The organism is Roseibium sp. MMSF_3412, from assembly GCF_030733265.1.
Lineage (GTDB): Bacteria > Pseudomonadota > Alphaproteobacteria > Rhizobiales > Stappiaceae > Roseibium.
On the sequence record NZ_JASHJI010000004.1, the window covers coordinates 56,873 to 172,215 of the forward strand.

Annotated in this window: 102 protein-coding genes, 1 tRNA gene, 1 other RNA gene and 1 pseudogene (2 of these 105 running past the window's edge); 43 read left to right on the plus strand and 62 right to left on the minus strand. The window is 60.2% G+C overall.

Going from position 1 to position 115,343, the window contains the following annotated elements:
- Window positions 1-157: the 3' end of a methyltransferase domain-containing protein gene (locus RBB49_RS09165; RefSeq protein WP_306142447.1), read on the plus strand. Its footprint begins 647 nt before the window's first position; only the last 157 of its 804 coding nucleotides appear in the window; its start codon lies off the left edge, out of view; its stop codon occupies window positions 155-157.
- A 243-nt stretch (window positions 158-400) separates the two neighbouring features.
- On the opposite strand, the gene RBB49_RS09170 is transcribed toward RBB49_RS09165, so the two are convergent.
- From RBB49_RS09170 to RBB49_RS09185, 4 genes are all read right to left on the minus strand, one after another.
- Window positions 401-1,480 carry a hypothetical protein gene (locus RBB49_RS09170; protein WP_306142448.1) on the minus strand — a complete coding sequence of 360 codons (1,080 nt, stop codon included), beginning with the start codon at window positions 1,478-1,480 and terminating at the stop codon, window positions 401-403.
- A gap of 26 nt (window positions 1,481-1,506) precedes the next feature.
- Window positions 1,507-2,823 carry a radical SAM protein gene (locus RBB49_RS09175; RefSeq protein ID WP_306142449.1) on the minus strand — a complete coding sequence of 439 codons (1,317 nt, stop codon included), beginning with the start codon at window positions 2,821-2,823 and terminating at the stop codon, window positions 1,507-1,509.
- Window positions 2,824-3,155: 332 nt separating this feature from the next.
- Window positions 3,156-3,231: transfer RNA gene (locus tag RBB49_RS09180), tRNA-Ala, on the minus strand.
- 152 nt (window positions 3,232-3,383) lie between these two features.
- On the minus strand, window positions 3,384-3,773 hold the full coding sequence (locus RBB49_RS09185; protein WP_306142450.1) for a TIGR02300 family protein: 390 nt from the start codon (window positions 3,771-3,773) through the stop codon (window positions 3,384-3,386).
- A 313-nt stretch (window positions 3,774-4,086) separates the two neighbouring features.
- Here RBB49_RS09185 and aroA point away from each other — a divergent pair, with 313 nt between their 5' ends.
- The 5 genes from aroA to RBB49_RS09210 all read left to right on the plus strand — a co-directional run bounded on the left by aroA (window position 4,087) and on the right by RBB49_RS09210 (window position 10,265).
- Entirely contained in the window at window positions 4,087-5,442 is a 1,356-nt protein-coding gene (gene aroA / locus RBB49_RS09190) for a 3-phosphoshikimate 1-carboxyvinyltransferase (protein ID WP_306142451.1), read from the plus strand.
- Window positions 5,439-6,074, plus strand: coding sequence for a (d)CMP kinase (cmk, locus tag RBB49_RS09195; RefSeq protein WP_306142452.1), 636 nt, complete (start codon window positions 5,439-5,441; stop codon window positions 6,072-6,074). The genes aroA and cmk overlap by 4 nt, the downstream gene beginning before the upstream one ends.
- Before the next feature lie 266 nt (window positions 6,075-6,340).
- Window positions 6,341-8,038, plus strand: coding sequence for a 30S ribosomal protein S1 (gene rpsA / locus RBB49_RS09200; RefSeq protein ID WP_306142453.1), 1,698 nt, complete (start codon window positions 6,341-6,343; stop codon window positions 8,036-8,038).
- Window positions 8,039-8,225: 187 nt separating this feature from the next.
- Window positions 8,226-9,275, plus strand: a complete 1,050-nt coding sequence (locus RBB49_RS09205; protein ID WP_306142454.1) for a DUF3616 domain-containing protein — start codon at window positions 8,226-8,228, stop codon at window positions 9,273-9,275.
- 135 nt (window positions 9,276-9,410) lie between these two features.
- Window positions 9,411-10,265, plus strand: coding sequence for a DMT family transporter (locus RBB49_RS09210; protein WP_306142455.1), 855 nt, complete (start codon window positions 9,411-9,413; stop codon window positions 10,263-10,265).
- 21 nt (window positions 10,266-10,286) lie between these two features.
- Here RBB49_RS09210 and RBB49_RS09215 read toward each other — a convergent pair whose 3' ends face one another.
- The 4 genes from RBB49_RS09215 to mtnK are packed head-to-tail and all read right to left on the minus strand — an operon-like array spanning window position 10,287 to window position 14,314.
- Window positions 10,287-10,952 carry a class II aldolase/adducin family protein gene (locus RBB49_RS09215; RefSeq protein ID WP_306142456.1) on the minus strand — a complete coding sequence of 222 codons (666 nt, stop codon included), beginning with the start codon at window positions 10,950-10,952 and terminating at the stop codon, window positions 10,287-10,289.
- Entirely contained in the window at window positions 10,945-11,949 is a 1,005-nt protein-coding gene (locus tag RBB49_RS09220; protein WP_306142457.1) for a sugar-binding transcriptional regulator, read from the minus strand. The genes RBB49_RS09215 and RBB49_RS09220 overlap by 8 nt, the downstream gene beginning before the upstream one ends.
- Complete coding sequence (mtnA, locus tag RBB49_RS09225; protein ID WP_306142458.1) at window positions 11,946-13,055, minus strand: S-methyl-5-thioribose-1-phosphate isomerase; 1,110 nt, start codon at window positions 13,053-13,055, stop codon at window positions 11,946-11,948. The genes RBB49_RS09220 and mtnA overlap by 4 nt, the downstream gene beginning before the upstream one ends.
- Entirely contained in the window at window positions 13,052-14,314 is a 1,263-nt protein-coding gene (gene mtnK, locus RBB49_RS09230) for an S-methyl-5-thioribose kinase (protein ID WP_306142459.1), read from the minus strand. Before mtnK ends, mtnA begins: the two co-directional genes overlap by 4 nt.
- Window positions 14,315-14,448: 134 nt before the next feature.
- Here mtnK and RBB49_RS09235 point away from each other — a divergent pair, with 134 nt between their 5' ends.
- The 4 genes from RBB49_RS09235 to RBB49_RS09250 all read left to right on the plus strand — a co-directional run bounded on the left by RBB49_RS09235 (window position 14,449) and on the right by RBB49_RS09250 (window position 18,676).
- Window positions 14,449-15,966, plus strand: coding sequence for a sugar ABC transporter ATP-binding protein (locus RBB49_RS09235; protein ID WP_306142460.1), 1,518 nt, complete (start codon window positions 14,449-14,451; stop codon window positions 15,964-15,966).
- Window positions 15,967-15,976: 10 nt separating this feature from the next.
- Window positions 15,977-16,993: an ABC transporter permease gene (locus tag RBB49_RS09240; protein WP_306142461.1), complete on the plus strand. Its 1,017-nt coding sequence runs from the start codon at window positions 15,977-15,979 to the stop codon at window positions 16,991-16,993.
- Window positions 16,994-17,048: 55 nt separating this feature from the next.
- The gene (locus RBB49_RS09245; protein WP_306142770.1) at window positions 17,049-18,071 is read left to right on the plus strand and encodes a substrate-binding domain-containing protein; all 1,023 of its coding nucleotides are present in this window, start codon (window positions 17,049-17,051) and stop codon (window positions 18,069-18,071) included.
- Window positions 18,072-18,247: 176 nt separating this feature from the next.
- Entirely contained in the window at window positions 18,248-18,676 is a 429-nt protein-coding gene (locus tag RBB49_RS09250; protein WP_306142462.1) for a peptidylprolyl isomerase, read from the plus strand.
- Between the two features lie 78 nt (window positions 18,677-18,754).
- Here the strand turns inward: RBB49_RS09250 and RBB49_RS09255 are convergent, their stop codons facing one another.
- The gene (locus RBB49_RS09255) at window positions 18,755-19,981 is read right to left on the minus strand and encodes an MFS transporter (RefSeq protein ID WP_306142463.1); all 1,227 of its coding nucleotides are present in this window, start codon (window positions 19,979-19,981) and stop codon (window positions 18,755-18,757) included.
- Between the two features lie 131 nt (window positions 19,982-20,112).
- Here RBB49_RS09255 and RBB49_RS09260 point away from each other — a divergent pair, with 131 nt between their 5' ends.
- From RBB49_RS09260 to RBB49_RS09280, 5 genes are all read left to right on the plus strand, one after another.
- On the plus strand, window positions 20,113-21,360 hold the full coding sequence (locus tag RBB49_RS09260; RefSeq protein WP_306142464.1) for an SLC13 family permease: 1,248 nt from the start codon (window positions 20,113-20,115) through the stop codon (window positions 21,358-21,360).
- A gap of 154 nt (window positions 21,361-21,514) precedes the next feature.
- Window positions 21,515-22,501 (plus strand): signal peptide peptidase SppA, encoded by a 987-nt coding sequence (gene sppA / locus RBB49_RS09265; protein ID WP_306142465.1) that lies wholly within the window; start codon window positions 21,515-21,517, stop codon window positions 22,499-22,501.
- Between the two features lie 15 nt (window positions 22,502-22,516).
- Window positions 22,517-22,816, plus strand: a complete 300-nt coding sequence (gene ihfB / locus RBB49_RS09270) for an integration host factor subunit beta (protein WP_299476276.1) — start codon at window positions 22,517-22,519, stop codon at window positions 22,814-22,816.
- 63 nt (window positions 22,817-22,879) lie between these two features.
- Window positions 22,880-23,245, plus strand: coding sequence for a lipopolysaccharide assembly protein LapA domain-containing protein (locus RBB49_RS09275; RefSeq protein WP_306142466.1), 366 nt, complete (start codon window positions 22,880-22,882; stop codon window positions 23,243-23,245).
- A 15-nt stretch (window positions 23,246-23,260) separates the two neighbouring features.
- A complete protein-coding gene (locus tag RBB49_RS09280; RefSeq protein WP_306142467.1) occupies window positions 23,261-24,169 on the plus strand; it encodes an ornithine cyclodeaminase in 909 nt (302 codons plus the stop codon).
- Window positions 24,170-24,642: 473 nt separating this feature from the next.
- Here RBB49_RS09280 and RBB49_RS09285 read toward each other — a convergent pair whose 3' ends face one another.
- The 15 genes from RBB49_RS09285 to RBB49_RS09355 all read right to left on the minus strand — a co-directional run bounded on the left by RBB49_RS09285 (window position 24,643) and on the right by RBB49_RS09355 (window position 45,162).
- Entirely contained in the window at window positions 24,643-25,251 is a 609-nt protein-coding gene (locus tag RBB49_RS09285; RefSeq protein ID WP_306142468.1) for a trimeric intracellular cation channel family protein, read from the minus strand.
- A 75-nt stretch (window positions 25,252-25,326) separates the two neighbouring features.
- Window positions 25,327-25,959, minus strand: a complete 633-nt coding sequence (gene grpE / locus RBB49_RS09290) for a nucleotide exchange factor GrpE (protein WP_306142469.1) — start codon at window positions 25,957-25,959, stop codon at window positions 25,327-25,329.
- Window positions 25,960-26,102: 143 nt separating this feature from the next.
- Window positions 26,103-26,423 (minus strand): thioredoxin, encoded by a 321-nt coding sequence (gene trxA, locus RBB49_RS09295; RefSeq protein ID WP_306142470.1) that lies wholly within the window; start codon window positions 26,421-26,423, stop codon window positions 26,103-26,105.
- A gap of 85 nt (window positions 26,424-26,508) precedes the next feature.
- Window positions 26,509-30,018: a double-strand break repair helicase AddA gene (addA, locus tag RBB49_RS09300; protein WP_306142471.1), complete on the minus strand. Its 3,510-nt coding sequence runs from the start codon at window positions 30,016-30,018 to the stop codon at window positions 26,509-26,511.
- Entirely contained in the window at window positions 30,015-33,161 is a 3,147-nt protein-coding gene (addB, locus tag RBB49_RS09305) for a double-strand break repair protein AddB (protein WP_306142472.1), read from the minus strand. The genes addA and addB overlap by 4 nt, the downstream gene beginning before the upstream one ends.
- 91 nt (window positions 33,162-33,252) lie before the next feature.
- Window positions 33,253-33,954, minus strand: a complete 702-nt coding sequence (locus tag RBB49_RS09310) for a nucleotidyltransferase family protein (protein ID WP_306142473.1) — start codon at window positions 33,952-33,954, stop codon at window positions 33,253-33,255.
- A 73-nt stretch (window positions 33,955-34,027) separates the two neighbouring features.
- Window positions 34,028-35,563, minus strand: a complete 1,536-nt coding sequence (gene tsaE, locus RBB49_RS09315) for a tRNA (adenosine(37)-N6)-threonylcarbamoyltransferase complex ATPase subunit type 1 TsaE (RefSeq protein WP_306142474.1) — start codon at window positions 35,561-35,563, stop codon at window positions 34,028-34,030.
- Window positions 35,564-35,577: 14 nt separating this feature from the next.
- Window positions 35,578-38,088 carry a PAS domain-containing sensor histidine kinase gene (locus RBB49_RS09320; protein ID WP_306142475.1) on the minus strand — a complete coding sequence of 837 codons (2,511 nt, stop codon included), beginning with the start codon at window positions 38,086-38,088 and terminating at the stop codon, window positions 35,578-35,580.
- A gap of 243 nt (window positions 38,089-38,331) precedes the next feature.
- A complete protein-coding gene (gene ahcY / locus RBB49_RS09325) occupies window positions 38,332-39,720 on the minus strand; it encodes an adenosylhomocysteinase (RefSeq protein ID WP_306142476.1) in 1,389 nt (462 codons plus the stop codon).
- A gap of 212 nt (window positions 39,721-39,932) precedes the next feature.
- Window positions 39,933-41,243, minus strand: coding sequence for a class I SAM-dependent methyltransferase (locus RBB49_RS09330; RefSeq protein ID WP_306142477.1), 1,311 nt, complete (start codon window positions 41,241-41,243; stop codon window positions 39,933-39,935).
- A gap of 101 nt (window positions 41,244-41,344) precedes the next feature.
- Window positions 41,345-41,614 (minus strand): HPr family phosphocarrier protein, encoded by a 270-nt coding sequence (locus tag RBB49_RS09335; protein WP_306142478.1) that lies wholly within the window; start codon window positions 41,612-41,614, stop codon window positions 41,345-41,347.
- Window positions 41,615-41,636: 22 nt separating this feature from the next.
- Window positions 41,637-42,041, minus strand: coding sequence for a PTS sugar transporter subunit IIA (locus RBB49_RS09340; protein WP_306142479.1), 405 nt, complete (start codon window positions 42,039-42,041; stop codon window positions 41,637-41,639).
- A 116-nt stretch (window positions 42,042-42,157) separates the two neighbouring features.
- Window positions 42,158-42,625, minus strand: coding sequence for an HPr kinase/phosphorylase (locus tag RBB49_RS09345; RefSeq protein ID WP_306142480.1), 468 nt, complete (start codon window positions 42,623-42,625; stop codon window positions 42,158-42,160).
- Window positions 42,622-44,439 carry a sensor histidine kinase gene (locus RBB49_RS09350; protein WP_306142481.1) on the minus strand — a complete coding sequence of 606 codons (1,818 nt, stop codon included), beginning with the start codon at window positions 44,437-44,439 and terminating at the stop codon, window positions 42,622-42,624. The genes RBB49_RS09345 and RBB49_RS09350 overlap by 4 nt, the downstream gene beginning before the upstream one ends.
- 24 nt (window positions 44,440-44,463) lie before the next feature.
- Window positions 44,464-45,162: a response regulator transcription factor gene (locus RBB49_RS09355; RefSeq protein WP_029064229.1), complete on the minus strand. Its 699-nt coding sequence runs from the start codon at window positions 45,160-45,162 to the stop codon at window positions 44,464-44,466.
- A gap of 485 nt (window positions 45,163-45,647) precedes the next feature.
- On the opposite strand from RBB49_RS09355, the gene RBB49_RS09360 reads away from it, so the two are divergent.
- The 8 genes from RBB49_RS09360 (at window position 45,648) to RBB49_RS09395 (ending at window position 57,318) form a co-directional block, all read left to right on the plus strand.
- The gene (locus RBB49_RS09360) at window positions 45,648-47,258 is read left to right on the plus strand and encodes a phosphoenolpyruvate carboxykinase (protein ID WP_306142482.1); all 1,611 of its coding nucleotides are present in this window, start codon (window positions 45,648-45,650) and stop codon (window positions 47,256-47,258) included.
- A gap of 135 nt (window positions 47,259-47,393) precedes the next feature.
- Window positions 47,394-47,726, plus strand: a complete 333-nt coding sequence (locus RBB49_RS09365) for an XdhC family protein (RefSeq protein WP_306142483.1) — start codon at window positions 47,394-47,396, stop codon at window positions 47,724-47,726.
- 13 nt (window positions 47,727-47,739) lie between these two features.
- Window positions 47,740-48,369 carry a LysE family translocator gene (locus RBB49_RS09370; protein ID WP_306142484.1) on the plus strand — a complete coding sequence of 210 codons (630 nt, stop codon included), beginning with the start codon at window positions 47,740-47,742 and terminating at the stop codon, window positions 48,367-48,369.
- A 2-nt stretch (window positions 48,370-48,371) separates the two neighbouring features.
- The gene (locus RBB49_RS09375; RefSeq protein WP_306142485.1) at window positions 48,372-49,067 is read left to right on the plus strand and encodes an XdhC family protein; all 696 of its coding nucleotides are present in this window, start codon (window positions 48,372-48,374) and stop codon (window positions 49,065-49,067) included.
- A complete protein-coding gene (locus RBB49_RS09380; RefSeq protein ID WP_306142486.1) occupies window positions 49,064-50,692 on the plus strand; it encodes a molybdopterin-binding/glycosyltransferase family 2 protein in 1,629 nt (542 codons plus the stop codon). Before RBB49_RS09375 ends, RBB49_RS09380 begins: the two co-directional genes overlap by 4 nt.
- A gap of 249 nt (window positions 50,693-50,941) precedes the next feature.
- Window positions 50,942-51,151: a hypothetical protein gene (locus RBB49_RS09385; protein WP_306142487.1), complete on the plus strand. Its 210-nt coding sequence runs from the start codon at window positions 50,942-50,944 to the stop codon at window positions 51,149-51,151.
- A 391-nt stretch (window positions 51,152-51,542) separates the two neighbouring features.
- Window positions 51,543-53,765: a PAS-domain containing protein gene (locus RBB49_RS09390; RefSeq protein WP_306142488.1), complete on the plus strand. Its 2,223-nt coding sequence runs from the start codon at window positions 51,543-51,545 to the stop codon at window positions 53,763-53,765.
- Window positions 53,766-53,952: 187 nt separating this feature from the next.
- On the plus strand, window positions 53,953-57,318 hold the full coding sequence (locus RBB49_RS09395) for a PAS-domain containing protein (protein ID WP_306142489.1): 3,366 nt from the start codon (window positions 53,953-53,955) through the stop codon (window positions 57,316-57,318).
- A gap of 46 nt (window positions 57,319-57,364) precedes the next feature.
- Here RBB49_RS09395 and RBB49_RS09400 read toward each other — a convergent pair whose 3' ends face one another.
- The 7 genes from RBB49_RS09400 to RBB49_RS09430 form a co-directional block, all read right to left on the minus strand.
- The gene (locus RBB49_RS09400) at window positions 57,365-59,359 is read right to left on the minus strand and encodes a methyl-accepting chemotaxis protein (RefSeq protein ID WP_306142490.1); all 1,995 of its coding nucleotides are present in this window, start codon (window positions 59,357-59,359) and stop codon (window positions 57,365-57,367) included.
- A 295-nt stretch (window positions 59,360-59,654) separates the two neighbouring features.
- On the minus strand, window positions 59,655-60,062 hold the full coding sequence (locus tag RBB49_RS09405; protein WP_306142491.1) for a F0F1 ATP synthase subunit epsilon: 408 nt from the start codon (window positions 60,060-60,062) through the stop codon (window positions 59,655-59,657).
- A gap of 96 nt (window positions 60,063-60,158) precedes the next feature.
- Complete coding sequence (gene atpD / locus RBB49_RS09410) at window positions 60,159-61,592, minus strand: F0F1 ATP synthase subunit beta (protein WP_306142771.1); 1,434 nt, start codon at window positions 61,590-61,592, stop codon at window positions 60,159-60,161.
- Between the two features lie 115 nt (window positions 61,593-61,707).
- On the minus strand, window positions 61,708-62,592 hold the full coding sequence (locus RBB49_RS09415) for a F0F1 ATP synthase subunit gamma (protein WP_306142492.1): 885 nt from the start codon (window positions 62,590-62,592) through the stop codon (window positions 61,708-61,710).
- A gap of 33 nt (window positions 62,593-62,625) precedes the next feature.
- Window positions 62,626-64,155 carry a F0F1 ATP synthase subunit alpha gene (gene atpA / locus RBB49_RS09420; RefSeq protein ID WP_306142493.1) on the minus strand — a complete coding sequence of 510 codons (1,530 nt, stop codon included), beginning with the start codon at window positions 64,153-64,155 and terminating at the stop codon, window positions 62,626-62,628.
- Window positions 64,155-64,715, minus strand: coding sequence for a F0F1 ATP synthase subunit delta (locus tag RBB49_RS09425; protein ID WP_306142494.1), 561 nt, complete (start codon window positions 64,713-64,715; stop codon window positions 64,155-64,157). Before RBB49_RS09425 ends, atpA begins: the two co-directional genes overlap by 1 nt.
- 349 nt (window positions 64,716-65,064) lie before the next feature.
- Entirely contained in the window at window positions 65,065-67,260 is a 2,196-nt protein-coding gene (locus RBB49_RS09430) for a primosomal protein N' (RefSeq protein WP_306142495.1), read from the minus strand.
- A gap of 277 nt (window positions 67,261-67,537) precedes the next feature.
- On the opposite strand from RBB49_RS09430, the gene fsa reads away from it, so the two are divergent.
- Entirely contained in the window at window positions 67,538-68,191 is a 654-nt protein-coding gene (gene fsa / locus RBB49_RS09435) for a fructose-6-phosphate aldolase (RefSeq protein WP_306142496.1), read from the plus strand.
- A gap of 147 nt (window positions 68,192-68,338) precedes the next feature.
- The gene (locus tag RBB49_RS09440) at window positions 68,339-68,983 is read left to right on the plus strand and encodes a class I SAM-dependent methyltransferase (protein WP_306142497.1); all 645 of its coding nucleotides are present in this window, start codon (window positions 68,339-68,341) and stop codon (window positions 68,981-68,983) included.
- A 36-nt stretch (window positions 68,984-69,019) separates the two neighbouring features.
- Here the strand turns inward: RBB49_RS09440 and RBB49_RS09445 are convergent, their stop codons facing one another.
- A complete protein-coding gene (locus RBB49_RS09445; protein ID WP_306142498.1) occupies window positions 69,020-69,925 on the minus strand; it encodes a sterol desaturase family protein in 906 nt (301 codons plus the stop codon).
- Window positions 69,926-70,047: 122 nt separating this feature from the next.
- Between RBB49_RS09445 and RBB49_RS09450 the strand changes: the two genes are divergently transcribed.
- The 4 genes from RBB49_RS09450 to RBB49_RS09465 all read left to right on the plus strand — a co-directional run bounded on the left by RBB49_RS09450 (window position 70,048) and on the right by RBB49_RS09465 (window position 72,950).
- Window positions 70,048-71,016: a tyrosine recombinase XerC gene (locus RBB49_RS09450; RefSeq protein ID WP_306142499.1), complete on the plus strand. Its 969-nt coding sequence runs from the start codon at window positions 70,048-70,050 to the stop codon at window positions 71,014-71,016.
- A gap of 35 nt (window positions 71,017-71,051) precedes the next feature.
- Entirely contained in the window at window positions 71,052-71,459 is a 408-nt protein-coding gene (locus RBB49_RS09455) for a serine/threonine protein kinase (protein WP_306142500.1), read from the plus strand.
- Window positions 71,460-71,578: 119 nt separating this feature from the next.
- A complete protein-coding gene (locus RBB49_RS09460; protein WP_306142501.1) occupies window positions 71,579-71,815 on the plus strand; it encodes a hypothetical protein in 237 nt (78 codons plus the stop codon).
- Window positions 71,816-71,984: 169 nt separating this feature from the next.
- A complete protein-coding gene (locus RBB49_RS09465; RefSeq protein WP_306142502.1) occupies window positions 71,985-72,950 on the plus strand; it encodes a metallophosphoesterase in 966 nt (321 codons plus the stop codon).
- A 15-nt stretch (window positions 72,951-72,965) separates the two neighbouring features.
- Here RBB49_RS09465 and RBB49_RS09470 read toward each other — a convergent pair whose 3' ends face one another.
- On the minus strand, window positions 72,966-73,604 hold the full coding sequence (locus RBB49_RS09470) for a cation transporter (protein WP_306142503.1): 639 nt from the start codon (window positions 73,602-73,604) through the stop codon (window positions 72,966-72,968).
- A gap of 82 nt (window positions 73,605-73,686) precedes the next feature.
- Here RBB49_RS09470 and RBB49_RS09475 point away from each other — a divergent pair, with 82 nt between their 5' ends.
- A complete protein-coding gene (locus RBB49_RS09475; RefSeq protein WP_306142504.1) occupies window positions 73,687-74,106 on the plus strand; it encodes a helix-turn-helix domain-containing protein in 420 nt (139 codons plus the stop codon).
- Between the two features lie 15 nt (window positions 74,107-74,121).
- Window positions 74,122-74,901 carry a methyltransferase domain-containing protein gene (locus RBB49_RS09480; protein ID WP_306142505.1) on the plus strand — a complete coding sequence of 260 codons (780 nt, stop codon included), beginning with the start codon at window positions 74,122-74,124 and terminating at the stop codon, window positions 74,899-74,901.
- Window positions 74,902-74,908: 7 nt separating this feature from the next.
- Here the strand turns inward: RBB49_RS09480 and RBB49_RS09485 are convergent, their stop codons facing one another.
- From RBB49_RS09485 to RBB49_RS09540, 12 genes are all read right to left on the minus strand, one after another.
- Entirely contained in the window at window positions 74,909-76,411 is a 1,503-nt protein-coding gene (locus tag RBB49_RS09485) for a hypothetical protein (RefSeq protein WP_306142506.1), read from the minus strand.
- Between the two features lie 141 nt (window positions 76,412-76,552).
- Window positions 76,553-77,956: a dihydrolipoyl dehydrogenase gene (gene lpdA / locus RBB49_RS09490; protein ID WP_306142507.1), complete on the minus strand. Its 1,404-nt coding sequence runs from the start codon at window positions 77,954-77,956 to the stop codon at window positions 76,553-76,555.
- 42 nt (window positions 77,957-77,998) lie between these two features.
- Window positions 77,999-78,757 (minus strand): SDR family oxidoreductase, encoded by a 759-nt coding sequence (locus tag RBB49_RS09495; RefSeq protein WP_306142508.1) that lies wholly within the window; start codon window positions 78,755-78,757, stop codon window positions 77,999-78,001.
- Window positions 78,758-78,805: 48 nt separating this feature from the next.
- Window positions 78,806-79,420: a LysE family translocator gene (locus tag RBB49_RS09500; RefSeq protein WP_306142509.1), complete on the minus strand. Its 615-nt coding sequence runs from the start codon at window positions 79,418-79,420 to the stop codon at window positions 78,806-78,808.
- A 40-nt stretch (window positions 79,421-79,460) separates the two neighbouring features.
- The gene (odhB, locus tag RBB49_RS09505; RefSeq protein WP_306142510.1) at window positions 79,461-80,981 is read right to left on the minus strand and encodes a 2-oxoglutarate dehydrogenase complex dihydrolipoyllysine-residue succinyltransferase; all 1,521 of its coding nucleotides are present in this window, start codon (window positions 80,979-80,981) and stop codon (window positions 79,461-79,463) included.
- 64 nt (window positions 80,982-81,045) lie between these two features.
- Window positions 81,046-84,033 (minus strand): 2-oxoglutarate dehydrogenase E1 component, encoded by a 2,988-nt coding sequence (locus RBB49_RS09510; protein WP_306142511.1) that lies wholly within the window; start codon window positions 84,031-84,033, stop codon window positions 81,046-81,048.
- 199 nt (window positions 84,034-84,232) lie between these two features.
- On the minus strand, window positions 84,233-85,138 hold the full coding sequence (sucD, locus tag RBB49_RS09515; protein ID WP_306142512.1) for a succinate--CoA ligase subunit alpha: 906 nt from the start codon (window positions 85,136-85,138) through the stop codon (window positions 84,233-84,235).
- A 49-nt stretch (window positions 85,139-85,187) separates the two neighbouring features.
- The gene (locus tag RBB49_RS09520; protein WP_306142513.1) at window positions 85,188-85,607 is read right to left on the minus strand and encodes a hypothetical protein; all 420 of its coding nucleotides are present in this window, start codon (window positions 85,605-85,607) and stop codon (window positions 85,188-85,190) included.
- Between the two features lie 59 nt (window positions 85,608-85,666).
- The gene (sucC, locus tag RBB49_RS09525) at window positions 85,667-86,860 is read right to left on the minus strand and encodes an ADP-forming succinate--CoA ligase subunit beta (RefSeq protein ID WP_306142514.1); all 1,194 of its coding nucleotides are present in this window, start codon (window positions 86,858-86,860) and stop codon (window positions 85,667-85,669) included.
- A gap of 77 nt (window positions 86,861-86,937) precedes the next feature.
- Window positions 86,938-87,900 carry a malate dehydrogenase gene (mdh, locus tag RBB49_RS09530; RefSeq protein WP_306142515.1) on the minus strand — a complete coding sequence of 321 codons (963 nt, stop codon included), beginning with the start codon at window positions 87,898-87,900 and terminating at the stop codon, window positions 86,938-86,940.
- 173 nt (window positions 87,901-88,073) lie between these two features.
- The gene (gene zapE / locus RBB49_RS09535; RefSeq protein ID WP_306142772.1) at window positions 88,074-89,231 is read right to left on the minus strand and encodes a cell division protein ZapE; all 1,158 of its coding nucleotides are present in this window, start codon (window positions 89,229-89,231) and stop codon (window positions 88,074-88,076) included.
- Window positions 89,232-89,486: 255 nt separating this feature from the next.
- Window positions 89,487-89,948, minus strand: coding sequence for a MarR family winged helix-turn-helix transcriptional regulator (locus RBB49_RS09540; RefSeq protein WP_306142516.1), 462 nt, complete (start codon window positions 89,946-89,948; stop codon window positions 89,487-89,489).
- 199 nt (window positions 89,949-90,147) lie between these two features.
- Here RBB49_RS09540 and RBB49_RS09545 point away from each other — a divergent pair, with 199 nt between their 5' ends.
- Both RBB49_RS09545 and RBB49_RS09550 read left to right on the plus strand, forming a co-directional pair.
- Window positions 90,148-90,912, plus strand: a complete 765-nt coding sequence (locus RBB49_RS09545; protein ID WP_306142517.1) for an alpha/beta fold hydrolase — start codon at window positions 90,148-90,150, stop codon at window positions 90,910-90,912.
- A gap of 25 nt (window positions 90,913-90,937) precedes the next feature.
- Window positions 90,938-91,417, plus strand: coding sequence for a RidA family protein (locus tag RBB49_RS09550; protein ID WP_306142518.1), 480 nt, complete (start codon window positions 90,938-90,940; stop codon window positions 91,415-91,417).
- Between the two features lie 82 nt (window positions 91,418-91,499).
- On the opposite strand, the gene RBB49_RS09555 is transcribed toward RBB49_RS09550, so the two are convergent.
- Together RBB49_RS09555 and RBB49_RS09560 are read right to left on the minus strand one after the other, a co-directional pair.
- The gene (locus RBB49_RS09555; RefSeq protein ID WP_306142519.1) at window positions 91,500-92,285 is read right to left on the minus strand and encodes a hypothetical protein; all 786 of its coding nucleotides are present in this window, start codon (window positions 92,283-92,285) and stop codon (window positions 91,500-91,502) included.
- A 73-nt stretch (window positions 92,286-92,358) separates the two neighbouring features.
- Entirely contained in the window at window positions 92,359-92,886 is a 528-nt protein-coding gene (locus RBB49_RS09560; protein ID WP_306142520.1) for a protease inhibitor Inh/omp19 family protein, read from the minus strand.
- Here RBB49_RS09560 and RBB49_RS09565 point away from each other — a divergent pair.
- The 4 genes from RBB49_RS09565 to recQ all read left to right on the plus strand — a co-directional run bounded on the left by RBB49_RS09565 (window position 92,885) and on the right by recQ (window position 96,688).
- Window positions 92,885-93,274 (plus strand): hypothetical protein, encoded by a 390-nt coding sequence (locus RBB49_RS09565; RefSeq protein WP_306142521.1) that lies wholly within the window; start codon window positions 92,885-92,887, stop codon window positions 93,272-93,274. The genes RBB49_RS09560 and RBB49_RS09565 overlap by 2 nt on opposite strands.
- Window positions 93,275-93,322: 48 nt before the next feature.
- Complete coding sequence (locus RBB49_RS09570; protein WP_306142522.1) at window positions 93,323-93,700, plus strand: MAPEG family protein; 378 nt, start codon at window positions 93,323-93,325, stop codon at window positions 93,698-93,700.
- A 108-nt stretch (window positions 93,701-93,808) separates the two neighbouring features.
- A complete protein-coding gene (locus tag RBB49_RS09575; protein WP_306142523.1) occupies window positions 93,809-94,702 on the plus strand; it encodes a GNAT family N-acetyltransferase in 894 nt (297 codons plus the stop codon).
- Window positions 94,703-94,798: 96 nt separating this feature from the next.
- Window positions 94,799-96,688 carry a DNA helicase RecQ gene (gene recQ / locus RBB49_RS09580; RefSeq protein ID WP_306142524.1) on the plus strand — a complete coding sequence of 630 codons (1,890 nt, stop codon included), beginning with the start codon at window positions 94,799-94,801 and terminating at the stop codon, window positions 96,686-96,688.
- 42 nt (window positions 96,689-96,730) lie between these two features.
- Here the strand turns inward: recQ and msrA are convergent, their stop codons facing one another.
- The 8 genes from msrA to sdhC form a co-directional block, all read right to left on the minus strand.
- Entirely contained in the window at window positions 96,731-97,375 is a 645-nt protein-coding gene (gene msrA, locus RBB49_RS09585; RefSeq protein WP_306142525.1) for a peptide-methionine (S)-S-oxide reductase MsrA, read from the minus strand.
- 113 nt (window positions 97,376-97,488) lie between these two features.
- Window positions 97,489-97,866: a VOC family protein gene (locus RBB49_RS09590; protein ID WP_306142526.1), complete on the minus strand. Its 378-nt coding sequence runs from the start codon at window positions 97,864-97,866 to the stop codon at window positions 97,489-97,491.
- 133 nt (window positions 97,867-97,999) lie between these two features.
- Window positions 98,000-99,445, minus strand: a complete 1,446-nt coding sequence (gene creD / locus RBB49_RS09595) for a cell envelope integrity protein CreD (RefSeq protein WP_306142527.1) — start codon at window positions 99,443-99,445, stop codon at window positions 98,000-98,002.
- A 228-nt stretch (window positions 99,446-99,673) separates the two neighbouring features.
- On the minus strand, window positions 99,674-100,456 hold the full coding sequence (locus tag RBB49_RS09600) for a succinate dehydrogenase iron-sulfur subunit (RefSeq protein ID WP_306142528.1): 783 nt from the start codon (window positions 100,454-100,456) through the stop codon (window positions 99,674-99,676).
- A gap of 68 nt (window positions 100,457-100,524) precedes the next feature.
- On the minus strand, window positions 100,525-101,370 hold the full coding sequence (locus tag RBB49_RS09605) for an FkbM family methyltransferase (RefSeq protein ID WP_306142529.1): 846 nt from the start codon (window positions 101,368-101,370) through the stop codon (window positions 100,525-100,527).
- Between the two features lie 12 nt (window positions 101,371-101,382).
- Window positions 101,383-103,209: a succinate dehydrogenase flavoprotein subunit gene (sdhA, locus tag RBB49_RS09610; RefSeq protein ID WP_306142530.1), complete on the minus strand. Its 1,827-nt coding sequence runs from the start codon at window positions 103,207-103,209 to the stop codon at window positions 101,383-101,385.
- A 5-nt stretch (window positions 103,210-103,214) separates the two neighbouring features.
- Complete coding sequence (gene sdhD / locus RBB49_RS09615; protein ID WP_306142531.1) at window positions 103,215-103,598, minus strand: succinate dehydrogenase, hydrophobic membrane anchor protein; 384 nt, start codon at window positions 103,596-103,598, stop codon at window positions 103,215-103,217.
- 10 nt (window positions 103,599-103,608) lie between these two features.
- Window positions 103,609-104,007: a succinate dehydrogenase, cytochrome b556 subunit gene (gene sdhC / locus RBB49_RS09620; protein ID WP_306142532.1), complete on the minus strand. Its 399-nt coding sequence runs from the start codon at window positions 104,005-104,007 to the stop codon at window positions 103,609-103,611.
- Between the two features lie 287 nt (window positions 104,008-104,294).
- On the opposite strand from sdhC, the pseudogene RBB49_RS09625 reads away from it, so the two are divergent.
- Window positions 104,295-105,008 (plus strand): annotated as a pseudogene (locus tag RBB49_RS09625) (MIP family channel protein); the annotation flags it as partial.
- A 50-nt stretch (window positions 105,009-105,058) separates the two neighbouring features.
- On the opposite strand, the gene RBB49_RS09630 reads toward RBB49_RS09625, so the two are convergent.
- The 7 genes from RBB49_RS09630 to RBB49_RS09660 form a co-directional block, all read right to left on the minus strand.
- Entirely contained in the window at window positions 105,059-105,964 is a 906-nt protein-coding gene (locus tag RBB49_RS09630; RefSeq protein WP_306142533.1) for a glutaminase, read from the minus strand.
- Between the two features lie 55 nt (window positions 105,965-106,019).
- Window positions 106,020-106,718 carry a sulfate transporter family protein gene (locus RBB49_RS09635; protein WP_306142534.1) on the minus strand — a complete coding sequence of 233 codons (699 nt, stop codon included), beginning with the start codon at window positions 106,716-106,718 and terminating at the stop codon, window positions 106,020-106,022.
- Window positions 106,719-106,811: 93 nt separating this feature from the next.
- Window positions 106,812-107,420 carry a recombination mediator RecR gene (gene recR / locus RBB49_RS09640; RefSeq protein WP_306142535.1) on the minus strand — a complete coding sequence of 203 codons (609 nt, stop codon included), beginning with the start codon at window positions 107,418-107,420 and terminating at the stop codon, window positions 106,812-106,814.
- Window positions 107,421-107,501: 81 nt separating this feature from the next.
- Window positions 107,502-107,822 (minus strand): YbaB/EbfC family nucleoid-associated protein, encoded by a 321-nt coding sequence (locus tag RBB49_RS09645; RefSeq protein WP_306142536.1) that lies wholly within the window; start codon window positions 107,820-107,822, stop codon window positions 107,502-107,504.
- Between the two features lie 85 nt (window positions 107,823-107,907).
- Window positions 107,908-109,800, minus strand: coding sequence for a DNA polymerase III subunit gamma/tau (locus tag RBB49_RS09650; RefSeq protein WP_306142773.1), 1,893 nt, complete (start codon window positions 109,798-109,800; stop codon window positions 107,908-107,910).
- A 210-nt stretch (window positions 109,801-110,010) separates the two neighbouring features.
- An RNA gene (ffs, locus tag RBB49_RS09655) (signal recognition particle sRNA small type) lies at window positions 110,011-110,108 on the minus strand.
- Between the two features lie 80 nt (window positions 110,109-110,188).
- Entirely contained in the window at window positions 110,189-110,824 is a 636-nt protein-coding gene (locus tag RBB49_RS09660) for a LysE family translocator (RefSeq protein WP_306142537.1), read from the minus strand.
- A gap of 147 nt (window positions 110,825-110,971) precedes the next feature.
- Between RBB49_RS09660 and RBB49_RS09665 the strand changes: the two genes are divergently transcribed.
- The 5 genes from RBB49_RS09665 to RBB49_RS09685 form a co-directional block, all read left to right on the plus strand.
- Entirely contained in the window at window positions 110,972-111,388 is a 417-nt protein-coding gene (locus RBB49_RS09665) for an HIT domain-containing protein (protein ID WP_306142538.1), read from the plus strand.
- Window positions 111,389-111,734: 346 nt separating this feature from the next.
- Window positions 111,735-112,679: an NAD(+) diphosphatase gene (nudC, locus tag RBB49_RS09670; RefSeq protein WP_306142539.1), complete on the plus strand. Its 945-nt coding sequence runs from the start codon at window positions 111,735-111,737 to the stop codon at window positions 112,677-112,679.
- Window positions 112,679-113,257, plus strand: coding sequence for a histidine phosphatase family protein (locus RBB49_RS09675; protein WP_306142540.1), 579 nt, complete (start codon window positions 112,679-112,681; stop codon window positions 113,255-113,257). The genes nudC and RBB49_RS09675 overlap by 1 nt, the downstream gene beginning before the upstream one ends.
- A gap of 65 nt (window positions 113,258-113,322) precedes the next feature.
- A complete protein-coding gene (locus tag RBB49_RS09680) occupies window positions 113,323-114,537 on the plus strand; it encodes a lytic murein transglycosylase (protein ID WP_336623410.1) in 1,215 nt (404 codons plus the stop codon).
- Window positions 114,538-114,657: 120 nt separating this feature from the next.
- Window positions 114,658-115,343: the beginning of a bifunctional diguanylate cyclase/phosphodiesterase gene (locus RBB49_RS09685; protein ID WP_306142541.1), read on the plus strand. It continues 1,342 nt past the right edge of the window; 686 of the gene's 2,028 nt are visible here — the first part of the coding sequence; its start codon is at window positions 114,658-114,660; its stop codon lies beyond the right edge, outside the window.

Below are 115,343 nucleotides of genomic sequence, written 5' to 3' on the forward strand. Positions count from 1 at the left end.
GCCGCCGGTGAACGACACGCTCCTTGGGCAGGTCCCGCCGGAGGACCGGCCAGAGCTTGTTTACAGATGCGCGGAGGATCTGGACATGTCCTCCTGGCGCTGGGAAAGCTGGGCCCTGTGCGTCGGTACCCGGCTTAGGGTACGGTCCCATAAATGAAGCCGACTTGGCGGTAGAAATGGCAAAATCTCGCGAGGAAGCGTGAGTAGAGCGGGCTTTATGCCCGGTCAAGCGCGGTGACGCTGCGAGATACAGCCATTTTGCCGTCCTTCGGATTTGGCCGTTTTGGCCATCTGCCACGTCGTGAAAGGCTTGAAAATGAACCACATTTCCTGCGCTTTCACTTCTCGCAGTTGGTCAAAACGATCCAAACCAAATTGACTTCAATTGTGAGTCCGTACCCTAGATAATGATCGGATTCATCGGCGGCGCCGTCATCAGATGTCCGGGTGCGGCAATGTTGGTCCCCCCGACCACAGGCCCGACCGGAACATAAGGCGGCGCGAACGTGGGCACCGGGCCATAGCCGAGAACGTTCATGACTTGTGCCGAACCGAGCCAGGTTGAGGCCCCCAGCGCCAGCCCGGCGGCAACGCGGTTGATGAAAGCCGTCTCCGAACTCAAGTTGGCCGGCAGCGCCTGGCGGATCGCATCGGCCACTTCCGAAGCCACAATGAGCCTGGCTACCCGGTTCGAAACGCAACTGATGAGGGGCATTGGAACATTGGGCATGGGAGGAGCGTTCGGACCCGGAAAGGCGGCGAAGGCCGGATACCAGGGCAAGCCCGGAACAGTCACCCCGTCCTGCCACAGGAAAAAGTTATCGGAGAAGCCTTCTGCGATCCCGTTGGCCATGTCCCGCGCAAGGCCGGACAGCGACTGAACTTTTGGATGGATGCGGATATGCGACTCCAGCTCAGGACCGTCGAGACAGCCCGGTGCGCCGATGGCGCTCACCGCCATGATCTTCAGGTCGGAGAAATGTGCGCTGAGCTTCCACATATCGACCGCATATTTGACCGCAGGCTTGATCGCGTCGATGACCGCAGCTTGGTCCGCCGAGGTGAAAGATGCCGTCGGCGCCGCGCCGCCGCCTCCCGAAGAGCCGGAGGCAATGGAGGACATCTGTTCGACCATCATCGTGGCCTGGGCTTGTGCCGCACCAGTGCCGGCATTGCCGATTTTCGCAAGATTGCCGGCAGCGCCGCTGATACCTTCGCTGACCATTTGCGCGGTATTGGTGGCGCTCTGCCCGACCTTGTTCGCCGCTTTCGCCCCGACCTCACCAGCATGGTTTGCGGTCTTTTGGACGGCTCCGGACGCTTTCTGCGCGGCACCTGTCGCCATATCGGTCACCTTCTTGGCCGCACTCGACACCGTGTCGGCTTGCCGGGTGGCCTGTTTGGCCACCGACTTGGCGGCCTGACCGGCAAATTCCGTTGCATGTTTTGAAATTCTGTTACGACGCAGACTGGGAATCATTGTTCAAGTCTCCTTAAAGAAATCTCTTAGCCGCTTTTGACATTCCGGCTCGCCCAGACGGCATTGTGAGAGGCCTTCCAACGGACCAGTTCGGCGATCTCAGCCTTCATGCGCGGCCCATAGTTGAAAAAATTCTTTTCGAGGGCCGGATCCCGCCCAAGATCGGGTCCGGGGGCATCCGGTATCCGCTCGCGATCAAGCCACCAGCGCGAAAATCCGTATTCGGCGTGGTAGCGGTCGTAGATCGCCGTGCCGGGAAACGGCACAAGCACACCGAAATTGTTGAAGAAATCCGTGATCAGCGCCAGTTGCATCATCAGCGCGCGGGTATTGGCGAGTTCCTCCGGGCCCTCTTCGGGAAAACCGAACATGAAGTTGACGATCGTCATCATCCCGGCAGCCTTGGCGGCCTCTATCGCCGCGACAACGCGTTCGGGCGTCTGCCCCTTCCTGATCGCGCGCAGGACACCCTTGTCACCACTCTCGATACCGAAATTGATGGCGACGCATCCCGCGCGGCGCATGCGCTCCAGATCTCGGGGAAGCACCATGTTGCCGGGCGTGATACAGGTCCAGGTCAGGCCTCCAAGATCCGGCTCCGCGAGGATGGCATCACACAAGGCTTCAAGCCGCGGCCGCCGGGCGGTAAAGGCGTCATCCCAGAAGGGAACGTGGTCAAGACCGAACGTCCGCCGAAGCGTGACCAGCTCGGCAACAACATTTTCCGGGCTTCGCCAGCGATAAGCGCGGCCCGTGACGTAATTTGCGCAGAAGGTGCAGCGCGCGGGGCATCCCCGGCTGGTGACAATGCCGCCCGCCACGGCATCCCGGGTTGCGGTGCCCGCGGCGCTGTGAGGAAAAGGCAATTCATCCAGATTATCGATGGCGCTGTAGGGCGGCCCTTGCCCGGTCCGCGTGTGAAGACCCGGGATGTCGTCGAAGCTGCCGCCGTCTTCAAGCACCTCGGCAACGGCGACGAGCGCATGCTCGCCCTCTCCGCTCAGCGACAGATCAAAGCCGTGCGACAAGGGCTCTTCCGGCAACACGGTCGGGTGCGGTCCGCCTGCAATCAATACCGCGCCGCGCTCCGGTACCGTTTCTGCCAGGCGGTAGCCGGCAAGCGCGTTGTAGGTAAACAGTGTCATTCCGACGAGAGCGGGACGGAAACTGCGGATTTCTTCCACAAACCTGGTCCGGGCTACCGTCTCCCTGACATTTGCAAGGTCCAGGCAACGCACTTCATGCCCGGCCGAAAGCAGAGCTGCCGCAACATACTGCTGGCCGAGATAGGGTGCGTTCATCGGTTGTGGCAGCGGAGGCAGAACCAACAGTGCCCGGACCATGCCAAAGACCTCCAGATTCAATAACGGATGTCTGGAACCTGCGTTTCATTTGGCGGCACTAGCTTACGTTAAGTCAAGTGTTTTGCTGCGGCGGTTTGAACACCGGAAAACCAAAGCGGCAAACAACTTACTCTGGATTGCAGCCTGACTTCACCGCCAACCGGATTTGTCAATCCGGCGCGAACCGGGGGCAGATCGCGCCACGCCAAAAGAGGCCGGCGCAGCAGACTGCACGCATTCCGTGCCCCGCTCAAAGGCCTGCGCGCCGCGTTGCCGCCACAGATGGTTCAGCGACCAAGCGGATCAATTCAGATTTTCGATGAAAAGAAAGATGGTGGAGCCAAGGGGGCTCGAACCCCTGACCTCTTCGCTGCCAGCGAAGCGCTCTCCCAGCTGAGCTATGGCCCCTTGTCGCATCTTGGCGCCGGTCTAGGTCTCCGGCGTCGATGGGGGCGGAACATAGTCACACCGCCTCCCAAGATCAAGCAGAATTTTCGAAGAAAAATCCTGCCGTGAACAACAGTGGAAAGGCCGCCTGAACGGGCGGCCCCTCAAGACGATTATTGGTCGGTATCGTCTTCGATCTCGACGCGGATACCGGGAACGGAATCCTCGTCTTCGTCTTCATCTTCCAGGAAGACGTCGTCGTCGGATTCGTCGTTATCGATCTCGACATCATCGTCGCCATCAATATCCGGCACGTCATCGGAGCCTTCCGCTTCGGCGTCGGCTTCTTCGAGGGTGACGATTTCCGGTGCCGCCGCGTCCTCTTCTTCTTCTTCCTCTTCCGGCTTTTCTTCAGCCTTGGCCGCCTTGGCCGCGCGGGCCGTCATGACGGTCTCGAAGATCGTGCCGCATTTCGGGCACGTGATCGGATCCCGGTTAAGGTCGTAGTATTTGGCGCCGCAGCTCGGGCAAAGCCGCTTTGTGCCAAGTTCAGGTTTTGCCACTGTGCTCACCCTTCGTTTGTTGTCTGGCTGACTTGTCGGTGGGCCGCCCCATAGCGTCAAGCTCACCTGCTGTCAAAGACAAATCGGACAAAAAAACCATTCGCCCCATTCTTCTGCATGTTGCGCGCGAAATTTCAAGCGTGCGGGAAAGTTCTCGCCAACAAATCGCATTTTATGGTCCAGCGACGCTTTACGATTTGCTAAGACCGGCCGGCCGCCGAACGCACCCCGGAAAACCGGGTGATGACGAGGCCGCGTCCGCGTGATAGGACGTGACACCTTTTCGCAAACTCTCAAGTTCCGGACATTGAAAATGTCACACAATACCGCGCCCACGCCTCTCACCGCGAGCAAGGGCAGCCCGCTGACCGGCACAATCCGCGTGCCCGGGGACAAGTCGATTTCTCACAGATCTATGATGTTCGGCGCGCTTGCCGTCGGACGCACCACCGTGAAGGGTCTTCTGGAATCCGAAGACGTACTGGCAACGGCAGATGCCATGCGCGCCGTCGGGGCGACAATCGAAAGACACGCCGACGGTTCCTACACGGTCGATGGTGTCGGCCTCGGCAGCCTGCTCGAGCCGGAGGGCGTGATCGATTTCGGCAATGCGGGCACCGGTGTCCGCCTGACCATGGGCATCTTCGGCAGCCACAATATCGCCGCCACATTTGTTGGCGACGCGTCGCTCTCAAAACGCCCGATGGGCCGTGTGCTCGATCCGCTGCGCGAAATGGGAACGAATGTGATTGCCCGCGACGGGGACCGCCTGCCCGCCTCCATCCGCGGCGCAGAGACCGCCCTGCCGATCACCTACCGCGTGCCGATGCCGTCGGCTCAGGTCAAGTCCGCCGTTCTGCTGGCCGGCCTCAATGCCCCCGGAGAGACAACGGTAATCGAGCCGATCCCGACACGCGATCATACCGAGAAAATGCTGAAAGGCTTCGGCGCGGAAATCTCGGTCACGCTCAATGAAAACGGCGAACGCGTCATCAAACTGACCGGCCAACCCGAGTTGAAGCCACAGGACATCGATGTCCCGGGCGATCCCTCCTCGGCAGGCTTTCCTCTGGTCGCCGCGCTGATCATTCCAGGCTCGGACATCACCATCGAAAACGTTCTTCTCAACGAACACCGGACCGGCCTGATCACCACGCTGATCGAAATGGGCGGGGACATCGAGATCGTCAACCGCCGGGAGACCGGCGGCGAAGAGGTCGGTGATCTTCGCGTTAAGGCGAGCCAGTTGAAGGGCATCACCGTACCGGCTGACCGCGCACCCTCCATGATCGACGAATATCCGGTGCTCGCGATTGCCGCGGCGTTTGCCTCGGGCGACACGTTCATGCCGGGGCTCGACGAACTCCGTGTGAAAGAGTCCGACCGGCTTGCCGCCGTTGCGCGCGGCCTGGAAGCCAATGGCATTGCCTGCGTTGAGACGGAAGACACGCTGACCGTGACCGGCGGCGCGGCTTCCATCGGTGGCGGCACCGTCACGACCCATCTCGATCACCGCATCGCCATGGCCTTTCTCGTGCTCGGCATGGCCTCAGACACGGGCGTAACCGTCGACGACGGCGCAGTGATCGCGACCAGCTTCCCGACCTTCACGTCTCTTTTTGAGACCCTTGGGGCCAAGTTTTCCGAAACCGCCAGCGAGGCGGCATGATTATCGCAATTGACGGACCTGCGGCATCCGGCAAGGGCACGCTTGCGCGCAGGCTCGCCGATCACTTCGGCCTGAGACATCTCGATACCGGCCTCACCTACCGGGCGGTGTCGGCCGCGCTTCTTGCCAAGGGACTGCCGCTGGGAGACGAAAGCGTCGCGATCGAGATTGCGCAGAACCTCGATCTCGCCCAGATGGACAAGACCGTTCTGTCTGCGCATGAGATCGGCGAGGCAGCCTCGCGCATCGCCGTGCTGGGCGGGCTCAGGAAAGAGCTCGTGGAACTGCAACGCCGCTTTGCCGAAACGCCTCCCGGTGCCGTTCTGGACGGGCGCGACATCGGCACGGTGGTCTGCCCGGATGCCACGGTCAAGCTGTTCGTCACCGCATCTGCCGAGGCGCGCGCCCGGCGGCGCACGGACGAAATGATCTCAAAGGGCAAGGATGCAAATTACGCATCCGTTCTCGACGATCTCAAGCGCCGGGACGAGCGCGACAGCCAGAGAACCGTCGCGCCGATGAAACAAGCTGAAGATGCGGTCTTGCTTGATACGACAGAAATGGATATAGAAACCGCGTTCCAGGCGGCTGTGGATATCATTTCAAGCGCCGAGGATGGTTCAAGGTCCTAGGGGTTCACTCACAGGTGCGCCCCTTTCCGTGCATCCGGAACACATCCGGCTTTGAAAGCCGCAGGTTCTTAATGAACGACAATTGAATTTCGGCAGGACGCTCTCAGATCGTGTCCTGTGGCGAGACCGGATTTTCCGTCTGCCGCCTCCGCCGGCCCGCTTTTCGAAGCGGAAGGATCAGCGAAGATCGCGATCCCGGGAGACAGGCAATCCGGAGTGCAACACCAACCCGCCGGCGGTGCGCCAACTGGCGCTCAGGAGTATAAATGACCGATTTCAATCCCTCTACCGAGGATTTTGCAGCTCTTCTCGAAGAGTCTTTCGTCCAGAACGACCTCTATGAAGGTGCCGTTGTCAAAGGCACCGTCGTCGCAATCGAAAAAGACCTTGCCGTCATCGACGTCGGCCTGAAGGTTGAAGGCCGTGTGCCGCTGAAGGAATTCGGCGCCAAGGGCCGCGACGGCGAAATGGGTGTCGGCGACGAAGTTGAAGTTTACCTCGAGCGTGTCGAAAACGCTCTTGGCGAAGCCGTTCTGTCGCGCGAAAAAGCACGCCGCGAAGAAAGCTGGGTTCGCCTGGAAGTCGCGTTCGAAGCAAACGAGAAAGTCAACGGCCAGATCTTCAACCAGGTCAAGGGCGGCTTCACCGTCGATCTGGATGGCGCTGTTGCCTTCCTGCCGCGTTCGCAGGTCGATATCCGTCCGGTCCGCGACGTGACCCCGCTGATGCACACGCCTCAGCCGTTCCAGATCCTGAAGATGGACAAGCGCCGCGGCAACATCGTCGTGTCCCGCCGTGTCGTTCTGGAAGAGACCCGTGCCGAACAGCGTTCGGAACTGGTGCAGAGCCTGGAAGAAGGTCACACCGTGGAAGGCGTCGTCAAGAACATCACCGACTACGGTGCGTTCGTCGACCTCGGCGGTATCGATGGTCTGCTGCACGTCACCGACATCGCGTGGCGCCGCATCAACCATCCGTCGGAAGTTCTCACCATCGGCCAGACGGTCAAGGTGCAGATCATCCGCGTCAACCAGGAAACGCATCGCATCAGCCTCGGCATGAAGCAGCTTGAAACCGATCCGTGGGACGGTATCGAAGCCAAGTACCCGCTGGAAGCCAAGTTCAACGGCCGCGTGACCAACATCACCGACTACGGTGCATTCGTCGAACTGGAGCCGGGCATCGAAGGCCTGATCCACGTTTCGGAAATGTCCTGGACCAAGAAGAACGTCCATCCGGGCAAGATCGTTTCCACTTCCCAGGAAGTCGAAGTGATGATCCTGGAAGTCGACCCGGTCAAGCGCCGCATTTCTCTCGGCCTGAAGCAGACCCTGCAGAACCCGTGGGATGCGTTCGCGGAACAGTTCCCGATCGGCGCCAACGTCGAAGGCGAAGTCAAGAACAAGACCGAATTCGGCCTGTTCATCGGCCTCGACGGCGACGTGGACGGCATGGTGCACCTGTCCGACCTCGACTGGAACCGTCCGGGCGAGCAGGTTATCGAGGAGTACAAGAAGGGCGACATGGTCAAGGCCATCGTCCTGGATGTGGACGTCGAGAAAGAGCGTATCTCTCTCGGCATCAAGCAGCTCACCGGCGATCCGATGGAATCGGGCGCAGCAGGCGAATTGCGCAAGAACTCCGTCGTTACCTGTGAAGTCACCGAGATCAAGGACGGCGGCCTGGACGTCAAGATTGCAGACAGCGATCTGACAGCGTTCATCCGCCGCGCGGACCTTTCCCGTGACCGCGAAGAGCAGCGCCCGGAAAAATACTCCGTTGGCGACAAGTTCGACGCGCGCATCACCCAGTTCGACAAGAAGACCCGCCGGGTCACCGTGTCGATCAAGGCGCTCGAAATCGCCGAAGAAAAGGAAGCTGTCGCACAGTACGGCTCTTCCGACAGCGGCGCGTCTCTCGGCGACATCCTGGGTGCTGCCCTGAAGCAGCAGTCCGACGACTAAGGTTTTCGCATCCCGGTCCATCGGGAACGAAAAGGAAAAGCCCGGCAGCAATGCCGGGCTTTTTTGTTTTTCTGAGAACGCGGCAGCGACCTGCTGGCAACATTTTCCAGGGCCTGTCTCAATGGACAGAAGCGCCCGAATGTGCGCTGATGGCCGCAGAGATATTGAAATGGCACGGGAGTGATCAATGCACCTGTTCCCTGTTCTTCTGTTGACGACCCTGTTGGTGACACCCGCCTTGGCAGAGATTGAACGCTCCAAGACCAAATGGAAGGTCAAACCGGATTTCGAAAAAAGCGCGGCCGCGCGCGAGTCGATCAGCGGGGCTGATTGCGCGCCTGGCGGCTGGTGTCTTGCGGCGAATGACGAGAAAAACTATGCGCAGTTTTTCAAGATCAGGAAGAACAGGCTGGACCCGGACAAGAAAGGCGTGATCCGGCTGCTGCCGAAAAAGATCGACGGGAAAAAGATGGACGAGATCGACGCCGAAGGCGTGGTGTTCGTGCCATCAAGAGACAGCAATGCACCGTCCTTCTTTTACGTCACCGGTTCACACGGACTGTCACGGAGCGGAGACTTCCAGCCCTCCCGGTTCACGCTGTTCCGCTTTCCGGTGGAGACAAAATCCGGCAAGCCAACCTTCAAATTCAGCGACAAGAAAGTCGCGCCAGAGGTCGAGCGAACCATGCTGCTCGCCGAGACGATCAAATCCAACCCCGATCTCGCGCCGTTTGCAGACCAGACACTGGACCGCAACGGCGTCACCATCGAGGGCATCTCCGAGATGGACGGCGACATGCTGTTCGGTCTCAGGAGCCCCTGCCTTGCCGGTCATGCGCTCATTCTGCGGGTGCCCGCAGAGGACCTTTTTCAGGATACACCGCCGCCATCAACCACGGACAGGGTCGCGCTCGGCGACAATGTCGGCATTCGCGACCTGACCCGTGTGAAGGATGGCCTTCTCATCCTGGCGGGCCGGAGCGACGACCGGCGCGGCTCCGAAGACTTCACCTGTGGCGAAAAACGCAAGCCGCCAGCGCCGGCGCCGTCTCTCTGGTTCTGGAGTGGGCTATCCGGCGATGCTGCCAGGCCGCTCGGGCCGCTGCCCGGGGTCGACCGGAATGCGAGCGTCGAAACGCTGCTGGTTCTGGAGGAGACCGACGCTGCCTTCAAAGTGCTGGTTCTGTTCGACGGCGAGAAAAACGGGGCGCCTGTGGAGTTCCTGGTCGGAAAGTGACATTCGCGACCGACCCGGCGGCGGTGACGAATAGCGCGTAAATCGAACAGAATTCAGGTTCGCCGGACTTGCGCCAAGCGCAGATCTTTTAAATGATTGACCGATACCTCCGACCGTCCGTTTTGGATTTCCAACATGTCAGCCCTCGATCTGTGCCGTCTCGCCGGCACCGTCTTTCTTGCCGTCACACTGGTCGTGACCGGCGACACCTGCGGCAAGCTGCTTACGCAGAGCGGCGTTGATCCCTTCATTGTCGCCTGGACGCGCTTTGCAATCGCGGCGCTTGTCCTGTGGCCGCTTGCCCGGATGCAGTGGCAGGAACTTGGCCCGATGAAGGACTGGCGGGTGATCCTGCGGACTGTCTTTATCGCAGGCGGGATCAGTTCGATCCTAACGGCGCTGGAAACCGAGCCCATCGCCAATGTGTTCGGCGCTTTTTTCATCGGACCGATCATTTCCTACATGCTCGCCGTTATCTTCCTGAAGGAACGCCCGTCGGCCACCCACACCGTGCTCCTGGCTGTCGGATTTTTCGGGGTTCTGCTGGTGGTCAAGCCTGGATTCGGCATGACGACGGGCACGCTGTTCGCCCTGCTCGCCGGAACGTTCTACGGCTGCTACCTGTTCATGACCAAGCTGCTTGCCGGAGCCATGCGGCCGACCCGGCTCCTCATGTCGCAACTCCTGATCGGCACGGTGCTTCTGACCCCCTTCGGCCTGTCTTCTCCTATGCCTGTGAATGAAACCGGCGTCTGGCTCCTGATCATTGCGAGTGCGCTGACTTCGGCTGCCGGCAACTATCTTCTGGTGATCGCGAACCGGACGGCGGATGCAAGTCTCGTCGCCCCGCTGGTCTATACCCAGCTCATCTCCGCAACCGTGCTCGGCGTTGTCGTTTTCGGCGACTGGCCTGATACAATTGCTTTCGCCGGGCTGTTTCTGATTGCCGCATCGGGTCTCGGATCCTTGGCAACCCGGCGCTCGGCTTGAAGCCGGACACACCGCAGAAGATCAGGACGACTTGATGCCGTAATTGGCGACCGCGCCGAGGACCTCGTCAATTTCCCCCTTCGACAGGATATGCGGCTTGCCGACCGTCTGGCTGACGATATAGGCGTGCGCCAGAACCTCCAGTTCCTCCATCCGCCAGAGCGCCTTTTCAAGCGTTTCGCCGGTGACGACAGCGCCGTGGTTGGCCATCAGGCAACCGGACCGTTCCTTCATCGCACCGGTGACATGATCCGCCAGATCCTGGCTTCCGAACAGCGCATAATCCGCCAGCGGCACCGTGTTTCCTCCGAAAATCGCAACCATGTAGTGACAGGCCGGGATCTCGACGCGGTTGATCGAGAGCGCCGTGGAGTGCACCGGATGGGCATGGACGACAGCGTGCATGTCTTCCTTCTCCCGCAGCAGGGCCTGGTGAAACTGCCACTCGGTCGACGGGGGAAAATCTCCCTTCTGCTTGCCCTTTCCGTTCAGGGGAACGGAGACGAGCATGTCGGGCGTCATCCGATCATAGGGAACGCCGGAGGGCGTGATGATCATCCGCTTGCCGGCCCGGGCCGAGACATTGCCGGACGTGCCCTGATTGATCCCGCGCCGGTTCATTTCGCGGCAGGTTTCGATGATCGCCTGACGCAGTTTGGCGGTGTCCTTGTAAGGTGGCTTAAGCATGGTCTTCCGATAGACTGAGAAGGTCGGCCGCGGTCTCTGAACAGGTCGCGACGTGGGTGGCATATCCGCCGCGAATGGCCGCAAGCATCGGCGCGGCCCGATCGGGCCCCGAGCCCACCAGCAGCCCCATGTCCTTGTTGCGCATCTGCTGAAGCGTGACCGCGATCATTCGGTCCTCGATGTCGCGGTTGAGGCCCTGGCCATCCCGATCGATCAGCCGGCCGCAAATGACGCCAATCGCCCCCTTTTGCGCGCAGGCGTCAATATCCGCCTTTTCCAGAAGACCGGTATGCACCACGTGGCTGTCCTCGCCGCAGGTGCCGCAGGCAAAGATCGTCTTGTTGCAACTGGCAACGGCCTGCAATTGCGCCTCGATGACCGGCTCCTGTTTCAGCCGTTCGACAAGGGTCTTGTCCGACAGGACCAGTGGAACGTGAAGATTGACGCAGTGCGCGCCATAGCGCCGTGCCAGCGTCGCCGAACAGGTTTCGGCGGCAAAGCCGAGCGCGGCGGGGCGGGACCCCACCAGTTGCACGATGGTGAGATCTGCAAGATCGATCCTCGGCGCAGCCTCCGCCACCCGGTAAACGGTTTCCCCCCAGGCAACACCAAGCCGGTCGCCGGGTTCCAGCAAACCGGGCAGCCAGTCGGCAACAACGCGTGTCACCCGGTCAAGGGAGCGTTCGGGACCGTCGGGCGAGGACGGAATGACCACGGCATCGCGCAAGCCGAAACGATCCACGATCCTGCGCGCGAGTTCCTGGTTCCGGAAGACATCGCTGTCGAGCGAGATGCGCACATAGTCCCGCTTTCTGGCTTCGGCGAGATAATTGACCACGGTTGCACGGGAGATCCCGAGCCGTTCGGCGATCTCGTTCTGGTTCATCCCGTCCTGATAATAGCACCAGGTGACCTCGACGATCGCGTCTTCCTGCGTGCGCGTGCGCGCGCCGCTTCTGGGCTCCGCTGGCCTGGATCTGGACGAAGCGGGGCTCATGCGCTCTTGGCAACCGCCGCCAGATCCGGGAACAGACCCGCAAGACCTTCCGCGCTTGCCTCACAGACGCCGCGTTCGGTGATCAAGCCCGTCACCAGATGGTTCGGTGTCACGTCGAAGGCCGGATTGCCGCCGGGCGTGCCGTGCGGCGTGACCTGGACCTGTGCAATCGCGTTCGCCTCGCTCAAACCCTGAACATGAGTCACTTCGCGTTCAAGCCGCTCCTCGATCGGGATTTCGGCAACGCCGTCATCCACGCTCCAGTCAATCGTCGGCGAGGGCAGCGCGACATAAAAGGGAACGTTGTTCGCCTTGGCGGCAAGTGCCTTCAGATAGGTGCCGATCTTGTTGCAGACATCGCCCCGGCGGGTCGTGCGGTCGGTGCCGGTGATGACGAGATCGACCATGCCGTGCTGCATCAGGTGGCCGCCGGCATTGTCGGTGATGTAGGTATGCGGAATACCGTGGCTGCCAAGCTCCCAGGACGTCAAAGCGCCCTGGTTGCGCGGGCGGGTCTCGTCGACCCAGATGTGGATCGGGATGTTCTCGTTGAAAGCCTGATACATCGGGCTGGTGGCGGTGCCCCAGTCCACAGTCGCAATCCAGCCCGCGTTGCAATGGGTGAGGATATGAACCGGTTCGCCATCCTTCTTGCCCGCGGCGATCTTGCGGATGATCTCCAGCCCGTTCTGGCCGATGCGGTGGTTAATGTCGACATCTTCATCGGAAATCTCGTGCGCGAGTTTCAGCGCCGCCGCTGCCCGCTCCGCCTCCGGCAACGGTTTCAAATGCGCGCGGCACCGGTTGAGCGCCCAGCGAAGGTTGATCGCCGTCGGACGTGTCTTGTCCAGAAACGCCCAGGCGGTGTCGAGATTTGCGTCCGAGGGATCCAGTCTGGCGGCAAGCGCCATGCCATAGGCGGCGGTCGCCCCGATCAGGGGCGCGCCGCGCACCCGCATTTCAACGATCGCATCGGCAAAATCCTGCAGCGTATCGACCTGCTCGATCCGAAACTCGTGCGGCAGCCAGCGCTGGTCGATGATCTGAAGCGCGTCCTTGTCCTCGTCCCACCAGAGCGACCGGTAATGGGTTCCGTCGACCTTCATAGGATGTCCCTTCCGTTGTAGTTGCGCGCCAGCGACAAGAGCTCTTCCGTCGTGCCGATCATCCCCGCGTTCCGTATCAGGTCAGCGCCCATAAGGAGGTTGCGTGCTTCCAGGGCTGCCTTCAGCACCTTGTCTTCGATTTCCTCGAAATCGGCGTTGTGCGCCAGCGAAAGCGTCCGGCGGTGCATTTCGATGCCGCAGAAGCCAAGGGCATCGACGCGGATTTCTGCAAGCAGTTCCTCGCAGACCTCATCCGATGCATGTCCCTGCCCCTCGAACAGCGTCTGCGGGTAAAGCATGCCCGTGCGCTCCGTCGCCCAGAGTTGCCTGAACTCGTCCTCGAAGGCGGCGACCGTTTCCGAAATCACGGCAAGCAGCCATTCCTGGTAAGCCTCCAGATCGACGTCCTGCCGGTGAGCCGGCTGGCTGAAATAGGCCATCAGAAAATTCGCCACAAGCATGCCGAGGTCAAAGCCCATCGGGCCGTATTGAACGAACTCGGGATCGATCACACGGCTTTCGTCTCCCGTGGACATGATCGAACCGCTGTGCAGGTCTCCATGCACCATCGTTTCGGTGTTGGAGGCGAATTTCATCATCAGCCGTTGAACCCGCGCCTTCAGGCGCGCGTCCGAGCGAAGGTCTTTCACGACCGCGTCCAGCCCGTCGGTGTGATGGTTCATTTCCGCTTCGTAATAGGGATCGGTGAACACCAGTGCCTCGGTAATCGCCGGGATCTCGATGTTGCCTGCGAACAGGCCGACATCGTTTTTCTTGTCGGCGCTTTTCATGGAGAGTTCCGAGCCACGGAACGCGGTGCGCGCGCAGAACCGGCCGAGGAAGTCGCCGAGCCCCTCGACCTTTTCGCCTTCGATCAGCTTCCGGCGCAGGATCTTGTGCGGCGCCAGGAACTCCATGACGATCAGCGCCTGCGTCTCGTCGAAATGGAAAACCTCCGGCACCGAGCCCGGATCTCTCGTTGCCTGCCTGACCAGGGCATGGTTCTCGAAAAAGGCGCGATAGAGCGGCAGCGGCCAGCTGTCTCCGACGAGGCGGACATAGGGCAATGCCTGTTTGACGACAACGGCGCCAGCCGGTCCTTCGACAATGAAGACCAGGTTCAGATTGCCGTCGCCGACTTCCTTCACGTCCCAGGCAGCCGGGTCGGTCCCGACCCTTTCTGCCACAGCCCCGATCGAGGCAAGACGCGTTGCGAGGTCCTCCGGTGTCAACGGCCGATACTGCTCAGGCGTTTCCATGACTGCGTTTGTTCCTCCCTGTTTTGCCCTGATAATGATCAAGATTGTTCAAAAGTCAACTTGGTTGACAAATGACTATATTGCGTGCTGTAACTTTGCGCAGCGGGAGAGGAGCTCGTGAAAAATTGGGAGGAATGGTGAGAAACGTCACCCTGAAACTCCGCGGTCTGGAAAAGTCCTTCGGGCAGAACCACGTTCTCAAGGGCATCGATCTGGAGCTGCGATCCGGGGAAGTCACCGCGCTGATGGGCGCCAATGGTGCCGGCAAGTCGACGCTTGTCAAAGTGTTGTGCGGCTACCATTTTGCCGATGCCGGCGAGATTGAACTGGCCGGCGCGCCGTTTTCGCCGACAGATGCGGCCGATGCCATCGCAAAGGGCGTGGTGACGGTCCACCAGTCCATCGATGACGGCGTGATCCCCGATCTCGACGTGGCCACCAACCTCACCCTTGACCGGCTGACCGAGCCCGGCGTCGGTTTTTTCGTCAATGACGGCAGGTTGCGCAGGCAGGCACGCGAAGTCGCCGAAAGCATGGGCCTGACCATGGACGTGCGCATGCGTGTTGCCGATCTGGATGTCGCCGACAGACAGATGATCGCGATTGCACGTGCCATGGCACGTTCGCCCAAACTGCTCATTCTCGACGAGCCCACCTCCTCCCTGTCGTCGTCGGAAGCCGAACGGCTGTTCGCCCTGATCGACAGGCTGCGCGATGAAGGGGTCGCGATCCTCTATATTTCCCACCGCATGTCGGACATCCGGCGCGTCGCCGACCGGATCGTCTCCATGCGCGACGGCGCGATCTCGGGCCTGTTTGAAACCGAACCTCTGGACTATGTCGGTGCGGTCAACGCCATGCTCGGACACCAGATGACAGAAGTCGACATCGACCCGGTGGCGGGCGGCGAACCGGTGCTGCGCGTTGAAAACCTGAAGCTGTTCGAGGACAGCAGGGACATCAGCTTCGAAGCGCGTGAGGGCGAGGTCGTCGCTTTCACCGGCCTTCTCGGGTCCGGCAAGACACGGCTGGCGGAGATCATCTACGGCCTTGCCGAACCGCATGGTGGACGGCTTCTTCTGGACGGCAAGGACTACCGGCCCAAAGGTGCGGGCGATGCGGTTCAAAAGGGCGTCTTCATGTCGCCCAAGGATCGGAGCGTGAATGCGGTCGTACCGGATTTCGACATTGCCAACAACATGACGCTGCCGTTTCTCCGCGCATTCAGCGGGTTTTCCTTCCTGAACGACAGGATGCAGCGCAGAGCCTGCGACGGGATGATCGACAAGATCGGTGTCGTCTGCCAGTCCAATGCCGATGACATCAACACGCTGTCCGGCGGCAACCAGCAAAAGGTCATGATCGGCCGCTGGCTCCTCAAGGCATCGCGGATCCTGCTTCTCGACGAGCCCTTCCAGGGTGTCGATATCGGTGCGCGGCGCGACATCGGCCATTACATTCGCCAGACGGCGAAAGGCCGTACCACGCTGGTCTTCGTGGCGGAGATCGACGAGGCACTGGAAATCGCGGACCGCATCATCGTGCTCAACGAGGCGGCGATCGCCGGCGAATACTTGAACAGGGACATTGATCTGAACAGCCTGGTTGCGGATGTGTCAGGCCCCGGTGAGCGACTGGCCCTCGCAGGATGATACTCGACAAATGAAAAACAACGACGCACTCGATTTCGCAATCCGCTACGGCTTCCTGATCCTTCTGGGCGGGCTTGCCGTTTTCTTTTCCCTTTATGCCAGCGGGTTCGCCAGCCCGCGCTCGGCCGTCTTCATTCTGCAATCCGTCGCCATCACCGGCATTCTCGCCCTCGGTGTGACCTGCACCCTCGTCGTCGGCGGGTTCGATCTGTCCATCGGTTCGGTCGCAACGTCCGCTCTGATGCTGTCGGCCTATACGATGGTGATCCTGGAACAGTCTGCCTTCGTTGCCGTTGCGCTTTGCCTGCTCATGGGCGCTTTAGTCGGACTGGTCAATGGACTGCTGATCGTCAAGATGCGCGTTCCCGATCTCCTGGCGACGCTCGGCATGATGTTTCTGCTAATCGGCCTGCAACGCATTCCGACGCAGGGCAATTCGATTGCCACCGGCATGAGCCTTGCCGACGGGTCCGTCGCAGAAGGCACGTTTTCCGCCGCTTTCCTCTGGCTCGGCCGTCACCGCTTCGACCTCTTTCTCGACCGGCTGGTTCCGGTTCCGGTTGTCGTGTTCCTCCTGATCGCCGTCCTGATCTGGCTGTTCCTGGGATACACGCGGCACGGACGCCTGATGTATGCGATCGGTTCGAATGAACGTGCCGCCGGGCTGGTCGGAACAAATGTGCACCGCTACAAGGTGGTCGCCTACATGATCTCCGGCATGCTTGCCTCCGTCGGCGGCATCCTGCTTGCCGCCCGGCTCGGGCGCGGCGATATCGCCTCGGGCAACAATCTGCTGCTCGACAGCGTCGCCGCAGCCCTGATCGGTTTTGCCGTTCTGGGTGCGGCACGCCCGAATGCCTTCGGCACCGCGGCCGGTGCCCTTTTTGTCGGGATCCTGCTTCAGGGCCTGACGATGATGAACGCTCCCTACTACATGCAGGATTTCGTCAAGGGAGCCGTTCTGGTCGCAGCCCTCGTTTTCACATTCTACCTGTCGTCACGGCGTGGCGGCAGGAGAACAGCGTGACGCCAGCAAGGCGCCGTTCATATTGGGAGGAAACAATATGCTCAGACGTGAATTCATGAAACTGACCCTCGCGGCCGGCATCGGCCTTACCGGGGGAACCGCCATTGCCGCGGACATGCCCGCACCTTTCGACAAGCCGGAAGAGGTCAAGATCGCGCTGGTCCGCTACCTGTCGACCGGTGACTTCTTCCAGTCCTATCTGGCCGGTGTCGAAAGCCAGGCGGAAGCGCTTGGTGTCGACCTTCGCGTTTTCGACAGCCGTCAGGACGCCGCCCTTCAGGCGGACATGGTGGATCAGGCTATCGCGCTCGGTGTTGACGGCATCGTCATACAGCACGGACTGACGGAGTCCATGAAACCGGCCGCGCAGCGCGCAGTCGACGCCGGTATCAAGGTTGTCGCCTTTGACGTGAATGTCGAAAACGACGCGATCCCGCAAGTCGAACAATCCGATTATCTGCTTGGGAAAATGGCTCTCGACCAGGCAATCAAGGACAATGGAAACTCCTTTACGGCCGGATACGTCTATGTTCCCGGCATTGCGCCACTGGACCGCCGGGACAAGGCCTGGAAGGAAGTGAAAGAAGCCAACCCGGGGATCAAGGAAGCCGCAATGTTCGGCACGCTGGACAACCCGATCGCCAACTCGGTGGCCAACCAGGCACGTTCCGTGCTGCAGGCCAATCCGACCATCAACGTCGTCTTCGCCCCTTATGACGAGTTTGCCAAGGGCGTCAAGATCGCCGTTGACGAGGCGGGCCTCAGCCAGGACATCAAGATCTATTCGGCAGACGTATCGACCGCGGACATCTCTGCGATGCGCGAACCGGATTCAGCCTGGGCGGCAACGGTCGCGACAAACCCGGCGGTTGTCGGTGAAGTCAGCGTCCGCACGCTTGCCCTGATGCTTGCCGGCGAAGACCCCGGCAAACAGGTCATCGTCCCGCCGACACTGATCACGCAATCCTTCCTCAATGAGCAGGATGTTCGCAACATGGAAGACCTTGGCGAGAAAATGCCGCAGTTCCAGCATGCGGATGTGTCCGTTGCAGAATGGATCCCGCTGCCCAAGCGCTGATCTTCGACAGACCGATCAAATCGAAACCCGGCCATTGCGCCGGGTTTCGCCTTATACGGTCAAATGTACGCAGGTTTACATTTTTCCCGCTTGCTTTACGCTTCCCATCTCAACGAGAACCCACGCGCCCCGCGTGGCCTCCAAACTCACCACCAGACAGAATTGCGACAGGCAACATGAGCGAAGCCAAGGCCGGCGATACGGTTCAACTTCACTACAAGGGCACACTGGACGACGGATCCGTCTTCGACAGCTCAGAGGGCCGCGACCCACTGGAATTCACGGTCGGTTCGGGTCAGATCATCCCCGGCTTGGACAAGGCAATCCCGGGCATGAAAATCGGCGATGAAAAGACCGTCCGGGTTGAAGCCGAAGAAGCTTACGGAGCGGTGAACCCGGAGGCCCGTCAAACCGTACCGCGCGCACATATTCCGCCCGATGTGCCGCTCGAAACAGGCCTGCAGCTTCAGGCGCAGACCGAGAATGGACAGATGATATCGGTCACGGTGGTCGAGTTCTCCGACGAAGAGGTTGTGCTGGACGCCAACCATCCGCTTGCAGGTAAAGCCCTGACATTCGCAATCACTCTGACCGGCATAAAATAACGCACCTCGCGAATGCTGTTCTCAAGATGCCCGCTTGAATGCGGGCATTTTTTTATGCCTGAAGCAGTTCGGCAGTGCTCAGACAGACCCCGGTTCAGATGCCGGTTCCGTCTTTTTCTCCAGGGTTTCTTCCATGAAGAGGACATAGATCACCAGACCGACGGTCGCCGTTGCCGCAAGGCTCAGGAACCCCGTGGTGTAGCTCGTGAACTGGACAATATATTCCGCGACAATGTTGCTTAGGGACGCCCCGATGCCAATCAGCATTGCCAGAACCCCTTGTGCGAAATTGAACCGGCCCGTGCCGGCGGTGATGTCGGCAAGCACCAGGAGAAACACCATCGCGAAGATGCCGTTGGCAACGCCGTCCAGCGCCTGGATGGCGACAAGAGCATAGGTATTGTCGAACTGGCTGAACAGGATGCCTCTTACCGGAAGCACGAGAAACGCGATGAGCAGAAGCGGTTTGCGTCCCCAGACATCTGCCTTCTTGCCGCAGAAGATCGCCATGACAATCATGACCAGCTGGGCGGCGATGACGCAGGCCGCCGTGAACGCGACGCCATGCTCCGCGTCGCTGTTGGACGACAGCTTCTGGCTGACCAGGGGCAGCATGGACGCATTTGCGGAGTGAAACAGGAAGATGCAGATGGCAAAGACGAGCAGGCGCCTGTCCTCGAACAGGCTCAAGATGCCCTCCGGTGCTTTCGCTCCCGCGTTTTCTTCGGCGACGCCGCCGCGGGCCATTTCGTGGTCGATGTCGTCCTTGTTGATCAGGAGAGCACAGACGATCATACCGCAGGCCATGGCCGCCACGAGCCAGAACACACCCAGCGCTGACCATGTCAGCGCGAGAATGGCCGCAAGCATGGCGGCGATCATGTTGCCGGCGTGGTTCCAGGCCTGGTTGGCGCTGGTCTGCTTCGTGAAATAGGCATGGCCGACAAGTCCGAGTGTGACAGCGGCGATGAGCGGTCCCATGAAGGCAGACGAGGATCCGATCAGGATCTGTGCGGTGTAGACCGCAAATGCATCGTTGAAGACCAGAATTCCGATGGTGCTCGTGGCAATTGCAACAGCACAGACGATCAGCAGCGCGCGTTTCCATTTGACCGCATCGACGATGGCACCTGCAGGTGACTGCATGACAACGGTCGCGATGCTTCCGGCAGCGAGCGCAATGCCGATCGAGCCGGGAGACCAATGCTGCAATGACAGGAGATAGATCGCCAGATAGGGCCCGATCCCCCCGACAACGTCTCCGGCGAAAAAGTTCACGCCCAGCAATGGTTTGTTCAACTGCATGTTCCGCGCCTCGGTTTCCGGGTCTCTTTACGTCCTATACGAGGACCACAAACAAAAATTTAAACATTCATGGGGCTACACTCAAAAATCGAATTTTAATACGCTGCGTCAAAAGCGTGAGAAGCGGTTAGATGCCTGTAAGTTTAATTGTCTCAATTCTGGTCTTCTTCTGCATTGCGATCCGGCAATGGCTGCCTGACTGGTTGAAAATCTGGATGATCATGACAACCGGCGCGGTTTTCCTGCTCGTTACCGGCAATATATCTCCATCTGAAGCCTTGAGCGCGATCGACTGGAACGTTATCGCTTACCTGTTTGGTGTTTTTGCTATCTCGCACGCGCTGTTTGCTTCGGGCATCTCGGAAAGGGTCAGCAATTGGATTTGCGCCGACCAGCGGTCCATTCCGAAGATCCTGCTTTATTTCATCGTGTTCGTGACACTGATTTCAGCTGTTCTGACAAATGATGCCGCAGCCGCAATCGGGACGCCGATCGCGATTGCGATCGCGGCCAGCCTGCGTATCGCCGCCGCCTTGCCTTTGATCGCGCTTTGCGTCTCCGTCACCGTCGGCAGCATGTTTTCGCCGGTCGGAAATCCGCAGAACCTGCTCATCGTCGCCGACGGCCATTTCCAGAATCCGGTTGGCGTCTTCCTGGAATGGCTTGCCGTTCCCGCGATCATATCCCTCATATTCACGCTGGTCTGGTTCTGGATATGCTTCGCCAGGGCACCGAAGGGAGATGCGCCGGAGCATGTCACACCGGACGAACAGTCGGCGCGCAGCTGGCCGGCGCTTGTCTCGACCGGTCTGCTTTGCGTGCTCGTCATTGTGGACAGCATTGCCCATGAGAGCGAGTTCCTGCCGGACCTGCCGCTCGGCGTTCTCAGCCTGGTTGCGGCGATCCCTCTTTTCCTGTTCACCGACCAGCGCGTCCGGCTGGTGAAGGAAGTCGATTGGCACACGCTGATCTTCTTCGTTTCCATGTTCATCGTCACGGGTGCCGTCCTGAAATCCGGCGCCCTGCAACACTGGCTGAGCCCCTGGCATGATCAACTGGGTGAGCCGCTGATGGTAACCTCGATCGCGTTTTTCGGCAGCCAGGTGTTCTCGAATGTCCCTCTCGTCGAGATCTATCTCAACCTCCTGTCAGGACACGATACGCCGACGCTCATGCTGTTGTCGGGGATATCGACCCTGGCGGGGAACCTCTTCATCCTGAGCGCAGCCAGCAACGTGATCATCGTGCAACAGGCGGAAAAACACGGCGTGACACCGTTCCAGTTCTGGCAATTCACCCGCTTTGTGCTGCCGGTGACCGTGGTGTCGCTGGTGGCCTGTTATGTCTGGATCGCGTTTCTGGTTTCGCTGTCCGGATGAGGCAAGGTGGCACACCGCCCAAAATTTATTCTGCTTCCTGCCCCAATCTGCCGCATTCTGGTGCCAGAGTTCGATAAGCGATTGCAATTTCCAGGACACTCACCCTATTTAGGTTCTTGGTTTTCAAAAGATCTTGTTCGGAGAGGCCCGGTACATGGCTGTTGATGTTGACGCGCTCGTGGACAGAAGACGTTTGCGGCGCAAGGTAACGTTCTGGCGCGCGGCAACCTTCATCGTTATCGCGGGAGCGCTGATAGGCGGTCTGGCATATGTGTCCGGCGTATCGGGCCTGTCGAAACGCTCTGCGCATATTGCCCGCATCCCCATCGAGGGTGTGATCGTGGAGAACCGGAAAACGCTCAAGATGATCGAAAAGATCGGAAAGGCGGATGCCGTAAAGGGAGTGGTTATCTCGATCAATTCTCCCGGTGGCAGCACCACCGGCGGCGAAGCTCTTTACCAGGCCCTGCGCGAACTGGCTGAGAAAAAGCCGGTGGTCGCGGAGATCCGGACCATCGGTACGTCGGCCGGCTACATGGTGGCGCTTTCCTCCGATCACATCGTCGCACGTTACAACACGATCACCGGGTCGATCGGCGTCCTGTTCCAGTTCGGCAACTTCGAAAAGCTGCTGGACACGGTCGGTGTCGAGATGGAAGCCGTCAAAAGCGCGCCCCTGAAAGCGGAGCCGGATTTCTATTCGGCAACAACGCCGCAGGCGCGCGCGATGCTGCAAACGCTGGTCAACGACTCCTACACCTGGTTTGTCGGGCTTGTGGCCGAGCGCCGGCAGCTGGAAGAAGCAACGGCGAAGGATCTGGCCAACGGACGCATCCTGACGGGGCACAGCGCGCTGGAAAACAAGCTCGTCGATGCCATCGGAGGCGAGGACAAGGCGGTCGAATGGCTGGAAACCGAAAAGGGTGTTTCTAAGGATCTGCCGATCCTGACCTGGACGACAAACGAAAACCTTGAAGAGCTTCCATTTTCCTCGCGAATCTCACGAGAATTCGGAAAAGGCATCGGATCTGCCATCTTAAACCCCTTAAATGACGCTAAGGGGCTGATTCCTCGAGGCCTTACGCTTGACGGGCTCGTATCCGTTTGGCAGGCTTCAGACGCGGCAGAACAAAAACCGTAAGCGAGGGGGCTCTCAATGATCAAATCTGAGCTGGTTCAGCATATCGCAGAACAGAATCCGCATCTCTACCAGCGTGACGTGGAGAATATCGTGAATGCGATACTCGATGAGATCACCGAGGCCCTCATGCGTGGAGACAGGGTTGAATTGCGCGGATTTGGCGCCTTCTCCGTCAAGAACCGACCCGCCCGGGTCGGACGCAATCCACGGACCGGACAAAAAGTGGAAGTCGACGAGAAACACGTCCCCTTCTTCAAAACCGGCAAGGAAATGCGTATACGTTTGAATGACGGTGTCGATCACGGCGACGACTGAGTGTGTCTTGCCGGTCCGCCGTCCGAAATTGAGCATTGATCTGACACGTCCGGGGAGACCGACTTGACCCGTTTCATCAAGAACCTGATCCTGTTGGCGATCGCGGTGGTTCTCGTGCCCTTGTCCGTTGCAAACAGGCACACCGTCGATCTGGCTCTCAATCCGTTCGATCCGCAGGATCCGCGCCTGACAATTCCCGACATCCCGCTCTTCTGGGTGATCTTTGCAAGTCTCGGCGTCGGCATTGTCGTCGGCGGCCTCGGTGCATGGGCAAAACAGGGGCGCTGGCGGAAGGAAGCGCGGCTCAAGCGCCGCGAAGCCGACAAGTGGCACAAGGAAGCGGATCAGCTCCGCGAAATGACAGGTGCCTCACAGCCTTCGGCGAATGCAAAAGGTCTGCTTGCGCCGGACAAGCGTTCGGCCGCCTAGGGTACGGACGGATGAATGCGGATTATCTCAAGCGACGAGATTGACGCCTGCCTGGAAGACAGGGACGTCATAGAGACACTACGCCGTGCCTTCCGGTCCAACACGATCGCGCCCACCGTCGCCGAACAGGACATAGAACGCCTCGACCAGGCGACAGGCCAACTCAGTTTTCAGCCTGCCTGGACGAATTTTGCGGAGCAACGAGACGTCACGCGCGGCTATGTCGGCTGCAGTCTTTCCCTTGCGCTGCCGGAACAAAAGACGAGTTCCTCAAGCCTTTACATTCTGTTTTCCGGCACCGGCGCGCAACCGATCGCCCTCATTGACGGCATGCGGCTGAGCACATGGCGAACCGCCGCCCTGCATGCGCTGGCCGCGTCCTATCTTTCGCGCGAGGACACGGCACGGCTTCTCGTGATCGGTGACAACCCGCTGCTGCCGCGCGTTCTGTCTGCTTTCGCCACGACACGGAACCTGACATCGATCCTGTTTGCCGGAACCTCGGCGGAGACACGCAGGAAAGCGGCGAACCAGCCGTCACTTGCAAAGGTCAGCCTGGGAGAGACAACCGAGCTTCATGCGGCCCAGGAGGGCGCGGACATGATCTGCATCGCCGGCCCGGACAGCGACAGCGGGACGTTCCACGCACTCACCTATCTCGATCCGCCCGTCGGCTGCCATGTCGACGTCCTGGATACGAGCGCAACGGTTCCGTCCGCATTCCTGGAGGAAGCGCGCCTGTTTTCCTCCGACATGTCGGCACCTCCAAACCCGGATCTGGAGTGGGCTGCAGACCTGTTCGAACTTGCAAAGGGCAGCAAGGCGGGACGGCGTTACTACGGCCAGAGAACCCTCTTTCTGCCGAGCGCAAAAACCGGTCTTGAGGACTACGCACTAGCAGCACACGTTTTTTTGAGATCCTGAGATCTGGAACTTGCCCCGCGAGACACCACATTACTACGCAGCAGAGGGGAGAGTTTCGAAGCGTTTTTCAGCTGATTTGCCGGATAAGGCAGAGCGTCCAACGCTTCCCCATAGCGTTTTGCAAAGGAGCAGAACAATGCTGACGACACTTGCCTATTCGGCAAGCCTACCAGCAATATCGATTGGCCTGATTTTTTATGTCTCAGCCACGTCGGGGCTTGTCTTCTAGGAGAAACAAAAAGCCGGTTCCTCAGGAACCGGCTTTGTTTTTTTAAGCAGGTTCAAGACAACAGACATTTCCCGACAAATCCGGATCATCCGAGCGAGGCTTCATTGGCGCCGGCGACACGGCGCATCCGCCGTGGTGCTTCCTGCCGCGAAGGTGACGCTACCGCGCCAGGAGGCAAAAGAGCCCGGTCCACCATCCTGCCTGACACCCGAATGGGGTCCGCAGCGCGTAAACCGAAGCGCATTCAGGAACGCGGCCGCCCATAACCCGGCAGGGTCCAGCCTCTCTGGATGGCGCCACCGCGCAGCAGCAGCGCGGTAAGTGCTGCAAACCCGGCCGCAGCAAGCTGCGGAACCGCGAGCATGGTGAGCAGCACATAGCTTCCCGCGCCGGCAAAAGCGGCGCTGACATAAATCTCCGGCTTGACGATTGAAGACGCTTCGCCCGCGATCGTGTCGCGGATGACACCGCCGAAGGTCGCCGTGGCGACGCCCATCAGGACGGCGACCAGCACCGTGTCCCCAACGGACATGGCCTTTGCCGCCCCCATCACCGAATAGGCCGATATGCCGACGGCATCGGCCCATCTGAGCGGTTTGTTCAACCGCTCGATCAGGCGGGCGAAGAACCAGACGGCAATACTGACGAAGAGACATACGAGCAGGTAGGCCTCGTTCTCAACCCAGAAGACCGGCACCCCCAGCATCAGGTCGCGCAGCGTGCCGCCGCCGATCCCGGTCACGGTCGCGAAGAAGAGCAGCGCTATGAAGTCGAGCTGTTTGCGGGAGGCAACAATGCCGCCCGTGACCGCGAACACGGCGACGCCCAGGTAGTCGAGCAGTTGAAGCAGCATTGCAGCCTCCAACAAAAAGCCGCTCCGGAAGCCTTCGGGAGCGGCTTTCAACAAAAGAGTTCAAAGGGTTTCGCGTCAAGCGTTCTTGTCGACCGTCTGACCCGCCTCACCGTTGGCGGTCGCCTGAGGAGCCTCCTTCGGGCCACCTTTTGAAACGCCAACCATGGCCGGACGCAGCACGCGCTCGCCAATGACATAGCCCGCCTGAACGACCTGAACGACAGTGTTGTTCGGCACCTCGGTGTTCGGCACCTCGAACATTGCCTGATGGAAGTTCGGATCGAATTTCTGGCCTTCCGGCTCCAGCTTGCGAACGCCGTTCTTCTCGAGCTGATTGAGCAGGTCGCGCTCGATCATTTCAACGCCGTCGACAAGCGCCGCCACGCCCGCATCGGCGTTCTTGCGGTCTTCCTCCGGCAGGGCTTCCAGTGCCCGGCGCAAGTTGTCGGAAACCGTCAGCATGTCGCGTGCAAATCCGGAGACGGCATATTGGCGCGCGTCCTTGATTTCCTTTTCGGTGCGGCGGCGCAAATTTTCCATTTCCGCCATCGTGCGCAGAGCCCGGTCCTTGAGCTCCGCGTTTTCGGTTGTCAGCACCTCGACAGGATCGACCGCAGCCTCGGGAGCATCCGCCTGCGCTGCAGCGGCTTCTGCTTCCTGTGCCGGATCCGTCGGCTGTTCTTCCGGGTTTTTGTTCTCGTCACTCATAGATGTTCCGTTCGGCTCAATCTGATTGCGGATGCTTATAAGACCGGTCGCGGAGAATTCAAAGCAAATCGGCGGACAAGCCATCGCTTATCCGCCGGATGCGTCCTCATGATCCGCAGCCGGGCAGCCGCCTGAAGATGGGGTCAGATGGCGCTCTTGATCCAGTCGGCGAGCTTGCCTTTCGGTGCTGCACCCACCTGGGTTGCCATCGGCTCTCCATCCTTGAACAGGATCAGCATCGGAATTGACCGGACGCCGTATTTCATGGCCATGTCCTGGTTCTCGTCGATGTTGAGCTTGGTGATCTTCACCGCACCGTCCATCTCGTCGGAGATTTCCTCAAGAGCGGGTGCAATCATTTTACACGGACCGCACCATTCGGCCCAGAAGTCGACGACGACAGGGCCATCGGATTTCAGAACTTCGGCTTCGAAGGAAGCATCGGTAACTTGGGTGGTTGCCATATCAAGATCTCGTGGTTCGATGTGTCACGCCTACCCGATGCAAGCGTGTCTGTTGGCCCGAACGTAGGTACCGTCAGGCCGGTCGTCAAGCCGAAGTGCCATCCGGTTTGAGCGAGGCAAGCGTGCGATCGAGAATCTCGGAGGGAATTTCCATCAATGATGGTGTCGACGTCCAAAGGAGGCAGGCAGAAACATCGCGGTCCGGATAGATCTGGCGCAGCAATTCCCTGTAAACGCTGAGCTGCGCCCGGTATTCAAGCGGAACGGCGTCCACGGTTTCAGGCGGATTGAAATTGGTCTTGTAATCCACAATCACAACCCGGTTATCCTCAACAAGCAACCAGTCGATCTGTCCGGACACATCCACTTCCGTTCCATCGCTGGCGCGAATCGAACCCACCACAGGTACTTCCGCCTGCGTGGCCCCCCTGAACAACGGTGCGAAGTCATCAGATTGCAGGATCGCTCCAACCTCATCCAGAAGCCGTCCGGCATAACCGGTGAATTCGGGTTTCAACTCCTGTTGCAGAAACCTTTCCGCCGATGCCAGGCGCTCTTCCTCTGGTATCGCGGGCAGGAGTTCCAGCAACCGGTGTACCAGGCGACCCCGCTCCAACGGCCAGGATGCGGGCCGGGTATTGCCCAAGAGCCTTGCAGGTGCGGGAACCGGCTCGATCCCGTCCTTGACCTCCAGATCCTCGAAGGCTTTTGAAGGCTGCAACCGTTTCTTCTTTGGAAGGGGCACAACCGGCGTCAGCAGCCAGTCCGGCAGGTCCGCCGGCCTCGCTCCATCCTGCGGCTGAGATGGTTTCGCTGCATGTGACGATGCTTCTTCCCCCGCATCCCGCATCTGCCAGCGCCAGCCGACAACATCGCCGTTTTTGTCCCTCAGCTCCTTTGCGCCAGGCTTCAGCGCCCGCTCCACGAGTGCATACCAGCACTCCTCATGCTGTCCGCGCTTTGGTTCCCAGCCGCACACGATCAGGCGATCTTCCGCACGTGTCAGCGCCACGTACAAAAGCCGTCTGTATTCTTCAGCCTGCGCGGCCCGCAATTCTTCAACGGCGGCATCGTGCCAGGGCGTCCGGTCGACCTTGGGAGGCAACCACACGAGTGCCGGTGGAAGCAGATCATTGTCCAGTCGCCTGTGCGGCAGAAAGGCCGGGTCATGAATGGCGCTAACGGGTGCTGCGCCCGGATCGACAAGCACCACGATCCGCGCCTCCAGTCCCTTGGACCCGTGAACGGTCATGATCCGGACCATGCCCTTGGTGTTGGTGAGTTCCCGCTTGATTTCCGTCGGTGCGGCGGCCAGCCAGGCCAGAAACCCTTCCAGCCCGGGTGTTCCGGCCTGTTCGTAAGCGGTGGTCAGCGCCAGAAACTCGTCCAGAACGTCATCTACCTCAACACCGAGACGCGCCCGGAAAGCCTTGCGTCCGCCATCCGGGCCAAGAAGCCGTGCAAAGAACTCGTAAGGCGGAACGAAGTCGGCCCGTGCGCGCCAGTCTTCCAGACGGGCGCGGACCGACTGCCACTTCTCCTCGGTTTCCGAGCGTTTCACCAGCATTTGCCAGAGTGTGCCCGGCCGTGCCTTTTCGTCCGTTTCGCGTGCGATCTCGACAAGATCGCCGTCCGAGAGCCCGAATATCGGGCTCTTCAGAACGGCCGCGAGCGACAGATCGTCTTCGGGCAGCAGCATGAAACGACCGAGTGCGGTCAGGTCCTGAACGGCAATGTGCTCGGTCAGAACAAGCCGGTCGCTACCTGCCGTCGGAATATCGAGCGCCTTGAGTTCCCGGTTGAGCGCATCCACAAAGGGACCGCGCTTGCGGACCAGGATCATGACGTCACCCGGATCGGCCTGACCGCTGCGGACCCACGCGGAGATCCCGGCAGCGACCTTGCGGGCAACCTTGAGCATGGGGCTGCCCGACCCGATGTGATCGATCGGCAAACGCCAGTCTTCCGGTTCTTCCGTTTCCGCGTCAGTTTCGAGGGGCCACAGATCAACAATGCCGGGATCGCGCCGGATCGCTTCATGTACCGGCGCGCTCACGTCCTGAGACAGGCCGCGATGAGCGCTTTCGTCCTGAAAGACCTTGTCGACCGCTCCCAGAACGTCCGGAGTGGAGCGGAAGGAAAGCTGAAGGTTGACGGAGTGGAACTCCTGTTCCGCGGCTTCCGCCCTGCTTGAAAAGGCCCGGCGCATCGCATCGAAATAGGCCGGCACCGCGCCCTGAAAGGAATAGATCGACTGCTTCTCGTCGCCGACGGCAAAAAGCGTCCGGGTGCGTTCGTGCGCCCCGGTTCCGGCAAAGAATTCCGAAGCAAGCGACGTCACGACGTCCCATTGGCGCGGGCTTGTGTCCTGGGCTTCGTCGACGAGAATATGATCAAGTCCCTGATCCAGCTTGTATTGGACCCAAAGCGCGGCATCGGACTTTTGCAGCAAGGTCGCGGACTTCACGACAAGGTCTTCGAAGTCCAGAAATCCACGCCCGGTCTTGGCGCGCTCATAGCAGGAGATAACCGCTTCGGCGAGGCGCAACAGCGAGGCCGTTCCCTGATAGGTCACGATTTTCCGCCGCGCGTCCAGTTCCGCCAGCAACCTGACCTGCTCGGCCAGCAGAGCATCGGCCATGTCGGGGAAGTCCGACGCGAGTTTCTTGGTCGCCAGGGACTTTCGCGGGTCCAGTTTCGAGGTCAGGAAGATCGATTGCCATGCCTCCCGGAAGAGGACCGGGTCTTTCAGCCGCCTTGCACTGACAAGGTCTTCGCCCCGTTTCTGGTCCGTCTTGCCGCCGGTCATCAGCGCTTCGCGGAAACTCAGGCACATGTTCAGATCCAGCGGGCACGTTTCCATGAACCGCGTATCGAAATCAGAAAGCCGGTCCGACGGCGACACATCCAGCAACCCGGCGAGCTCCGCGAGCGCGGCTTCAAAGCCACCGGCGTCAAAGGTCCAGCGGCGGAATGAATCGCGGTCGCGGATCACCTCTTCCAGCGCCTTTTGGACACCGCCGTCACTCATGAGATCGATCACCGACGCGAGCGCCTGGCCGAGAGGGCTTTCCGGTTCCAATTCAGCCGTGTGCAGCACACCGCCGAGCGCTTCGGCCATCAACTCGGCGGCGACGCGGTCGTCAAGCACGGAGAAGTGCCCGGCCACGTTGGCCTCGAGCGGAAACTGGTGCAGCAGGGCCTCGCAAAAGCCGTGAATGGTCTGGATCTTGAGACCGCCCGGCGTCTCGAGGGCTCGTGCGAATTGCCGTCTTGCCATGGCAAGCCTGGAGGCCTCCGGCCTGCGGCCCTCAATCGCCTGCAGCTCGGCCGCCAGAGCGTCATCGGACATCGTCACCCAGTCGCCCAGGATCCTGAAGACACGGGTCGCCATTTCCGCAGCAGCTGCCTTGGTGAAGGTCAGCGCCAGAATGCGGCCAGGGTCGGTGCCGTCCAACAGCAACCGGACCACGCGGCGCGACAGGACGAATGTCTTGCCGGAGCCGGCATTGGCGCTCACCCAGGCGGATGCACGCGGCCGGGACGCCAGGTCCTGGCGCTGCCGCGTCAGCTCCGGGATCTGGAAACCGCTCATTGCGTCTCCTCACCGCCGAGCGCCCATTCCTGCGCACGGGCAAGATGGTCGTAGTCGCCGTCCAGCGCGCGCCCGCGCATCACACGGGCACGGGAAAGATAGCCGGTTTCCGGATTGAAATAGTGGGCAATCAACTGCTCAAGACGGGTCCAGGCATCCTCGACCAGTTCCTCCAGTTCCCTCTCCCTGGGATTGCGCAAGATTTCGAGAACAGGCTCATCGCCACCCTTGAGCTGGAGATAGAGCAATTCCGATATGGGCCGGTCGGAGGGCACGCCCTTGAAGCCGGCCCGGCGCACCATGGCGGCTTCAAGAGACAGCTGCGGCGACAGCAGCGCATCCACCTGTTTCTGCGAGGGCACCTGTCCGGTCTTGTAGTCGATAACCGAAAGCCCGCCAGACTTCAGAATGTCTATCCTGTCCGCCCGCCCGCGCAGGCGGAACGCGAAGCCGGGGAGCCTGAGGTCGACACCGCCACCTATCTCCAGAAACCGGCCGTCGATCTCCTGCTCGCGCCGGTCTTCAAACGCGATGAAACCGGCCGCGATTTTCTGGAACCTCGGCCACCACATGGCGCGTATGGCCGGAAAGGCATCCAGCGGTTCGAACAGCTCTTCACCGATCTGCGTCAGCGCCGTCACTGCACGCTCGTCCATAGGCCCGGACCATGTTGACAGGAACCGGGCCAGGGCATCATGGATCAGGTTGCCCTTGTCCGCCGCCCCGGGCTCGCCGCCGATCGGATCGACCGGCTGAAGCTCCAGAACGTGCCGCGCGAAGATCGCGTAGGGATCGCGGATCAGCCGCTCGATTTCCGTGATCGACAGCGACTGCGGCCGCGCTGCGAGCGGCGGTGCCGGACTTGGACGCGGCGCCGGTCTGACAGGCCCGGCCGGCTGGTCCACCAGGGCCGCCAGGCGTGAATAGACGCTGCCGCGCTGCTCCATTGCGCGGGTCACCTCCGGCCCGGCCAGCGTGGTCAGGCGTTGCAGCCACCTGGATGCGACTGTTGGCGCGCCATCCGTTCGTGCACTGCGCGAAAGCAGAACGCGTGCAGCACCCAACCCTTGTGTGAAATCATGCGCAGATGCGCCGAGCCGGCGCTCGGGCGGTTCGAGGCCGATGTCCCGCTTCATCGGACGGTTGAGCCAGGGGTCGTTGCGCGTCCTTTGCGGCCAGACGCCCTCGTTCAGTCCCCCCAGAACAACAAAATCGAAGTTTTGCAGGCGCGCTTCCATCGGGCCGAGGACCTGGATCCGCTGATCTCCAGGCAAACGCCGCCGGACGGCTTGTCCCGCCATGAAGGCGGGCAGAACGGATGGCCATTCCGACGGCGATATCGCCAGACCGCTTGCCCCGGCTTCCAGAAAGCCGTTCAGGAACTGCGCGAGCGCTTCACCGGCTTCACCGGCATAGAGTTCGTCGAACGATCCGGTCTCGTCGCTTGCAAGAGCCTGGACGACGTCCACCTGCAAGCGCGCGAGTTGCGTGACGGGAACAGGCTCTGCACTTTCCGCCAGACTTTCAAGCGGGGCGAGCGCCGTCGCCAGTCTTTCGACCAGATCGGCGATGACATCCCAGTCGCCTTCGTGAACCTTCTTCCAACGCGGAATGTGGGCGGTGTCCGCCACCTCCCGGCTCACCTCCACGGCAGCCCGCAGACCGCCGGTTCCGGCCCTTGCCCGCGGGCCGCGCAGCACACCGCGCTCCAGCGCGCGCGCAGCGGAGCGGATATCCTTGAAAGGCAAACCGAGGCGCGCAAGCGGATGTTTCAAAAGCGCCAGCAGATCGATCGGCTCGCAACCGTTCAGCGCCAGTTTCGCTGACAGCAGCAGCAGCACCGCAGGGGCCGTCTGATCGAGCGGGCGTCCCGCACTGTCGTCAACCTGGATGCTCCATCTTGTCAGTTCCGCAGCCACACGGCGGGTGAGCATCCTGTCAGGTGAAATGAGTGCTGCGCTTTCGCCCCGTTCAATGGCTTCGCGCAGGGAAATGGCAAGGCTCAGGGCTTCGTCCGCCTCGTTTCGCGCCGACAGGACCGAGACACCTTCAAGCGCAGCCGCCCGGGCTTCCACATCTGTCCCTTCCAGGTAGGCCGTCCACTGATCGGACGTGTCGGCAGGCCGCAGCGCTTCGGAAACGAGTTTTTCCCGGAGCAATTGATCGGGACTGATCCGGTCCTTCAACGGGACAACATCCGGCCGAGTGGCCCCGAGCCTGTCCAGAAGCTGCCTGAAAGAGAATTGAGGATGCGAGGGCAGTGTCGCGGGTCCTTTTGGCGCGGCAACGCGGCCTGATCCGGATGGTCTCTCGTCCTGCTTAAGGAGTGACCAGGATCGATCATCGAGATGAGGGTCCAGACCGGGCAGAACGATGGCACCGCGCTCAAGCCCGGCAACAACCTTCAACAGTTCAGCCGTCGCCGGAACCGAGCCCGTGACGCCAGCCACAATCACGGGGGCGGCAGAGGTTTCACCGGCAAGCCGCATTGCCTCCCGCCGGATCAGTGCAGATCGGCGCGCCTTGGGGTCCATCTGCCCCCGCTCGCTCAGATGCGCCGGCCAGGCCTGCTGTACGATCTTGAGGAAATCCAGGGTGATTTGCCAGTAGCGGGCAAAGTCCTCCGGGACGAGAGACCCAAGCTGCGACCAATCCGCTTCTTCCGTTTCAATTTCGTCCATGAGCGCAAGAAGGTCCGCGGCGAGCCACGCAGCATCGGCTGTCGATGCCGGTACGCCAAGAGGTTCATCAAGCCGCAGGTTCAGGACTTCGCGCCGGAGCGCTCCTTTCCAGGCCATGACAAGCCGTGTCATCGTCAGGTGGCGCTCGGTAAGCGGGATTGCCGGAGGCAGCGGAGCCAGATCCGCCGATGCGCCGAGGCTCAACACGTCTTCGTCTGCGTCGCCGACAGGTCTGATCCTGGGGAGCAGCACAGGCCTTGCGCCGAATTTCTTCTGAAAAATCGCGGGCAGCAACCGCGCCGAGCGCCGCGTCGGCAGATAGATGGTTGCGGACGGCAGCAGGTGCGGGTCTTCCAGCGGGCGAAAGCCCGGTACAAGGGTACCGTCAACAAGGGTATCGACCAGCGTCTCTAGAAACGGAACGGACGGCGGAACGGAAAAAAGGCGCTGTCGCTCGGACATCTGTCTCCTAGTGCGGTGAATTTGAAGTTCGCATCATTGCTCCTGCGGCCTCCGAAGCGAACTTCAGAATAAGGTGACTGGGGTCCTGACCCTATGCCGCGCTCTCGCGCACCGCGTATTCCGCCGCACGGATCGCATCCGGGGTGCCGATATGCAGCCAGAGACCTTCCATCTGAACACCGAACAGACGCCCGGCTTCGATCGCGCGGTCGAACAGGATGTTCATGGAGAACGGCCCCTCCGGCGCCCCTTCGAAGAGCCTCGGATGCAAGATCGCCGCACCGGCATAGGCAAAGGGTGTGACACCCTTTTCCAAACGTCTCGTCAAACTGCCGTCCCTGGCGAGTTCAAAGTCGCCCCGCCCCGAATAACCGACCGATTTCACCGTTTCGGCGACCAGCAGCAGGGCGTCCATCCGGTCTCCGTCCCAGGCGTCGATCAAGTGTTCCAGGTTGGGTTTGACACCTTCGATCCAGTAACACGTGTCCGCATTCAGCTGCAAAAACGGATCCTCGCCCAGGAGGGACAGCGCCTTGTTGATGCCGCCGCCGGTTTCAAGCAGTTTTTCGCGCTCGTCGGAAATCAGGATTTCCATGTCGTTGCGGCGGCGTACGTGGACTTCGACCAGATCGGCGAGATAGTGGACGTTGACGACGCATGTCTTCACGCCTGCGGCCGCGAGACGGTCCATGCCGTGGTCAATGAGCGCCTGCCCGTTGACCTCGATCAGCGGCTTGGGCGTCGTCGCGGTCAGGGGCCGCATCCTCTTGCCGAGACCGGCAGCAAGGATCATTGCCCTTGTTGGTCGAAACCGCTGTTGTTCCATCGTGTCTCTCAAACGGTTGCTCCTGCCAGGCTACACGCGCTCAATGCCGGAATTGCCCATACCAGTCTTTCAAATCGGACATTCCCGGACGTTCGAATACCCGGTCCAGATAGCCTATCATACGCGGCAGATGGCTCAAATATGAGGGCTTGGAGTCCCGCCGTGCCAGTCTTACGAAGATCCCGAGGATCTTGGTAATGCGTTGTGCCGCCATCACCGAATATGCCCTTGAAAAGCTTTGCCTGTCGAAACCTGGCGAAAGCGTTTCCATCTTCCCGACATAGGCATCGTAAAGGCGTGTTTCCAGATCGGTGCCGATATCCGTGCGGGCATCGAGCAAAAGCGAGGCAACATCGTAGGCAACCGGCCCGATCACCGTGTCCTGCAGGTCGATCAGCCCGATACGGTCGGTACCGCTCGCGCCTTCCTGCCAGAGCAGGTTCGGAGAATGGAAATCACGCAATACCCACCCCCGCTGCGCATCGGCGATGCCGTCCAGGCTCTGTTGCCAGAGTGCCTCGAAGTCTGTCCGCATTGCCGCATCGACAGGGGTCTGGCCCACTTCTGGCACATACCAGTCGAGAAAAAGCGAGGCTTCGGCAATCAGGGCCTTGTCCGAGTAGGGCTGCAACACATAACGGCCGCCTTCCGGCAGCGCGACGGTGCCGGGCCAGGTCTGGCTGTGCATCCTGGCGAGGACCTCGACAGCGGCCTCGTAACGCTCTGGATCGGGCTTTCCCCCGACGACAATCGTATCCCTCCCGAGATCCTCGAGCAGCACAAGCCCCTTTTCCGGATCGGCGGCAATCGTCTCCGGCGCCCTAATGCCCCGCTTGCGCAACTCCATGCCGATCGCCAGGACCGCGCGGCAGTCCTCGGCAAGGTGAACGCTCTTCATGTAGGTGCGCACGCTCTCGGGCACCCCGCCTTCGCGAAACGGCCAGCGCATCAGGACCCGTTTCCCGTCCACTCCGGCAATGCTTTCAAACGTGCGCAAGGATGCGTCACCGGCAAGAAAGCGGCGCGCCACGCCCGTGAACCCCGCCCCTTGCAGAAAAGCGCGCGTGTCCCGCGTCTGCCCGATCCGGTCTCTCCACGCCTGCTGCTGCGCATATAGATCAAACCGCCGCCGCCCCTCATCATGATCATCATCATCGGGCTGACTGATCTGGATCCACAACGCGTCCTGCGGCAGCAAGTCCTCGGCCATTTCAGGCCATTCGATCAGCGCGGCACCGGACTGGAGCAGATCGGGAAGACCCAGTTCTTCAATCTCTTCCGGCTCCTCCAGCCGGTAAAGATCGAGATGCGCGAGGTCGAACCTCGGCAGCTCGTAGGACTGGACGAGCGTGAATGTCGGGCTTGGAACGTCGAGGAGATCGTCGTCGGCGAGCGTCCTGATCAAGGCCCTGGCGAAAGTGGACTTTCCGGCGCCGAGATCTCCGGAGAGGCAGACAACGTCGCCCGCCTTCAGGATCATGGCGATATCCTCGGCAAAAGACCGAGTCTCCGCCTCGTCCTTCGTCTCCACTTTGAGAAATGACGCAGGAAGCTCCCGCAGCCGATGCTCTGCCATGGGCCGTCCTGTTGCTATTCGGCGGCGACCTGATCTGTCAACTCGGGCTGGGACGGGAACACGCAGGTGACCGTGGTTCCCTTGCCTTCCGCCGACTGAATATCGACGCTGCCCCCGTGAAGCTCGACAAAGCTCTTGACGATCGCAAGACCAAGGCCGGCGCCCTGCCGCCGGCTGCCGGTATCGTGGCCGACAAACCGGTTGAACACCTGTTTCAGAACCTCGGCCGGGATACCGTAGCCATGGTCCTGCACAACAAATGTGACCGAGTCCTCGTCGCGATTGCAGCTTATATCGACAACGCCGTTTTCTTCCGAGTACCGGACCGCATTCGCGATCAGGTTGAACAGAACCTGCCGCAGACGTTTCTCATCGGCAACGATCACACCGATGTTCTCCGGAACATCCATGCGAAGCGAAATCTGCGCCTCCGCGATCCTGTCCTTCAGCCCTTCGACAGCAGCCGACACGGTCGACGCGACATCAACCTCGCCGAGATCGAGTTCCATGATGCCGGCATCGAGCGTCGCCAGATCCAGAATGTCGTTGATGATCGCGAGCAATGCGGACGATGACGACTGGATGTATTCGGCGTATTCACCCTGCTTTTCGCTGAGTTCGCCGAATTTCGGATCGGACAGAAGCTGGGCGAAGCCAATGATGTTTGTCAGCGGCGAACGGAGTTCGTAGGAGACGTGCTGGATGAAGGCGTTCTTGATCTGGTCTGCCTGCTGCAGCGCGTCGTTCTTCTCCAGAAGCGCGCGCTCGACATTCACGCTGTCGGTCACATCAACAAAGGTGACAAGCGTTCCGCCATCCGGCAGGGGCACCGTGGCATAATCGAGCACGTCGCCATTGTGGCGCTCCAGGCGGCTGACCTTGTGCGTCCGGTTGTCCAGGAGACCGGTGACGTTTCTGGCGAGCTGCTGCCAGGCTTCCTCTTCCGTTTCGCTGAGCGTACAGGCGGCGACAACTTCATTGACGTGCGGCAGTTCGGCCAGCCGGTCTTCCTCGATCTGCCAGATCCGTCCGAACGCCGGGTTCCAGAGCCTCAGCTTGCCGTCCGACCCGAACACGGCGACGGCTTCGGAAAGATTGTCCAGCGTTTCCCCCTGGACGCGCGTCAATGCGTTGTACTTACTTTCCAGATCCAGACGCTCGGTAAAGTTCTCGTAAATATATGTCACACCGCCCTGTGGATGCGGATTGGCGATGACACGCAATGTGCGCCCGTCGGGCAGGTGCCACCAGTTCTCGCGTGCCTCAAGCGACTGATAGCTTTCCAGCATCTTGTTGCGCCAGACACGGTAATCGGCCTGTTCGGGCAGCTTGCGCGACGCGCGCAGCGAGTCGAGCACCGTGCCGTCCTCCGGCTTGCTTTCCAGGAAGGCGTCATCCAGGTCCCACAATTGCCGAAACGCGGCATTGTAGAACTGGAGTTTCCTGTCGCTGCCGAAGATCGCAACGGCGGCGGCAAGCTGATCGAGGGTACGGCCGTGATAGTCCTCCGCGCGGCCGAGTTCCTTACGCGCCTGTTCAAGTTCACTGATGTCCACGGCAATGCCGGCGCCGCCGACACTCGCGTTGACATCGGTCACTTCAAAAACCCGCCGCGCACCGGATGCGACAATCGGTATGCGTGCACTGAAACAGCCGTCTTCGGTGCGCTGAACAGCCATTGCCGTGCGCGCCGCGGCATCCAGGAAGGTGACGCCGTCCTTCACGGCGCTTTCCGCGTCCGGTACTTCGACCGCTTCCGCATATGCAGCATTCGCCCAGCTTAGATTGCCTTCCGAATCCCGTTGCCAGGCCGGTGCCGGCATGGCATCCAGCAAGGAATGCAGCATGTGCAGCTCGCCGGAGATCTTGGCATTGCGCGCGGCAAGTTCCGCCTGCATCTGCCGTTCGCCGGTCAGGTCGCGCAACCTCAGGACCACCGCACCGCCGGTCGTGCGGCCCAGCGCTTCCACGTAGGTGCCTGCCCGCGTTTTCAATGTTGCGGTAAAAGCCTCGCCCACGCGAAACAGCATGTCGAGATGGCGCTCCAGATCACCCGCGCATTTTGCGGTGAGCCAGCTGCCGAATGCGAGCAATTGCGCAGGAGGACGCGGCACGCCGGACTTTTCCGGCAAAACACCCCAGATCTGCGGGACGGCCCCGTTGCCCGTCCAGACAATCACGCGCTGCTCGTCCGTGTTGAGCATGGCTTCGAGCCGGTCGACGCGGAACTTGAGGTCCGCCTTCTCCTTCTCGAGCGCGGCGGTAACCAGAGCAGATTGCTTGCGGTGACGGACAAGGGAGATTGCGGCTGTGACGGCGAAGGCGCACATGCCGCCGACCGCGCCGACAAGGATCATGGCACCGGGATTGATGGCAGCGGAGGTATTGGCGAGCATGTCCGCGGAAACCGGACCCGTCATAAAGCCATAGCCGGCAAGCGCAGTGCTGCCGAGCTTGACAGTTTTCAGACTCCGATCTCGCCACGACGCGCCAAAACGCACGTCGTCCCTGCCGCCTTTCGGCATTTCCTGATCCCCTTACGCCGCCAATCCCGCTATGCGGGTGCAGCCCCCGGTTTCTGGGAGCAAATCAGAGACATTTGCCTCCTGGCCTCTGATTCGTTTCAACCATAACCTTTTTGAGAATCACGCAGAAGAGTCCGTAACCGAAAAGTTAACAGAACCCTTCAAATTGAAGGGTTCTGCATTTTTTTGTTCACATGGTCGAATCACGGCCATCACTACATGTAGTGGCCGTGAATTCGCAAATCAGTACTTGTAGTGCTCCGACTTGAACGGACCAGTCTTATTAATCCCCAGATAATCGGATTGGTTGTCCGTCAATTCGGTTAACGTGACGCCGAGTTTCTCGAGGTGAAGCCGGGCGACTTTTTCGTCGAGATGCTTCGGAAGGACATAGACCTCGTTCTTGTACTGATCACCCTTGGTGTAGAGTTCGATCTGCGCCAGAACCTGGTTGGTAAAGCTCGCGGACATGACGAAGCTCGGATGGCCCGTCGCGTTGCCGAGGTTTACCAGGCGCCCCTGCGACAGCAGGATCATCCGCTTGCCGTCGGGGAACTCAACCATGTCGACCTGGTCCTTGACCGGGCGCCACTTGAAGTTCTTCAGCGCGGCAACCTGGATCTCGTTGTCGAAGTGACCGATGTTGCAGACGATCGCCATGTCTTTCATGCCGCGCATGTGGTCCAGGGTGATGATGTCCTTGTTGCCGGTCGCGGTGACATAGATGTCGCCTTCCGGCAGCGCCTGTTCGATGGTTTTCACCTCGTAACCGTCCATCGACGCCTGCAGCGCGCAGATCGGGTCGATTTCCGTGACGATCACGCGCGCACCGGAACCGGCCAGCGACTGGGCAGAGCCCTTGCCGACATCACCATAGCCGCAGACAACGGCAACCTTGCCGGACATCATGACGTCCGTGCCGCGGCGGATGCCGTCGACGAGGGATTCACGGCAGCCGTAGCGGTTGTCAAACTTGGACTTGGTGACGCTGTCGTTGACGTTGATCGCCGGGAACGGCAGCTGACCGTTTTTCTGCATTTCATAAAGACGCAACACGCCGGTCGTGGTTTCTTCCGAAACACCCTGGATCAGGTCACGTTGTTTCGTGAACCAGCCCGGATGCGATGCCATGCGCTTCTTGATCTGAGCAAACAGGCATTCCTCTTCCTCGGACTGCGGATCTTCGATCAGACCGGTTTCACCTGCCTCGACCCGTGCACCCATCAGAATATACAGCGTTGCATCGCCGCCATCATCGAGGATCATGTTCGCGCCGTCGGCGAAGTCGAAGATCTTGTCGGCATAGTCCCAGTACTCTTCCAGCGTCTCGCCTTTTATGGCGAAAACCGGAATGCCGGCTGCGGCGATCGCGGCAGCTGCCTGGTCCTGCGTGGAAAAGATGTTGCAGGACGCCCAGCGCACTTCCGCACCCAGTGCCACCAGCGTTTCGATCAGGACAGCCGTCTGGATGGTCATGTGCAGAGACCCGGCAATGCGGGCACCCTTGAGCGGTTTGGCGTCGCCGAATTCTTCGCGGCATGCCATGAGACCCGGCATTTCGTGTTCGGCGATCTCGATTTCGGTGCGGCCCCAGTCTGCGAGCCCGATGTCTTTGACGATGTAGTCGGTCATGAAAATGTCCTGCAATTGAACCCAGCTGATTACGCCGGCCTGGTGTATGCAGCCGCTTTTCGTGCCCATCGCAGAAAGCCGATGGAGACGGCAGCCGAAAGCCGGTTTCCGGAGCATGCCGGAAGCCGTTGGCGCGGTTATAGCGCCGAGGACCACTTCATGCAATAAAGATATAAAGAATTCTTTATATCATTTCTTTAGAAGGTGTCATCTTACCGGTAAAGGTCTTCGCGGGACGGCGGCAGGCCGGACGGTCCCTTGGTTCTGCGCGATGCCACTGTCTGGAAAATGCCGATCGAGCCGCGCTCGAAGCCGAGCGAAACGCCGCACAGATAGGCCAGCCAAAGCCGGTATTTCTGTTCGCCGATATCCGCGATTGCGGCCTCCCTGACCGCCATCAGGTTCTCCGCCCAGAGCCGGGTCGTTCTCGCGTAGTGCTCCCGCCAGGCTTCCACGTCATGAACTTCGAACCCGTGGGATTCCAGATTGGTCAGGGTCCAGCCAATGTGATCGACCTCACCGCCCGGGAAAATGTAGCGGACCAGTGCCTGGTATTCCGGCTTCTTGCGGCGGAACTTGTTCAGATCCTTCTTGCCGCGCCGCGTGATCGCGTGGTGCAGATAGATCCCGCGCGGCTTCAGCAGACGATGCACGCTTTGAAAGTAGTTGTCGTAGTTGTCCAGGCCGACGGCTTCGAACATGCCGATCGAGGAGATCTTGTCGAACTTCTCACCCTTCATGTCGCGATAGTCGATCAGTTCCACGGACACCTTGTCCTGCAGCCCGCGCTCCTCGATCCGGTCGCGTGCGAGTTTGAGCTGCTCTTCGGCCAGGGTCACGCCCACGGCCGTAACGCCGTAGTGCTCGGCGGCGTGGCAGATGAGTGCGCCCCAGCCGCAGCCGATATCGAGCATCCGGTCGCCGGGTTTCAGGCGGAGTTTCCGGCAGATCATGTCCAGCTTGTCTTTCTGTGCTGTCGCCAGATCGTTGGACCAATCCCTGAAATAGGCGCAGGTGTAGACCATCTCCGGATCGAGGAAGAGCTTGTAGAAATCGTTCGACACGTCGTAGTGAAACGCGATGTCGTCCTTGCGGCTGCCCGACCCTCTATCGGCTACCGCGCCCGCATCGAGGCCGTCTTCCTGTTCCCGTGCCGCCGGCTTTCCTGCTCCCAGAAACAGCGATGCGGCGTTCTTCATCAGGAGAAACTTGTTCAGCCGCTTGCGCAGTTCCCGGCTTTTCAGCTTCGGCCGCTTTTCCGCGAAATCGAAGATGGTGCCGCCGCGCGGGTCGATTTCGCCGGTCGAATAGAGGTCGACCACGGTCTTTATGCGCGGGCTGCGCAGCAATTTTGTCAATGCTGCCGGAGCGACGGCGATCCGCAGAGCGTCGGCACCCATGTCTTCCGGTATGCGGCTGCCGTCCCAAAGCTCGAACCCGAATTCCAGGTCCAGCGCCTCGTGAATATGGCCAAGTGCAGCGCGGGCTGCGGCAATGGTTCGGTCACCGGATTGGCTTGCCATGATCGTCCTTCAAAGATGCAATACGCGGCCCTGGTTCAATATCCCCTGCCGGCTCCACGCAACATCGGATCGCGTGATGCAGCCGACAGATCTAAAAACTATCAGTCTGTCTCGCCAAACCCGCTTTCAACAAGTTCGGAAATCGCCGTCAGGGCTGCATCGGCATCGGTACCGCTGACACAGACACGGATGCAACATCCCGGGCTTGCGGCGAGCATCATCAGCCCCATGATCGACGTTCCGCCAACGGTCTGGCCATCCTTCGATACCTGTACGTCGGCTTCGAAGGTTTCGACAAGTTTGACCAGTTTGGCTGAAGCGCGTGCGTGAAGTCCGCGGCGGTTGACGATTGTCAGGTCTTTTTCAATCAAATCCAATGCTGTCCTATTCGTTTCAATTCTGTCCCGACAGCACCTGACTTGCGACTGAAATATATTTCTGACCGGCCTGGCGGGCCTCGTCGACGGCATCTGCAAGTTCCCTGTCAGCGCGCACGCTGGCAAGCTTGATCAGCATGGGCAGATTGACGCCCGCCACCACTTCGACGGACTTGCTGTCCATGACCGAGATCGCAAGGTTTGACGGCGTGCCTCCGAACATGTCGGTCAGAAGGACGACACCATCTCCGGAATTGGCGGCTTCGACAGCCGACAAGATGTCCTGCCGTCTTTGTTCCATGTCGTCATCAGGGCCAATGGAAATGGTCTCGATCTGCTCCTGGGGACCGACGACATGCTCCAGCGCCGCCTTGAATTCTTCAGCGAGACGTCCGTGCGTAACGAGTACTAGTCCGATCATTCGGTCTTCAGCCTGACTATCGTTTTCCTGTGCCCTGGGCGGACCATGGCTCTATCAGTCTGATGCACTCTCTTCAACCGGTTAACCAGTTGCAAGCAAAAAACGCGGCGCTCGCGCTAAATGTAATCCGGCATGCCCCGAAACAGGTGTCTGAGGCACCAGCGGATACGTCTTATGCTTTCCCATGGCCGGTTCTCGGGGCACGCACACAGGGGAACCGGCAAACCGTCTATGTTCTCTGACCCGACACCGCCTTCCGGAAGCCGCTCGATCGTATCTGCCGGTTTCAGATCAACGAGCAAATGGACCTTCGCCACGGGCAGGAACGCCGTCTTGACCAGCCCCTTGCCGCGCACTTCCAGAAGCCCGGCGATGGTTTCCGGCGCCCGCGCGGCAAGCTGACCATGGCAGGACGACAGATAGACGCGGTCGTCAGCAACCAGAAGACCGAGATTGCCCTTGTTTTTTGCCGCTTCGATCAAGATGTCGGTCAGTTCCGACTTGCCGCTGCCGGATCTGCCTCGAATGACGATGCCCCGCGTGCCGACAACCAGGCAATTGGCATGGACCGCCTGTGTCGTCACTTGCCAGTTCCGGCAGGCAGATAGATTGTGAAACGGGCGCCGACAATCACCGTTTCGCCGTCGCTGTCCATCTCTTTCCGGTTTGTCGCGGAAATCGATCCGCCATGGGCTTCGATGATCTGTCTTGAAATCGACAATCCAAGTCCGGAATTGTTGCCGAAGCCTTCTCCGTCGGGGCGGTCCGTGTAGAACCTTTCGAAAATGCGCTCCGTGTTTTCCGCCCTGATGCCCGGTCCGTCATCATCAACCGTGATCCGGATACTGCGGCCTTCGCGCGCAAGATCCACGCGCACCGTTCCTTCGTCCGGCGAGAACGAGCGTGCGTTGTCCAGCAGGTTGCTGATCACCTGACCGAGGCGGATGTCGTGCCCCTGCACCTGGTAGGGCTTGTGGCCCGGCGCGTCTGCGACCGTCAGCTTGACCTTGGTCTCCTCGGGTCCGGTCCTCTGGTTGACGGCGTCGGCCATGTTGCGCAGCAATTCGGCAAGGTCGATGGTTTCGGACTGAATGCGCGCGAGTTCGGCATCCAACCGCGATGCGTCGGAGATGTCGCTGATCAGACGGTCGAGACGGCGGACGTCGTGCTGGATGACTTCCATGAGCCTGTCCTGCGAGGCCTTTGTCTTGGCAAGCGGCAATGTCTCGACTGCGCTTCTGAGCGAGGTCAGCGGGTTCTTGAGTTCGTGTGCCACGTCGGCCGCGAATTTCTCGATCGCGTCGATCTTGTTGTAAAGCGCGTTGGTCATCTCCCTGAACGCGCGCGCGAGGTGTCCTATCTCGTCCTGGCGGTCCGAGAAGTCGGGGATCTCCTCGCGTGAATTGGACCCGCGGCGGACACGGTCTGCCGCGGCGGCCAGACGCCGCACCGGTCCTGCGATGGCCCCGGCGAGCAGGATCGACAGAAGGATTGTTACGGTCGCGGCGAACAGGAAGACGCGAATGATGGCTATTCTTTCGGCACGCACGATGGCGTCGATATCACCGCCCTGCGTGGACAGAAGCAGCGACCCGAGGACGGCCCTGAACCGCTGGATCGGCACGGCAACGGAAACGATCAACTCGCCGCGCTGGGAGATCCGGGTCACGCTTGCCGGCGAACCGGCAAGCGCCGCTTCCACTTCCGGATAGGCACGCCCGTCGCCGCCGCCGACTTCCTGGTAAAGCGGCAGGTCGCCTTGAGAGAGCCAGCGCTTGGTCCACTGCCAGGCGGAATCCCAGAAACCTGTTTCCTCGGCGGTCGGCGGCGGCAGATCGAAGCGAAGGATCTGCGCGCTGGAATAAAGATGCCGCGAGTCGAGAATTAGAATGCCTTCCGGGTCGTAGATGCGGGCGCGTGTCTTGGTCGGCGAGATCAGACGCCGCAGGACCGGTCCGACGCGCTCCGGATTGATGGGGAAGTCAAGGCTGTCCAGATCATCGACCGTCGGCGTGATGCTTTCGCCGGCCTGCAATTGAAGCAGGCGCTCCGGATCGACGGTGATGGTGCCGGTGTCAACGGTCGCGGAAGCGGCAATTGCTCCGGCGATGATCTCGCCCTGGGTCAGAAGGCTCTGCACCCGCGCGTCGATCAGGCCCGCGCGAAACTGGTTGAGATAAAGGATGCCGATCACGAGCGCGAGCAGGCCGACCAGATTGATCGCGATGATCCTGCGTGTCAGCGACGACAGGACATAGGTCCCGAAAATGCGACCTATCTGACTGAAAAGCCTGCGGCGGATACGCTTGTTGCCGAGGCGGCGCAAGCGTGAGCGTTCCGATCCGCTGGACGGATCAGGCTGGACAATATTCTCAGCACTCTCGCTTTCAACCGCCATCCACGTCTTGTCTCAATGGCTGTTTCAGACTTCCCGGAAACGATACCCTACGCCATAGAGTGTTTCGATCATGTCGAAGTCGTCGTCAACCACCTTGAATTTTTTCCGCAGGCGCTTGATGTGACTGTCGATGGTTCTGTCGTCAACATAAACCTGGTCGTCATAGGCCGCATCCATCAGTGCATTCCGGCTCTTGACGACACCGGGACGCTGCGCAAGCGCGGACAGGATCAGAAATTCGGTGACTGTCAGCGTCACAGGCTTGTTGTTCCAGGTGCAGGTATGACGTTCCTGGTCCATGACCAATTGCCCGCGCTCGAGCAACTTGTCCGCATCTTCCCTTGGCGCGCTGGCATCTTTTGGCTGTGCACGGCGCAGGACCGCGCGGACACGTTCAACAAGGAGGCGTTGCGAAAACGGCTTCCGGATGAAGTCGTCCGCGCCCATCTTCAGACCGAAAAGTTCGTCGATCTCGTCATCCTTGGAGGTCAGAAAAATAACAGGAAGGTCAGAGTTCTGGCGCAGGCGGCGCAGCAGTTCCATTCCGTCCATGCGCGGCATCTTGATATCGAATATTGCCAACTGCGGCGGATCGCTCTGCAACCCGTCCAGGGCTGAAGTCCCGTCCGTATAGGTCTGGACCCGATATCCTTCTGTTTCCAGAGCAATCGACACCGAAGTCAAAATGTTACGGTCGTCATCGACCAGAGCAATCGTCGGCATGCTTCAATTTTCCAATTCGGTCAGCACGAAAGGCGCTTCGCCTTTACTGTAACATACAGCCTTTGGCCTGCTAAATGCGCATAAATTAAGGCAAACAGGTTTTTCCGGGGGAGCGAAGACTTGCCGATCAGGTTGCTCACTCCCGCGATCTCAAAGAATTACACGCTCCGTGTGCCTGAACTGTGCGCCAATGCGAATAACTGCACTCAGACGCGCGCAAGGTTAACAGATAGGCGCGATTCTGGTGCGAAAATTTTCGGTTTCCCGAAGAAAACGAATATTCCGAAGGTTTCGTTTATTACTTCGCCCATCAAATTAATCATCGTTTTTTTTGTACAGTATTTTAATCGATTAAACAAAGACATAGCACCTTTAGTAGTCTTGCTGCTCAAATATCCTTCCACTAGTTTCGCAGCCCTCATTGCCGGATCAGTGGTTTCGACTGTCGCCGGCCAACTGAATGACCTTACGAGGACGGCGGTAAAATGCAGGAAACAGGCGTCAGGAATCCTTCCAATGGCAGCGAAACGTTCGGATTCAGCAATCTGAACGCAGTCTATTGGAACCAGAGCGAGCCTGCCCTTTACGAGCATTCCCTCAAGCGCGGCGAAACAAGCCTTGCCGCCGGTGGCGCACTCGTCGCCGAAACGGGTGTCCACACCGGACGGTCTCCCAGGGACAAATTCGTGGTCCTGGACGACCAGACCAAAGACACGGTCTGGTGGGACAACAATGCGCAGATGTCTAAAGCCCAGTTCGACACGCTGATGTCGGATTTTCTCGCCCATGCGCAGGGTCTTGATCTTTATGCGCAGGACCTGTTCGGCGGTGCGGACAAGGCGCATCGCCTGCCCGTTCGCGTTTATACCGAATTTGCGTGGCATTCGCTGTTCATTCGAAATCTGCTGCTGCGGCCCGAGACAGCGGAACTCGCAGGCTTCGTTCCCGAGATGACAATTGTCGACCTGCCGAGCTTCAAGGCGGACCCGGAGCGTCACGGTTGCAGGTCCGAGACGGTCATTGCCTGCGATCTGACGCGCAAGATCGTTCTTATCGGCGGCACCTCCTATGCAGGCGAAATGAAGAAATCCGTCTTCACGATGCTGAACCACCTTCTGCCGGCCAAAGGCATCATGTCGATGCACTGCTCGGCCAATGTCGGCGACAGGGGCGACACGGCGGTGTTCTTCGGCCTGTCCGGCACCGGCAAGACCACGCTTTCGGCAGATCCGGCACGCACGCTGATCGGCGATGACGAGCATGGCTGGAGCGAAAACGGTGTCTTCAATTTCGAGGGCGGCTGCTACGCCAAGACCATCAAGTTGTCCGCCGAGGCAGAACCGGAAATCTATTCCACCACGCAACGCTTCGGCACCGTTCTGGAAAATGTCGTTCTGGACGAAAACCGCGTTCCGGATTTCGACGACGGTTCCAAGACGGAAAACACCCGCGCGGCCTATCCGATCCACTTCATCTCCAATGCGAGCGAGACCGGCTGTGCACCCGTGCCGCACACCATCATCATGCTGACTGCGGACGCGTTCGGTGTCATGCCGCCGTTGGCCCGCCTGACGCCCGCGCAGGCGATGTACCACTTCCTGTCCGGCTACACCGCCAAGGTCGCCGGAACTGAAAAAGGCGTGACCGAGCCCCAGGCGACCTTCTCGACCTGCTTCGGCGCCCCCTTCCTGCCGCGCCATCCGTCCGAATACGGCAATCTCCTGAAGAAGCTGATCGCCGATCACAATGTGGATTGCTGGCTGGTCAACACAGGATGGACCGGCGGCGCCTACGGCACCGGCCACCGCATGCCGATCAAGGCAACGCGGACCCTGCTGCAGGCCGCACTCTCGGGTGAACTGAAAAACGCCGAGTTCCGCACGGATCCGAATTTCGGCTTCGATGTTCCGGTCCAAGTAACCGGCGTCGATACGACGATCCTGACACCCCGCGAAACCTGGGACGACAAGGCGGCATATGACGTTCAGGCCTCCAAGCTCGTTCAGATGTTCGTCGACAACTTCGAAACCTTCGAGAGCCATGTCGACGGAACCGTGCTAAGCGCCGCTCCGGCGCTCAGGTCGGCGGCCGAATAGGCTTCCTGTTCCTCACCATGTTCAGACGGCGCCCGTCATCCGGGCGCCGCTTGTGCTTTAGGACGGCTTTCATCCGCTCTGGAAACGTCTATATTCAGGAGACCTAAGCGGGCAATCTCCAAGAGCGGAAACCTCATGACCAGTGACAACCTGCAAATTGCGGACGTGCTTCAAACGGCCGAGGACTGGACCCGGGCCGGCCGGCACGTCGCTCTGGCTACCGTGATCGAAACCTGGGGATCGGCACCACGGCCGACCGGCTCCCATCTGGTGATCGATTCGGACGGAAATTTCGAAGGGTCGGTGTCCGGCGGCTGCGTTGAAGGCGCCGTTGTTGCCGAAGCCGTCGACGTCATCGAAACGGGAAAGCCGACCACACTGGAATTCGGCGTTGCCGACGAAACCGCGTGGCGTGTCGGGTTGTCCTGCGGCGGCCGCATCCGCGTTTATGTCGAACCCGTCAACTGATTGAGATACTGCTTTGCCGACAACCGAAACATTCCTCGCCTTTCTCGCCGCCACGGCGCTGTTTGCCTATATGCCCGGCCCGGCCGTGCTTTATACCGCTGCACAAACCATTTCACGCGGCCGGCGCGCCGGCTTTTTGGCGGCTGCCGGAATTCACATCGGGTGCTACGCACATGTCTTTGCCGCGGCGTTCGGCCTGTCGGCGATCTTCACCGTGGTGCCGACGCTCTATTTCGCGCTCAAGGTAGCGGGTGGTGTCTATCTGATCTTTCTCGGCATTCAGATGATCCGCACCCGTGTGTCGAGCGGCCCGGTTCCCGAGCTGCCGCAGAAATCCGCGCGCAGAGCCTTTCTCGACAGCATTCTCGTTGAAGTGCTCAACCCGAAGGCCGCCATATTCTTCATTGCCTTCCTGCCGCAATTCGTCAGCCCGGAGGCCAGCCTGCCGATCTGGGTGCAGTTCCTTGTTCTCGGGACGATCGTCAACTTCGCATTTGCGTCCGCGGATGTTGCGACGGTGCTGTTTGCCTCCGAAGTCAAGAAGCGCCTGGGCCGGACGTCCAGGTTCCAGGATTTCACGCGCTGGATCGGCGGATCGCTGCTGGTCGGCCTCGGCGTCAGACTGGCAACGGACCGGGCATAAAAATGGACCGCGGATTGCTCGAAGCGCTCAACTCGGAACGTGCCGCGCGCCGTGCGGCCATTCTGGTTACACACCTTGAGGACGGATCGCAGTCTCTGATCCGGAAGACCGATGACTATGCGTCCGAACCGCTGGCTTCGGAGTTCGACAAGCGCTTTCGATCCGGCAGGTCCGGAACCGTGGAGAGCGAAACCGGCGATGTTTTCCTGACGGTCTCGGTCCCTGCACCCAGGCTTGTCCTCATCGGGGCTGTCCACATCAGCCAGGCATTGGTGCCGATGGCTGAAATCGCGGGATTGGATGTGACGGTCATAGACCCGCGCACGGCCTTTGCAACGGAAGACCGGTTTCCGGGCAGCACGCTCAAGGCTGAATGGCCGCAAGATGTTCTGCAAGAAACGCCTTTGGACGCCTTTACGGCTGTCGCCGCCGTAACACACGATCCCAAGATCGACGACTTTCCGTTGATGGAAGCGCTCCGCTCGGATTGCTTTTATGTCGGCGCACTCGGCAGCCGGAAAACCCACGGAAAGCGGCTGGAGCGGTTTACCGAAGCCGGCATCGATCCGGACCTGTCAAACCGGATCGATGCGCCGATCGGGCTTGATATCGGGGCAGCATCACCTGAAGAAATCGCGGTTGCAGTGCTTGGCTCGATCATCCGGGCGCTGCGCAAGCCGCCGGAGCACGGCACATGAAGTTCGGTCCCGTGCCGCTGGAAGACGCTGCCGGCTGCATCCTTGCACACAAGACGAACCTCCCGGACCGGGTCCTGAAGAAAGGTCATGTGCTGACAGCCGAGGATTGCCGCGCGCTTCTGCAGCACGGTCTGGAGACGGTTGTCGCGGCACGTCTTGAGGCCGGCGATATCGAAGAAGACGAGGCCGCCCGGCGTCTTGGGCTGGCGGCCAGGGGCGTGGCGGTCAGCGAAGACACAGCCTTTACCGGCCGCATGAACCTTTACGCAGACAGCGCAGGCATTCTGGTCGTCGACACGGACGCGGTGATCGCGGCAAACCGGATAGACCCGGCCATCACCTTCGCGACACTGCCGAACCACTCGAAAGTGACGGCGGACCGCATGATCGCAACATCAAAGATCATCTCCTTCGCCGTTCCGGAAAAAGACCTGACACGCGCCGAGGCGGCGGTTCGCGGTGCCGTCCGGATTGTCCCGTTCAGGCCCCGGAAAGTCGGACTTGTCGCGACCTGCCTGCCGCATCTCAAGACAAAGACGATGGACAAGACACGGCGGGTTCTGGAAGACCGGCTGCGCCCAAGCGGAAGCAAGATTGTTGCCGAAGCACGCGTGCCGCACGATGAGCGGTCCGTGGCGACAGCGATGGCATCGCAATTGGCGGAGGGGGCGGATTTCCTTGTTCTGTTCGGCGCGTCAGCAGTGGTCGACAGACTTGATGTGCTTCCCGCAGCGGTCGATCTTGCAGGCGGCACTGTTGCCCATCTGGGCATGCCCGTCGATCCGGGCAATCTGCTCATGCTCGCGGAATTCAAGGGAGCACCCGTTCTGGGCGCACCGGGATGTGCGCGCAGTCCGAAGGAGAACGGCTTCGACTGGGTGCTCGACCGGTTGCTGGCAGGCGTTGACACCGGCCCGGACGACATTACCGCCATGGGCGTCGGAGGCCTGCTGATGGAAATCGGGACCAGACCGCAACCGCGCGAAACGAAGCGGCAGGCACCTTCCGCCAAAGTGGCCGTCATCATTCTGGGTGCCGGAAAATCCACACGCATGGGTGGACCGAACAAGCTGCTTGCGAGGCTGAAGGGCAAGTCACTCGTCAGACATGCCGGTGAGGCTGCGGCAGGCGTGACCCCTGCGCAGACGTTGCTGGTCACAGGCCACCTTGCCGACAAGGTGAGCGCCGAGGTTGCCGATCTCGATATCGTGCCCGTTTTCAATCCCGACTTCGAAGACGGCATGGCGAGTTCCATCAAGACGGGGATGAAAGCACTCGCTCCCGACACGGATGCGGTGATCATTCTCCTCGGCGACATGCCGATGATCACCACAGCGAACCTTCGCGACATGATCGAGACCTATCGCGGCAATCCCAACGGTCTCATTGTCGCGGCGACCGCAGACGGCAAGCGGGGGAACCCCGTTCTCTGGGACAAGCGCTTTTTCCATGAACTGGCAAATTTGCGGGGTGATATCGGTGCGAGACACATCATCGCGGAAAACCCCGGCTTTGTTGCCGAGGTGGAAATCGGTACATCCGCAAGACTGGATCTGGATACACCTGAAGCCCTGGAAAACGCGGGTGGATCATTCGCAGAGCAGCAGGATGCCGGCGAACGCTGAAAACCACTAACTTAACGTTAATCTGCTATGCGCTGAATGCAGGCCGGAAATGCCTGTTGCACTATTGCATTTTTGTGACATGCCGCTTATGTAAACCCTGCGCTCGCTGAAGGGAACCTTTCACGGGTTGGATGGGTTTGAACGTCCCGGGCGCTGGCAATATCCGAGATCTATCGAAAGCTGTTCGGATCCTCTCCTCCCGAGGATGCTCGAGCGCTTTTGTCGCTTGAACGAAAAGGAAAACAAAAAATGGCTGACTTGTCTCTTCCGCGTCCTGGCTGCTGCAAATGGGCCGAAGGTGATGCAGGCAACTACACGTTCCCGTGCAACAACCGCGTCGAAGCCGGCGTGTCCTATTGCACCGAGCATAGCGCAATCGTTTATATTCCGCCGGAAGAGCGTCGCCGTAACCGGTCTTCGGGTGGAGGCATGAGCCTGTCTTTCCGTCGCGCGGCCTGATCCGAAGGGCTCGCCGCGAACGCAGCCCAGGCTGCGCGTCACACGCTTTCAGAACCCGGCTTCACGCCGGGTTTTTTGTTGCCTGCTTCAGGGAGGCAGTGCATGCATGACCGGCAAGTCGATCAAACCGCCGTACAGTTCGCCGCCATGACCGTTGAAAAATTGGCTTCTGACGCGAATGCACGCAAAACCGGGGCAACAAGCCGCAAGCAAAGACCCTTGTCAAAACTAATTATGTCCTGACAGTTTCTTTACGAAGCCATGCAACTATTTGTCTTTTTTACACAGCGAGATTTCAATTTTGAGTTTATTGCGTATATGTTGAAATTAAAACGATAATATTTCCCGGGCAGAGGCCAATACAACTTTAAATTTGGAGTCCTTGCCGAATATGGAGCTCGCACAGGCTCAAATTGAAGAAGAAAGACTTGACGCCCTGCGCCGGCTTGCGATTTTTCGCTCGGAACGACAGCCGGAATTCGATGCTGTGGTCTCGAATGTGGCGCATCTGCTTGCCTGTCCCATGTCCGTGGTCTCCATCGTCCATGAAGACGACATCTGGTTCAAGGCGGCATTCGGTCTCGGCGCGACCGAGGTGCCGCGCGAGAACTCCTTTTGCGGCCAGACCATCTTGTCCGACGACGTCGTGGTCGTTCCGGACGCAACTCTGGATGAACGGTTCAAGGACATTCCTCTCGTGACCGGAGATTTCGGGGCACGCTTTTATCTCGGATGCCCCGTGAAGGTGGACGGCAGGCACCGCGTCGCCACCATCTGCGTGATGGACACGAAGCCGCATTCGGTCAGCGAGACTGATATTGAGCATATCAAAAATGCGGCCCGGGTCATTGAGGGCCTCGTCAAGGCCCGCAAAACGGAGATCGAACTGCGCGAAGCGCTGACGCACGCCAGAACCGATCGCCACCTGAACGGATCCGGCGACCTGCAGGAGACCGAGTTTCTGGCCCGGACAACGTTCGAGGCGTCCCGGGACGGTATCCTGTTTCTGGATTCCTCCGGGCGGATCCGATCTTTCAATCCTGCTGCTGCGCGGTTGCTCGAATGCTCCGAGACAACGCTCGCGAACGCCAGCGTTCATGACCTCCGGCACGGCCTTCAGGACGTAGTTTCGCCCGACGGATCTCTGGTGGACCCGCTTGTCCTGGCAGTGAGCGCACCGGACAGCATTCAGGACAGGGAGGTCCGCCTGACAAGCTTGCAGACCGGCCAGGAAAAGTGGCTTCGGTTCGGCGTCAAACAGGTCAATGGCCATGACGGCGTGGTTCTTTCGCTGACGGACATCACGAGCGACAGGCGGCAGGCAGACACACTGCAGGCGTTTTTCGACAATTTCCCAGGCGGGCTGGTTCACTACAACAGCCAGCTGCAGCTGACCTACTGGAACGAAGAGTTCGAGCGGCTCTTGAACATGCCGCGCATGTTCCTGGAGCAGCGGCCGAACCTGAAACAGGTGATCCGTTTTCTTGCCGACCGGGGTGACTACGGACCGGGTGATCCGGGCGAAATTGCCGCCGATCGCCTTGAGCGATACGGCGCGGGCGGCCAGCATGCCTATGAACGCCGGACCCGCGAAGGCAAGGTTCTGGAAGTCCGCGGCACGCCCCTTCCCGGAGGCGGAAACGTCTCCAGTTTCCTGGACATCACCGCGCGCAAGGAAATGGAGGGCATGCTTGTCGACAAGGAGCAATTCGCAAGAAGCAGGCTTGATGAACTTGAAGCCATCATCGCGAATATGCGCCAGGGTGTCAGCGTGTTCGACGACCAGGGACGGATCAAGCTCTGGAACCGCCATTTTCTTGAACTGTTCGGCAAGTCGGATGGAGAGATCAAGCGGGGCATGAGCCTGGTTGAGGTTCTGGAGCTGGAAAAACAACGGGGCGAATTCAAAGAAGACCCGGTCGCCTTCGATGCGGCGCTGCGCCGCCAGCTGGACGCCGGTGAGGTTGTCAAAGCCAAATTCAAACACGTCAACGGCACAATCATCGGCATTGTGCGCACGCCCCTGCCCGATGGTGGCTGGGTCGGAACCTACGAGGACATCACCTCGCGGGAGATGGCGACGGAGAAAATCACCTATGCCGCCCATCACGACACGCTGACCGGTCTGGCCAACCGGACGCTGTTCAATCTCAAGCTCGAAGACGCAATTACAAAGGCGGTGCATTTCGGTGAAACGAGCGATCTGCTGATGATCGACCTGGATGACTTCAAGCCGGTCAACGACACCTATGGCCACGATGCCGGAGACACCCTGCTGCGCCGGGCCGCGAGCCGCCTCAAGGACTGCGTGCGCTCCAAGGACACGGTCGCCCGGCTCGGCGGTGACGAATTTGCCATCATCACGCGCAATTCGCCGGAAGGGCATGAACGGGTCTGCGCCATTGCAAGGCGGATCGTCGAGGCGCTGATGAAGCCCTACGAGATCAACGGCAACACGATAAAGGTCAGCGCAAGCGTCGGCATCACCGCGATTTCAAGCGCCGAAAAAAGCGCCAATGCGATCCTCAAGAAGGCGGATATCGCCCTTTACGCGGTCAAGAATGAAGGCCGGAACGGGTACAGGCATTTCGACGATCTGCCTCAGGAAACCTGATTGAACCGTTGCTCTGCACCTGATCATGCGAAGACGGTCACCTTAGATCGCCGCCTCAACGGCTCTGACCTAACGTAAATTTTACCGCGTCACACCTTCGAACTTAATCTTTTGTTGCATTTGTTGCCGCACACTCAGCGCTGATCCAAGCGGCGGGCTTGGGACTGACCCACCAGCGAAACGCAGCATGACCACGGCAAAGGAAACAACGGAAACGGAGCGTTTGAAAGCGCTGGAAGAGCTTCAGATCATGGGATCTGAGCGGCTGCCGGAATTCGACGCGGTTGTGGACGCCGTTGCCGTCATATTCAATTGCCCGATCGCTCTTGTCTCCCTTGTCGGGGAAGAGGAACAGTGGTTCAAGGCCCGCTGCGGGCTCGATGTCGACGGCACTGCCCGTGATGTGTCTTTCTGTCAGCATGCAATCCAGTCCGATGACCTGTTTGTCATTCCCGACGCGCTTGAAGACCCGAGATTTAAAGACAATCCGCTGGTTACGGGCGCGCCTCATATCCGCTTCTACGCCGGTTATCCGCTCTCGATCGATGGAAAAAACAGACTTGGCACGCTCTGCGTCATAGATCGCGAGCCACAAGACCCGACCGCTCAGCAACTGGAGCAGTTGCGCCGGCTCGGCAAGGTGGTCGAAGGCTTGATCTCGGCCCATCAGTTGCGCTGCGAGAAGGAAGCCGCCTTGAGCGAAGCTTCCCGAGAACACGAACGTGCGGTTCTTGAGAGTGACCTTCTGGAAGAGGTGACGTCTGTCTCTGGGGTTGGAGGATGGGAACTCTGCCTTGCAACCAACACTCTGACCTGGACTGAAAAGACCAAGGAAATCCATGAAGTCCCGGCCGATTTCAAGCCAACGGTCGACTTCGCCCTGTCCTTCTATCCTCCCGACAGCCGTGCGATGGTCTCCGCTTCGGTGCAGGACGCAATTGAAAACGGTGTCTCCTGGGACGTGGAAGTGCCCTTCGTCACGGCCAAGGGCCGCGATATCTGGGTGCGGGCCGTCGGCCGGCCAATCCTGAAGGACGGTGAAGTCATCCGGCTGGTCGGCGCCTTTCAGGACATCACCGCCAGGAAAGAAACCGAGCAGACGGTTCTCTATTCTGAAGCGCTGAAACGGGCCACCTTGCAGACGCTCTCGGAAGGCGTTGTCGTGGTCAGCAGATCCGGGCGGATACAGACCATCAACGCGGCCGGGGCCGGGCTTCTCGGCTTCGAGGTCGAAGAGATCAAAGGCGTCCGCTTCCAGGACCTTGGCCTGCAGTTTATCGGTAACGACAATCTGTCCATCGCACCGGAGGTTCTCGCACGAGACGTGCTCGACACCGCCACGAAGGTTGATGGCATGGTCGTTCAAGTCAAGCGACGGAGCGATCCGGCAGGCAGATGGCTGAGCATCAATGCCGCGCCTATCGACGATGCCAACGAGTTCGGTCTTGACGGTGTGGTGCTCTCGCTAACGGACATCACGGAAACGAAACGCCAGGGGGATACGCTCCAGGCCGTCTTCAACAATTTTCCGGGCGGTATGGTTCACTTTGACGAGACGTTGCACCTTGCCAACTACAACGACACTTTTCAGAAAACGTTCGAACTGCCCGAGGATTTACTCGCACGGCGCCCGCACCTGAAAGAGACGATGATGCACGCCGTTCGGCAGGAGCATCAGGACGACGGCAATCACGAAAAGATCGTCGAAGGCAGATTCAATCCCTTCATGAGCGGCAAACCCGAACAAATGGAGCGGGTCACCGCAGACGGAACCGTTCTGGATGTCCGGTCAATGCCGCTGCCGAATGGCGGGATCGTGTTCAGCCTCATGGACATCTCGGAACGCAAACAGCGTGAACTCATCATTCGCCAGGCGGAAGCGGTACAACGGACAACGCTTGATGCGGTCAGTGAAGGCATTCTCCTGCTGTCGCATGACGGGACGATCGAAACAGCCAATCCGATGGCGGAAAAGCTGCTGGGATATCAGGGCAGACGCCTCGTCGGCCTGCAGATCGATGAGCTCGACCACTCACTTGAATGCGCAGAACTCGGCGTCATCGGCGATGACGATCCGCTTGCACTGGCCATCCAGGATCCCGATGCCGTTACCGACCTTGTCGCAAGCCTCAACACGTCGGCCACGGGACGCGCAACATGGCTTCGCGTGAATGCGCGGCCGATAGACAGTCAGGGCGAGCATGGTCTGGACGGGATCGTCGTTTCGCTTGCAGACATCACGGAAACCAAGGAACAGGCCGACACGCTACAGGCCATTTTCGATAATTTTCCAGGCGGCTTCGCCCATTACGACGAACACTTCCAGCTGGGCTCTGCAAACACCGAGTTCGCCAGGCTGCTTGGCTATCGGCAGGATTTCGTCGATCAGAAGCTGCATCTTCTCGATTACCTGAAGCACAACGCGGAACGCGGTGACTATGGCGACGGTGACCCCGAGCAACTCGCACTGGAAGTCTTCAAATCGTACGACCGCAACAAGCCGCACAGCTACGTTCGCAGCGCAGCCGACGGGACGTTCCTGGAGATCCGGGGAACACCACTTCCCTCCGGAGGCTTTATCTACAACTTCTTCGACGTCACGGACCGGAAGAAGCTGGAAGAGCAGCTGGCCGAAAACGAGCGCGGCGCGCGGCTCAGGTCGCAGGAACTCGAGGCGATCCTTGCCAACATGCGTCAGGGTGTCAGCGTCTTTGACGCGAACGGCCGGCTCAAGCTCTGGAACAAGCAATATATCGAAATCTTCGGCAAACCGGAGGGCGACGTTCGCGAAGGCGTCACCCTGCTGGAACTGATCGAAGCGGAAAAGATCCGGGGCGAGTTCGAAGGCGACGTGCTCGAGCATGTCAGAGACCTGCTGATCCGTCTTTCTTCAGGTGAAGTGGTGCGGTCCAAGTTCAAGCATCCAAGCGGCAAATTCATCAGCGCGGTTCACGCGCCGCTTCCCGGCGGCGGATGGATCGGCACGCATGAGGACGTCACAATCAGCGAACTTGCGGTCCAGAAGATCGAATATGCCGCGCATCACGATACGCTGACCGGACTGGCCAACAGGACACTGTTCAATGCGACGCTGGATGAAACCCTGCGTGCCCTGGACGATGACACGCAGAGCATTCTCATGCTTCTCGACCTCGACAAGTTCAAGCCGGTCAATGACACCTACGGTCACGACGCGGGTGATTCGCTCCTGAGGCAGGTCGGGGAAAGGCTGAAATCCTGTGTCAGGTCGACAGATCTTGTCGCCCGGCTCGGCGGCGACGAATTCGGCATCATTCTCAACCGCTCGGACCGGAAGGTCGCGGAAGTGATCGCGAGCCGCATCGTGCACAAGCTTCAGGTGCCCTTCAATATCAACGATCTTTCAATCAGGATCGGTGTCAGCGTCGGGCTTTCGCCGGTCTATGCCGACTGCGACGATGTCAGCACCATTATCAAGAACGCGGATATCGCGCTTTATGATGTGAAGAACAGCGGCAGAAACGCCTTCAAGTATCTGGAGCCGGGTGCGGCGGACAGCGTGGCTGCCAACTGATCCGGGAACAGACCTGCCCTTCCCGGATCCTTCATGATTACCGGACCTATGCCGCCTTTACCGTTGAGAGAAATCTCTCGATGACGATATGCATCTCTTCAGACTGCTTCGACAAGGTCTCCGCCGCCGCAACCACCGTTCCTGCCGCCCTGTCCGTCTCCGCAGCCGCCTCGGACACCTGGACGATGCTCTGACTGACTTCGGCTGTGCCCTGGGAGGCCTGATCAACGCTCTGGGATATCTCGGCGGTCGCATCTGTCTGCTGTTCGACGGCGGTCGCGATCGAATTCGCTACCGTGTTTATTTCCTCGATCGTCGTGGCAATGTTCTGAATACCGTCGACAGCCTCGCGTGTTTCCGACTGGATTGCGGAGATCTTGGAAGAAATTTCCTCCGTTGCCTTGCCGGTCTGGCTTGCCAGTTCCTTTACCTCGGCCGCCACCACGGCAAAGCCTTTGCCCGCTTCACCGGCGCGTGCCGCCTCGATGGTCGCGTTGAGCGCAAGCAGATTGGTCTGCTCGGCAATTGTGGAAATCAGGGAGATCACCTCGCCGATGTCTTCGGCGACATTGGCCAGCCCGGCAATCTGCCGGTTGGTGCGTTCGGCATCGTCGGTGGCCTTTTGTGCAATAGCAGCGGAATGCCCGACCTGGCTGGTTACGCCGTTGAGTGATACCGACAGTTCCTCAGCAGCCGCGGCGACCGTCTGCACATTGGTCGTCGCTTCCTCGGCAGCGCTGGCGACCATGGTCGCCTGTCCGTTGGTGCCGCGTGCTGTCTCCGTCATTGTGGAGGCTGTGTTTTGAAGGTTGCCGGTGGCAGAGGTGATCGTGTCCAGCATCTGTTTGACCGATTGCTCGAACTCGACAACCGCTTCTGAAACCCTGATGTTTCGAGCCTCACGGCGCGCCATCTCTTCCTGTTGTTCCTCTTCAAGCCGCAACCGCTCGACAACACCATCCCGGAAGCCCGCAACGGATTTCGCCACGACACCGATCTCGTCCTTGCGCCGTGCCTCGGCAAACGCAACCTCGGTGTTGCCGGAGGCCAGTTGCTGCGCATCGTCGACAAGCATGGACAGCGGTTTCGTGATGGCCCTGGCGATCACGAACGCAAGACCGATGGCGAGGAAAAACGTGATCGCGCAGGCGATACCGATCTGCCACATGGCACCGTTCAGATAGGACTGGGTTTGGGAAGCGATAAGCCCGGCGTCCACGCCCGCGCTTTCCTTCATGAGTGTTGCCTGGCGGCTGATCTCCGCGCCCTTGGCAAGGAGCGAATCGTCCCTGATCGCATTGCGCTCCCAGATAACGTCCCGGACGCGCCGCGCCGCCTCGAGATACGCGCCGATCATCGGTTCGATCTCAGCCAGAATTTCTCTGCGCCGCGGGTTTTCCACGCTCTCATCCAGCGCTTTGAACCTGTCCGAGAAGGCCGCAAAACTCTGTTCAAGCCGGTCGAAGTCAGCGGCCTCGTTCGATGCCAGGAACTTCATCATGTAAAGGCGACCGAGCAGGAGGTTTTCCTGCGCCTGCGCCGCGAAGTTTGCCGTTACCGGATCATTGTCTTCCGTCGCAGTGCGATTGATCTCACTGATCAGTTTGCGCACCTGCGGTCCGATCGCATCGAGCTTGGTTCTGACCAGAAGATCGCGCTCGTCATAAAGGGTCGATACCGCAGACAGCGCCGTTTCAAACGACCCGATTTCAGCGATGATGATATCCCTGTTGCGGACACGCTCAGGCTTGGCGATTTCTTGCCTGGCGACTTCGCCACCCGCCTTGACCTGATTGATGAAGTCCTGTGCCTCGTCCTTGTCTTCGGCGGACCGCGTAGTGATGTATCGCAACGTTGCACGCACCGCCTTGGCCATGTCCGCATTCAGTTCGGACGCCAGCAGTGCGTCTTCACTCATATCCGCGAGGTCCGCGACCGCGCGGGAAGAGGCGTTGAACTGATACAGGGAAAAAACACCGAAAAAAGCCAGGAAACAGGCGACAATGCCGAACCCCAGCAGCACTCTAATCTTGACGCTCATGAACCGCTCCAGCCAAATAACGTAGCGGAATATTCATTTCGTCAGATTAATCGCAGGTAAAAATTCCAAAATGGAAAAGGTGTTTCTATAAAAATTCAAAAAACATTTTGCCAATTCTGACAAGTTATACAATCATAAAAATACAGATCAAACATTAAACACTCTATTGTTGAAAGTTATTTTCAGAGTACTTTAAATTCGAACAAACAATATTATACGTTTATGACTCAAAATCAGATCAAAAAAAACGGCTCCGAGGAGCCGTTTGAATTTCTATCAAGCTGGCCAGCGGGTATCAGACCTGCTTCAACGCCTCCGCGACGTCTTTCAGCCGGCGAAGCGTGCGGTCCGCCTTTTGCTGGGTCGCATCGTCCTTTGCGTCTGCAACGTCTTCCTCGGCGTTCTTGATCGCCTGGTCGAGCTGCTCTCGGCTGATTTCCGCAACCGGCACGGCCTGTTCGGCAAGAACGGTCAATCCGCCAGCTGACACATCGGCGAAACCGCCGCGCACAAAATACTCGTCCCAGGTTTCGCCATCGCCGCGAACCTTCAGGATGCCGGGCGCAATGCTGGACATGAAGGGACTGTGGTCCTTCAGAACACCAAACTCGCCTTCTGCACCGGGAACAACGACTTCCGCGACCTGTTCGGACAGGAGCTGGCGTTCCGGCGAGACCAACTCAAACTGGAAAAGTTCAGCCATGTGGCGTCTTCCTTGTCAGTCACCTTCTCGGATGGCGAGGCCATCCTACTTGAACAAAACCGGACGCCCTGACAGGCGTCCGGATCAATCTTGAAATCAGGCTGCTTCCGCGGCCAGTTTCTGTGCTTTCTCGACCGCTTCCTCGATGGAACCAACCATGTAGAAGGCTGCTTCCGGCAGGTGGTCGTATTCGCCGTCGACAAGGCCCTTGAAGCCCTTGATCGTGTCTTCGAGGGCAACCAGCTTGCCCGGAGAACCGGTGAAGACCTCGGCCACGAAGAACGGCTGCGACAGGAAGCGCTCGATCTTACGGGCACGTGCAACGGTGAGCTTGTCTTCTTCCGAAAGCTCGTCCATGCCGAGGATGGCGATGATGTCCTGAAGGGCCTTGTAGCGCTGCAGCGTACCCTGAACGGCACGCGCCGTGTTGTAGTGCTCTTCACCGATGATGCGGGCGTCAAGCATACGGGACGTGGAGTCCAGCGGATCCACGGCCGGGTAGATGCCTTTTTCCGCGATCGCGCGGTTCAGAACGGTCGTCGCGTCCAAGTGGGCGAAGGTCGATGCCGGCGCCGGGTCGGTCAAGTCATCGGCAGGAACGTAAACGGCCTGAACGGACGTGATCGAGCCCTTGTTGGTGGTCGTGATGCGTTCCTGCATCGAGCCCATGTCGGTCGCAAGCGTCGGCTGATATCCCACAGCAGACGGGATACGGCCAAGAAGCGCGGACACTTCGGAACCGGCCTGGGTGAAGCGGAAGATGTTGTCAACGAAGAACAGAACGTCCTGTCCGGCGTCACGGAAATGCTCGGCGACCGTCAGACCGGTCAGAGCAACACGTGCGCGCGCTCCGGGAGGCTCGTTCATCTGACCGTAAACCAGGGCCGCCTTGGAGCCTTCTCCGCCGCCTTCCTTGTTCACGCCGGATTCGATCATTTCCCAGTAAAGGTCGTTGCCTTCGCGGGTCCGCTCGCCAACACCGGCGAACACGGAGTAACCGCCGTGCGCCTTGGCGACGTTGTTGATCAGTTCCATGATGAGAACGGTCTTGCCGACGCCGGCACCGCCGAACAGGCCGATCTTACCGCCCTTTGCGTAAGGTGCGAGAAGGTCCACGACCTTGATGCCCGTCACCAGGATTTCAGCTTCCGTGGACTGTTCGATGAACGTCGGAGCTTCCTGGTGGATGCCGCGCTTGTCGGTGTGCGGGATCTCGCCCGCTTCATCGACCGGCTCGCCGATCACGTTCATGATGCGGCCCAGCGTGCCGTCGCCGACCGGCACGGCAATCGGTGCACCGGTGTCGACAACTTCCTGTCCACGCACCAGACCCTCGGTGGAGTCCATCGCGATGGTGCGAACCGTGTTCTCGCCGAGGTGCTGTGCAACCTCGAGAACCAGTCGTATACCCTGGTTGTCAGCTTCCAGAGCGTTCAGGATCAACGGCAGGTGGTCATCGAACTTGACGTCGACAACGGCGCCGATGACCTGGGTGATCCGTCCGACCTGTTTGTCAGCCATATCCCTAATCCTCGTCTCGATCCCGTTTGATCGACCTGCTTCCCATGTCTTTCACATCGCGCGGAAGAGTCGATCGACAAATGTTAGTAGTCCGGCAGTGTGCGCCCCTCGGGCGCATCCTGCTCTAGAGCGCCTCGGCGCCCGAGATAATTTCAATCAGTTCCGTCGTGATCTGCGCCTGACGCTGGCGGTTGTAGTTGATCGTCAGCTTGTCGATCATCTCCCCGGCGTTCCGGGTCGCGTTGTCCATTGCGGACATGCGCGCACCCTGCTCGGATGCAGCATTTTCCAGAAGCGCCCGGAAAATCTGTACGGAAATGTTGCGCGGCAGAAGATCTTCCAGGATCTCCGTCTCGTCCGGCTCGTATTCGTAGACCGGATGCGCACCGTCGCTCTTACCATCCTCTTTGGCCTCGAAACTGGCCGGGATGAGCTGCTGCGCTGTCGGCTCCTGCGCGATCACCGACACGAATGTCGAGTAGAAGAGCGTGCAGACGTCGAACTCGCCGTCGGCGAACATGGCCAGAACCTTTTTGCCGATCTCATCGGCATTGGCATAGCCCACATTCTTGACACTGCGCAGATCGACCGTCTCGATCACGTGCTGGCCGAGCTCCCGCTTCAGGGCATCGAAGCCTTTCTTGCCGACACAGATGATCTTGACGGTCTTGCCGTCGGCGATCAGGCTGCGCGCCTTTTCACGGGCCAGCTTGGCAATGTTGGTGTTGAAGCCACCGCACAGTCCGCGCTCGGCAGTCGCAACAAGCAGGAGATGCACCTGATCGTTGCCCGTGCCGGACATCAGCTTCGGAGCGTCGTCGCGACCCTCAAATGCTTCCGCGAGGTTGGCCAGCACCGCACCCATGCGTTCCGCATAGGGGCGCGCGGCCTCCGCAGCTTCCTGTGCACGACGCAGTTTCGCCGCGGCCACCATCTGCATGGCCTTGGTGATTTTCTGCGTCGCCTTAACGGAAGCGATGCGGTTTCGTAAGTCCTTCAGGCTCGGCATGGCCGCCCCTGCTCCTTATCCCGGCGTGTCGTCTTAAGCGAAGTTCTTGGCGAACGCGTCGATGGCAGCCTTCAGCTTGCCGGTCAGCTCGTCGTCAAGGGCCTTCTTTTCCCAGATGGCATCCAGAAGATCCGCATGCTCACCACGGAGGAACAGCAACAGGCCTTCTTCGAAGTCCTTCACCCGATCGACACCGAAGCCGTCGAGATAACCGTTCACGCCGGCATAGATGACCGCGACCTGCTCCTGCGTTTTCAGCGGAGAGAACTGCGGCTGCTTCAGGAGTTCAGTCAGACGCGCACCACGGTTCAGCAGACGCTGGGTCGTGGCATCAAGGTCCGAACCGAACTGCGCGAAGGCAGCCATTTCACGGTACTGAGCAAGTTCACCCTTAATCGGGCCGGCAACCTGCTTCATCGCCTTGATCTGTGCGGACGACCCCACGCGGGACACCGACAGACCGACGTTCACCGCCGGACGGATACCCTGGTAGAAGAGATCCGTTTCAAGGAAGATCTGACCGTCGGTGATCGAGATCACGTTGGTCGGAATAAACGCGGACACGTCGTTGCCCTGGGTTTCAATGACCGGCAGTGCCGTCAGAGAGCCCTTGCCGTGCTCTTCGTTGAGCTTCGCCGCACGTTCCAGTAGACGGGAGTGCAGGTAGAAAACGTCGCCCGGGAATGCTTCACGTCCCGGCGGGCGGCGCAGAAGCAGGGACATCTGACGATAGGCAACGGCCTGTTTGGTCAGATCGTCGTAGCCGATAACCGCGTGCATGGAGTTGTCGCGGAAGTACTCGCCCATCGCGCAGCCGGCGAACGGTGCCAGGAACTGCAGAGGCGCCGCGTCGGACGCGGTCGCGGCGATGACGATGGAGTATTCCAGAGCGCCGTTGTCTTCCAGAACCTTGACGAACTGGGCAACGGTGGAACGCTTCTGACCCACGGCAACGTAGATGCAGTAGAGCTTGGCATCTTCGTCGTCGCCTGAATGCAGAGGTTTCTGGTTCAGGAAGGTGTCGAGGATGATGGCGGTCTTGCCGGTCTGGCGGTCGCCGATCACAAGCTCACGCTGGCCACGGCCAACCGGGATCAGGGCGTCGATGGCCTTGAGGCCGGTGGACATCGGCTCATGCACGGACTTGCGCGGCAGGATGCCCGGGGCCTTGACGTCGACGCGGCGCTTTTCGGTCGCCTCGATCGGGCCCTTGCCGTCGATCGGGTTGCCGAGCGGGTCGACAACGCGGCCGAGCAGACCCTTGCCAACCGGGACTTCCACGATGGCGCCGGTCCGCTTGACGGTGTCGCCTTCCTTGATGTCGCGGTCGGAACCGAACAGAACGACACCGACATTGTCTGATTCCAGGTTCAGGGCCATGCCCTTGATACCGCCCGGAAACTCGACCATTTCACCAGCCTGAACCTTGTCCAGACCATAAACACGGGCGATACCGTCACCGACGGAGAGTACCTGACCAACTTCAGAAACTTCGGCTTCCTGGCCAAAGCTCTTGATCTGGTCCTTGAGGATTGCGGAGATTTCCGCGGCCCGAATATCCATCAGCCGACCTCTTTCATCGCGAACTTGAGTGAATTGAGCTTGGTACGCAGGGACGTGTCGATCATGCGGGATCCGACCTTGACCACAAGGCCACCAATCAGAGCAGGATCAACCTTCGCTGCGAGATTTACGGTTTTGCCCGTGGAAGCCGACAGGGCTTCTTTCAGGGCAGCGACATGTTCGTCGGACAGAGCTGCTGCAGATGTGACTTCAGCAGTCTCTTCACCGCGCATTTCTGCAAGCAGGGCGCGGAAGGACTTGATCATGTCGGGGAGAACGAAGAGGCGCCTGTTGCGGGCCGCCAGCTTCACGAAATTTGCGGCAAGGCCGGAAATGCCCGCCTTGTCGAGAAGTGCCGTGAGCGCCGCAAGCTGCTCTTCAGCACTGAATGCCGGGCTCTTCACGAGACGGTCGAGATCTTCGCTTTCGGCAAGCATGCCTTCGAAAGCGGTCAGATCCCGTTCCACGTCAGCCGTAACGCCGTCACCCTCCGCGAGGTCGAGAAGGGCGGACGCATAACGCTGTGCCACGCCGGATACGAGAGATACGTTGTCAGTCACCAGGTCCGTGCTCTCTGACGTTTTTCAAGCCCGCTAAGCGGCAAGCGCTCACAAGGCATTGAAAATAATGAAAGATTTCGAGGTCAGAAGGTGTGACGGTTAAACCGTTCCCCCAAAGCCGCGCCTCAATTAGCACAGGGTTTGTCAGTGTGCAACTTCGCCAAAAGACTGTTTTTACCGAATCTTCGGTGTTTTTTACTGCAGGGCGGAAAAAAGTGGTTCGAACCGGGCACGACGGACATCGAACTTTGGTTGAATGCGGCCCAAATCCACAAGCTGCAACGACACAGAACCACCACCGCCCAGCACGGTGACAAAGCGCGGATCTGAACGGTTCGGGACCGCCCAATCAGAGAAAGTGCTGCGGATCTATATCCACCTGGACACGCAGGCCCCTGGTCGGCTTCGGCCCCGACGCAAGCCAGCGGCGCAGATAGGACTGAAGATCGAACTGGCGCGGCGCCATTGTCAGCAGGCGGTAGCGGTGGCGGCCGCGCACCATCGCAAGGGCCGCTTCCGCCGGGCCCAGCAGGCCGACTGCCTCGTCCGGCGGTGCGGCACACGCGAGCGCACGGGCATAGCCTTCCGCAAACGCTTTGTCCGGTCCCGAGATGACAATCGCAGCCAGGCGGCCGAAGGGAGGCAGACCCGACACCCGCCGCGATTCGATTTCGGCCTGATAAAACGCCGCCTTGTCACCGCCATAGAGCGCCTTGATGACGGGATGCTCCGCATTATAGGTCTGCAGAAGCCCAACGCCGCCGCCTGTCATGCGCCCCGCCCGGCCGGTGACCTGCGCCAATAACTGGAACGTCTTTTCAGCCGCGCGGGGATCGCCATGCGCGAGGCCGAGATCGGCGTCGATGACACCAACGAGTTTCATCTTCGGGAAATTGTGCCCCTTGGCGACGAGCTGGGTTCCGATGACAATGTCGGCTTCGCCTTCCTCCACCAGCTTCATTTCCCGCTTAAGCCGTTCCGGCCCTCCGGCAAGATCGGAGGACAAGACCAGGGTACGCGCCTGGGGAAACAGGTCCGACACTTCCTCGGCGATCCTCTCGACGCCGGGACCGCAGGCGACAAGACTGTCCGTCTGGCCGCAGGAAGGACAGCTCTGCGGGACCGGTTCGGTGTGACCGCAGTGATGACAGACGAGTTTCTTTTGGAACCGGTGCTCGACCAGCCAGGCGCTGCAATGGGCACACTGAAAGCGATGCCCGCAGGTGCGGCATAACGTCAGGGGCGCATATCCGCGCCGGTTGAGAAAGAGCAGCGACTGGTCTCCGGCGGCGAAGGTATCCTTGATCGCGTGCACCAGCTGGGGCGCGAGCCACTTGCCGCGCTCGGGACCGTCGAGCCGCATGTCGATGGCTTTCAGGTCCGGCAGCGCCGCCCCGGACGCCCGCTCGGGAAGATCATAAAGCGTATAGCGGCCCGAATCGGCGTTCACCCGGCTTTCAACCGATGGCGTCGCGGAGGCAAGAACAACCGGAAAACCGGAAATGTGACCACGGACAACCGCCATGTCCCTTGCGCTGTATGGCACCCGGTCATCCTGCTTGAACGCGGCATCGTGTTCCTCGTCCACGATGATCAGGCCCAGCTCGCGGAAGGGCAGAAACAGGGACGAGCGCGCGCCGATCACCACCCGGATGTCGCCGGAGGCCACACCGCGCCAGACGCGGGCGCGGTTTTTCGGCGTGATCTCCGAGTGCCATTCGGCCGGATAGACGCCGAAGCGCTGTTCGAACCTGCGCAGGAACTGTTCCGTCAAGGCGATTTCCGGCAGCAGCACCAGGGCCTGCCGGTCGCGGCGGATCGCTTCGGCAATTGCCTCGAAATAAACCTCCGTCTTGCCGGACCCCGTGACCCCGTCGATCAGCGACACGCCTGCGCCCTTGTCGAAGCTTGCAATCAGGCCTTCGGCCGCGGCCGTTTGTGCCGGGGTCAGCGCCTTCTGCGCAAAATCCAGTTGCGGCCGGGGCGGCGGTGGCGCGGCGGGCATGGAGACAACTTCAAGCACGTTCTGCTGGATCAGCCCGTCGATCACGGAGGGCGACACCCCGGCAGCGTGAGCAAGACCGCTTTTGGTCCAGGCAAAGCCGTCTTCCATGGTCCCCAGCACCCGCCGGCGCGCGGCCGTTTGCCGGTCGGGCTCGGCGCCTTCGATCCGGCGCACCCCGGGGACCGGCGCTTCCGGCTCCAGTGCTTCTTCGGATCGCAGCACCATGCGCAGAACCATGCCGGGCGCACCGAGTGTCCAGTTCGCCACCCAGTCGACAAACCGGCGCAGGTCCTCATCCAGCGGCAGCGTGGTGTCATAGACACGGGTGATGCTTTTCAGCTTCTTCGGATTGATTGCCGCGTCCGGTTCCCCGTCCCAGACCGCGCCGATGACTTCGCGGGGGCCGAGCGGCACCTTGACGATCGTTCCGGGAACGACGGTTTTTCCGGGCGGCACCTTATAGGTATAGGCCACCGGGACCGCGACCGGCACAAGCACGCTGGCAATCGTTTCCTCAAAATCTGGATCGTCAAACAGCACGAGAATTCAGGTCCGCAGCTTGTCGGGTCGGGCAGGCACCCGAAGGTGTCTCACCAGTAGGGGCAGTCGCGAACGTTCGCGCCAGAACGGGCCGGGATCAAGGGCTGACATTTTTGAGGTACGTACCACAAAAAAATCTTCCACCGGAGAATCAGGGGTTCTTCTTGTCATCATCCTAGGGTAAAGAGAGCGCGTCCGATTATGCAAATCGCCTTGCGGCGAACGCAGGCGTGCCACTCCGGCGACCGCACCAGCGCTTCACAGGGAGCTACCAGACATGAAATTTTTCGTCGACACGGCCGACACCGCCGTCATCAAGGAACTGGAATCCACCGGCCTTCTCGACGGTGTAACAACCAATCCTTCGCTCATCGCCAAGTCGGGCCGTGATTTCAAGGAAGTGATTGCCGAGATCTGCGAAATTACCGGCGGAGACGTTTCCGCTGAAGTCGCCGCGACCGAATTCGATCAGATGATCAAGGAAGCGCATGTGCTGCGGGCGATTGCCGACAATGTCGTCATCAAGCTGCCGCTGACCTTCGACGGGCTGAAGGCCTGCAAGCAACTGACCGAGGAAGGCACCAAGACCAATGTCACGCTGTGCTTCTCCGCGAACCAGGCCCTGCTCGCGGCCAAGGCCGGCGCCACCTACATTTCCCCGTTCATCGGCCGTCTCGACGACATGAACATCGACGGGCTGGAACTGATCCGCGAAATCCGCGTGATCTACGACAATTACGGCTTCGACACGGAAATCCTGGCTGCTTCGATCCGCACGCCCAACCACGTCAAGGAATGCGCAATCATCGGTGCGGATGTCGCCACCGTTCCGCCCGCGACCCTGAAGACCCTCGTCAAGCACCCGCTGACGGACAAGGGCCTGGATGCGTTCCTCGCTGACTGGGCCAAGACGGGTCAGAGCATCCTCTGACGTCTCACTCAAACAAACATTCGCAAGCGGCCCGGGTTTCCGGGCCGTTTGTTTTTGGGCCAACGGGTGCGAAACTTGATCGCGCCATGCGCCACGCCTACGCTTCCTTCAGTCTCGCTCGGACTTACTGATTAAAGGAATGCGCAGATGGCGGAAGACGACAAGGGCAAGGCGCTTCTGGAAAACGCATACAGGCTGTCGACGCCGGAAGACAACAAGGCCTATTACCGCGAATTCGCCGAGACCTATGACGGTGATTTCGCCGAGGCGCTCGGGTTTGTCTATCCGGAGACAATCGCACGGATCTATGCGGAAAAGGCCGGATCTGAGGATGTCCCCGTCGCGGATATAGGCTGTGGCACCGGTCTTGTCGCCGAGGCGCTCGGCCTGCCGGCAGCCCAGGTCCACGGGATGGATATCTCCGCGGAGATGCTGGAACGCGCAACGGCGAAAGCGCTTTACGGGCGCACCTTCGAGATTGATCTCACGGGCGATCTCGCACCGATCAGCAATGGTTACGGCGCTGTCCTTTCCTCTGGCGCGTTTACACACGGGCATCTTGGTCCGGACGTATTGGTCAGCCTGCTTTCGATTGCCCGCAGCGGCGCGTTGTTCGTCATCGGCGTCAACCGGGCGCATTACGGCGACCACGGCTTCGACGCGGCGCTCGCCGGACTGGCGAAAGAAGGCCGGATAACGAAACCCGAGGTCGACGAAATCCGGATGTATTCAAAGGAAGGCCACGATCATTCGGCGGACATCGCCTTCGCGGTGAGTTTCAGAAGGCTCTGAACCGCGCGAATTCCATGCACTCTTCACGCTGAATGGCTATTTGAAGGCTTCGCTTTCCCGCGGCGAAAGGTCTTCACCGCGATCGTCCGCCGGTCTGAGCCCCCGGATCGCAGACCTTGCCTGCCGGGTCCATTCCACGAAGGGATAGAAGACGAGCTTCACGACGTCGTTCTGCGGCACATCCTGGACGCCGAAGGGTTCCTTGCAGGGTCCGGGGACGTAGTAAGTGCCAAAGATGAGGTCGAAGACCGGGAAAACGTTCGCCAGGTTCTTGCCGTAAGCTTCGGGAAGGTCGGCATGGTGCCACTGGTGCATGCGCGGCGAGGCAAGCACGTATCTGAACGGGCCATGGCCCCAGTCCACGTTGATATGGACATACATGTTGTGCAGCGTCAGCAGGACCGCGCCGTAGCCCATGACCTCGGTCGGAAACCCGAGCCAGCTCAGAAGCAGGATGTAGGACGTTGTCATGACCAGCGATTCCAGAAAATGAATCCGGTAGCTGGTCAGCACGTTCAGGTCAGGGTCGGAATGATGGATCGCATGGATCGGCCAGAGCCAGCGGTGATGCAGGATGCGATGGTTCCAGTAGTCGGCGAAATCATAGCAGAACGCGGCAAACGGAACGAGGATCCACCAGGGGACGCCGGACCAGAAGCTTTCGTCGATCCCCGGGATGCCGAGCATCTCGTATCCCTGCTTGATGTGTCCGGCGGTCAGAAAGACGATCGGTGCAAACAGAAGGTTGACCCACCAGAATCCGATATTCGCGCCAACGCTGCGGACGAGCCTGGCAGGCCAGTTGAACCGGTATCCGCGCCGATGCAGGTCGAACAGCAGCACCGCGAGCGCAAAACCGGCTGCGGCCAGAAAAGTGGCGCTGTAGACGCGGCTGGTCACAAGGAGCTCAATAAGCTCGTAAATCCGTGCGGCAAAGTCCACGTTACGCTCACTCGCATACTCTGAATACAACTCTGCCTATGTAACTGCCGCGGGCTTAATCGCGGGTAAATTCGATGCTTCGCATTAACCAATCAGAACGCCAACGGGGCTAAAATCGGCCCATGAGCACGCGCGCCCCAGACCCGTCCGACCTTCTGGTCACAGCGAAACCGGATCTCAATCACCGGATCGGGCTCTGGCTCGACCACCTTTCCGACGAACGCCGCCTGTCCGACAAAACGCTGGTCGCCTATGAACGCGACCTGAGACAATTCCTCCGTTTCCTGACCGCTCACCTCGGCGGGGCGCCGTCGCTGAAGGATATCGCGGATCTGAGGCCTGCGGATTTCAGGGCGTTCCTCGCCTCCAGGCGCAGGCAGGGTGTTCATAGCCGGTCGCTGGCCAGGGGCCTTGCCGGTATCCGATCCTTTCTGAAGTACCTGGAGCGCCGTGGGGACGTGAACGCGGCAGCGTCCGATGCCGTCAGTCCGCCAAGACAGGCCCGGTCCCTGCCCAAGCCGGTTTCCTCGCGCGATGCCATCGATGTCACCAGCGGCGACCTCGCCCTTGAAACGGCCCCCTGGATCGAAGCGCGCAATGCGGCGGTGCTGACGCTGCTTTACGGCTGCGGCCTCAGAATATCCGAAGCGCTGTCGCTGACGGGCAAGATGGCACCCGTACCGGGCACAAAAACCATGCGCATCGTCGGCAAGGGCCGGAAGGAACGCATCGTGCCGATCCTGCCGGCGGTCTCAGATGCGATTGCGCATTACGTCAGGCTTTGCCCCTACGCGATCGACGCGGACGGCCCGCTTTTTCTTGGCGCGCGCGGCGGTCCGCTCAATGCGCGCATGATCCAGCTGGCCATGGCGAAGCTGCGCGGCGCGCTCGGATTGCCGGACAGCGCCACACCGCATGCCCTGCGTCATTCCTTCGCCACGCATCTGCTTGCCGGCGGCGGCGATCTCAGGACCATCCAGGAGCTTCTCGGACATGCCAGCCTGGCGTCCACGCAGATTTATACCGAGATCGACAGTGCGCACCTGCTGGCTGCCTATGACCGGGCACACCCGCGAAACGGCACGAAGTAAGGTATCTTGAAGGTGAAACACAAGGTGGACTGATCATGCCCCGTCTCCTGCTCCTGATTGCCACTCTGCTCGTCCTCTCGGCCATGCCGTCACAGGCGCAACGGATCTACTGCCCGCTGCCGGAGGACGGTGTCTGGGTCAATCCCGATGCCGAACCGAAGGAAATCAGCCGCATCGAGGTGGAAAGCAAATGCGAGAACGAACAGGTTTTCGTCCGCGTCAGGGCCTTCACTTCGTGTATTCCGCGCGATTGCAAATGGGGCTGGACACAAGCGGAGCTGCGTTCGGACGGAGCAATTGTGGTGCTTCTGATCGGTTTTTTGAGCAGCAAGAAGATAACGCTCAAGGCCTTTGGAGATCTTCTGGACGCGAATGTCGTCAACGTTGTCAACGACTTGTCTGAGCCCAAGACTCAACGGACCTACAACCTTAACAGAAAGTAAATACGCCGATCTTAACCTTGGTATCAATCTCTACACGGTTTTTCCTTGTCCGATTTCATTTTTGCTTTACCTTAGGTGTCACTGCGTTAGTCCCGCGCAGCAACAGACGGAGGCTCATCATGCGTCTGATCAGCACAGCCATAGCAGGGCTTGCCATCACGGCATTCGCCATCGCACCGGCACATGCCTGTTCGTGGGGAAAAACTGCCAAGGCCGACGAAAAAATGACGGTTGCGGACACGTCCATCGTGCCGGAAGTCGACACGGACGTTGCCATTGCAACCAACGATCTCAGCGTTGAGGTCACGCAGGAAGAAATCATCCTGCCGGTTCCTGAAGAGGCACCAACCGAATAATCCAAGTTTCTTTTGCTCCAATCTATCTTACCGCTGCTTCGGCAGCGGTTTTTTTTTGCCGGCAGCGATCTGCAGAAAAAATGCTGAAATTCTCCCTACTCGGGTCAATCCAAGATCTCACATTGCCGCCACACAAAAACAGGGTTCGCCAAAAAGGCAGTATGCTTAGATGATTTCCAGACGTTTGTTCCTTCAAGGGCTTGGGGCCGCCGCCCTGACTTCGATGTCCACCGCTGCTTATGCCATTGGCGTTGAGCCCTTCCGCATGCGCATCAAGGATCATCATCTGACCCCTCCCAACTGGCCCGACGACCTGACCCTCAAGGCCGCCCTGATCGCCGATCCCCATATCTGCGATCCCTGGATGGGACTTGACCGGGTCCGGTTCATCGTGGAGCGCACCAACGCCTTGAAGCCCGACATCGTGCTCTTGCTCGGCGACTATGTCGCGAGCCACCGCTGGCAATCGGCACCGGTACCGGCCCAGGCCTGGGCGGATGTCTTTGCCTCATTTGATGCTCCGCTCGGTACCCATGCCATCCTCGGCAACCACGACTGGTGGGATGACGACGCTGCACAGCTGTCCGGCAGTGGTCCGACGAAGTACGGCACGGCTCTCTTGAATGCCGGCATTCAGCTCTACCAGAACAGGGCTGTGCGGCTTGCCAAGGACGGCAAGGCGTTCTGGCTCGCGGGACTGGATGACCAGCTTGCCCTGGCTCCGAACAGGAAGCTCAACCGCCGTGGCATTCAGGGCCTCGACGATCTGAGCGGCACGCTCGGGCAGGTCACCGATGACGCGCCGATCGTGCTGATGGCCCACGAACCGGATATCTTTCACGCCGTTCCGCCGCGCGTCAGCGTGACCCTGAGCGGTCATACACACGGAGGCCAGATCAACTGCTTTGGCCTGAAACCCCTCAATCTGCTCAAACCGGAGGAGAACCTCTCCTACGGCCACATCGTCGACACGGCTGGAACCCAGGTCGCCCGGCACCTGAAGCTTGCCTCGGAGGAACGGCATCTGATCGTTTCCGGTGGACTCGGGTGTTCCCTGCTTCCCCTCCGCCTGGGCGTCCCGCCTGAAATCACGCTGGTGCATCTGGGCGGTGGCGCAGGGGCCTCAACGGCCTGACGATGGTTCGCCGGTTCAAGCGGGTCCGACCGGAACAGGGGCTTTTTGGCGGAACTCGCGAATTCCCCGGGACAGGATCTGGACGGCGGAACTCAGGAACAGCGTCGCCATCAATCCGGCGACCAGAAGGTCAGGCCAGGCGGTTGCCGTTCCCCACACGCCCATCGCCGCGATCATGACCGCAACATTGCCGATGGCATCGTTCCGGGAACAGAGCCATATGGAACGGACATTCGCGTCGCCGTCCTTGTAGCGCACGAGCAGCATCACGCTGGCAAGATTGACGGCAAGGGCGAGAAACCCGATTGATCCCATGACCGCGGCTTGAGGCACGCCAAGCACAAAGACCTGATGCAGCGTCGATCCGGCGACCCAGAGCCCCATCACAAGGAGACTGACCCCCTTGCCGAGGGCGGCAAGGGCGCGCGTTTTCAAAGATGTCCCGATCACCGCAAGGGAAATTCCGTAGGTCACGGCATCGCCAAAAAAATCGAGCGCGTCGGCCTGCAGCGCTTTTGAACCGGCCGCCTGTCCGGCCGCCATTTCTATGACGAACATGACAGCGTTCAGGCCGATCACCAGCCAGAGACGGCGGCGATAGTCCTTCGACATGCCGTCAAACGGTGCCTGGGTTTTCGCGCAACATGCGCCCATGTCCTGCTCCTCAAACCTCTTGATTTGTTCGAACGCAGGCAGTCTAATTCCTATAGCGACTAGAGCTTCAAGAGGAAATTGGATGGATTTTTCGATCGGTGAACTGTCGAAACAAACCGGCGTAAAGGTTCCAACGATCCGGTACTACGAGAATGAAGGCCTGATTGACACGCCCTTGCGGACTGAAGGCAATCAGCGACGCTACCGGGAAGCGGACCGGGACCGGCTTCGGTTCATCAGGCACTGCCGCGATCTCGGCCTGCCGATGCCGGCCATCCGCGACCTGATCGAGCTCAGTCAGCACCCTGACAAGCCCTGCCACGAGGCGGACCGGATCGCTGAGAAGCAGCTCGCATCGATCCGTGAACGCATTGCGCACCTGAAACGGCTGGAAGCGGAGCTCGTCCGTATTTCCGCGAGCTGCGGGGGCAATCACACCGTAACGGATTGCAACGTCCTCAGGGCCTTTGGCGATCACGGTCAATGCCTGGACACGCACTGAATCAAGGCTATTGCGATGCTTCAGTTCGATGAACGCACCACGAAACTGCTGGAACAGGCCTATCTCGGGGCAGACTTCTCCCGGCGGAGACGTGCCTCCTTCGATGCGCTGAACCCCTCACCGGGCGACGTGATTGCCGATATCGGCTGTGGCAACGGATTGCTGACGCTCGAGCTCTCGCGCACCTTGGGCGACCAGGGCCGGATCATCGGTATCGACCCGAGCGAAGATATGCGCAACGCGGCAGTGAAGCGTTGCGCTGACTGCCCGAATGTCGAAATTCTCAGCGGAACCGTCACGGATCTGCCCCTGGAATCAGCGTCCGCCGACAAGGCGGTATCCCTTCAGGTCTTTGAATATCTGGGCGATCTCCCCGGTGCCGTCACCGAGATAAAGCGCATCCTCAAACCCGGTGGGCGGCTTGTCGTCGGTGACATGCATTGGGACACCATCACCTGGTTCAGCGATCAGCCGGACCGCATGGAGGCCATGCTGGAAACCTGGGACGGACACCTCGTGGAACGCTGCATTCCCGCCGTCCTGCCGCCGATCCTGCGCGATGCGGGTTACCGGGTGGACAGCGTGACGGCACTGCCATTCACCAGCACGAGCCTTCATCCGGACGGACTGGCCAACATGATGATCCATCTCATGAAGCCGTTCGTCGTCAGAAAAGGTCCGTTCTGCCAAGACGCCGCGGATGCCTGGGCCGAAGAACAGGTGCAACTCGCGAAAGCGGGGCGTTTCTTTTTCTCTATCACCCACTTCGTGATAACGGCCACGCTTCCCGGGTAGGCCGGGATCAATCCGGCACGACAAATTCCCGCTTGGAGGCGTAGTCGCGCACCCTCACCTTGTCGCCATCGCGTTCAAGGCGCAGCATGGTCCAGCCGTCCGCCGGAAGACGGCAGGAATGACGCCCCATCACGCAAGGCAGTTGCGGTGTCCGCCTGTAGGTGACGTTATCCGACAACGCCTTGGCGATATCGGTGTGGCCCTTGAGATAGGCGAACAACGTGTACGGGCTCAAGTACCAGACCTCGTCATCGCGCAGTTCTTCCAGTTCCTCGGCACGGGCGAGCGGAAACTTTCGCCCCCATGTCCAGGAAATCGCATCGCGGGTCTGATGGTCGAGATAATGGTGCCCCATGGTCTCGTCGATAAAGACCCGCTTTTGCGCGCCGATATCGGACCGGTAATCAAGGGCAGCCGCATCCCGGCCGGGCGCTCGCTCGGACAGGACGTAAAAGATCAGGAAATTGGCCGAGATGACCAGGAAAACCAGCGTATAGAGGACATATGCCGTCTTTTGGAAGCGTTTCTGCGTCACGGCATCAAGCCCGACGAGAAACACCATGGTCGCCGCAAGGTTGCGGACCAGAACCTTGTCATGCAGGAAAGCAGCAAGCCCCTGCCCAAGCGAGAGCATCAGGCAGACAAGCGCCGCCGAACGCGAAAACCGCGTCAGGACCAGACCGGCCACGGCAAAGATCGAGGCCCGGCCAAGCGCCTCGCCGTTGATCCCGTGTCCGGTCGACCTTTGCGCATGAAAGACGATCTGCTCGATGAATTCGCGAAACTGAAAATCGATGCTGAGGGCAAAGATCAGAAGCGCCAGAAGAAGCGCCACTGCATTTTCAACCACCAGCGTCACGAGCTTCAGATCACGGGAAAGGAGCCGCCAAAGGTCATGCGCGATGATCGCGCCCAGGCTCCAGGCAAAAACCGCCGGAGAGGCAAGAGGGGCAAAGGCGAACGCCAGTTTGCCCAGGGTCCTGATTGACGAAAAGTGCGGCGCCATGTCTGCCCCGTCCCGCTCCCTTGCAGGCCAGAACAGGAGAAAGAAACCCAAAGCCCAGAAGACACAGGCCGTGATTTCGAGCCGGAACCCGGTCACGACATACATGGGAGCAAACAGAAGCGGAGTTATCAGTGCGGCTTTCGGCAGCCTCATCGCCAGGCACATTGCGGAAAAGGCAAGGGCAGTCAGAAGGAAACAGAGAAATTCGTACCCGACGACACTGAGCCGGCTGACACCGAACAGCTCCAGGAACCGTCCGGACAGGATCAGGTGAAACCGCGTATAGAGGTGGTAGTTTTCCAGATCGGGAAACTGAACCGAAAGGAGCGGGTTGATGTGATTCCCCGTCGTGGCAACCTCGGCCGCCCAGGGTATGAAGAACAGATCGTCCACATGCGCGATGGTACGTTCAGGCCAGAAGAACACGAGCCCGGCGGCGGCGGCCAGCAACAGCCAGAGCCCCGACTGCAACATTGTCAAACGGCTGGTGTCCGCGCCTTGCACGTGCCATCTCCCCTGGGTTCAAAGCCTTGCGCCAAACCCGAATCGTCTGGACGCACCCGGCATCGCCCACCGGCGCTAACATGCGAAGAGCGCCGCAGGCAAGGTTTCCCGCAGCGCTCCGATCTTTCAAGAACCGTGGTTTTAAGAGTGGATCGGTTTGGCGAAGGCACCCATCGCCGCTTCCTTGACGGCTTCCGACATGGTCGGATGCGCGTGGCAGGTGCGGCCCAGATCTTCCGAAGACCCGCCGAATTCCATCAGCACGGCCGCTTCGTGGATCATTTCGCCCGCACCGAACCCGATAATATGAACACCGAGCACCCGGTCGGTTTTGGCATCGGCCAGAACCTTCACGAACCCGTCGGTGTGGTTCATTGCACGCGCACGTCCGTTGGCCGAAAAATTGAACTTGCCGGCCTTGTACTCGACCCCGTCGGCTTTCAGCTCTTCCTCGGTCCTGCCGACAGAAGCGACTTCCGGCTGCGTATAGACCACGCCGGGGATGACATCGTAATTCACGTGCCCGGCCTGACCCGCCAGGATCTCGGCAATCGCAACGCCTTCATCCTCGGCCTTGTGCGCCAGCATCGGCCCGGCAACAACATCACCGATGGCGTAGATGCCGTCGACATTGGTCTTGTAATGGGCATCGATCTGAACCCGGCCGCGTTCGTCCAGCGCCACGCCGGCCCCCTCCAGGCCAAGGCCTTCGGTGTAGGGACGGCGGCCGATGGCAACAAGAACGATGTCGGCTTCGATCTCCTGGGCGTCGCCACCCTTGGCAGGCTCGATGGTGACGGCCAGTCCCTTGCCCTTCTTGGCAACACCGGTGACCTTCGAGGACAGCTTGAAGGTCATGCCCTGCTTCTTCAGCATGCGCTGGAAGTTCTTCGAGACGTCGCCGTCCATGGGCCCGAGGATCTTGTCCATGAATTCGACAACCGTCACTTCGGAGCCGAGACGGTTCCAGACAGACCCGAGTTCGAGGCCGATGACGCCGCCGCCGACGACAACCATCTTGCCGGGGATCTTGTCGAGCTCGAGCGCACCGGTCGAGGAAACGATCTGCTTTTCGTCAATCTCGACACCCGGCAGCGGCATGACATCGGAACCGGTGGCAATGACGATGTTCTTCGCCTCGACGACGGATACGCTGCCGTCATCCGCGGTTACCTCGACCTTGCCTGTTCCCAGAACCTTGCCGGTGCCGGTATGCACATCGATCTTGTTCTTCTTCATCAGGAAGGCGACACCATTGACGTTGGCATCGACCACGTCGGTCTTGTGCTTCATCATCTCCGGCAGGTCGACCTTCGGCTTGGACACCTTGATGCCGAGCTTTTCAAATCCGTGACCGGCTTCCTCGAACATCTCGGACGCATAGAGAAGCGCCTTTGAGGGAATGCAGCCGATATTCAGGCAGGTCCCGCCGAGCGTCGCGCGTTTTTCGATAACCGCGGTTTTCAGACCGAGCTGCGCCGCCTTGATCGCGCAAACGTACCCCCCCGGGCCGGTTCCGATGACGACAAGATCATATTGGGACATTTTGGTCGCCTTTGCCTTTTCAGTTTCAAGTCCATTCAGGAATTACGGTAGGATTGCCCGGCCACCGGACACATCCAGGATGGCACCTGTCGTGTAGCTGGACTGGTCGGACATGAGCCAGAGAATTGCGTCCGCGACTTCATCCGCGGTGCCCGCGCGCTTCATCGGCAGTTTGGCTTCAAGCTGCGCCACGCGGTCGGGGAGCCCGCCGGAGGCATGGAGTTCCGTGTCGATGATGCCGGGACGGACAGCATTGACGCGGATGTTCTCATCGGCAACTTCAAGCGCAAGCCCGACCGTCATCGTATCGATCGCCCCCTTGGAAGCGGCATAGTCGACATATTGCGCCGGCGACCCGAGCTTGGACCCGGCCGATGCCAGATTGACGATGCCACCGCCCTTGCCGCCATGCTTCGTCGACATCCGCCTGACGGCCTCGCGCGCGCACAGGAACGAGCCGACAACGTTGATATTGAAGATCCGGTTGAGACGCTCGACGCTCATCTCATCGACGCGCTGGGACATGTCGACAACACCTGCATTGTTGACCAGCCCGGCAAGACGGCCGAGCTTGTCTGCCTCTTTGAAGAGATTCAGAATATCGCTTTCGCTGCCGACGTCGCCCTGAACGGCAACCGCCTTCCCGCCTTCGGCCTCGATTTCGGACACGACCGTGTCGGCGGCGGATTTGTTGGCCGTGTAGTTGACAACGACCGTATGCCCGAGACGCGCCAGTTTTCGGCTCACACTCGCGCCGATACCCCGGCTTCCGCCCGTTACGATGACCACACTATCAGACATTCAATCTCCAGAACTTTTTGGCGCGGACGTGGTCCGCAAGATATGGTTTTACTGCTCCGCAACAGCCAGCCGGAGCCCGAAACCTGCAAAGGCAGCCGCGATGGACCGTCTCATCCAGACCATGACACGGTCGCTTCTGAGCACCTTCTCACCGACCAGCGAGGCAAACAGACCGTAGACGAGAAAGACGAAGAACGTCATCGCCATGAAGACGCCGCCGAGCGCCAGCATCTCGAGCGTCGGATGCGCAGCGGACGCACTGACGAACTGCGGCAGAAAAGCCAGAAAGAACACCGTCAGTTTCGGATTGAGAATGTTGATCAGAAATCCTGTGCGCGCCGTTGCGACAAAGCTCTTGCGCGCGCCCTTGTCGGCTTTCAGTTCCACCGGACCGCTGTCTTGCAGGGTCTGCCACGCCAGGTAAAGCAGATAGGCGACGCCGGCATATTTCACCACCTGGAAGACGATCGCGCTGGTGTGCATGAGCGCCGCCAGGCCGACGACGGATGCCAGGATCGCCGGAACAATCCCGAGCGTGCAGCCGATTGTGGCTGCAAGGGCGGCGCGCCGCCCTTTGCCAAGACCGACCGCGACGGTGTAAACCACCCCGGTTCCGGGAACCAGAACCACGATCAGCGCGGTTATCAGAAATTCCAGGCTCATGAGGTTGCCTCCATAGCCCTCGGAACGGTCCTCAACCGGATCAGAGATCCAGAACCAGACGCTGCGGATCTTCCAGGCTTTCCTTGACGCGGACGAGGAAGGTCACGGCTTCCTTGCCATCGACGATCCGGTGGTCATAGGACAGCGCCAGATACATCATCGGACGGATGACCACCTGACCGTTCACGGCCATGGGACGCTCCTGGATCTTGTGCATCCCGAGAATGCCCGACTGCGGCGCATTCAGGATCGGGGACGACATCAGCGAACCGTAGACACCGCCGTTGGAGATGGTGAAGGTGCCGCCGGTCATGTCGGCCATGCCGAGCTTGCCGTCGCGCGCCTTGCGGCCGAGATTGCCGATTTCCTTCTCAACCTCGGCAATCGACATCTGGTCGGCATCGCGCACGACCGGAACCACGAGACCCTTGTCCGTGCCGACAGCAACGCCGATGTGGCAGAAGTTCTTGTAGATGATGTCGGTGCCGTCGATCTCGGCGTTGACTGCCGGGATCTCCTTCAGCGCATGGGTCACCGCCTTGGTGAAGAAGCCCATGAAGCCGAGCTTGACGCCGTGCTTCTTTTCGAAGAGGTCCTTGTACTGCTTGCGCAGTTCCATGACCGGGCCCATGTCCACCTCGTTGTAGGTAGTGAGCATGGCCGCCGTGTTCTGCGCGTCTTTCAGGCGGCGCGCAATGGTCTGGCGCAGCTTGGTCATGCGCACGCGCTCTTCGCGCGCCTCGTCCTGTGCCACGACCGGGCCGCGGGCGACTGGTGCCGCCGCCGGGGCGGAGGTTGCTGCCGTCGCGCCGGAAGCAATCGCCCCGATCACGTCTTCCTTCAGAACCTGGCCGCGCTTGCCGGAGCCGGCGACCTGATCCGCGGAGAGATTGTTCTCCGCCATCATCTTCTGTGCGGACGGTGCCGGCGGCATCGATGTGCCGGAAGCTGCAGCCGGGGCCGCTGAAGGCGCCGGCGCTGCTGCCGCGGGCGCAGCAACTGCGGCTGCACCTGAGGGATCGATCTGACAGAGCAGAACGCCAGGTTCGACGGTTGCACCCGTTTCAGCTGCGATCTTCACGACCGTTCCGCCAACAGGTGCCGGGACTTCCTGCGCCGCCTTGTCCGTTTCCAGTTCGACAAGCGTGTCGTCTGCCTTGACGACATCACCGACCTTGACACTCCACTCGCCGACTTCGGCTTCTGTTACCGATTCACCCGCGCTTGGCGTAACCACGTCGACCAGGGCCGCGCCGGCTGCGGGTGCGGCTTCTTCAGCGGCAGGAGCAGGTGCTGCAGCGGCAGGAGCTGCAGCGGCGCCGGCGCCTTCGGCGATCTGGCCAAGCAGGGCGCCGACTTCCACGGTGTCACCTTCCTTGACGACGATGCTCTCCAGCGTGCCTGCAGCCGGGGCCGGCACCTCGACGGTGACCTTGTCGGTTTCGAGCTCGACGAGCGGTTCGTCCTGGCTGACGGCGTCACCCGGCTTCTTGAACCATTGTGCGATAGTTGCTTCGGAAACGGATTCACCCAGAGTGGGCACGCGAATTTCGGTTGCCATGGTCGCCTTCTCTTAAAATTACCCGGCCAATGTGTTGAAAGAGGGCGATGACGCCCTCTCAAGATCAGTTTCCAAGCGCCTCTTCGAGGAATGCCTGCATTTGCGCAAGATGGACCGACATCAGGCCCGTCGCGGTGGATGCCATTGCCGAGCGGCCGGCATAGCGCGGCCGCCGGTGCTTGGCGTCGATCTGCTCCAAAACCCACTCGATATACGGTTCGACGAAGAACCAGCTGCCCATGTTCTTCGGCTCTTCCTGGCACCAGACCATCTCCGCATGCGGGAAGCGGGCCAGCTCGAGCATCAGTGCCTTCTTCGGGAACGGATAAAGCTGCTCGACGCGCATCAGGTAGACATCGTCAATGCCGCGTTTTTCGCGCTCCTCGAACAGATCGAAATAGACTTTGCCCGAACACATCACGACCCGGCGGATCTTGTCGTCGGAGACCAGCTTGCCTTCCGAGCTGAGGTTTGCACCCCAGTCGTCCCAGAGCACGCGGTGGAACGTCGTGTCGGGGCCGAGCTCGTCGATCCGCGAGACCGCTTTCTTGTGACGCAGAAGCGACTTCGGTGTCATCAGGACCAGCGGTTTACGGATGTCGCGGCGGAGCTGCCGGCGCAGGATGTGGAAGTAGTTCGACGGCGTCGAACAGTTCGCGACCTGCATGTTGTCCTCGGCACAAAGCTGAAGAAAACGTTCCAGGCGAGCGGAGGAGTGTTCCGGTCCCTGGCCCTCATAGCCGTGTGGCAAAAGGCAGACAAGACCGGACATGCGCAGCCACTTGCGTTCACCAGAGGAGATGAACTGGTCGAACAGCACCTGTGCGCCGTTGGCAAAATCGCCGAACTGGGCTTCCCACATGGTGAGCGCGCGCGGTTCCGCCAGCGAGTAGCCGTATTCGAACCCGAGCACGGCCTCTTCGGAGAGCATCGAGTTGATGACCTCGTAGCGCTGCTGGTCGGGCGATACGTGATTGAGCGGAATGTAGCGGCTTTCGTTCTCCTGGTCGTAGAGCACCGAGTGGCGCTGCGAGAACGTGCCGCGCTCGCAGTCCTGGCCGGACAGACGCACGGGGTGTCCTTCGGCCAGAAGCGATCCGAACGCGAGCGCTTCGGCCGTTGCCCAGTCGATCCCTTCACCGGTCTCGATCATGCGCTCGCGGTGGTTCATGAAGCGCGCGATGGTGCGGTGAATGTTGAAGCCTTCCGGCACATGGGTCAGGGCGCGGCCGATGTCCTTCAGCTCGCCCATCGGAATACCGGTTTCGCCGCGGCGCGGATCTTCCTCGTCGTCGGCGCGGCGCATGCCGGCCCACTTGCCGTCAAGCCAGTCGGCCTTGTTCGGCTTGAACGCCTGACCGGCATCGAACTCGCCATCCAGGTGCTTGCGCCATTCGGCCTTCATCCGGTCGACATCTTCCTGGCTGAGCACGCCTTCCTTGATCAGGCGTTCCGAATAGCGCTGCAGCGTGGTCGCGTGCTTGCGGATCTTGCGGTACATGATCGGCTGCGTGAACGCCGGCTCGTCGCCCTCGTTGTGACCGAAACGACGATAGCAGATCAGGTCGATCACCACCGGACGCTGGAACGTCTGGCGGAACTCGATCGCGATCTTGGCGGCGAACACGGCGGCTTCCGGATCGTCCGCGTTGACATGCAGGATCGGGGCTTCGATCACCTTGGCCATGTCGGACGGGTACGGCGAGGACCGCGAGAAGCGCGGGTTCGTCGTAAAGCCGATCTGGTTGTTGATGATGACGTGCACCGACCCGCCGGTGCGGTGGCCGCGCAGGGCCGACAGGCCGAAACACTCGGCCACGACACCCTGACCTGCAAAGGCGGCGTCGCCGTGCAGAAGGAGCGGCAGAACGGTGTTGCGTTCCACTTCCGTCGTTTCAATGAAGTTGCCGTTCTTGTCGGCGGCAAGCTGATCCTGTTTCGCCCGCGCCTTGCCGAGCACGACCGGATTGACGATTTCCAGGTGCGACGGGTTGGCGGTCAGCGACAGGTGAACGTTGTTGCCGTCGAAGGTCCGGTCGGAGGACGCGCCAAGGTGATACTTCACGTCGCCCGAGCCTTCGACTTCATCCGGCGCGTAAGAGCCGCCCTTGAACTCGTGGAAGATCGCGCGGTGCGGTTTGTTCATCACCTGGGAGAGCACGTTCAGGCGGCCACGGTGCGCCATGCCGAGGACGATGTCCTTCAGGCCCATCTGGCCGCCGCGCTTGATGATCTGCTCCAGCGCCGGGATCAGCGCTTCACCGCCATCAAGACCGAAGCGCTTGGTGCCGGTGTATTTGACATCGAGAAACTTCTCGAAGCCTTCCGCTTCGACAAGCTTGTTGAGGATCGCCTTCTTGCCTTCCGATGTGAAGGCAACCTGCTTGTCCGGTCCCTCGATGCGCTCCTGGATCCAGGCTTTCGCCGCCGGATCGGATATATGCATGAACTCGACACCGAGCGTCGAGCAGTAGGTGCGCTTCAGAATGTCCATCATCTCGCGGATGGTGGCGTATTCCAGGCCAAGAACATGGTCGATGAAGATCTTGCGGTCCCAGTCGGCTTCCGTGAAACCGTAGGACGAGGGATGCAGTTCCTCGTGATCGCCCTTGCCGGCAAGGCCGAGCGGATCGAGATCCGCATGCAGGTGGCCGCGCATCCGGTAGGCGCGGATCATCATCAGCGCGCGAACGGAGTCGCGGGTCGACTGATGCACCTCGGCATCGGACACAGGCGCGCCCGTCGCTTCGGCCTTCTTCTTTATCTTCTCGCCGAGTTGCTGTTCGATCGGACCCCAGTTGCCGTCAAATGCGTTGACGAGATCGCCATTGGCTTCGATCGGCCAGTCCTTGCGCTTCCAGGGAGCTCCGCGCGCTTCCTTCAGCACGGCTTCCTTTTCGTCCTGAAAGGCCGCAAAGAAGTCCTGCCATTCGGCATCGACCGAATTCGGATCCGTCTTGTACTGGGCGTAGAGGTCTTCGATATAGGCTGCGTTGGCGCCGTAAAGCAACGACGTCAGTGCGAATACGTTGTTCGCTTCCTGCCGTGCCATGTCCTTTAGCGGAGGGCTGCTCCGCCCTTTTTGTTATGGCGGGCCGAAAAAGACCCGCGGCCGGTTCCCTACAAAGACCGATGAAACACCGGCCCCTCGAAAATTGATCGCGGCACACTTGGCGCCGCAACCCATCCTTTCATCATGCAGACGGAAAGGTAAACAGTTTCCGTTGCTGTCAGCACAATTTCCTGCGTTTTTAGCCCTTCAAGACTTCGAGAAGTGTCTCGCCAAGCTTGGCCGGAGACGGCGAAACCTTGATACCGGCCGCTTCCATTGCCGCGATCTTGTCTTCCGCGCCGCCCTTGCCGCCGGAAATCACTGCGCCCGCATGGCCCATGGTGCGGCCCGGAGGCGCCGTGCGGCCCGCGATGAAGCCGGCCGTCGGCTTCTTGCGGCCCTTCTTGGCCTCGTCGATCAGGAACTGCGCGGCTTCTTCTTCCGCGGACCCGCCGATCTCGCCGATCATGATGATGGACTCGGTCGCGTCATCGGCGAGGAACATTTCCAGGACGTCGATGAACTCGGTTCCCTTGACCGGGTCGCCGCCGATGCCGACAGCCGTCGTCTGGCCGAGGCCCGCATTGGTGGTCTGGAAGACGGCTTCATAGGTGAGCGTACCGGAGCGCGAGACGACGCCGACGGAGCCCTTCTTGAAGATGGAGCCCGGCATGATGCCGATCTTGCATTCTTCCGGCGTCAGGATGCCCGGGCAGTTGGGGCCGAGCAGGCGGGAGTTGGACTTGTCCAGCTTTGCCTTGACCTTGACCATGTCGGCAACCGGGATGCCCTCGGTGATGCAGACGATGAACGGGACTTCCGCCTCGATCGCCTCGATGATCGCAGCGCCCGCGCCAGCCGGCGGGACGTAGATCACGGACGCATCCGCGCCGGTCGCTTCCCTGGCTTCGCCAACGCTGGCAAAGATCGGCAGCTGCGCCGCGCTTTCCACGCTGCCCCAGGTCTCGCCACCCTTCTTCGGGTGGACGCCGGCGACCATCTTGGTGCCGTAATATTCAAGCGCCTGTTCGGTATGAAACGTGCCGGTCTTGCCGGTCAGGCCCTGAACGATGATTTTTGTGTCTTTATTAACGAGAATTGCCATCTTGGCGTTCTCCTTGACTGTTCACCAAGCCGGTGAATGAACCTTGGAACTAGTTCGGGATAGATTGAACCGTCAATGCAATATCGCGCTTCACAGGCATGATCGAAGCCACCGCAGGACCGAATTTGGAAGTGAACTGCAAAACATCTTCGCCATTCACAACAGTGTTTTCGTATCCACGATAGCGCGTCGCCAAGAGTTCTTTCAGCAGCTCTTCAACAAGATCCTGGTCACCAGCTTTCAGCACCGATGTACACGTTTGCGCGTCATCAGAAACCTTCACGGCGACAACCATGATATCGTAATCGAGAACCCAAAAACCGTCGCGATTTTCAGCGCGTTTGTCTTTGACTTTTCGTTTCACGTCTTTGAAGTCGGGAAGAGAGTCAATGCAAATCTCGTCAAAGACCTGCACTCCCAGTCCGTTGCTAATCTCGGCAATCGGATCTGCTGCCGCCCCGGTGAACATCGTGCCCACCAGGAGCGTTGCAGCGAGAACCTTTTGTGATCGCGGCATCATTCTCACGGTCAGCCCTTCACCGCTTTCACGATTTTCTGGGCGGCGTCGTCGAGATCATCGGCGGCGATCACGTTCAGACCGCTTTCGTTGATGATCTTTTTGCCGAGTTCCACGTTGGTGCCTTCCAGGCGAACAACGAGCGGAACCTGAAGGCCGACTTCCTTGACGGCTGCCACCACGCCTTCCGCGATCACGTCGCAGCGCATGATGCCGCCGAAGATATTGACCAGGATGCCCTTCACGTTCGGATCGGACGTGATGATCTTGAAGGCAGCAGCCACCTTCTCCTTGGACGCGCCGCCGCCGACATCGAGGAAGTTCGCCGGCTCGGCACCGTAGAGCTTGATGATGTCCATGGTCGCCATGGCAAGACCCGCGCCATTGACCATGCAGCCGATGTCACCGTCGAGCGCGACATAGGCGAGGTCGTACTTGGAGGCTTCGATCTCTTTTTCGTCTTCTTCGGTGACGTCGCGCAGTTCCATGATGTCCGGGTGACGGAACATGGCGTTGCCGTCGAAGGAAACCTTGGCATCGAGAACACGCAGGCGGCCGTCCTTCATGACGATCAGCGGGTTCACTTCCAGAAGGCTCATGTCCTTTTCGACAAACGCCTTGTGCAGGATCGGGAACAGCGTCATGCCGTCTTCGCGCGCTGCGCCGTCGAGCGCCAGCGCGTCACAGAGCTTTGCGGCATCGGCGTCGGTGACGCCCGTTTCCGGGTCGATCGGCAGGGTGATGATCTTTTCCGGGGTTTCCTCCGCGACGGCCTCAATGTCCATGCCACCCTCGGTGGACACGACAAAGGCAGGGCGTCCGACCGTCCGGTCGACCAGGATGGAGAGGTAGAGTTCACGCTCGATGTCGGCACCGTCCTCGATATAGAGGCGGTTGACGACCTTGCCTGCCGCACCGGTCTGCTTGGTGACCAGCGTGTTGCCGAGCATTTCCCTGGCGTGCGCCGTGACTTCATCCAGCGAGAAGGCAAGACGGACACCGCCCTTGGCATCGGCGGGAAGTTCCTTGAACTTGCCCTTGCCGCGGCCACCCGCGTGGATTTGCGTCTTGACGACCCAGAGCGGGCCGGGAAGTTGCTTCGCTGCCGCTTCCGCCTCGTCGGCGGAGAAGATGGCCACGCCCTCTGCCACAGGTGCGCCGAAAGACTTCAGCACCTGCTTGGCCTGGTATTCATGAATGTTCATGTGTTTCCCCCGTTGTCGGAGGACCGCTCTTTCAAGGGGTGAAAGAACGGCCGCTGCTTACCCGAGACAGACGGCGCTTAGGCAAGCGCCGGCTGGATTTTCTTACAGGCTTCGACCAGACCGTCGACCGCGCCGACGGACTTTTCGAAGTTGGCCTTCTCCTCACCCTGAAGGTCGATCTCGATGATGCGCTCGACACCATCGGCGCCGATGACCACCGGAACACCGACATAGGTGTCCTTCAGGCCATACTGGCCGTCGAGAGCGGCTGCACACGGCAGAACGCGCTTCTTGTCTTTCAGGTAGCTTTCCGCCATGGCGATCGCGGAAGAGGCAGGCGCGTAGAAGGCAGAACCTGTTTTCAGGAGACCGACGATCTCCGCGCCACCGTCGCGGGTGCGCTGAACGATCTCTTCGAGACGCTCCGCCGTGCACCAGCCCATCTTGATGAGATCGGGCAGCGGAATGCCGGCAATCGTGGAATAACGGGTCAGCGGCACCATGGTGTCGCCGTGGCCGCCGAGAACGAATGCGGTGACGTCTTCAACCGAGACGTTGAACTCGTCGGCAAGGAAATAACGGAAGCGGGCGCTGTCGAGCACACCGGCCATGCCGACCACCTTGTTCTTCGGCAAGCCGGAGAATTTCTGAAGTGCCCAGACCATTGCATCAAGCGGGTTGGTGATGCAGATGACGAAGGCGTCGGGCGCGTGCTTGGCAATGCCTGCACCGACCTGTTCCATGACCTTCAGGTTGATTTCCAGGAGATCGTCGCGGCTCATGCCGGGCTTGCGGGGGACACCGGCGGTCACGATGACCACGTCCGACCCTGCGATCGCCTCGTAGCTGTTGGCACCGGCCAGCTTGGCATCGAACCCGTCGACCGGGGAAGATTCTGCGAGATCCAGCGCCTTGCCTTGCGGAACACCTTCCGCGATGTCGAAGAGAACGATATCTCCCAGTTCCTTCAAACCTGCCAGATGAGCGAGCGTGCCACCGATCTGACCAGAGCCGATCAAGGCAATTTTGTTCCGCGCCATATCGAAAGTTTCCCTTTACGTAAGATGGAACTATGTGCCATCCGCTGATGACTGCTGATGGCACTACCCCCTTTGCCGTCCCCGCGCAAGTTCGCCAAAAGAATATTGCGATTAAGGCGGCAAAATTTTTCAATTCTTCCCGTCTGCATAATTCCCCTATACGGAATGCAGACTTAAACGTGTATGTCCCGCCTGTCACCCGCAAGATAGGCTTCCGAGCGCATTTCGATCAGCCGGGAACTTGTCCGGTCGAATTCGAATGCCTCGGTCCCGTCCTCGGAAACGTAGAGATCCGGCGGTTCCGCCTCTGCGGACACCACCAGCTTGATGCCATTGTCGTAGAGCGTGTCGATGAGATTGATGAAGCGCTTTGCCTCGTTCCTGCGCGCCTTGGACAGAACCGGGACATGATCGAGAAAGACAGTACCGAAGGCGTTCGCAATCCTCAGATAGTCGCTTGCGCCAAGCGGCTGCATACACAGATCGTCAAAGGTGAACCGGGCGACGCCGGAGGCAACCTTCGGGATCTCGATCGTCCTCCCCTTGTTTTCCAGTTCCGCCGAATGCGCCTTCATGCCGTGGGTCAGCTTGGTCCAGAGCTTGTCCATCTCGTCATCCGCGTCCTGCCCGAGCGGGGTCACGTAGACAGGCGCTCCCGCAAGCTTTTCGAGCCTGTAGTCCGTCGGCGAATCCAGGTGCAGGACCTCGACCTGCGACTTCAGCATGGTGATGAAGGGAATGAAGAGCTGCCGGTTGAGCCCGTCCTTGTAAAGATTGGACGGATTGACATTGGAGGTGGCGACCACGATCACCCCCTTTTCGAAGAGCTGCGTGAACAGCCGCCCCAGGATCATCGCGTCGGCAATGTCGGTGACTGAAAATTCGTCGAACAGCAGCAGCCGGGTCTCGACCGCGATCTGACTTGCGACCGGGGGGATCGGATCGTCGCCCTTCACCTCGCCGCGCTTGTGCGCCTGGCGGTGCTCATGGATGCGCTCGTGCACGTCGTTCATGAACTCATGAAAATGGACGCGGCGTTTGCGCTGGATGACCGTCACCTCGTAGAAGAGATCCATCAGCATCGTCTTGCCGCGTCCGACACCACCCCACATGTAGAGCCCTTTCACGGAGGCCCAGAGCTGGTTCTTCTTCTTGGCAAAGAGCCAGCCCAGCGAGCTCTTCTTGGAGGCAAGCCGGGTCTCGGCGAGGCGGGTGTTGAGCAGATCAAGATGCCTGACGGCTTCCCGCTGGACAGGATCCTCGGTGATCTCGCCCGATGCGATCAGGGCATCGTAGCGGGCGCTCAGCGCGCGGTTGACCGGCAGTTCCATCTTCAAAGGTGCTGCTCCCTCCATGAGAACTCATGGGGCCTTGGACGTGACTGTTGGCTCGGCGGAATAAGGTCAATACGCCCTGGATGCAAGTCAAGTTATGGTTTGAATCTGTTACACTTCTTCACGTCAACAACTTTCAAACGATTGAATGGCCGAACGTCGATTTCCTGAAGGCCGAAACGTTGCGGACCCGGGCCGCCCTGCGGTGCCGCGCGCATTGAGCTGGCCGCAACCGGTATGGTGCGCCCGACTTCACCTTTCATTGGTCTTTGCAATAAAGGCCTTGATGTCGTTGAGCTCATCAATGAGCTTTCTTGCACGGGCCTGATCGACTCCGATCGCACAGCCCAGCCCTTGGGGAACAGCAAGCGCCGTCTTGTAGAGATCCTTGCCCGCCTCGGTGAGGTAGACCTCGACACGCCGTTCATCCGTTTCGCTTCGCCGCCGGGTTACGAAACCCAGCTTTTCAAGCCGCTTTACCAGGGGAGTCGCCGTCGCCTGATCGACTTCCAGTCCCTTGGCGATGTCCTGAACCAGGATCCCGTCATGCTGCCACAGCACCATCAACGCCAGATACTGCGGATAGGTCACGCCCATCGTTTCCAGCAAAACCGCATATTCCCTGGTGATTGCCCTCGAGGTTGAATAGAGCGCGAAGCAGAGCTGATCCTCAATCTTCAGCAGGCCCTCTTCATCCACTTTACAGCTTTCCATCACGGCATCCTATTTATTTGCCCCCTATCTTTTAAGAGGCTTGATGTGCTGTTTCAAGAGTTTCCGCAGATAAGCACATGAAAGATATAGGTATTTTTGTCGAGAATTTTCGGCTTGACAATTTGTGAGATTCATTGGGTATTATTAATTAGTGCACTATTTAATTGTTTGCAAACGCATCTCAAACCAGGACGATCTCATGCCCATGTTTCGAAATCTCACAGCTGCCGCCGCCCTTGTGTTGGCCGCGGTCCTTCCCGCCGGAGCACCGTTTGCGGCGGATCTCAAGGCGAAGTCCGTCGTGCTCGTCCACGGCGCGTTTGCGGACGGTTCCAGCTGGAACAGGGTGACGCCCTTGCTGGAAGCCGCAGGCCTCAACGTGATTGCGGTTCAAAATCCGCTGGAGTCGCTTGCCGGAGATGTCGCCTTTACAAATCGTGCGATTGATCGCGCGGACGGCCCGGTGGTGCTCGTCGGTCATTCCTGGGGCGGCATGGTCATCACGCAAGCTGGCGGACATGACAAGGTCTCGTCACTCGTCTACGTCGCAGCCTATGCGCCCGATGCAGGCCAGTCGCTTGGGGAAGCTGCCGAACTCGAGAAGTTTCCCGCGCCTGGGATCGGGGCGCTTCAGCAGGATGCCGAGGGCTATTTCTTTCTGCCGAAAGAAGCGACGGCACGTTACTTCGCACAAGACCTGCCAAAAGAGGAAACCGACCTGATCGCCGCCAGTCAGGGACTGCTCAACAGCGCCGCGCTCGGTGAGCCGGTCTCGAATGTCGCCTGGCAGGACAAACCGAGCTTCTACGCCATCGCGGGCGACGACCACATGACGCCGACCGAGCTGCAGCGGCAGTTCGCCAGGAAAATCGGTGCGGTTTCCCGGGAAATAGACGCGAGCCATTCCGTCATGGTGTCCCAGCCCGAATTTGTCGCTGACCTGATCATCGAAGCTGCCAAATAGAAGTCACTCCAAAGGAGAATCCGCGATGAAAATGATGTACTGCACCCTGCTCGGCACACTTGCCATTGTTTCGATGATAGGTGGCCCAGCTGTTGCCGAAGATGTCCGTGTCCCGGTCCATGTCGAAGGCAACAAGCCGATCGCCCCCTATTCACCCGGCATCAAGCTCGCGAACGGAATGCTTTTCGTCTCGGGCCAGATTCCCTACGTGAACGGGGAAATCCCCGAAGCGGCGCGCAACGATGTCGCCGCGCAGACACGGATCGTGATGGAAAACCTTCAAAGCGTTCTCAACGAGGCCGGATACAGCTTCGATGATGTCGTCCGCGCCACCGTCTTCATGACCGACATGAAGAATTACGGCGCGTTCAACAAGGTCTACGGAACCTATTGGGGGGATGGAAGCGTTCCGCCCGCCAGAGCTGCCGTTGAAGTCGGCGCATTGCCGGGGTCAAAACCGGGCGCACCGGTTCTTGTCGAAGTCTCGATGATCGCTGCGAAGTAACCGCCGACACGCCAAAGAAGCCGCGCCCGACAAACGTCAGGCGCGGCTTCTTTGTGTCATGCAGCGCCTTGGTGGAGGAAAACTAGCGCAACAGGAGCGTCGATTTGCGGCCGCTTTGCAGTTCCTGGAGATAGAGCAGCTGCGCGACTAGGTAACATTCGGAGCGGTCGTCCAGATTGGCCTTGCGGCCGCGACCATCGGTCAAAAGCCATGCATTGCCTGACTTGACGACGTCACACTCAACAGGCTCGCTCGCGTCGAGGCCGGCCTTTTCAACCAGTTCCGTGCCGACGCGGGACTCGTCTTCCGCATCAAGACCTTTCACCTGGATCCGCAGGCCCCGATAGACCTGCTGCACCCCGAGCGTTGCCACGATGGCAGTCACCAGGCTTTCGCCCTCCATTGCCGCAAAACGAAGCACGCCGCCCTGCTGCGGGATGGCGTTGCTGGAACAGGGGGTGTTGTGCACATCACCAAGCGCAGTCCATTCGGAACGCAGGGTTACCGTCGCAGGCTGACGCAGCGCCGGCATTTCCTTGGCAAGCCGCTTTTCGGCCGCGCGCTTCGGGCTCTTGGCCGCGCGTTCGGCGGACTGCGACCTGCTGACCGCGATCGTACCGCCGATCCGCAAGCGCCTGAAGACGATCACATCGCGCATCAGGTCGGTCCGCTCGACCCGCCAACCCGCGTCCAGCCAGGAATTCTGATGAACAAGGCTGCCGCCCGAATTTGCCCACCAGGTGCGGTGCTCGCGTGCACTTTTCGGGAGGTTCGTTCCCAGAATGTCCTCAAGTTCGTCGAGCTTTGCTGCCCAGACGACATCTTCAAGACGAGCAAGGTGTTCGCGTAAAGGTTCGTATTTCGACATTGCACAGCCTTTCCGGTAGCAACGCCAATATACACTTATTACGCGCAGTGTCTAGCAGAATTACTGAGGCTGTTTAACGGAACAGCGAGATGGGCGATCCGGTCGACGTCTGACCGTTGAATTTCCCGGGTTCGCTGGAATAAAGCTGTGCAACGATGACGCCGGAACCATCCTTCAGAACGACCTGATTGCCGTTCAGATCCCAGGCCGAGATTCCGGACAGTGTCGGGGTACTACAACCTCTGGTATTTGCCCGGTAGCCGCCGGACCAGGTGGTCAGGGTCATGAATGCCTGGCAATTGTCACCCGAAGAGGCAAGTTTCCAGCCGCCCAGAAGGTCTGTCCGCCCAACCTGCTGAGCGTTGCTCGGCGCTGCAACCGGATTGCTTGCAAGATCGGCCGCAGCACCCGTTCCGTCCGTGGTGGTGCCGACCGGCGGTGCGGCGTTGGGGTCAAGCGGATCGAGGGACGCCGAGCCGACCGGCGTCGTGGGCGTCGCGGGCAACGGTGCGGCATAGTTGGGGCCTCCCGAGAGCCTCTGGCACCCCGCGGCAAGAACCACCATTCCCAAAACCAAAACCAGCTTTCCCGAGCGTTTCATGACGAATCAGTCCCTTAATCTCCGCCGCACCATCGTGGCATCTCTTAACTTACTATTTACTGAAAATCCAAAACACAGCGCAGTTGTCCGCAATTTCGATGCGATATGGCGTGTCCCGGGACCAGTAATCCGGCCCATCCGGACCGGTGCCGCGTATTCAAGAACCGCCACGGGACATCCGATCGAGAATCGCTCAAGTGCCTCATCACCCACGATGTTGAAAACGCCGCCTTCAGTGCAGGTGTTAGGTTTTCAAAATGGCGGTAAAGTGACGCTCCCGCACAAGCAGACCGGCCGCAAGGCGCGAAACGCACCTTGCCCCGCCGTTCAGAAGATCCGATCAGGCGCGTTCCTTTCGCAATCGACGTCGTTCTTTTTGCGCTTTTGAGGCCGGATGCCCTATGTGATCGGGAACCGGGTCAACAAGGAACACTTCATGCCAATCGCAATCTGGTGCATTCTCGCTGCCGCCATCCTGCCTATCCTGTCGGCCTTTCCGGCCAAGTTCAGCAGGGACTTCGACAATGCAAACCCGCGCAGCCCGGATTACTGGCGCGAGGGCTTCAGAGCGCGGGCACAGGCTGCGCAGGCCAACGGTTTCGAGGCCTTTCCGTTTTTCGCCGTTTCCGTTTTCGTCGCCATGAGCCAGGGCGCCTCGCCCTACTGGATCGACCAGCTGGCGGTCCTTTTCATTCTTTTGCGCCTGATTTACGTGTTCTGCTACTGGACCGACCGGTCCAACCCCAGGTCACTCGCATGGGCTGCGTCTTTCATCACAATTGTGGCACTTTTCACGAGTTCACTATGGAGCTGACGGAGCCGCAGCCAGAAAATTAATTGCAGGGAGCATTTGCACCACGCGGCCGATTTCGCTAACGATGCAAGTGGAATAGTACAGGTTACCGATGGGCAGAGGTGCATTGTGCGGACGACAGACCAGACAACAGACACCTTGCCGGCGCGCCGTCAGGAGACGAAGCAGCGTCAGCTAGCGGACCCCCATATCGTCGACGCGCTCATTGCCGAACGGGGCAAACTCGTCATGGCGAGCCCCTGGTGGCCGTTCATAAAGCCCTTTGCCTACAAGATCCTCAGATACCGCTCTGCCGTCGATATGGCGGATACGATTGCCCAGATGGAGGCGGTCGATGTGTTTGCGCATCTGAGCGAGCTGCTCACCCTTCAGGTCACCACGCTCGGCCTTGAGCGGGTCCCGACCACCGGGCCGGTGGTGCTTGTGTCCAATCATCCGACCGGCATTGCCGACGGCATTGTCCTTTACGACGCGATCAAGTCGCGGCGGACCGATCTGGCGATCTTCGCCAACCGGGACGCGATCCGGATCAATCCGCGCCTGGCTGAAATGATCATACCTGTCGAGTGGCGCGCGGACTTCAAGAGCCGGGCCAAGTCCAAGGAGACGATCAAGATCGCCTCATCGGCCTTTGCAACGGAGCGGGTGGTCGTGCTGTTCCCATCCGGACGCCTTGCCTACTGGCATGACGGCAAGCTGACCGAACGGCCCTGGATGACCTCCGCGCTTGCCCTTGCGCGCAAGAACAAGGCGCCGATCATTCCGATGCACATGGGCGGCCGAAACTCGGGACTGTTCTATTTTCTTGCGCGCGTATCGACCGAATTGCGCGACATGACCGTCTTCAACGAGCTGCTCAACAAGAAGGACGCCGCGTTCAACGTGCATTTCGGCAAACCGATCCGGCCGGAAAAACTGCAGGGCGACCTCACCGAACTGACCGAGCAAATGCGCATCCATTGCGCCGAAACCCTCGCGACGGATCCCGACGCGGAATTCTGATGCACGCCAACTTGGTGTGGACTCATCCACAGGCCGGTTTGCCCTTCAACGGCGAATAAGACATGGTGCGGGAGACTTTAGGGAATCAGCCGCCTCATGCCAGTCTCTCCCGCTCTCCTCGCGGATGACGCACCACTTGTTCACCTCAACGATCCGCCTCCGGTGCGCCCGGAGCCGAAACCGCAGGCGGTTTTGCAGACCGTCTTCGGTTACGATGATTTCCGGGGCCGGCAACGGGAAGTGATCGACACGCTGATCGACGGCCGGGATGCCGTCGTGCTGTTTCCCACGGGTGCCGGAAAGTCGCTGTGCTACCAGATACCGGCCCTGTGCCGAAGCGGTGTCGGCGTCGTGGTGTCGCCGCTGATCGCGCTGATGAAGGACCAGGTCGGCGCTCTGCAATCGGTCGGTGTCCGGGCGGCCGCGCTCAATTCGACCCTTCTTCCGGAAGAACAGGACCGCCTACGCGAGGATTTGCGCGGTGGTGACATCGACCTGCTTTATGTAACGCCCGAGCGTCTTGGAAACGAGAACTTCCGGCGGTTCCTGGATACGCTGGAAATTGCGCTTTTTGCCATTGACGAGGCCCATTGCGTCAGCCAGTGGGGCCATGATTTCCGTCCGGAGTACATGTCGCTTTCCTGTCTTGCCGAACGCTATCCCGGCGTGCCGCGCGTGGCCCTGACGGCGACCGCCGATCCGCATACGCAAAAGGACATCCTTGCGCGGCTCAAGCTGGAAGACGCGCAAGTCTTCGCAACCAGTTTCGACAGGCCAAACATCCGCTATGAAATCGTGGAACGGTCGAACCAGCGCCAGCAGCTCCTGGATTTCCTGAGCAAGCACAAGGGTGAAAGCGGTATCGTCTACTGCCTCTCGCGCGCCAAGGTGGAGGAAATCGCGGACTGGCTGACAGCCAAGGGGATCAAGGCGCTGCCGTATCATGCGGGATTGCCCGCAGACCGGCGCGCCGCCAACCAGGATGCCTTTCTGCTTGAGGAAGGGCTCTGTCTCGTTGCAACCGTTGCCTTCGGCATGGGCATCGACAAGCCGGATGTCCGCTATGTGGCGCATCTCGACCTGCCCTCCTCGGTCGAGGCCTACTACCAGGAAACCGGACGGGCCGGCCGGGACGGCGCGCCCGCGGAAGCCTTCATGGCCTACGGCATGGCCGACCTGGTTCAACGGCGCCGGATGATTGCCGAAGGCGACGCGCCAGACGAGATCAAGCGTGCGGAAAATGCAAAACTCAACGCGCTGCTCGGTATCTGCGAGACCGCAGGCTGCAGACGCCAGGCGCTGCTGGCGCATTTCGGCGAAACCTACCCCGAGCCCTGCGGCAACTGCGACACGTGCCTTTCGCCGGTGGAGACCTGGGACGGAACCGAACCGGCGCGCAAGCTGATGTCAGCGATCTACCGGACCGGTCAGCGCTTTGGAACCGGTCACGTCATCGATGTGCTGCTCGGCAAGACAAACGAGAAGGTGACCCGGTTTTCCCACGACAAACTGTCGGTCTTCGGCATTGGACAGGACACGCCACAGAAGATGTGGCAATCGATCGCGCGCCAGCTGGTCGCCGCGGGTTTCGTGGATGTGGACCATGCGCAATTCGGCGCGCTCGTACTGACTGAAGCCGCCCGTCCGGTTCTGCGCGGCGACGAGACGATTCTGCTGCGCAAGGACAGGAACGCCGCCGGTCTGAAACAGACGCGCTCCTCGCGCACGGCCTCGGTCGCCGATGAACTGGACGAGGAAGACAAGCTGCTGTTCCAGCGACTGCGCCGCCTGCGCACGCAGATCGCGCGGGACCAGAACGTCCCGCCTTACGTGGTCTTTCCCGACGCGACACTCGCCGGGATCGCATCTGCGCGGCCGGTCACGCCCGATGCGCTCTTGAGCGTGTCAGGTGTCGGCCAGTCCAAGCTGGAAAAATACGGCGAGACATTTCTGGAGCTTGTCGAGGCGTTTGAGGCCGGCGTTTGAAGGCAACCCGGCCCCGGACCGGGTTGCAGCTCACGTAGTTCCTCAGGAACCGGCCTTGGGCAGCCCCTTGTAGGCTTCAGCGCCCCATACGGATTTCACCCTTGCATCGCGGCCACAGGCCTTGCGGTAGCCCTTGTAGGCTTCTGCGCGGGTGACATAGCCAAATCGTGTCAGCGTGCGCGCATTGCTCTTGTAGTAGGCCTGGTGGTAGTCCTCTGCAGGCCAGAAAACGGCAGCGCCTTCGACCGGCGTTACCACCTTCCCGCCGAGGACCTTGTTGGCCTTGGCGATTTCCGCCTTCGCGGCCTTGGCCTGTTTGTCGTTCAGGGGATGGATCGCCGTCGAGTAGCCGTAACCGCGATCGCAGAACTGACCGCCCGGGTCCGTGACATCGACGGTGCGCAGGAAGATACGGACAAGATCCTGATAGCTGATCTGGCTTTCGTCAAAATCCACCTGCACCACTTCGCGGTGTCCGCCTCGCTCGTAATTCTTGTAGGTGGGGTTCTGGCTCTTGCCGCCCGCATAGCCGGACTTGACGTCCCTGACCCCGGCAAGCTTTTCCAGATCCGATTCCACACACCAGAAACAACCGCCTGCAAAGATGGCCGTTTCGGCCTGCGCGGTGGCAACCGGGGCGACACCGACAAGAGCGGCAAGGAAAGTCTGGCGCAACAAACGCTTCATGTTGGATCCTCCATCAGTTGCAGATAGAGGTAACGCATTCTCTTTGCGAGGCAACTCAACTCCGTTCGCGTGCCTGCACAACGCCGTGAGAAAGCCGTGACCGGCAGCTCCGATCAGCTTTCCCAGGCTGTCGCCCTTTCCTCGAAGCCAGGCGTTTGCGGACTGACCACGCAAAACCTGTGGCCGCTTGCCGCTTCCATCACAACCCAGCTCCTGAAGCGCTTGAAGACTTTCGCGCCGAGTTTCTCCAGCCGGGCGACCTCCGCTTCCGGATTGTCGGTTTCAATATCGAGATGGACGCGCGAGGGATGCTCGACCGCCTGCAACAGAATGCCGATATCGCCGTCCTTGCCGAAGAGCCTGCGATAACGCGGGTTCTTGGGCTCTGCTTCCAGCGTGCGCCCGAGGGCCTTCGACCAGAAGGCGGCGTGTTCGTCGATGTCGCCACCCTCGCAGTCTATGACCAGATCTCCCAACCGGCTCTTATGCATGTCCGTCTCCAACACTTCACTCAATCGAGAACAAAGATAGAACAAATGCGATCTGAGAGCAAGGTGGCGGAAAAGCAGACCCAGGGCCGCCTGTTTCCGGGCCCGGGGTCGGCAGGTTACCTGACGAAGCAAATCAAACCGCCGCGCCGGCAGGCTTCGGATCAGGCCGGCTCTGCCCCGACCAATCGATCCTCTGGGTCACGAACATTGTGATGGCCAGGGCGACAAAGGCAATGACCGAGCCGATCAGAAGGGCGTAGTCCTGTTCCTGCATGAGGGCGTACAGCACACCGAAGATGCTTCCCAGCACGGCCAGCATCACCAGTCCGGCAACGCGGCTTTTCAGGGATGTCCCTATGTAGAGCGCGTTCAGCAGGGTCGCCGCACCTGCCGCAATCAGGTAGGCCAGCGCATATCCGACATGTTCAGCAAATGCCAGCAACATCACGTAGAAGATGATCAGGGCAAGACCGACCAGCGCGTACTGGATCCAGTGGAACCGCCAGCCGGAGCGCAACTCCAGCACAAAGACCGCCAGAAATGTCAGACTTATGAAGCCGATCGCGTATTTCAGGGATCTGGAGATGGTCTGGTAGAAATTCACCGGTTCGACGAACTTCACACCCATGAGCCTGTTCTGGAGCGGCAGATGGCTTGTTTCCATGACCTTCGGGATGCCGCGCGCAAGATAAGGAATGGTCCAGGCAGCGTCGAAACCAGAACCGGTGATGGTCCGCGTTTCCGGCAGGAAGGCACCGGTGAACCCGGGATGCGGCCAGTCCGACTGAACCGAGACCCTCGTGGTCTGCCCGGCCGGAGCAACATAGATCGCCGTCGACCCGTTGAGCTGCAGTTTGACGTCGAAGGAAAAGCCGCTTCGCCAGGCCTGGGGAGACACGGCTGCATTGATCCCGGATGAACCGGATGCGTGGCGGGGATCGCGGTCCGCAGACGTCGCAAGAGGCCCGAGGCCCGGCTCGAAAGGAACCGCTCCCGTTCCCGCCAGAGCGAGCGTGACCTCGCTCTTGAGCGCCCGGACATCGCGGATCCCGACAACAACGACGGCCTTGTCGGCGGCGACGTTGATCGTGCCGCCGTGCTTCGGTTCGAACATGTCCTCAGGAGGCGCTGCAAACGCACCGCCGAGATCGAGGCGTGCGCTATAGACGGGAAGCTTGTAGATGGACTTCTTGCGTTCCTCGACCGCGATATCACCGCCCACCGTCAGCCGCTCCGGAAACAGCACCGCCGTTCTGCGGACGGTGTTGGTCTCAAAGTCTTCGCCCGACCCCGTCGTGTAGGTTTCGGTGAAGGGGATCACCAGATAGGGGCCGTTGATCTCCTGTGTCCCGCCCCAGGAACGGGCGATCTCGCGCGCGACATCCTTTGCCCGATGTGCGCGTTCCTCCACAAGCACCCAGACAAAAATGCTGGGAACAAGCAGCAGGAAGGAGAGCAGTCCTATCAGGACGAATTTCACCGCCGGCGACCCCAGAAACGCCATAAGCCTTGTCGTTGTGGGTTGCTGCGGCATTGCCGGGCCCGTGGTGGTGGTGCCTTGGTCTGTGTTTTCGGCCATGCAAAATCCCTCTGCCAGGTGGGCGCAGCCGGGACAGCGCACCCAATGCAAAGCACAGTCTTTCCGGGCAACTGGGAGAAGCCATGGTGAAACCGGGCAGGGAATTCAGGGATTTTGTGCAGATCCGGTGCAGGAAGACGGGACGTGACGGCCAGGCCACGGGTCCGTTGCGCACAAAAAAGCCGCCCTGAAAGGCGGCTTTCGCAACTTGCCCGGATATCGGAGGGATCAGACCCGCCGTTCGACCATCATCTTCTTGATCTCGGCAATCGCCTTGGCCGGGTTCAGGCCTTTCGGGCAGGCCTGGGAGCAGTTCATGATGGTGTGGCAGCGATAGAGACGGAAGGGATCTTCCAGGTTGTCCAGACGCTCCCCGGTGGCCTCGTCGCGGCTGTCGATCAGCCAGCGGTAAGCCTGCAGCAGGATCGCCGGGCCGAGATACCGGTCGCCGTTCCACCAGTAGCTCGGGCAGGAGGTGGAGCAGCAGGCACACAGGATACACTCGTAGAGCCCGTCCAGCTTGACCCGGTCCTCATGGGACTGGAGCCATTCCTTTTCCGGTGCAGGTGACACCGTCTGAAGCCACGGCTCGATCGAGCGGTGCTGGGCGTAGAAGCGCGTCAGGTCGGGCACGAGATCCTTGACCACCGCCATGTGCGGCAGCGGGTAGATCTTGACCACGTCGCCGGCAATCTCTTCCATGCCCTTTGTACAGGCAAGGGTGTTGGTGCCGTCGATGTTCATGGCGCAGGAACCGCAGATGCCTTCCCGGCAGGACCGGCGGAAGGTCAGTGTCGGATCGATCTTGTTCTTGATGTAGATAAGACCGTCGAGCACCATCGGACCGCAATCATCCGCATCAATGAAATAGGTATCGACCCGCGGGTTGCGGCCATCATCCGGGTTCCAGCGGTAGATACGGTATTCGCGCAGGTTGGTGGCCCCTTCCGGCTTGTCCCACACCTTGCCTTCCGTCACCGTGGAGTTCCGGGGTAGCGTCAGCTGAACCATCTCGTTACTGCTCCGCGTTGCGGCCCGCGCCATGCCTCACCGGGCATGCGGGCCAAACGTCCTCATCCTCAGGCGCTGAGTTCAAGGACCATGTTGTCATTCGTCCGGCCCGTTACGGCGTAGCCCCGGTTTGCCAGTTCGCTCAGGCAATCCTCGGACCAGTACGGCCGGCAATTCGTTTCCAGAAGAATCACACGGGGCCACATGGCCTTGTCCGCGTGACGAAGGAACGGCAGGACAACCCGGTCCTCGTATCCTTCCACATCCACTTTGAGTATGTCGATCCGTTCAAGCCCCTGCTGGTCGGCAATGTCGGTCAGCGGGCGGACGGTCACATAGGTCCGGGTCCAGTTGCCGGCCCACTCGCCTGTCGTCAGGTCAGTCACAAAGGTGGCGAAGCCGCAATTGCTCGGCTCGTGCCAAAGCGGCAGCGTGTCTTCCTTGGACCCGACTGCGGAATTGACGACGGTCACGTTTTCCAGGTCGTTGGCGCGGACATTGAAACTCAGCTTGTGCGCGGTTTGCGGGTTTGCCTCGATGGCAACCACCTTTGCCCCATGCCGGGCGGCAAAGACCGCGTAGGACCCGATATTCGCGCCAACGTCGACGAAGACCATTCCCTCGTGCAGGTGCGGTTCCAGAAGGCCGTGTTCGGCGCGTTCCGGCAGCCGTCCCTTGGCGAGGATCTTGCGGTCGTCGTAGTTCTCGCCGGGATAAATGCGGAATTTCAGGCCGTCTGCCTCAAGATCGTACGGACCCTTGAAAACCCTGGCGACAAGGGCCCGGATGCGCTTGCGCAGGCCCCGGGACAGATCGTGCCGGTCGGCCAGACGCCAGGCAGCCCGCACCAGCCGTTCGGCCGGATAGGTTCCGAACGGGCTTCTTGTATCCAGCAATGTCGCCGACTGGCTCACGCAGCGCGCTCCCTAGTAGACACGCGCTTTCGGCGCGATCTTTTTCGGGTCGATACCGCCTTCCTCGAAGGTGGTGAGCGGATCGAGGACGACGGGCCGGTAGTCGAGTTTCACATCGCCTTCCTCGTTGACCCAGGCCAGCGTGTGCTTGCGCCAGTTTTCGTCGTCCCGGCCCGAGAAAGGTCCGTCCTTGAAATCCTCGCGCGCATGGGCGCCACGGCTTTCCTTGCGGGCCTCGGCGCCATAGACCGTGGTGATCGCGTTCGCCATGAGGTTTTCCAGCTCCAGCGTCTCCACCAGGTCGGAATTCCAGATCAGCGAGCGGTCCGACACCTTGAGGTCCTTCATGTCGCTCCAGATGTCACTCAGGCGCTTGCAGCCTGCTTCCAGGCTTTCCTGGGTGCGGAACACCGCGGCATCTTCCTGCATCGCGTGCTGCATCTTGTCGCGCAGGTCTGCGGTCGGGATCGAGCCGCTGGCGTTGCGGAGCTTGTCGAAGCGATCCATGATCTTGTCGCAGGAGGCCTCGCTCGGGGATGGCGTTGCTTCTTTCGGATCGACAACCTCGCCTGCCTTGATCGCCGCGGCGCGGCCGAACACGACAAGATCGATCAGGGAGTTCGAGCCAAGCCGGTTGGCGCCGTGAACGGACGCGCAGCCCGCCTCACCCACGGCCATCAGGCCTTCCTGGATGCGGTTGGGGTTCTTGCCGTCCGCGTTCAGGACTTCACCCCAATAGTTGGTCGGGATACCGCCCATGTTGTAGTGAACCGTCGGCAGGACCGGGATCGGGTCCTTGGTCACATCAACGCCGGCAAAAATGCGCGCGCTTTCCGAGATGCCCGGGAGGCGTTCGGCCAGCAGGGCCGGGTCGAGGTGATCGAGATGAAGGAAGATGTGATCACCCTTCTTGCCGACACCGCGTCCTTCACGGATTTCCATGGTCATGCAACGCGAGACAACGTCGCGCGAGGCCAGATCCTTCGCCGAAGGTGCGTAGCGTTCCATGAAACGCTCGCCCTCGGAGTTGACGAGATAGCCGCCCTCGCCCCGCGCACCCTCTGTGATCAGGCAGCCGGAGCCGTAGATGCCGGTCGGGTGGAACTGGACGAACTCCATGTCCTGGAGCGGCAGTCCGGCCCGGGCGACCATGCCGCCACCGTCGCCGGTGCAGGTATGGGCGGATGTCGCGGAGAAATAGGCGCGGCCGTAGCCGCCGGTTGCCAGAACCACCATCTTGGCGGCGAAGCGGTGCATCGTGCCGTCATCGAGGTTCCAGGCGATCACGCCCTGGCAGACGCCGTCCTCTGACATGATCAGGTCAAGCGCGAAATACTCGATATAGAATTCGGCGTTGTGGCGCAGGGACTGGCCGTAAAGCGTGTGCAGGATGGCGTGGCCGGTCCGGTCGGCAGCGGCGCAGGTGCGCTGCACGGGGGGGCCTTCGCCGTAGTTCTGCATGTGACCGCCGAAGGGACGCTGATAGATCTTGCCTTCTTCGGTGCGCGAAAACGGCACGCCGTAATGCTCAAGCTCATAAACCGCCTTGGGGGCCTCGCGGGCAAGATATTCCATGGCATCGGTGTCGCCGAGCCAGTCGGAGCCCTTGACCGTGTCATACATGTGCCATTCCCAGCAGTCGGGCGTCATGTTGGTCAGAGACGCGGCGATGCCGCCCTGGGCTGCAACCGTATGGGAGCGCGTCGGAAAAACCTTGGTAATGCAGGCCGTGCGCAAGCCCTGTTCGGCCATGCCGAGCGTTGCGCGCAGACCCGCGCCGCCGGCGCCGACAACAACCACGTCATAGGTGTGGTCGACGAATTCATAGGATTTGGCCATCCGGGTCAGCCTCCAAAGCCAATCTTGAGAACTGCGAAAATGCAGCCGAAGCCGATAAAGGCACAGAAAAAGGTGTTCGCCATCAAGGTGAGGAACTTGATGCCCTCACCATGTACATAGTCTTCGATGATCACCTGCATGCCGAGCTTCATGTGATAGACGCCGGAGAGAATCACCAGGAGGAACAGGATCGAGACCAGGGGATTCTTCAGGGTTTCGATCACGTCGCCGTGGCTCGACCCCTGAACCGAGATCACCAGGATCACGAAGAAACTGATCAGGACGACATTGGCGACGGCGGTGAGCCGCTGCTTCCAGAAGTGATCCGTGCCTTCCTTGGCAGAACCCAGTCCGCGAACCTTGTTGAGAGGGGTGCGCATATCGCTCATGACACTCTCCTTAGCGAACCATGTAGCCGATGATCCACAGGATCAGCGTGAGTGAGACGGAACCGATGATCGTGGCCTTGGCCAGCCACTCGCGGGCATCCTTGCCGAACCCTGCCCCCATGTCCCAGATGAAGTGGCGCAGACCGCCGAGCATGTGGTGCACCAGAGCCCACGTGAAACCGAACAGGATCAGTCTTCCGAAAATGGAACCGTAAATCTCGTTGACGAAGTCAAAGTAGGACGGACCGGCCGCAGCAGCGATCAGCCACCACGCCAGGAGGATCGTCCCGAAGTAAAGCGCCGCACCCGTGATGCGGTGCAGGATTGACATGACCATCGTCAGGATCGGCTTGTAGATCTGAAGATGGGGTGACAGCGGGCGATTGCCGCGCATATCAGCGTTCGACATGGAATTCCTCTCCCGTACGACGCCACCTTACGCTTACGCAAACGTAAGGAAATCAGTGCGTTGTCTAGAAAGGTTCTAGCGCCAAGAAGCCGTCGCGTCAAAACATCAAAAAGGAGAATCTGGAAAGTTACTTTGCCCATTGTGGACTTAAATCGATCAGATCCCGGATTTTACGTTCTGCGGCGCACAAAACTCAGCGCTTCCCAACGGATCAAATTTGCGTAACTCTCCCTACGTCATCGCAATTCTGGTGACGTGGGGCCGCTGGCCGGCGGTTAAAGGAGCCAAACTTCATGAAGAAAGCAATCGCAGAATTTGTTGGAACATTCACCCTCGTCCTGTTCGGGTGCGGCGCAGCCGTCATTGCAGGAATGGGAACCGGATCAACCGCGATCGATGTTCTGGGAATCGCCTTCGCGTTCGGCCTGTCCATCGTCGCCATGGCCTACGGTATCGGCATGATTTCGGGATGTCATATCAACCCGGCCGTCAGCCTCGGGGTCTTCATGGCCGGCAGGATGCCCGCGAACGAACTCATCACCTACTGGATTGCGCAGGTTCTCGGTGCCCTTGCGGGCGCAGTGGTGCTGGCCATCATCCTGAGCGGAAAGGCCGAAGGCTGGGACGGAGGCCTCGGCCAAAACGGCTGGGGTCCAGACAATTTCGGCGGTTACAACATGCTCTCGGCGCTCATCTTCGAAATCGTCGCGACCTTCCTGTTTCTGGTGTGCATTCTCGGCGTCACCCAAAAAGGAGCGCCTGCGCATCTCGCCGGTCTTGCGATCGGCCTGACGCTGGTGGTCATCCACATCGTCGGGATCAATGTCACCGGCGTGTCCGTCAATCCGGCTCGATCTCTCGGACCGGCGATCGTCGGCGTTGCCAGCAATCCCGGTGCGCTCGGACAGGTCTGGCTGTTCATTGTCGCGCCGCTGATCGGCGGCGCGGCTGCCGGCCTCCTATTCAAGTCCGGCATGCTTGCGGCAGAGGAAGAAAGCTAGAAACCGGGGTGGCAGCTGGAGCTGCTCCGGCTGCCATTCATCCGCAGCCCTTACCCGAACACGGACCAGCCCGTCCGCTTTGCAAAGGTCTCCATGGCTTCCGTGCCGAGTTTGGAATTGCCGTAGCGGTTCAGACCCGGAGACCAGACCGCGATCGAGGCGCGGCCCGGCGATATCACCAGGATACCGCCACCAACGCCGCTCTTTCCGGGAAGTCCGACGCGAAAGGCGAAATCGCCGGAGCCGTCATAATGGCCGCAGGTCATCATCAGGGCGTTGATCCGGCGGCGGCGCTGGACGGCAACGAGCGCCGGCACGGTTTCAGCCTCGATCAGAAAGCGCCCTGCGAGCGCCAGCTGGCGGCAACTCATCTCGATCGCGCACTGGTGGCAGTAGGTGCCCAGCACCTTGTCGACATCGGACCGCAAGTTGCCGTGCGAGGCCAGGTAATGCGCCAGCGAAAAATTGCGGTGGCCGGTCGCCAGCTCGGACTGCGCCACCTTTTCGTTGATGTGAATGCTGTCGTCGTCGGCGGCTGCGCGGATGAAACGTATGAGTTCGCCCAACGCCTCACACGGGCTCGAGCCTGCGAGATAGGTGTCGGTCGTGACCAGGGCACCTGCATTGATAAACGGATTGCGCGGGATACCGTCTTCCCGTTCCAGCAGGAGGATGGAATCAAAAGAAAGCCCGGAGGGTTCGCGCCCCACCCTGTACCAGAGCTGGTCACCAACGCGGCCCAGTGCCAATGCGAGAGCGAAAACCTTGGACACGGACTGGATGGAAAACGGCACGTCGGCATCCCCGGCCGTCAGCAGACGGCCATCTTCAAGCGCCACAGCCATGCCGAAATGATTCGGGTCCACGCCTGCGAGCTCGGGAATGTAAGTGGCAACCTTACCCTTGTCCGGACTGCCTGCAGCGGCCTCTGCGATTTCCAGCAACAATTCCTGCATCGTCTTCCTCCGCCCGGCCTGCGCTCAAATGTCCGTGTCCGGCGGCAGCAGTTCGTCAGATCGACGCGCCGGATGCAAGCCTCTTGTAAAGGTGCAGCATGAAGATGGTGGCGAAAATCGGCGTCACCAGATTGAGGATCGGGACGGCCAGCAGGCAGGCGATGATCAGGCCGGCCAGGAACACCGTGCCGCCGCGCGCGCGCCGGAAAGCCCTGGCGTCGGCAGGCGGCAGGTAGCGCATGGCGGCGAATTCGAAGAATTCACGCCCGAGCAGATAGCCGTTGACGACAAAGAACGCCACGAGATTGACCCCCGGCACCAGCAGCAGCAACAGCGCGAACAGGTTGCCAATAATCACGACACCGGTGAACTTGATGGTCTGGACCAGGGATTTGGACAGCGGCAGCGCGCTGCCGGGCGGATCGGCGGGATAATCCCGGGCATCGACGATATCGGCGATATCGTCCTGGAACAGACCCGCGAGCAGCGCCGATATCGGCGCGATCAGGAATCCGAGCACAAAGACCGCACCAATACCGGTCAGGATCGAAATCGACCATTCCGTCCAGCTGATCCAGGCACTGCCGTCGCCCCATTCGGTGGCGGCAACGCCCAGAAGATGAGTGACGATTCCCTGCAGAGCGAACCAGATCACAATCAGGATCGCGAGGGTAAAGCCCAGCATTTTCCAGAAAATTGCACGAAACGGCTGCTCGAATACCTGCGACATGGCGCGGGAAGCTGCTTGGAACATAAAACCTTCACGTCTTTGTGAGCGACAGCACCGACATAGGTGCGGGAATGGGACCGTGCAAGTGATCAGGAGCAGTCTGATCCGGAAAGCGCCCTAGAACTGTGTCCGCGCTTTCAGGGCCTGGGCCAGCGTTCCCTCGTCGAGATAGTCCAGTTCACCGCCAACCGGCACGCCGTGGGCCAGCTTTGTGACGTTGACACCGAGCGGTGCGAGCTGGTCCATGATGTAGTGGGCCGTCGTCTGCCCCTCGACCGTCGCACTGATGGCCAGAATGACTTCGCTGAACTTTTCGGACCCGCAGCGTTCGATCAGGGAGGCCAGGTTCAGGTCTTCCGGGCCGACGCCATCAAGCGGCGACAAGGTGCCGCCGAGAACATGGTAACGCGCCCTGACGGCACCGGCCCGCTCCAGTGCCCAGAGATCGGCGACGTCCTCGACAACGACAAGAACCGTTTCATCGCGTTTGGGGTCGGAGCAGATGGTGCAGGGGTCCGATGTGTCGACGGTGCCGCAGACCGAACAGATGCCGATTTCATTGACGGCGACGCCCATCGCCTCGGAGAGCGGGACCAGAAGCTGATCCTTCTTCTTGATGAGATGCAATGCAGCACGGCGCGCAGATCGCGGCCCGAGACCGGGCAGCTTTGCCAGAAGCTGGATCAGCCGCTCGATTTCCGGTCCCGCTACGCTCTTTTGTGCCATATGCTCATCTTCTTTGAGAGACTAGGGTCGGCGCCAGGTGTCCAGGCGGCTCTCACCAGCTTTGTTCCCGAAGGATAAGCCTCAAAACGGCAGTTTCATGCCGGCCGGAAGTCCGAGACCACCCATGAGTTCCTGGGTCTTTTCCTGAATGGCCATTTCCACCTTGGCGCGGGCATCGGTATGCGCCGCCATGATCAGGTCTTCCAGAATCTCGCCCTCGTCCTCTTTCAAAAGCGAAGGATCGACCTTGAGCCCCTTCAGGTCGCTTTTGCCGTTGAGGGTGACTTTGACGAGGCCGGCACCTGCGACACCCTCGACCTCGATATCAATGATCTGCTCCTGCAGCGAGCCCATCTGCTCCTGCATTTCCTTGGCCTGCTTCATCATCTTGAGGAAGTCCATGGGATCTCTCCTTGCAATCTTCCGGGCGGCGTGCGCCCGACATCCAATATCTGGGGTCAGCATTTAGAAGAACAACGGCATCCGATCAATCGTCTTCGTCATCACCGAGCGCTTCGTTCAGCAACGGATCGCTCACCATCGGATCTGCCAGCGCCGCCTCGTCTTCCTCGGTGGCCTGTACCTTGACGTCGACAACCTTCGCGCCGGGAAACTGGGAAAGCAGGGCCGCGACCGTCGGGTGCGACTTGGCGTCGGAAAGAAGCTGCTGCTGGTTGGCTTCCTGCTCCTCGTGAATGGTCGGCCGGCCATGCTCCCGCGACACGACGACAAACCAGCGCTGCCCGGTCCATTCGGTCAGCTTGCGACCGAATTCGCCGGCAATGTCGGCAGGCGCATCTTCCGTCGGCTGGATCTCGATCTTGCCTGGCTCGAACTTCACCAGGCGCATCTGCCGCTGAATGGCGACCTTCATGGGAATGTCGCGCTTTTCAGATGCAAGGGCGGCACAGTCGTAAAGGTTCTTCAGCGCAGACTGTGCCGGTTCAGGCGCTTGCTGCGGCTGCGGTTCGGCCTTGCCGGGGACCGGCGCCTGATCCGGCAAGCCCCCGTTTATTGCGGCGAGTTGCGGTCTTCCTGCCGCGTGCATCGACGGCGCTCCGCCGCCATCCCCGGGACCGCTCATTCCCGAGGGCTGTGGCATGCCGACCGCCATTGCCTGGGCACCGCCACCGGAAGGGCCTGATCCGTGACCGCCCTGTGGGCCAGAACCTGGCGCCGATGCCAGCGGGTTCTGCCCGTTTTTCACCTGGGACAGCAATTCGCCCGGATCCGGCAGATCAATCGCATAGGCAAGACGCACCAGCACCATGTCGGCGGCCTGCAGGGGTTTCGATGCCGTCTGGACTTCCTGGACACCTTTCAACAGGATCTGCCAGGCGCGTGACAGCAGGCGAACGGAAATCTTTTCGGCAAACTCCTTGCCGCGTGCGCGTTCGGCTTCCGTCACCGTGGCCTCGTCCGCCGATTTGGGCGCGACCTTCATGCGGGTAACCAGATGGGTAAAATCCGCCAGATCGGTCAGGACGATCGCCGGATCGGCACCAACCTCGTACTGGGCCTGCAGCTCTGCCAGGGCTTCTTCGATCCGGCCCGACATGAGATGACCGAAAAGATCGATGACACGCGCCCTGTCGGCAAGGCCGAGCATCTGGCGCAGATCATCCGCCTCGATCGCGCCGGTTTCGTGCGCCATGGCCTGATCGAGCAGGGACAGCGAATCGCGCGCGGACCCCTCTCCGGCCCGGGCAATCAGCAGCAGTGCCTCATCGGATATCCGGATGTTCTCCGCATCGGAGATCCGGCGAAGCAGACCGATCATCTTGGACTGGTCGATGCGTCTGAGATCGAAACGCTGACAGCGCGACAGGACCGTGATCGGCACCTTGCGGATTTCGGTCGTCGCAAAAATGAACTTCACATGCTCGGGCGGTTCCTCGAGCGTCTTCAGCAACCCGTTGAAGGCCGCGTTGGACAGCATGTGGACCTCGTCGATGATATAGACCTTGTAGCGCGCCGTCGCCGGACGGTACCGCGCTGCATCGATGATCTCGCGAATGTCGTTGATGCCCGTGTGGGAGGCCGCATCCATCTCGATGACGTCGACATGACGCCCTTCCATGATCGCCTTGCAATGGGTGCCTTCCCGCTCAAGCTTCACCGTCGGCTTTTCCGCTTCACCGGGAACTTCGTAATTGAGACCGCGTGCGAGAATCCGCGCCGTGGTGGTCTTGCCGACACCACGCACCCCGGTCAGCATCCAGGCTTGGGCAATCCGTCCGGTTTCAAACGCGTTTTCCAGCGTCTGCACCATCGGCTCCTGACCGACCAGATCCTCGAATGTCTTCGGACGATACTTGCGTGCCAACACACGATACGCACCGTCCTGGCCGTGAGCGCCAGAATCGGTATTGCTGTTCATCACCGGTGCGGGCGCACCGTCCTGCGGAAAACCTGACTCGTCCATGAGCGGCACCATACCGTCTTTTTCGAAGATGGGGACGGCAAGATTGCGTTTTTCTGTGAAATGCGGATCGGCATCTGCCGGGACCCGACAACGCTGAATGCGGAGGCCGAAAAACAAAACGCCGCCCTGGGGCGGCTTCTGTACAGGACAACGCTGTGCAAGAGGGTGGGAGGCTGGCACGGCGACCCGTGCCGAGGCTCGTTAGGGCTGCTTCCTTCCGGACCTGACCCGGTTGGCGAGTGGCTCGTCCACCACCAACCTCCCGAGCGCCTTATATCAGATGCCCCCTGGGGTTTGGCAAGAGGCCGCCAAAGGTTTTTTGTTTGCCTCTGACGTGGCTTCGTCAGGGCCGCAAGGTCGCCAGTTTGAGGCCAAATCCCATGAAGACCAGTCCGGTCACGCCTTTCAGCCAGCGCTGGAAAGCCGGGCTTCCAGCAGCCCTTGACACCCGCGAGAGCAGAAGCACCATCGCGCCGAACCAGACGACGTTGATCAATGCGTGGGCGGCGACGAGTGAAAACGCAGCCGCCACGGCACCCGCTCCCTCGGGAATGAACTGCGGAAAGGCGGCGAGATAGAACATCGACACCTTCGGGTTCAGCGCGTTCGTCAAAAACCCCTCGCCAAAAGCCCGGAGCAGGGTCCGGCGGCGGCGCGCCGGGGCGACGGAACCAGCTGCAATCACGCGCCCGGTCAGGGCATCGCGCAGCGCTTTCAGGCCGATCCACACCAGGTAGGCAGCGCCCAGCATCTTGACGACGAAGAACGCCTCCGCCGAATGCACAAGGATGACCGAGATACCCAGGATCGACAGCGTTCCATGCAGGAAGAACGCGCCGACAAATCCGGCTATGTTGAAGGCCGCTGCGCTTTTTCCGGATGTCGGTACGGTTTTCGCGATCAGGACGCCATTCGGCCCGGGCGACATGACCAGAAGTGCGGCAACAAGTGCGAAACTCAGGAGTGTCTCAAGTGGCATGACGAAACCCGGAAAATGCGAGGTGGCAGGAAATTTTGCGAAAACGGCTTCGCGTCAGGTGCAATCTACCCATATGCTGACCAAATGCAATTTCCGCAGGCTCTTCAATTTCCGGAGTCCGCCGACCGAAGCAACCGGAACCCGCCCATGACTACTTTTGCCCTTAATCCACGCCTTGAAGGTGACAGTCTTTTCGTTGCCGATCTGCCACTGTCATCGGTGCGGCTGATGAAGGATGCCAATTACCCCTGGCTGCTGCTTGTGCCGCGCAAGTCCGACCTCGTGGAAATCATCGATCTCGACGATGGCGACCAGATGCAGCTGATGCGGGAAATCTCGCTCGCCAGCACCGTCCTCAGAAACGTGACGGAGTGCGAGAAGCTGAATGTCGGTGCCCTCGGCAACCAGGTTTCGCAGCTCCACGTGCATGTCATCGCCCGGTTCCGGGACGACAGTGCATGGCCCGGTCCGGTCTGGGGTGTCGTTCCGCCAAAGGATTACGAACCGGACCGGGCCGACACGCTGATCGGGGATCTCAGGGACGCTCTCGCAGACGTGCAATAGGCCCGCTGGACACACCAACGACGCGGCCTTAGGGTACGGACTCATAAATGAAGCCGATTTGGCGGCAGAAATGGCAAACCCTCGCGAGGAAGCGTGAGTAGAGCGGGCTTTATGCCCGGTCAAGCGCGGTGACGCTGCGAGGTGAGGCCATTTTGCCGTCCTTCGGATTTGGCCGTTTCGGCCATCTGCAGTGTCGCGAAAGGCTTGAAAATGAACCACATTTCCTGCGCTTTCACTTCTCGCAGTTGGTCAAAGCGATCCAAACCAAATTGACTTCATTTATGAGTCCGTGGCCTAAAGTCCACAAGACCTCTTTTCCTCCCAAGACATTTTCAGGGACACGACCATGCGACCAGCTGCCGCCAGTCTCCAGGCAATGGAGATGAGCTTTATCGACAACACGCTCGACAGGCAGTCGGAACGGCGCGGAGACAGCGACTACCTGAAAGAGCTGCTGACCCGTCCGCAAACGCGGATCGTGCTGTCCACGGACAAGACGCTGGTGTTTCGGAATGAAGCGGACAAAGGCATCGGGCACGATCTCGATGCGGCCCTGGCGCTGGGCGCAAGTGCGGACGAAATGGTGTTTCTGGGCCTTCGGCCGGAAGATGGCCAACCCCTGTTTGCAACAACACTGCCCTGCAGCGACGACGATCTGGAGGCGAACGAAGACCTGCTCGTGCAGGACCTGCGCAATCTTGCTCTTCAGAATGCCTTTTCGTCCGGCGACCTCAGCGTTCTGGCCCAGGCGCGCGCGCTGATCCACTGGCACCGGACGCACCAGCATTGCTCCAAGTGCGGCGCGAAAACGCACATGGCCGAAGGCGGCTACCGGCGCGACTGTCCGTCTTGCGGCGCGCCCCATTTTCCGCGCACGGATCCTTGCGTGATCATGCTGATCACACATGAAGACCGTGCCCTGCTCGGACGGCCCGCACGTTTGCCGGAAGGCGTCTACACAACGCTTGCCGGCTTCATGGAACCGGGCGAAACAATCGAGGCAGCCGTCAGGCGCGAAGTGTTCGAAGAAAGCAGGATCCGGGTCGGCGAGGTGTCGCTGGTCTCCAACCAGCCCTGGCCGTTTCCCGCCAATCTCATGCTCGGCTGCATCGGCACGGCAACCTCTCTCGACATCGAGATCGCCGATGACGAGCTGGAGGCCTGCAAATGGTGTGACCGGGACGAGGTGCGCCAGATGATTGATGGCACGCATCCGGAAGAACACCGGATACCGCCTTCCATCTCAATCGCCTACGAACTGATCGTCGGTTGGCTCGAGGATCGCATCTGATGACATGGTGCATTTATCTGACCCATCCCGAAGTCGCAATCGACCCGCACGTTCCCGTTCCCGAATGGGGCCTTTCGGAAATCGGCCGCGCGCGCGCACAACAGGCGGCCGGGCTTGCCTTCGCTTCCGAGATCGGCGCGATCGTGTCCAGCGGTGAAACCAAGGCCATCGAGACCGCGGAATATTTCGCCGCGCTGCATGACATCACGCCGGTCGTGCGCGCGGATCTGCATGAAAACGACAGATCGGCGACCGGATTTCTGCCTCCGGCCGAGTTCGAGGCGGTCGCAGACCAGTTCTTCGCCGATCCCGAAACCTCGGTCCGCGGCTGGGAACGCGCGGTGGACGCACAGACGCGGATCGTCACCGGTGTTCAGGACGTGCTGACCGGTATCGCACCGGAAACACCCGTCCTTCTTGCCGGCCATGGTGCGGCGGGGACGCTGCTGATGTGTCACCTGATGAATGCCGCAATCTCCAGGTCTCATGACCAGAAACGCGGCGGCAGCTGGTACCGGTTCGAAAAAGACTGGCTCGCGACACAGGCAGCACGCGATTTGCGCTGGATTGAGGTTTGAAGCCGGTCGGACTGAGCTGCGCAACGTGCTAAGCTTGCCGCTGAGAAAAAAAGCTGGAGCCTGCCGTGATCCGAGGTCTGACGTTCGCCCTTGCCGCACTGGTGATGTCGCTTCTTGCCCTTCAGGGCACCGCCAATGCCGGAAAGTACGACGCCCAGTTTCGCCAGTTCCTGAACAACACCGTCATCCCCGAGGCGCGGCGTGCCGGCATTTCGCAGGCAACGCTTGACAGGGAACTCGCAGGGCTCACGCCCGACACCTCACTGCCCGGCCTTGTCGGACCGGGTGGCAAAGGCGCTCCGCCCAAAATCAATTTCCAGGCCGAATTCCGGTCGCCGCAGCGATATTTCCGGGACAGCCAGTTCAATTCGCTCGTCCCCGGCGGCCGACGCCTGATGCAGAAACACGCGGCAACGCTTCAGAGGATCGAGGCAAAATACGGCGTTCCCAAACGCATTATCCTTGCGATCTGGGCCCGCGAATCCGGTTATGGCGGCGCAAAGATCCCGCACGACGCGCTTCGAGTGCTGGCAACACAGGCCTTCATGGGCCAGCGCGCGGACTTTTTCAGGGGTGAGTTGATCGCCGCGCTCAAAATCCTCCAGAACGGCGACGTCTCTCGCGGCGCGATGCGCAGTTCCTGGGGCGGCGCGATGGGGCAACCTCAGTTCCTGCCGTCGTCCTACCTGAAATATGCCGTCGACTTCGACGGCGACGGCAAGCGCAATATCTGGACCTCGCAAGTCGACACCATGGCGTCCATCGCCAACTACCTCGCCAAACACGGCTGGCAGAAGGGGCGGGACTGGGGCTATGAAGTCGTCCTTCCGGAGAGCGTTTCGTGTACCCGGGAAGGACCCGACAATCGCCAGAAAATCTCCAGGTTCGTCGGTGAAGGCGTCAAACGCGTCAGCGGAAAACCCTTCCCGGACCATGAGATCAACCGTCCAGGCAACATTCTGCTGCCGGCCGGCCGCTACGGGCCGGCGTTCATCGCAACGGAAAACTTCTACGTCCTGAAGGAGTATAACGAGAGCGACACCTATGCCCTTTTCGTCGGCCACCTCGCAGACCGATACGGCAGCAACAAACCGTTCATCGCAAGCTGGAAACCGATGAAGGACACGACGCGCGGGGCCGTGCGCAATCTCCAGGTCCGCCTCGAAGGCCTCGGACATGACGTCGGCGGCGCCGATGGCCTGATCGGCTTCAAGACACGCCGGTCGATCGGCAAGGATCAGGAAAAGAACGGATTTTTTGCGACTTGCTGGGTTGGGTGAAAATAAAATTAAGTACACAGACTCAATCCAAAACAAAACTGGATCTGAGTTCAATCTTTTAGTAATGCACCTCATGTAAAATTGGTCAATATACTGATATCATCGGTAATTTTGACTATCATGGGACCGTTTCGACACCAATCTCTGGGATCTGCTTCGCTGGTTTTCACCGGCGCGCTGGTGCTCGCGCTTTCTTTCTTTTCGGTTTCCCTTTGGGAATTCAGTCGCACGGAAGCGGATGACAGAGCCCGGATTGTGCAACTCGCCGAGGCCTTCGTTGGACAATATGCGGAAGAACACTCTGACGGGATGCCCTTGCCGGCCGCGTTCCGGCGCATGGGTCTTGAAACCTTTCTCCAGGCGCGGCTCGGCAACACGAGCCATGCCCCTGTCACGGTCAGGGTCCCGGGCCGTCCGGGTGCCGAACTTGGCCTTACCGAACCCCTTCCGCATGTCGCGGAAAAGATCGACCGGATCGCCGGAACCAGGGATGCAAGCATCTACGAAGAACTGCGCGTCGAAGACTGGCGTGTGATCGGGCGCTCGATCTTTCCAACCTTTGCCAGATCGGAGGTCTGCGTAGCCTGCCACAATCGGGAACTTGGCAGCACACGTTATGCCGTCGGTGACGTGATGGGCGCATTCGTCGTGGAATCGGATCTGACCGCTTATGTCGTACGGGGCCTCTGCTATGCCGGGGTCGCCTTCGGGCTCCTTTTGTTCGGTTACCAGTTGCTGGCAAACCGGGAGCACAGGAGGACAAGAGAAATTGTCGAACTGGAAGGCCAGGTCAAACTGGAACGGCA

What these genes read in the sequence shown, in the direction of transcription:
- RBB49_RS09170 (WP_306142448.1), bottom strand. Translation starts at nt 1,480, where the DNA reads ATGATTCCCAGTCTGCGTCGTAACAGAATTTCAAAACATGCAACGGAA.
- RBB49_RS09175 (WP_306142449.1), bottom strand. Translation starts at nt 2,823, where the DNA reads ATGGTCCGGGCACTGTTGGTTCTGCCTCCGCTGCCACAACCGATGAAC.
- aroA (WP_306142451.1), top strand. Translation starts at nt 4,087, where the DNA reads ATGTCACACAATACCGCGCCCACGCCTCTCACCGCGAGCAAGGGCAGC.
- cmk (WP_306142452.1), top strand. Translation starts at nt 5,439, where the DNA reads ATGATTATCGCAATTGACGGACCTGCGGCATCCGGCAAGGGCACGCTT.
- rpsA (WP_306142453.1), top strand. Translation starts at nt 6,341, where the DNA reads ATGACCGATTTCAATCCCTCTACCGAGGATTTTGCAGCTCTTCTCGAA.
- RBB49_RS09205 (WP_306142454.1), top strand. Translation starts at nt 8,226, where the DNA reads ATGCACCTGTTCCCTGTTCTTCTGTTGACGACCCTGTTGGTGACACCC.
- RBB49_RS09210 (WP_306142455.1), top strand. Translation starts at nt 9,411, where the DNA reads ATGTCAGCCCTCGATCTGTGCCGTCTCGCCGGCACCGTCTTTCTTGCC.
- RBB49_RS09215 (WP_306142456.1), bottom strand. Translation starts at nt 10,952, where the DNA reads ATGCTTAAGCCACCTTACAAGGACACCGCCAAACTGCGTCAGGCGATC.
- RBB49_RS09220 (WP_306142457.1), bottom strand. Translation starts at nt 11,949, where the DNA reads ATGAGCCCCGCTTCGTCCAGATCCAGGCCAGCGGAGCCCAGAAGCGGC.
- mtnA (WP_306142458.1), bottom strand. Translation starts at nt 13,055, where the DNA reads ATGAAGGTCGACGGAACCCATTACCGGTCGCTCTGGTGGGACGAGGAC.
- mtnK (WP_306142459.1), bottom strand. Translation starts at nt 14,314, where the DNA reads ATGGAAACGCCTGAGCAGTATCGGCCGTTGACACCGGAGGACCTCGCA.
- RBB49_RS09235 (WP_306142460.1), top strand. Translation starts at nt 14,449, where the DNA reads ATGGTGAGAAACGTCACCCTGAAACTCCGCGGTCTGGAAAAGTCCTTC.
- RBB49_RS09240 (WP_306142461.1), top strand. Translation starts at nt 15,977, where the DNA reads ATGAAAAACAACGACGCACTCGATTTCGCAATCCGCTACGGCTTCCTG.
- RBB49_RS09245 (WP_306142770.1), top strand. Translation starts at nt 17,049, where the DNA reads ATGAAACTGACCCTCGCGGCCGGCATCGGCCTTACCGGGGGAACCGCC.
- RBB49_RS09250 (WP_306142462.1), top strand. Translation starts at nt 18,248, where the DNA reads ATGAGCGAAGCCAAGGCCGGCGATACGGTTCAACTTCACTACAAGGGC.
- RBB49_RS09255 (WP_306142463.1), bottom strand. Translation starts at nt 19,981, where the DNA reads ATGCAGTTGAACAAACCATTGCTGGGCGTGAACTTTTTCGCCGGAGAC.
- RBB49_RS09260 (WP_306142464.1), top strand. Translation starts at nt 20,113, where the DNA reads ATGCCTGTAAGTTTAATTGTCTCAATTCTGGTCTTCTTCTGCATTGCG.
- sppA (WP_306142465.1), top strand. Translation starts at nt 21,515, where the DNA reads ATGGCTGTTGATGTTGACGCGCTCGTGGACAGAAGACGTTTGCGGCGC.
- ihfB (WP_299476276.1), top strand. Translation starts at nt 22,517, where the DNA reads ATGATCAAATCTGAGCTGGTTCAGCATATCGCAGAACAGAATCCGCAT.
- RBB49_RS09280 (WP_306142467.1), top strand. Translation starts at nt 23,261, where the DNA reads ATGCGGATTATCTCAAGCGACGAGATTGACGCCTGCCTGGAAGACAGG.
- RBB49_RS09285 (WP_306142468.1), bottom strand. Translation starts at nt 25,251, where the DNA reads ATGCTGCTTCAACTGCTCGACTACCTGGGCGTCGCCGTGTTCGCGGTC.
- grpE (WP_306142469.1), bottom strand. Translation starts at nt 25,959, where the DNA reads ATGAGTGACGAGAACAAAAACCCGGAAGAACAGCCGACGGATCCGGCA.
- trxA (WP_306142470.1), bottom strand. Translation starts at nt 26,423, where the DNA reads ATGGCAACCACCCAAGTTACCGATGCTTCCTTCGAAGCCGAAGTTCTG.
- addA (WP_306142471.1), bottom strand. Translation starts at nt 30,018, where the DNA reads ATGAGCGGTTTCCAGATCCCGGAGCTGACGCGGCAGCGCCAGGACCTG.
- addB (WP_306142472.1), bottom strand. Translation starts at nt 33,161, where the DNA reads ATGTCCGAGCGACAGCGCCTTTTTTCCGTTCCGCCGTCCGTTCCGTTT.
- RBB49_RS09310 (WP_306142473.1), bottom strand. Translation starts at nt 33,954, where the DNA reads ATGATCCTTGCTGCCGGTCTCGGCAAGAGGATGCGGCCCCTGACCGCG.
- tsaE (WP_306142474.1), bottom strand. Translation starts at nt 35,563, where the DNA reads ATGGCAGAGCATCGGCTGCGGGAGCTTCCTGCGTCATTTCTCAAAGTG.
- RBB49_RS09320 (WP_306142475.1), bottom strand. Translation starts at nt 38,088, where the DNA reads ATGCCGAAAGGCGGCAGGGACGACGTGCGTTTTGGCGCGTCGTGGCGA.
- ahcY (WP_306142476.1), bottom strand. Translation starts at nt 39,720, where the DNA reads ATGACCGACTACATCGTCAAAGACATCGGGCTCGCAGACTGGGGCCGC.
- RBB49_RS09330 (WP_306142477.1), bottom strand. Translation starts at nt 41,243, where the DNA reads ATGGCAAGCCAATCCGGTGACCGAACCATTGCCGCAGCCCGCGCTGCA.
- RBB49_RS09340 (WP_306142479.1), bottom strand. Translation starts at nt 42,041, where the DNA reads ATGATCGGACTAGTACTCGTTACGCACGGACGTCTCGCTGAAGAATTC.
- RBB49_RS09350 (WP_306142481.1), bottom strand. Translation starts at nt 44,439, where the DNA reads ATGGCGGTTGAAAGCGAGAGTGCTGAGAATATTGTCCAGCCTGATCCG.
- RBB49_RS09355 (WP_029064229.1), bottom strand. Translation starts at nt 45,162, where the DNA reads ATGCCGACGATTGCTCTGGTCGATGACGACCGTAACATTTTGACTTCG.
- RBB49_RS09360 (WP_306142482.1), top strand. Translation starts at nt 45,648, where the DNA reads ATGCAGGAAACAGGCGTCAGGAATCCTTCCAATGGCAGCGAAACGTTC.
- RBB49_RS09365 (WP_306142483.1), top strand. Translation starts at nt 47,394, where the DNA reads ATGACCAGTGACAACCTGCAAATTGCGGACGTGCTTCAAACGGCCGAG.
- RBB49_RS09375 (WP_306142485.1), top strand. Translation starts at nt 48,372, where the DNA reads ATGGACCGCGGATTGCTCGAAGCGCTCAACTCGGAACGTGCCGCGCGC.
- RBB49_RS09380 (WP_306142486.1), top strand. Translation starts at nt 49,064, where the DNA reads ATGAAGTTCGGTCCCGTGCCGCTGGAAGACGCTGCCGGCTGCATCCTT.
- RBB49_RS09385 (WP_306142487.1), top strand. Translation starts at nt 50,942, where the DNA reads ATGGCTGACTTGTCTCTTCCGCGTCCTGGCTGCTGCAAATGGGCCGAA.
- RBB49_RS09390 (WP_306142488.1), top strand. Translation starts at nt 51,543, where the DNA reads ATGGAGCTCGCACAGGCTCAAATTGAAGAAGAAAGACTTGACGCCCTG.
- RBB49_RS09395 (WP_306142489.1), top strand. Translation starts at nt 53,953, where the DNA reads ATGACCACGGCAAAGGAAACAACGGAAACGGAGCGTTTGAAAGCGCTG.
- RBB49_RS09400 (WP_306142490.1), bottom strand. Translation starts at nt 59,359, where the DNA reads ATGAGCGTCAAGATTAGAGTGCTGCTGGGGTTCGGCATTGTCGCCTGT.
- RBB49_RS09405 (WP_306142491.1), bottom strand. Translation starts at nt 60,062, where the DNA reads ATGGCTGAACTTTTCCAGTTTGAGTTGGTCTCGCCGGAACGCCAGCTC.
- RBB49_RS09415 (WP_306142492.1), bottom strand. Translation starts at nt 62,592, where the DNA reads ATGCCGAGCCTGAAGGACTTACGAAACCGCATCGCTTCCGTTAAGGCG.
- atpA (WP_306142493.1), bottom strand. Translation starts at nt 64,155, where the DNA reads ATGGATATTCGGGCCGCGGAAATCTCCGCAATCCTCAAGGACCAGATC.
- fsa (WP_306142496.1), top strand. Translation starts at nt 67,538, where the DNA reads ATGAAATTTTTCGTCGACACGGCCGACACCGCCGTCATCAAGGAACTG.
- RBB49_RS09440 (WP_306142497.1), top strand. Translation starts at nt 68,339, where the DNA reads ATGGCGGAAGACGACAAGGGCAAGGCGCTTCTGGAAAACGCATACAGG.
- RBB49_RS09450 (WP_306142499.1), top strand. Translation starts at nt 70,048, where the DNA reads ATGAGCACGCGCGCCCCAGACCCGTCCGACCTTCTGGTCACAGCGAAA.
- RBB49_RS09455 (WP_306142500.1), top strand. Translation starts at nt 71,052, where the DNA reads ATGCCCCGTCTCCTGCTCCTGATTGCCACTCTGCTCGTCCTCTCGGCC.
- RBB49_RS09460 (WP_306142501.1), top strand. Translation starts at nt 71,579, where the DNA reads ATGCGTCTGATCAGCACAGCCATAGCAGGGCTTGCCATCACGGCATTC.
- RBB49_RS09465 (WP_306142502.1), top strand. Translation starts at nt 71,985, where the DNA reads ATGATTTCCAGACGTTTGTTCCTTCAAGGGCTTGGGGCCGCCGCCCTG.
- RBB49_RS09470 (WP_306142503.1), bottom strand. Translation starts at nt 73,604, where the DNA reads ATGGGCGCATGTTGCGCGAAAACCCAGGCACCGTTTGACGGCATGTCG.
- RBB49_RS09475 (WP_306142504.1), top strand. Translation starts at nt 73,687, where the DNA reads ATGGATTTTTCGATCGGTGAACTGTCGAAACAAACCGGCGTAAAGGTT.
- RBB49_RS09480 (WP_306142505.1), top strand. Translation starts at nt 74,122, where the DNA reads ATGCTTCAGTTCGATGAACGCACCACGAAACTGCTGGAACAGGCCTAT.
- lpdA (WP_306142507.1), bottom strand. Translation starts at nt 77,956, where the DNA reads ATGTCCCAATATGATCTTGTCGTCATCGGAACCGGCCCGGGGGGGTAC.
- RBB49_RS09495 (WP_306142508.1), bottom strand. Translation starts at nt 78,757, where the DNA reads ATGTCTGATAGTGTGGTCATCGTAACGGGCGGAAGCCGGGGTATCGGC.
- RBB49_RS09500 (WP_306142509.1), bottom strand. Translation starts at nt 79,420, where the DNA reads ATGAGCCTGGAATTTCTGATAACCGCGCTGATCGTGGTTCTGGTTCCC.
- odhB (WP_306142510.1), bottom strand. Translation starts at nt 80,981, where the DNA reads ATGGCAACCGAAATTCGCGTGCCCACTCTGGGTGAATCCGTTTCCGAA.
- RBB49_RS09510 (WP_306142511.1), bottom strand. Translation starts at nt 84,033, where the DNA reads ATGGCACGGCAGGAAGCGAACAACGTATTCGCACTGACGTCGTTGCTT.
- sucD (WP_306142512.1), bottom strand. Translation starts at nt 85,138, where the DNA reads ATGGCAATTCTCGTTAATAAAGACACAAAAATCATCGTTCAGGGCCTG.
- RBB49_RS09520 (WP_306142513.1), bottom strand. Translation starts at nt 85,607, where the DNA reads ATGTTCACCGGGGCGGCAGCAGATCCGATTGCCGAGATTAGCAACGGA.
- sucC (WP_306142514.1), bottom strand. Translation starts at nt 86,860, where the DNA reads ATGAACATTCATGAATACCAGGCCAAGCAGGTGCTGAAGTCTTTCGGC.
- mdh (WP_306142515.1), bottom strand. Translation starts at nt 87,900, where the DNA reads ATGGCGCGGAACAAAATTGCCTTGATCGGCTCTGGTCAGATCGGTGGC.
- zapE (WP_306142772.1), bottom strand. Translation starts at nt 89,231, where the DNA reads ATGGAACTGCCGGTCAACCGCGCGCTGAGCGCCCGCTACGATGCCCTG.
- RBB49_RS09540 (WP_306142516.1), bottom strand. Translation starts at nt 89,948, where the DNA reads ATGGAAAGCTGTAAAGTGGATGAAGAGGGCCTGCTGAAGATTGAGGAT.
- RBB49_RS09545 (WP_306142517.1), top strand. Translation starts at nt 90,148, where the DNA reads ATGCCCATGTTTCGAAATCTCACAGCTGCCGCCGCCCTTGTGTTGGCC.
- RBB49_RS09550 (WP_306142518.1), top strand. Translation starts at nt 90,938, where the DNA reads ATGAAAATGATGTACTGCACCCTGCTCGGCACACTTGCCATTGTTTCG.
- RBB49_RS09555 (WP_306142519.1), bottom strand. Translation starts at nt 92,285, where the DNA reads ATGTCGAAATACGAACCTTTACGCGAACACCTTGCTCGTCTTGAAGAT.
- RBB49_RS09565 (WP_306142521.1), top strand. Translation starts at nt 92,885, where the DNA reads ATGACGAATCAGTCCCTTAATCTCCGCCGCACCATCGTGGCATCTCTT.
- RBB49_RS09560 (WP_306142520.1), bottom strand. Translation starts at nt 92,886, where the DNA reads ATGAAACGCTCGGGAAAGCTGGTTTTGGTTTTGGGAATGGTGGTTCTT.
- RBB49_RS09570 (WP_306142522.1), top strand. Translation starts at nt 93,323, where the DNA reads ATGCCAATCGCAATCTGGTGCATTCTCGCTGCCGCCATCCTGCCTATC.
- recQ (WP_306142524.1), top strand. Translation starts at nt 94,799, where the DNA reads ATGCCAGTCTCTCCCGCTCTCCTCGCGGATGACGCACCACTTGTTCAC.
- msrA (WP_306142525.1), bottom strand. Translation starts at nt 97,375, where the DNA reads ATGAAGCGTTTGTTGCGCCAGACTTTCCTTGCCGCTCTTGTCGGTGTC.
- RBB49_RS09590 (WP_306142526.1), bottom strand. Translation starts at nt 97,866, where the DNA reads ATGCATAAGAGCCGGTTGGGAGATCTGGTCATAGACTGCGAGGGTGGC.
- creD (WP_306142527.1), bottom strand. Translation starts at nt 99,445, where the DNA reads ATGGCCGAAAACACAGACCAAGGCACCACCACCACGGGCCCGGCAATG.
- RBB49_RS09600 (WP_306142528.1), bottom strand. Translation starts at nt 100,456, where the DNA reads ATGGTTCAGCTGACGCTACCCCGGAACTCCACGGTGACGGAAGGCAAG.
- sdhA (WP_306142530.1), bottom strand. Translation starts at nt 103,209, where the DNA reads ATGGCCAAATCCTATGAATTCGTCGACCACACCTATGACGTGGTTGTT.
- sdhD (WP_306142531.1), bottom strand. Translation starts at nt 103,598, where the DNA reads ATGAGCGATATGCGCACCCCTCTCAACAAGGTTCGCGGACTGGGTTCT.
- sdhC (WP_306142532.1), bottom strand. Translation starts at nt 104,007, where the DNA reads ATGTCGAACGCTGATATGCGCGGCAATCGCCCGCTGTCACCCCATCTT.
- RBB49_RS09630 (WP_306142533.1), bottom strand. Translation starts at nt 105,964, where the DNA reads ATGCAGGAATTGTTGCTGGAAATCGCAGAGGCCGCTGCAGGCAGTCCG.
- RBB49_RS09635 (WP_306142534.1), bottom strand. Translation starts at nt 106,718, where the DNA reads ATGTTCCAAGCAGCTTCCCGCGCCATGTCGCAGGTATTCGAGCAGCCG.
- recR (WP_306142535.1), bottom strand. Translation starts at nt 107,420, where the DNA reads ATGGCACAAAAGAGCGTAGCGGGACCGGAAATCGAGCGGCTGATCCAG.
- RBB49_RS09645 (WP_306142536.1), bottom strand. Translation starts at nt 107,822, where the DNA reads ATGGACTTCCTCAAGATGATGAAGCAGGCCAAGGAAATGCAGGAGCAG.
- RBB49_RS09650 (WP_306142773.1), bottom strand. Translation starts at nt 109,800, where the DNA reads ATGAACAGCAATACCGATTCTGGCGCTCACGGCCAGGACGGTGCGTAT.
- RBB49_RS09660 (WP_306142537.1), bottom strand. Translation starts at nt 110,824, where the DNA reads ATGCCACTTGAGACACTCCTGAGTTTCGCACTTGTTGCCGCACTTCTG.
- RBB49_RS09665 (WP_306142538.1), top strand. Translation starts at nt 110,972, where the DNA reads ATGACTACTTTTGCCCTTAATCCACGCCTTGAAGGTGACAGTCTTTTC.
- nudC (WP_306142539.1), top strand. Translation starts at nt 111,735, where the DNA reads ATGCGACCAGCTGCCGCCAGTCTCCAGGCAATGGAGATGAGCTTTATC.
- RBB49_RS09675 (WP_306142540.1), top strand. Translation starts at nt 112,679, where the DNA reads ATGACATGGTGCATTTATCTGACCCATCCCGAAGTCGCAATCGACCCG.